Source organism: Thermodesulfitimonas autotrophica (genome assembly GCF_003815015.1).
GTDB classification, from domain to species: Bacteria; Bacillota; Desulfotomaculia; order Desulfotomaculales; family Ammonificaceae; genus Thermodesulfitimonas; species Thermodesulfitimonas autotrophica.
The window spans coordinates 230686-345625 of the sequence record NZ_RKRE01000001.1 but is presented as its reverse complement, the minus strand read 5'-3'; the positions used below and the strand labels follow the sequence as shown (position 1 = coordinate 345625).

Below are 114940 nucleotides of genomic sequence, written 5' to 3'. Positions count from 1 at the left end.
TGATTGGGACCGATCCAGCCTTTACTGGCTCGTCGTGGCAACCCTTCTCCGGTTCACCGATGACGGCAAGCATTACGCTGTCTTCGCCCGGAAAGAAGACTATCTATGTCAGATTGCGCGACGCGAACGGAAACACAACGGATTTAACGCAGAGCGTGTGTTACGACGCAGCACCGCCGAACGTAAATGATTTCTATGCCGATTCTTCGGTAGTGCTCTCGCCGTCCATAACGTTTCATGTAAGCGTAACAGAAGACGTGGAACCCTCGGAATTCATGCTCAGTGAAGACCCTAATTTCACTGGTGCATCCTGGGTTGCATGTTCCTGGACCCAGTGGGTCCCCGGCGGCCCGTTCTCCACGGATCTACCTTTTACCCTTTCGGGCGAAGGCACGAAAACCATTTACCTGAAAGTGAAAGACTGTGCAGGTCGAGAATCAGCGGCGGCCCTATGCACGGTGAACTATCTCAAACCTGCGCTTGCCCCGACGGCGCTGAGCACCCCTTCCGATGAAGACTTCCCGGCCTTCGACGAAAGAGGAACGATGTACTACGTCAAGGACGGCGATGTGTACCGGTTCGACCCGGCGGCGAAAACCGAGCAGAAGATATCGACCGGCGCCAACTTCGGCTACGGCCTCCAGGTGCGGAACGGCTTTGCGGTATGCCGCAACAACCCGAACGTCCTTAACCTCGCTACCGGAGAACTGATCCCGATGGGCGTTTCCCCCGGGAGCGTGGCCACGGACGGCGTCTACGCCGCGACCACGGTCAACGGCGACGTTTACCTCTTCGACATTGCCGCGCGGCAGGGGAGGTTCCTGACGAGCGACGGCTACGCGGTGCCCCACGAGGCGGCGGCCGTTGGCGGCGGGAAGGTCTTCTGCGTGGAGTACGTGAACTACAAGCGGCAGCTCCACGCGATTGATGTCACCACGGGAACGGACACGTTGATTGTGGCCCCGGTGTCGTGGTGGCCGAACATTTACACGCCGCAGGTGATCGGGCAGAATCTCTACTGGGTGGACAATGATGGCGAGACCTGCCGCCTGGCGAGGGTGTCCCTGGCAGGCGGTTCCGCGACGACCGTCCTTTCCTTCCCGGGCGAGTACTGCTACGGCGCGTGGGTGAGCGAGGACGGGAAGTGGGCGCTTGTCAACCTGGACGATGTGCTTTTTCTCTTCGGCTTGTCTGACGGAAAGAAGTACCTGGTCGAGGCTTCGGACTGGTACGGCCCGGCGATTTCCCCGCAGTGGGTCGCGTGGACGAGGTGGGATTCCGTCACGCTAGGCGACGTCTACTACGCGCCGTTGAGCCAGTTGAACGCGGCCCCGTCGGCTCCTGCGGCTTCTCCGGTTTCGTCCGGCGGCGGTGGCGGCCGCTACAACCCGGATCTCACGGTCGACTTGGGCAAGGGCGGCTCCGGAACCGTCTCGGCCCGCGGCGTCTCCGTGTCCGTTGAGGCACCGAGCAACGGCGAAGGCAAGATCGTCTGCCGCCCGGACGGCGGGACGATCGAGGTCGTGGTGACCGGGAAGCCGAACGGCGCCAGGATAACCTTCTCGGGTGGCGCGTTCATCTTCGACGACTCCCTGGATGCCTGGGTTCCGGTGGACCGGGCCATCTACGGCGTGATCGACGCGGTTTACCGCGAAGGCGGCAAAGCGACCCTGATCCTATCCGGAGAATGCAAGTTGGGCTGCTTCACCGATGTGCCGGACGTAACAGTGGTCATAAGCAACGGCAGGTTGCGCGGATTCGCGCACGGCCTTTCCTCCGTCCGCGTGATGGTGGACGGCGCCGAACATGCGGCGCGGCTGCACGAGGGCGGCTTCGAGTGCGACGTGTCTCTCGGCCCCGGCCGGCATGTGATGAAGTGCCTGGTCGAGCGGAACGGTCGGAAGTTCCTGTGTTTCGAGAAGAGGTTCTGGCGGTACGCCGACTTCGAGAGGCACTGGGCGTACAAGGCCGCGGGCGTGTTCCTGGAGGAGCACCCGGAGGTCTTCGGCGAGCAACTCTACCTGCTGCCCGATTTGCCTGCGAAGCGCGGCGAGGTGGCCAAGCTCCTGAAGGCGGCGCTTGACCTCCCGGACCCCGGCGGGGAAGTGCCGTTCAAGGACGTGCCTGCTTCAGACGGAACCCTTGCTTCCGCTGCCCGGGCGGTCTACGACGCGGGCCTGATGGTCGGCTACCCGGACGGGACGCTGGGCGCGGAGAGGGACATCAGCCGCGTCGAGACAGCGGTGCTGATGGCGCGGCTCGCGAAGCGGTTCGGCGCGGTGCCGGCGAAGCCCGTCCCGGCGTTCAAGGACTTCGGCCGGGTGCCCGCGTGGGCGCGCGAGGCCGTGAGGGAGGCGGCGGCGATGGAAATCGTCTCCGGCTACCCGGACAAGACCTTCAGACCGTCGAAGAAGGTGACGCGCGCCGAGAGCGCGGTGCTGACGCTGCGGACGGCACGGCTGAAATCGCCCGGCTTGGAAGAAAGAGCAAAAGGAATCTAAGCGAAACGCCCGGCGACTTTTAAGGTCGCCGGGTTTCGTTTTTTTCGAGACTTAAAATGAGACTTCAAGGAGGTCGTGTGGTGCAGGCAACTGCGGTCCGCGAAGAACCTTTCGACTGGGAGCAGTTGGTCTTAGAGAATCTCCCTTATGTTCGGCAACTCGCCTATGACGTCGCGCCCCGGGATTGGATGGTCCGCGAAGAACTCGAAGGCGCGGGCGTCGTGGCGCTGGTGGAGCTCGCGCAAAGATATGACCCTTCGCGCGGCGTGCCGTTCCTCAAGTATGCCCACAAGAGGCTCAAGGGAGCTATCCTGGACGCCGCCCGCAGGTGGTTTTGGGTGCCGCGGAACCTGTGGAAGCAGCACAAGAAACTGCGCGGGCTATTAAACGAAAACCTTTTCTACTCGATCGAGGAGCTTGAAAACCGGCTGTCCGGGCCGAGCGAAACCGACCTGTTGGTCGACCGAATAGTGGTTAGGGATGCAGTATCAAAACTGCCAGAACAGGAACGGGCGCTGGTAGTGTCGCGGTACTTCCTCGGCAAGAGGCTGAAAGAAATCGGCGCGAAGTTCGACGTCGGCGAGGCGCGTGCGAGCCAGATACACCGCAGCGCGCTGGCGGCGCTCCGAGAACGACTGGAGGGTCAGCCAGAGGTTCGTGGCAACTAAGAAGAGGTCCGGCAAGACGCCGGGCCTTTTCTTTTTCTCGGAGGTGATATTTTGCACAACGTTATGCTTGTTTGCGAAAACGAAAAAGTTTTTGAAGAGGCCGCTTCCGTGGTCTCGAAGCTGGGCGCAAACCCGGTGAGGCCATGGTCTGACCCTGCGGACATCATTGCAATCGTGGACTGCGGCCTTGAGCTCTACGAGAAGGCAAAAACATACGGGGAAGAACGCGACGTGCCCGTGGTCTTCGCCAGGAGCGCCCGCCATTTAAGGTTTCTCGTAGAGCAGTTTTTGCGGCCCGCAACCCCTGTTAACGTTAACCGACCGAACTACATGCCCGCCTTTTAAGCCAAAGAAAGAAGGTGCCCCGGAACGTGCTTCTCGCGCAGATCAGGTTCTCCCGGCTTATAGAGAAGGCCACGATCGCCGTTGCGAAAGATGACAATATCCCTGGCGTCCTGTCCGAACTGAAGCAAGCCGCGGCGGCGCTGCAGGCGGAGAAGACCGGCGGCAGAATTATCGCGGTAAAGCGCAAGGTTACAAGAAAAAAGACAAGGATTCTTTGGGCTTTATGGCCCGAGCCGGAAGGGTTTTACGCCCGGGCCTTCTTAAGCATCTTCGACCTTGTCGCCTTTACTGAGGCGCCGGAGCAGTTCTTTCCGGAAGGCACCAACTTCCTCGACGGAGCGTGTGTCTTCTGCGGCCGAGCCGAGGAGCTTTCGTCGTGGGAGTTTGTGCGGCAGTGCGCCGTGCTGCACGAGGTTCTTGGGCCTTACGTGGTCTTCTGGGCACTCGACCCGGAATCAAGAAGGTACGCGCCGCGACTGCTTGAGGACGTGCTTGCGCCGGCCAGCGCGGTCCAGGACCCGGCGGGGCGGAGGCAGATATTACGCGAGATGGGGCGCGTGGTCGACATCCGCGACCTGCGCGCGATAAGGATGCTGACAGAACTTTAAATAGCAAAACCTGGTGATTCATTACCGTTTTTTGAAAGGAACTTACGAATTATGAAAGGAGCGTGTTGCCGTGCAGATAGCGATCGACGTGGGCTACAGTCACACCAAAGCCGTTTCTCTTAACGGGCGGGCGATCATCCCCTCGGTGGTGGCTCCCTTCAGGGAATTGCCCCTGGCCGACCTTTCCTTAAACGGCACGGGCCACGTTGTCACGGTCAGGAAGGTGGACGGCACCGTCGCCAGGCACTTCGTGGGGGAGATGGCCCTCCGCGAAGGCCGGGGCGCGACGTTCACCCTGGACCGGGAGAAACATTTACACCCGAACCACGACCTGCTGATCCTCACCGCCGCCAGGCTGCTGGGAGCAGAATCAGGGGCAACGTTAGTGGTCGGCCTTCCCGTGGCCTACTACCGCACTCAGAAGGACGTCCTCCGCAGGCACCTGGAATCGCTGCACGCCGAAGTGTCCGTAAACGGGTCTCCGTTCGCGCGCGTCTCCTTCGGGAAGGTGATCGTCTATCCCCAGGGGGCGGGCGCGCTGCTCACGGTTTCTAATTTACCGGAGGGCGGCCTGGTTTGTTTGGTGGACGTGGGCTGCAAGACTACGGACTACGTGACCGTGGAGATGAAAGGTTTCCAGGGGAAGCCCGTCTCTTCTCTCTGCGGCAGCGTGGAGATCGGCGTCTTTGGAATGCTGGAGGCCGTAGCCGCCGAGTTCGAGGCCAGGACGGGCGCGCCCCTGGACCTGACTGCAGCGGAGACAATTACTTCCACGGGGAAGGCGACTTTCCGGGGCAGGGAAATCAATCTTGCGGACGTGGCGGAAGCGGCCCGCAAAAGCGTTGCACGGGCGATAGCCGACCGCGTGCTGGCTTCTCTCGGCACGAGGGGCGACTTCGTGGCGAAGTTCTACCTGGCGGGAGGCGGCGCGTTGGCCCTCCCGGAGCTGAAAGAGATGTTCCCCGCGGCGGAGGTCCTGCCCGACCCCCAGTGGGCAAACGCGGAGGGGTTTTTGAGGTTTGTTACCGGCACGGGAAAAGCCTGATACGGCGCGGCTTGAGCGGCATTTTTAGAGCCATCTTACCGGTAAGGTCGCAAACGATATTACCGGTATAAGAAAAGCCTGATGTAGTGCGGGTTGGACGGCATTTTTGACAACGGTTTACCGGTAAGGCCGGTTCTTTTTAAAACGGAACCGGCCTCTTTTACCGGTAGAGGAGGCCGAAAATGAGGCGCAAAGGCTTGAAACGACTGGAGTTGCGCTTACCGGTAACCCACTGGATCTGGAGACTGTCAGAGGGAAGCCGGGCGGCAACCGCCGTAAGGTATCTGGAGATAGGGGCAAGGCTTGAGGCCATCGAGGAGAGAATGGCGCGCCTGGAGCGGAAAATTGATGCACTCTCGGCGACAGTGCCGGAGAACACAAAGAAACCGGCCTCCGAAAAGAACGCTCCGGTTATAGACGCGGCGGCCTTCTTCGACATCTGAGAAACCCGGACGGGGGTAGGAGGTAAACGAAATGCATAAAGCAACGGACCAGTTTTTCCGGAACATAAAACCCGGCGATTCCGTGATAGTCGCGTGGCCCGACGCGAGGCTCGACCCCTGGGAAGGCTACGGAAGACGCGGCAAGGTGATCCAGGTAACCCCGGACTTCGCGGTGGTCCGCAGCCCGGCAGGTTTCTGTTTCTGCGTAGGCAAACACCACGTCGCCACCGGAGCCAAGATCGGCCTCAATGGGGGTGCGTCGCAATGCAATGGTTCGCAGTCCGGGTCCCTCCCTGCAGCGAAAACAAGGTGAGAAAGTACCTGGAGAAGAGAAAACACGACGGACTGGCAGGCAGGGTCGGGCGCATCCTGGTCCCGGAGCGGGACGGCGAGCTCCTGACGCCGGGCTACATCTTCGTCGAGGCCGACTGGTGGCCGGACGGCTACGTGCGCCCGGGGTTCCCTAAAGCACGGACGCTGGGTTCGGTCACGGAAGAGGAGCTGGACAGACTCATGAGCGCTGCCGTCAAGCCCCGGATCAAGAAGGGCGACCGCGTGGAGGTGGTCGAAGGCCCCCTTTCCGGGCAGGTGGGCGTGGTTACGCGGGCGAACGCGAAGCGGGCACGGGTGACCTTTGTGTTTTTGGGCCAGGAAGCCACGGTGGAGTTCGAGGTGGAGGCTCTCAAAAGAGTTGAAGGGGAGGGCAGTTAAGTGATGTCGATCTTCGATCACTCCAGGGATTTTTTAAAGAAGCATTACGTCGAGGTAGAGAAGCTCCGGTGCGCGGTCTGGGAAGAGCTCGAGAAGGTCGAAAACGAGCTTGAGCAATGGGGTGAACTCAAGCCGGAAGAGCGGACCGTTCTGGCGCAGGCGAGTTACTCCAACGGAGTACTGCGCGTTGTGCTTAAGGACTATCTTCCTAAAAAATCCGAGGTGCTGCACAACAGCCACCTGCGGCTTTTTTACACCTACCCTGTTGCAGAAGCAGTCAGAACGCTTACAGAAAAACTCGGGTGCACGATCTTCTTCGAAAAAGCCGCCTGTTTGATAGTAACCTATCTCCCAAGAAAAGGGCGATGGGATCCCGACAATAGAGCGATCGGTTCGCTCATCAACGGGCTTCGGTTCGCCGGGGTCGTCCAGGGTGATTCCTGGGATCAGCTGATTTTTACTGTGATCGGAAAGGTGGACGAGAAACACCCCCGGACAGAAATTTTTGTCGCCGACCAAGAAAAAGTGTTGCCCTCTCTCCTGAACGCGTTCGACGTTTCAGTTAACTGAGACAGTTCGCAAAAGTTAACAGATTAACGCGGTTTGTGCTGTATCGCCTATAAACATAAGAAGAAACTCAATTTCTATCGGGTCGAAAAGTGACCTCTCAACAACCCCCTCAATTCGACCCGAAAATTGGCTTAAGGAAACCTTACAGCGATCGGGCATTAGAGCCTCTTGCAACTGAGGCAAAAATGGATTAGGTGAAGTCATTAGCCAGAGCGAAGGAGTTGCAAGAGAGGTTCGCAAAAGGAAGGCTGATAACGCGGTATGCGGTATCCAGAAGTAACGGAACGGGATAAAGCGTTGATGTGTTTGCTTGCCAGGGGATGTGTGCTTCGCACCGATCAGGCATTGCGCTTCTTTGACACAGAAACTTACGGCTATAAACGGTTGGAGGTGCTTCAAAGGCGCGGTTGTCTGCGGCGCTTTGCCAGGTATCTTCAGGTCACCGCAAAAGGCCTGCGTTTATTGAATGTTGATGGCCCAGTTCTGCGTCTTCGGCAGGATTGGGAGTGGGAGCACCGCGCCAGGATAGCCGACGTTTACTTTGCCCTGTCCAACTGGCAGTTCCAATTCGCCCTTGAAGTGAAACGCTGCAACCGGGACATCTATAGGAACGCCCGGTTTGACGCGGTCATTAGCAAAGACGGCCGGTCGCTCGCCCTCTACCTTGTCGGTGAGGTGCGCAACTCCACGCTCGCCAGCCTCAAACGCGACTGGAGCGCACTTCGGGCCTGGGGTCTTTCAGGAGCTGTTGTTCTCTGTCGGCACGAAGCGGCCCTTTCGTCTTTCGATGCGCCTGACCTTCTTAAAGACCTGAACCTTTCCAGGCTCTTCGTCCTCCCTTACCCGCAGGGCGTGACCATCCTGAACAACATCGACCGGCTCCACCTGGAGGCCGCGAAGCTCTTTCCCGGCTTTGCCTTTTGTCCGCGCCCCTTTGCGGATTTGGAGAGAGGCAGCACCTTCGTCACCGTCTTAATCACTAACGACCTGATTAAGCGCAGGCTCCTCCAGGGGTATATTGACCACGTACGCGAGAAAGAGGGCCGCAGAAACGTCATCGTCTGCCTTGAGTCCCAGAAAGCCCGTTTTGCGGAGCTTTTCCCGGGCGTCGAGATCGTGACCGTTTCTGATCCCGTAACCCAAAAGAAAGGAGATGTTGCCCGTGCCCCGGCTTGAAGAAAGAGACCTGTTCGCCGTCCTTGAGGAGTGGGGCTACGAAGTTTGCCCCTTCGACCCTTCGGCTCTTTCGCCCGAAGAGCTTGCGGAGATAACTTCCCTCCAGGAAGCCATCCGCGAACTGATGGAAGAATCTTTCGAACCCGAAGATTCCGACCCGGGAGGTGACGGGCCTTGCGGGCCGCCCTCACCCTGACCCTGAAACTTAAAACCCTGTTCTCCTCCCGCCGGGCGAAAATCGCCCTGGTCGCCCTCCTCGTCTATATCCTCGACGCCTGGATACTCGGCTCCTTCTGCGTCTTCCTTAAAGACGCCTCCCTGTCGCAGAGAATGCTGCACAACCCTTTTTACGCGGCGGCCGTCTTTCCTTTCCAGGGCGTCTTCTTCTGGTGGCTCTTTCTCAACCTTGTCGTTGGGGCCGCGGGCTTCGTGGTCGTCCTCAAGCTGAGCGCGACCTTCCCCTCCCTCTTCAGGATCAAGAAGAGGGAGCCGGAGTTCACCGAGGACCCCTCGTGCGGCACTTCCAGGTGGCTGACGAAGGCCGAGGCGAAGAAGATCCTTTCCTTCGGTCACGGCCCGGGGATAATCTTCGGCAAGATGGAGGGCGAACCCGTCCGGCTTGATTCTCCCAGGCTTAACAGGAACGTCATCGTCTGGGGGCCCCCGGGCCGCATGAAGACCAGGGCTCTGGTCGTGCCCAACCTTCTCCAGGCCGCCTTATCAAACGAGTCATGCGTCGTCACCGACCCGAAGAAAGACATTCTTCCTGTCGCCAGGCCTTTTTTCGAGAGCCGGGGCTACACCGTGAAAGTCTTCGACCTGATCGACATGCTCAACTCCGACCGCTGGAACCCGATGAGCGTGATCAGGAACGACATCGACGCCCAGCTCTTTTCCGAGGTCATCATCGCCAACACCACCGTGGCGGGTATCAAGAAAGTGGGAGGCGACCAGTTCTGGACCAGCGCCGAGCAGAACCTTTTGAAGGCCCTTGCCCTCTACGTCGTGAACGAGTACCCGCCCGAGAACCGCAACATGGAGTCCCTTTACGCCCTGCTCTCCTGCGGTTCTCTCGACCAGCTCGACCTCACCTTCGGGTCTTTGTCCGCCGACCACCCGGCCAAAGCCCCTTACAACATCTTCTCCCAGGCCGACAAGAGGGTTCGCGCCGACGTGATCCAGGGTTTGGGCGTCAGGATTCAGGTCTTCCAGAACAAAGAAGTCAAGAGACTCACCGGGGCCTCCGACATCGACCTGGAAGCTCCCGGTCTTGAGAAGTGCGCCTACTTCTGCTGCGTCCGGGACACCGACTCCACCTTTGACTTTTTGGCCAGCCTCTTCTTCTCCTTTCTCTTCATCAAGCTGGTGCGGCTGGCCGACGGGCGCGGGGGACCCTGCCCGGTCCCCGTCAGGTTCGTGCTCGACGAGTTCTGCAACATCGGGATCATTCCCGACTTCAAGAAGAAGATCGCCACGGTGAGGTCCCGGGGGCTGTCCTTGATCCTGATTGCCCAGGACCTTCCCCAGCTGAGGGACCGCTTCCCGGGCAACGAGTGGGAGGAGATCGTCGCCTGCTGCGACTCCCAGCTCTTCTTCGGGGGCAACGACCAGAGCACCTTGAAGTACGTTTCCGACCAGCTGGGCACGGGCACCGTCGAGCGCGTTGCCGTGAGGAACCGGGCGATGACCCTGGAGCACGTCCAGGTCATGCGCTCACCCTCCCCGCGCAACCTGATGACCCCCGACGAGCTCCGGCGCCTTGACCTAAAGAAGGCCGTCCTCATCCTCGGCGGGCTGCCCCCCGCCCTCATCGACAAGCTGGACTACACCGAGCACCCGCTGGGGAGCACCCTGGACCGGGCCAATAAAGACGTGAAAGTGGTCTTCCCGGAAGAGACCGGCCGGCCTGTTAAGGGAAAGGGCCCGGAGCCTTTGGAGAAGCGCCCGGAGCCGGAGGCTGACGGAGGGCCCCCGGACGGAAACGATAGCAGAGCATCCGAACCCTCCGGGCTTGCGGGCGCACCCGAAGGCTTCAAAGAAGCGCTTGAAAAAAGCCACTCTCCACAGGAAACCGCGACCAAATTCTGGTGACCTCCTTCCACCCTTGAGTGGCCTCTCGTAAAAAAGGGCGCATACACCGCGTCCCTGTTTATCTTTTTAAAAAACTTTCCCAAATCCCAAAAAGGAGGTATGCTTTTCATGCTTCAGGAAAAGAAGGAGTTCCACGTCGACGTCTGGCCGGAGGTTTACGCTTCCCGCCAGAACAGGATGGTCCTCACCTGGCCCGCGGTGGGCGTCGAGAAGTTCGCGCTCCGGGTTCGCGGCGAGAACAACGAGCCCCGTCTTGAGAAGGCTTTGTGCCTCACCGTCCAGAAGGGCGACGTGCGGGGCCTGATTCCCCTCCAGGAGTCCGGAATCGAGGTCGGGGAGAGCGAGCGCCGGGCGCGCAACCGGCTTTTGAATTTGGTCGGCCAGGAGGTTTGCTTCGTCGTCACCGGCATCGACCTCGAGAACCAGGTCTTTCTCGCCTCCAGGAAGGCCGTCATCGACGCTCTTTCTAAAGAGGTCTGGCAGGGCTTGAAGCCCGGGGACGTGGTGGAGGCCGTCGCCCGGCGCCCCTATCTCCGCCCCAGAAACGGCGTTCTGGTCCCCAGGGGCTTCGTCGTCGAGGTGAACGGGGTCGAGGCCGTCCTCCCTGTGTGGGAGATCTCCCACGGGTGGGTGGACGAGCTCTCCGACTACATCCAGCCCGGCGACCGCTTCGACGTAAAAGTAAAGTCCGTCGACCCCGAGGAGAAGCGGCTTCTGGTGTCCGTGAAGGACCTCGTTCCCAACCCCTGGCCGGACGCCGCCAGGAGGCACCCGAAGGGCGCCTACCGTTCGGGGGTCGTCACGGGCGTCGTCCGCTACGGGATATTCGTCGAGCTCGAGCCCGGCGTAAGTGCTTTATGCCGCCACATGCGCGACGCTTTTCCCAGGAAGGGCGACACCGTGCTCCTGGTGGTCACGGACGTTGAGCTCGAAGATGGGGCCGGCCGCATCTACGGCCAGGCCATCAGGGTCATTAGAAGGGCGTCTTAGGCGCACGCGCGTGCGCTCCCTTAAGGGCCGGTTTTTCGCTGCACCCTTACGGGTTCGGCTAAGCGCCGGCCCTTTTTGTTTCACGAGAAACCTTTGCGAGAGAGGAGCTGTTCTTTTGCTCACCGAAGTCTGCTGCCCGAACTGCAACTCTTTCGTTCGGAAAGCCTACCTGCCCGCGGTCGTCCGGTGCTTCCGCTGCGGCTGCGTCGCCGTGATCAAGAAAGATGGCGCGACCGACACAAAAACGCCGAAGAAGGCGGTCTGCTGCCGGAAGTGCGGGAAGATTTTGACCGGCGATTCAACACCCGGCGCGGCCTGCCTGTGCCCGGACTGCTATGTGTGGTCGGTGCTGCCCGGCGACCGGAAGGGGGAGAGGGAGGCGGAAACGGCGAACCGGGCGGGAGATGACGGGCCGAAGGTCCTGCGGAGGGGCGACCTGCCCGGGCCGGTTCTGACAGAGGTCAGGAAGTTAGCAGTCTCCGAGTGTGCCAACCACCGGAGCGATTTTTGCGATATTAAACACTATTGCGTTCTGGAGCCCGAACCCGATAAGGTGTGCGCCTTCTTCTCGGCGGCCAATGCTGCACACCGGTGCTCCTGGTTCGAGAGCGCCGTGCTCCTATTGAGACCGGAACTCCAGGATGCCTACAACCGGGAATACGAGGCGGAACCATTCTTTAAACGGCCGTCGTTGTCTCCGGACGGATCGATGGGCCGGGCGCCGGAGAAGGCCAGGGCAAAACTCGCCCGGCAGGTGTTGAGGGAGGCGAAGAAGAAGCGGGAGAAGGAGTGCGCCCGGTGCGGCAATCCGTTCGTGGCGAAGAACTCTTTCGAGAAATACTGCTCGGACCTCTGCCGAAAGACTGCCGAGAGAGACAAGGCCAGGGAGCGCGTGCGAAAGCAAAGGGCAAAGCAGGGTTAAGTGTTACGAAAGGGGAAAATTTCCCAGCCCTGAAACCCGCTTGTGGTGCGGGTTTACAGAACCGGGAAATCGCGATTTCGGGGGAGGCAAGTATGTTAATACCTGCCCACGAAAAGCGTGACGGCAAAGCGCGACGCCCGAAGCCCGGAAGCCCTACGGCGATGCGGTTTTCCGGTGAAGGCGGTTCGTAAAGGGGAAAATTTTCCAGAAACGCTTCTACGGCCTTCTTTTGCGTTACCCTTAAAAAGGGGTGCCAGAAGGTGGCGAAGCGGGAAAAACTCTGCCCCGACTGCAAGAGGCCGTTCGCGCCCGCGAGCAACCGCCAGAAGCGGTGCCCGGCTTGCGCCAGGCAACGGCGCAGGGCGAAGCAGCGCGACCTGATGCGGGCGCGGCGAAGAGAGCATAGAAGGGTGGTGATCTCATGTCCCCTTTCTCCAGGTACTACCTTGTCGAGTCCCGCCCCGTTTTGCTCCGGGAGTGGGTCCCGTCTTCGCCGCGCGAGGCCCTCGTGAAGGAGATAGTCTCCTCCTGCGGGGCCGCCGCGGGCTTCACCCTCCAGGATTTATGGCCCAACCCCGCGAAGGCACGGAAGAAGCTCCTGGCGCTCCACCGGGCGGGCTACCTTTACCTGCACAAACTCAGAGGCGAGAGGGAGATGAACGTCTTCTCTCTTAGCAGCACCTTCCCGCTTGATCCGGGCTTGAGGCAGCTCGCCGTCGCGCAGCTCTACGCGCGGCTTAAGAGGGCGCGGGACTGCCGCCTTGTTCCCCAGGACCCGCCCGGCTACCGCTGGCTGCTCTCCTACGGGGAGAAGAGCCTCCAGGTGTTCACCTTGAGGAAGTCCGACGACCCCCTTTTACTCCTCCCACTCCTCAAGCAGCCCGCAGTCGTAGTTGCCGAGTCCTTCACGGACGCTTTTAAAGGCTTCCCTGTCAGGCTCGTCCTGGACGAGGAACTCGTCTCCGGCCCGCTGAAGTTCTACCTCCCCGACGGAAGGGTGGACGAGGAGGCTGCAGTCTGGTGGGGCGAAAAAATCTGCCAAAATTTCAAGACAACCTCTTGACATTACCAGATAGCGGTGTTATTTTAATGTTAAGCGCCGCTCTTGCGGTGCCCAGCTCAGGGATTTTGTCCCTGAGACAGTAGTGAAACCGGGTTTTTATTAATCAACTGCAGGTGCCCGAGCGCCTGCCTCAAGTCTCCACAAGCGAGTGCTCAAGCGCTCGCGAAGGAATCATCAGCCGCTCTGTGCAAGAGCGGGGTATAAAAGTCCCTGGCGAAGCCTTGTCTTTTTCAGGGTTTTGCCGGAACAAGAGAAACAGTCTAAAAGGCTCTCGACAAAAAGAGGGCCTTTTTCTTTTTTCTCTCAAAAAAAGTGCAAAATTGCCCGGTCCCGAAGCCGCCGGGGCACACAATACGGGGCGGCGCTCGAAAGGGTAGGGGCGAAGGAGGTCTAAAATGTTGAACCAGGAGTATCTCAATGTCTACCGCGCTCTCCGTAAAAGAGGGTTGTCGCTCAAAAACGCGCACCGCACTTTAAAGAGGGGTGCGGACGTGTGCAGCCTGGCGATCGCGCTCCGGGACGCTTTGGGCCAGGACGGCGCGGTTGCGCTGGTCACAGGTCTGCTGGAAGCCCCGTATGGCGCGCAACGTGCGGCGGAAGTGCTGCGGCGCTTCGCGCCCGGAGCCGAGTTCCCCGGCCGGTGCTTTGGTGGCGGCGTCCACGCAGGACGGTTTTACACCTTGCTCCGGCGGGTGCTCAGAGCGCTGCCTTACGTGGGGAACGCCCCCATTACTCAAAACCGGAACCCCGGGGACGTTCTCTGGGAAGCCATGAGGCTTCTCAGAGAGAACAAGATCGACCTGCACGAAGTTTGCTATTTCCGGAACGGTACTGCCCTCGAAGGGCGGGTGGTCGTCCGGTCCCGGACTGCTTACATTGGTCCCGGAAGTCTTACGGTCGATCGCAGGGTCTGGGATGTTCTCGTGGCCGTGCCGGGCGGCAAAGTCCTGCTCGTTGTTAAGCAGGATGAATTTGACCGTCCCGGGGGCTTCTACCGCGGCCACGCCTTCGTCGTGCGCGCGCTCGTGGAGACTGACAGATGCGTCAAGTTCCCCCAGACGGACGCGGTGCTCTGCGCCACCGGGCACTGCACCGTGAAATAGCCCGCTGAAATCGCAAGAAGTATGTAATTCACCGAAGGGAGCGTGGTATAATGACGGCAGGGGTGTTCAACATGGCTAAAGTAACCTTGGAACTGCCGGACGAAGTTCTTCCGCTCGTGGCTGAAGGCCAGGATCCTGTCCCGGGCCTCAAGCGCCGGCTGGCCGTGGCCCTGTATGCGGAAGGCGCCCTTTCGATGGGCAGCGCCGCCCTGCTGGCCGGAATGCCTTATATGGATTTCTGGGAACTGGTGACCGGCCTCGGGTTGGGGCCGAGGTACACCGAGCAGCACTACAAGGAAGACGTGAAGGCCTTAAAGGAGCTGGGGTTGCTGTGATCGTTATATCCGACACCTCGGTCCTTGTGGGTCTGGCCGTGGTCCAGAAACTCGACCTTCTGCGAAAGCTGTGGAAGGTCGTTTTTATTCCCCAGGAAGTCTTTCGGGAGGTCAAGCCGGACAAACCCGGTTACGCTGAAGTTCAGGCCGCGATCGCGGCAGGCTGGATAGAAGTCAAGCCGCACGGCGGCCCGGTTCTTCCCAGAGGGGAGGACGGGTGCCTCTTTCTCGCGCGCGAGCTTGGGGCCGACCTGGTGCTGGTGGATGATGGAAAGGCGAGGAAGAGGATTTCCGCCGCGGGTTTCAGGGTTTCCGGCGCGGTGGGCGTCCTGATAGCCGGGCTGCGCCGCGATTACATGAGCGGTCCGGAAGTCCTTTCCGTCCTCCAGGCGTGGGAGAAGCTCGGCTTCCGTCTGAGCCGCGGGCTGGTGAGTCTTCTTCAGGAGAAAGCCGGCGCGATTCCCCTGCAGAACTCCCGCGACTTCTACGACGACTGGGACGACCCGAAAGTAGACGCCGCTTGGCTCCCGAAGAAGAAGTAACATTTCGCTTCAGGTAGACCGTTGCCTGGCAGGTAACTTCCCAAAACTCTCTAGTCGGGGTCTCCAAAACTCACTCTGTAATGCGGAGTGAGTTTTTGTTTTTCTAAAGGAGGTGAGATGCTCGGATTCGCGGGTTTGGCGCTTAGCCGAACCCGCACGGGTTTGGCGGGTTCTCCCTATCGCAGCCCTTCCTTCTCCGCAATACGGGAGCGCAGCGGGGTCGGAAGGGGGTGGTCGCTACGGAAGTCATCAGGTTTCTTACGGCGGTGCTCGCACTGCTGAAGGCCCTGGTCGAGCTTCTGGCGGTCATCGCAAAAGAAAAGAAAAAGCGTTAGGAAAAACCTAACGCAAACCCAAAACTTCTCAGACCCAAAAACCCGCCCGCTCCCATCAGGGAGCGTTCTGGTTTCAGTTTACCACAAACGCGCAACCCTTTCAAGCCCCGCCGCGCCGGGAGAAATCCAAAAATTTCCCCGGCAGCGCGGTGCCGGGGCGAAAGGAGAGGTTTAAATGTTTATCCCCTTCAAGAGCTACCACCAGATCCTCCAGGATCTCAAAGAAGAAATTGTCCCCCAGGACCACGTTTCACAGGCCGACGCCTGGGCCGTCGAGCGCTGCGCGGAGCTCCGGGCTCAGGGAATCGACGCGCGCCTGTGGCGACCGAAGCCCGGGGAGGCGCTGTGCGTCGTTTACAAGGTCTCCCAGGCCCAGGAGGTGGCGGCATGATGGCTCAAGAGGGTTACTGCCAGGAACTTGTGAAAGAATTTCTTGGCCCCAAGGCCTACGCCCGCCTGTTGGCGGTCGATCCTTACGCCGTAGGGCTTCTCAAGAACCTGGCTTACCGGTATCACTACATGACCTACCTGGTGTACCAACTCTTCAAACTGGCCCTCACCAACCACCGTCCCACGGCCCTCTTCAGGAAGCAAGACTGGCTTCCCCGGGAGTTGGCCGGAGCACAGAAGCACGTTGAAGAACTTATGGCCAGGTTTGACAGGCTGCCGGTGCTTTCTCCGCAGGAGCTTCGGGAGATTGACCGGATCATCGCGGCGGAGCAGCCGGCGACGAAAACTCCCGGTTCCCTCAAGCGCGGAACAGTCAAGGTTCTTAAAGTCAGAATCTCAAAATTTTCAAGGGAGGTTGCTGAAAATGCTTAACGTTGTCATCCTCATCGGCCGCCTCACGGCCGACCCCGAGCTCCAGAAGGTGAGCGCCCAGAACGGGGAAGTCTCCGTCTGCAAGTTCACCGTCGCGGTTGATCGCGGTAACGACCAGACCGACTTCATCGACTGCGTTGCCTGGAGGAATCAAGCGGAGAACCTCTGCAAGTTCAAGAAGAAGGGCGACCTCATTGCCGTCGAAGGCCGCCTCCAGATCGACTCCTACGACGATTCCCAGGGGATCCGCCGTAAGGCCGCCCGGGTGATCGTCCGGCGCATCACCTTCCTTCCCACAGGAAGAAAGCAGGTCGAAGACGCCCCGCTGCCGGAGCCGCCCGTGGAGTTCTTCGGCGAACCGGTGGAGATGGATCCTGACGACCTGCCGTTCTAAAGCGCACGCGCGTGCGCTGAAACGAAATCGCTCAGGGAGCGGCGAAGCATCCGAAGCCGAAGGCTTTCGAGAGGCAACCCGCTCCCTGGGGTTTTTGAAAAGGAGCTGGTTTCAAGTGCAAAAATCGAGACGCGCAAAGCTAACCGAAAGCGCTGTCCGCTGGTTTAAAACCGTGAAAAACTGGAATATTCGGCATGTACAAATCATTGGCGAATCGGAAATCGATGGACAAAAGGCGTATCTTGTGCAATGGAAAAACCACAAATTCCGTTGCGGAGAGGGCGCAATTCTGTAAACACACAAGGGGGTAATCGTATGACCAAAGCGACCGAAAAGACCGACCTGTGGTTCGGTCTCACTCCGGAGCAGGTAGACCTGCTCAAGAAGCTGTACCCCACGGCTCCGGAAGCCCAGCTCCGGCTGTTCGTCTACCAAGCCAAGAGGGCGGGCTTGGATCCGCTCACCAACCAGATCCACCTACTTGAACGGCGCAAATGGAACAAAGAGACCGGCCAGTGGGAAGTCACGTGGTCGGTGCAAACCGGGATCGACGGGTTTCGGGCCGTGGCGGACCGGACCGGATGCTACGCGCCCGGGAGGGCCCCGGAGATTGTGGAGCGGGACGGTAAAATCTTCGCTGCGACGGCCTACGTGATGAAGCGCGTGGGCGACCGCTGGTTCGAGGTATCGGCGACGGCGTATTTTGACGAGTACGTCCAGACCGATTCCAAAGGGCAGCCGCTCCATATGTGGCGGAAGATGCCCCGGAACCAGCTGGCCAAATGCGCCGAAGCGCTGGCCCTGCGCAAAGCCTTCCCGGCGGAGCTGAGCGGCATCTATACGGACGACGAGATGCAGCAGGCGGATTCGGAGTCCGTGCTGCACGCCTACCCTCCGGAGCCCGAGAGCGCTCCTGTTACTTCGCAGGAACCCGCAGGAGCACAACCTGAAGCCGTGCAGGCAACCGAGCAAAAAACCGAAGGGCCGCAGGCAACCGGGAACCAGAAAACTATCAAGCAGGCTGAAGCGGGTAAAGAGAAGGCCAAAAAGTCGCAGGCCAATCTCCAGCCCTTCGAGGGCCAGGTGACCGTCATCGGCACTCCCATCCTGGGGGAAAAGGGATGGGAAGTGAAGGCAGCCCTGGGTGATGAGGCGATCACTCTGGTCGGCGACCTGGTGAAGGATCTAACTGAGGCCGTCTACCGGGTGAAGGGCCAGCGGGCGAAGAACCGGGTCAAGGTCGGGGAGATCAAGCCCGTTGGCGCCCAGGCTCAGGCCGAAACCCAGGACAACCAGGCCATCGCGGCCGTTATCCGGACTGCCCCGAAAAAGACCGTACGGTCTAAAAACGGGGCCGCCGAGGAAGTCGTCTGGTGCAGAGCTGAAGTCGAAGGCCACGCCGAAGCTGACGGTTACAACGTACAAGTGATCCTCACCGGCGACGCGCTGCTGGGCCTGAACGAGGGCCAGACGGTGACGCTGATCGCCAGCCCTACGGGCGAGAAGGCGGCCAACGGAGAGGATATCTACCAGGTCCGGGAGGTCTGCGCGGACACAAGCGCTGCATAAAACTCCTAGATTAGTCCAAAAGGGGCAGGTTGCAAACACAGCCTGCCCCTTTGATTTTCAAAAAGGAGGATGCGCTATGTGGGATGCTGCTGCTGCAGCAGAGATGAAAAAACTCGTTCTCTCGCGTTTTCGTTCCATTCGCGCTGCGGCGCGCATGATGGGCGTGGATCACTCTAATCTTGCGCGGGTACTTCGGGGCGAGACGCCTCCTTCTGCGGCTTTACTCGAAAAACTCGCCGGGGTAGGTATCTTCCCTGCGGGCTTCCCCGAAATTCAATCTCGACTTCTTGCGGAACAGGATAGGAAGTTGGTTGAATTCTCCGATCCAGAGTGTCCTGCCTGGCGGTTTGCCCGCGAGACGGCTTTAGGATGGTATGAAAGCCAGCAACGCTTTCTGAGCCTTCAAGGCCAGGCGGAAGAAGCGTGTCGCTGTCCTCGTTTTGACCCTGCTTTTACAGGAACGCGGGAGCTTGTGAGCCATAATCTTCCGTTCTACCCGTGTACCCCGTTCGAAATCTTCGCAGTTAACGTCACCGGGTTTTTCTGTATGGGAGGTGTGGCTTCGCCTGCCGCTGCCAGAGGACTTTTAAAAGTCCTCTTGGAAGATTTCTATTCCGACCACAGCAAGGGCATTTTTCTTGACTGGGTAGACAACGAGGTGGCTCAAGAAGTCATAACCCGTCGCCTTTTCTTCCATGCTGTTCTTTATACCATAGACCCTGTTTTGTACGTCGTTGAAGGCGGCGTTCTGCAAATCAACCAGGTCGTCCGTTCTGCTTGCACCGAAGCCGTTATTCCAATTCCGAAGTTTGCCATCGCAATGGTTAGAAGGTTTAAATAGGAGTGGTTTTTATGGAAAGATGTTGCATCAACTGCATCAACGTTCGTAAAGCCCAGAAAGGACTACCCTACGTAGCCTGTGCATACTGGTCGCTAAACTCTTTTGAAAAATTTTTGGATCTTGAAAAGAAACCGGAGCAAATATACTCCGGGTGGGCAGACTTAAGATCCTACCCGGAAGGAAACGGTAGTGGGCTTATAACCAACAACTGCGTTATTATACGCCAACACGATGTTTGCTCGCTTTTTAAGAGTCGGTTAATAGGCATCAATTAAACCCGGTCGGCCGGGAAGTCCAAAAGGGGCAGGTTTTTACAGCCTGCTCCTCAGTTTTTCTAAAGGAGGAATCGAAAGTGGATGTTTACCTCGGAGTCAAAAAAATTTCTCGACACCGCTTCCGGGAACTTCAGCCCTACCTGGATGAATTGAAGGAGCAAGGGTTCCAGCAAATTAAATCGCCGCGCTTCAAGGTATTTTTGAAGCACCCCGAGCGCGACGACTGGGCTGTGGTCGTTAAGCACCCGCGCAGTGGTGAGTTCATCCTCGTCCGCGGCGGGCTGGACGTCATGTTCGGCCCGGTAGAGAAGGTGCAGCCAGGCTGCATCGGCTGCACTATGCCTTCGTGCAACGGCTGCCCACTGCTTCAGGCGTATACCCAAAACCCCCATGACATCCGCCCCGAAAAGTAAGGAGGGATCGAAAAATGAAAGTCCAGCGTGGCAACGTTAATAAGTACGAGGAGAACAAACACCTGGTTCTCGGCATCGCCAGACACGGCGACAAAATCGCCGTCGAATACATCTCCCACTCTCGCAGCGGCCAGCGCCACACTTTATTAGCCCACAAAGACAGGATTGTGTGGCACACCTGCCCCGCGTGCGAAAAGCGCCAGCCCTGCTGGCACCTGGGGATGGCTGCCGTGCTCTGGGGCTGGCCGGTTCCGACCGACGTCACCTGCCACCCCGAGCAGAAGATCCCGGAGAGACCCTACGTCACCTGGCAGGACGTCACCATGAACTACCTGGGCCGCCCGGGAGATTTTCAGCTCATCCCGATCAACGGAGCAGTTGTATCCGAAGCGCCGGAAACGCCTCCTACAGTAGAAGAACCGGAGATTGACCTCCCGAACGAGGACGCCTGGCTGAAGGAGTACAAGCTCCCCGCCAGGCTACTGGAGAAGGTGCTGCGGTTCCGTGAAGCCCAGAAGGCCCGCCTCATGCCCGACCAAAAACAGAGGGTCCCAACCCCCCGCTACCTGCCCGCCGACGGGGAGCTTGTCCGCGCCGTCGCCGCGCTCCTCTACGGAGAGAGCGGTGAGGCGTGGGAGGCCCCTTTATTAATCGGCCCCAAAGGTTCCGGCAAGTCCACCCTGGCGGAGACCCTGGCGGCGATCCTGCATCTTCCCGTGGTCAAGATCTTCGGCGGCATCGACGTCAACGCCGAGTGGCTTCTGGGCGGCAAGACGCTCGAGCCCGTCGAAGGCGTGGACCCGGTGGCGGAGGCGAAGCTCAAAGTCGCCGCGCGGCAGGCGGGGATCGACATGAGCGACGTGCTCCCGAAACTAAAGGGGGCCACGTTGAAGGTCGCTTTCGAGCCGGGGCTCTTGCTCAGTGCCGTTCAGGCCGGGGAGATGGTCGTCGTGGATGAGGTAAACATGCTCGTCCCCGAGGTTACCAGCCTTCTCCACGGCCTCCTGGACTGGCAGAAGGTTCTCTCCGTCCCCGGCGTGGGTGCCGTGAAGGCCCACCCCTCGTTCCGGCTGGTCGGCTGCATGAACTACGGCTACGCCGGGACCAAGGAGTTAAACGAGGCCTTCCAGGACCGCTTCAGAAGCGTCCAGGTCCCCCACCTGCCCGAAGAGTTGCTGAAGGATCTCCTGGTCCGGGAAACCGGCTGCGACGCCGATGTCGCCGAAAAACTCGCCGCCCTGTTCCACAAGCTGGCGGGCCGTGTGGAGAACGGCGACCTGCCCGAAAGGGTTCTCTCCATCCGGGCGCTCATGCGGGCAATCCGCGAGGTCCAGGACGGCTGCGGCACCTTAAAGGAAGCGGCCATGTCCGTGCTCACCGAGGGCCTGGGCGACCAGTACGCCCGGGACCAGGTGAAGGACATCGTGGACGCCTACGTGGCATAGGGGGTGAGATTGTGTCTGCCTTACTGAAAGAGCTGTGGCGCGAGCGTCTCCAATCGCTGGCGCGCGCGTTTACCGAAAAGAACGATCTTGTGGTCAGGTTCGGGTCGGTGAGCCGCACCAACCTCAGTGAGATCGAGATCAAGGACTGCCTTGAAAAAGGCGAAATCGTTTCCGGCGTGCCCGCCCCTCCGGGGAAGTGCGCGGCAGCTCTCAGGACTTTGTGCGCCCACGAAAGCGCGCACATTCTCTTCACCGCTCGGGGGGTAATGGAGGTTGCGCGGTCAAGGGGAGGCCTCCTTCTCCAGCATATTGTCAACGTGCTGGAGGACGCTCGCGTTGAACGGGCGATGGCCAACGCCGTTCCCGGGACCTTGCGCTGGTTCCGCGACCTGAACAATTATGTCGTGTGGAACCGCAAGGACTGGGGAGAGGGTGCGACCGCCTTCATCGGCGGCCTTTGCGCCTATGCGATGGCAGGGAAGGTCCCCGACGCTCTTGACCGGGAGATAAAGGGCCTCATTGACAAGTGCAAGCCCATCGTGGACGAGGCCCGCCTGGCCGGGAGCACGTGGGAAGTCCTTGAGCGCGCAGAGAAGATCCACGCGCTGGTCAAGGACGCCTTCCCGCCTCCGAACCTGCCTCCCGTTCCCGAGACAGGGACGGACAGCCCGCGGGAGGCCCCGCAGGGCCCCCTGGACCCCAGGAGGATATCGGTAAAGCGGAAAAAGCAGCAGGAGAACGACAGTTCTCTTAAAGAGCCCCGAGAAGATAAGGCTGGCGACCAAACAGACGGTGAAGGCGAGCGGGAAGATACCAACAACTCGGGCGAGTCCGCGGAGAAGAATCGCTTGCCGAAGGAGGCTTCGGACGGCTCCCGCGACGACTCCAGGGAAGGCTCCGAAAACGAACCCGAAACCTCTGAAGAAGACGGGAATGGTTCCTTTGGAGAAGACCACAGCGAAGAGTCCGGCGAAGCCGAATCCAAGCCCAAAGAACAAAGCAATCCCGGCCCTGGCGGCGAAGAAAACTCTGAAGAAGCCGACGGCGAAGGCGGTGGCTCCGGCGAAACCGGCACTGGTGCCGATGCCAACGAAGAAAGCAGTGAAGACGGCGAGACCGGAGACGGCGATGACGGCGAAACCGGTGACGGCGAATCTTCTGCCTCTGACGGCCGGGCCACTGAAGACGATGCCCCCAACGATCAAGACAGCGATGAAGAAGGCGATGGCCCCGGCCGGGATACCGGCGACCAGAACGACGGCGGACAGGATAATCCTGGCGACTTTAAAGAAGGCGAAGCCAAAGAAGATCCGACGGTTCCCGAAACCTTCGACGAACCCGAACCCTTCGACGAAGAAGAAGACCACGACCTTTCCGCCCTTGCGGAAGAGGTGGAAAGGGAACTTGCCGCCCTGGCCGCTGCCGCCGAGCGCCGGGAGAAGGAAGCCGCCCGAAGCGCCACTCCGAAGCCGGACTGGGACGAGGTGCGGGAGGAGGTCTCGCAGGACCTCCACAGAGACTGCCGCTTCGAGTGGCACGAGTTGCCGCCCGCTCCGCAGGACTACCAAGAGTTGGTCCGAGGACAGCAGGGCACAATCCGGCGCCTGGTGGAGGAGATCAGAAAGGCCCTGGAGTTCAAGGCCACCGTTGCCAGGCGGAACTTGAAGAAGGGCCGCCTGGACGCGGGGAGCCTGTGGAAGCTCCGGGTTCCCGATCCGAGGGTCTTCTCCAGGCGGGAGACACCCGGAGACGTTCCCGCGGTAGCGGTTTATCTATTGGTGGACTGCTCGGACTCGATGAGCGGTTACCAGAAGACGTCTCAAGGAACCTCCGAAAAGGTCAAGATCGTGCTGGCAAAGGAAGCGGCCGCTGTCCTGCACGAGGCCTGCGTCACATTGAACGTACCCCACGCAGTCGTTGGATTCAACTCGTGCCACCCGAACACCCGGCTCTACCGGGCCGTCAGGTGGGACGAGCGCGACGGGTCGAAGATCCCTTCCTTGTGGCCCAATAATGCCAACCGGGACGGCTTCGCAATCCGAGTTGTTTCCAGGGAACTGGAGCTCCGCCCGGAGCCTCGGAAGGTTCTCATCGTCCTTTCCGACGGCCTCCCAAACGACTTTGAACGGCGCTACAACATAAATGCTTCTTCCGTCCCCGTAGCCGACGCCGCAAGGGCCGTGCGGGAGCTGGAAAGAAGAGGCGTCGGCGTCGTTGGGTTGTACTTCGGGCACGAGCACCACATTCAAAAGGCCCGGACCATCTACAACCGATTCGTCTTCGTCCAGGACGTCGGCCACCTGCCGGTGATCCTGGGCCGGGTTTTGAAGCAAGTGATAACCGGGGGAGCCTGAAAGCTCCCCCGAATCATTCAAAAAAAAGGAGTGAGCGCAATGTTTGTTGAGGCGTTTATCGCTTCTGAGCAAGCGCTTGAACGCCTGGAGAACCGGCTCCGCGCGCTGAAGACAGGCGATTCGGAAACGGATTGCCTGGTCGAAACCGTCGTGGACACCCTGCGGCACTATCTCTTTCTCAGTTCCGCAGCCGCAGCCTACCGGCAGTCGCCGGAATTTCCGTCGATAGCGGCGGACCTGTTGCGGGAAGAAGGAGAATGGCCGCACGGGACGCACCCCGACGTCCTCGCGGTGTTCGAGACGCTAAAGAATTTGGAGCTTGTCCGCCAGAAAGTGCGGCGGGGAAATAAGGAGGTTTGATTATATGTTCAAGGTGCTTCTGTTCACCGATGCAAGGGAAGACGCAATCTGCATCGTCGACCACAACCTTTCTGAAGCGGAAGCCAGGGCGTGCTGCCGCGCTCTTCGGGAGCAGGGCCTACCCGCATTTATACAGAAGCAAAAAGGTCGGCACCGGAGCGCGGGCGCGGAGGCGTGCGCCGCCTGCTTCCGGGAGATCGAAAAACTGGCAAAGGAGTGATCTTAATGCAGGTCTTTTCGCCTTCCAGGTTAGAGAAATTTGCCACCTGCCCCGCCGCGGGCTACCGGAAGTACGTTCTTGAGCTTCCGGAACCCGCAACAGAGGCCCAGACCATCGGTAAAGCTGCGCACGCGGTCATCGCCCAGGCGGTCCGGGAAAACCGCAGGGACCTCGAATTCTTTCAGTCTCTTTGCTCCGCCGTAGGCGCAGCCTGCGAGGTCGACCCCGGGGAACTCCTCCGGCTCACCTACCGCCCCGAAGTGCTCGGTTTCTTCCTACCGGGCGCCCACATCGAGGAGCACTTCCAGGCGCCGCTGGATCCGGACGACCCGTTCTCCCCGGAGCTCCAGGGGTTCATAGACCTGTGGGTCCCCAACGGGGGCGAAGTCCTCCTGGTGGACTGGAAATCGGGGTTCAAGGAATACAGCCCTGCGGACAAGTACCAGTTGGGCCTGTACGCCTGGAAGCTCCACCGGGAGACGAGCCTGCCCGTGAAGGGCCACCTGGTTTTCCTCCGGTCGGGCAACGTCTTTGAACACATATACACCCCGGCCAACGGCATCGAGGAAGCCCGCGCCTGGGCGCTCGAAATCGCAACAGACGTGCGGGAGCGGCTCTACAAAGTCCAGAACGGCGGCGACCCCGGAAAGCTCTTCCCCGCCAGGCCCGGCCCGCACTGCAAGCACTGCGGCTGGGTTTCCCACTGCACCAAGGAGGAGATAACCGTCCCGGGCGAGCTGACCGCGTTTAAGGAAGCCGAGACCGTCGCCCGCGAGATCCTGCGGCTGGAAGGGGCTTTAGACATCCTGAAGGAAGCCCTCCGGGCCTATATTGACAAGAACGGCCCGGTGGTCGTCGACGACAAAGAGTTCAAACTCTCCCCCTCCCGCTACTGGAAATGGCCGCAGGAGGCGCTTTCCCAGGCCGTCGCCCAGATGCAGAAAGAAGGCATCGACCCCCTCACGGTGCTTTCCCTCACATCCACCGGGTTGAAAAAGCTCGGCTGGGACGAGGAGAAGTGCCGCAGCCTGGGGGCGGACCTGGCGGAGACGCGGCAGCTCAAGTGCGTCTCCGCGAAGAAGGGACGGTGACTTCCTGTGCTTGTTTGCCCCAAGTGTGGAAGCAGGCTGTCAGAAGCGGAGCAACTTCGCCAACGGTTGGCCGCCTGCGAGGAAGCGATCAGATTCGCGGTCGCTTCTTCGGTGCCTTACGTAACTTCGTACAACGCATTCATGATCTCAGCCGAAGCGTGGACGCGCCTCGCGGTGCTGGTTTGTCCCGAAATCATAGTGCTCGACGAACTACTGCGCCGGTGTGCCGCGGGCGAGAAGCTAACGGAGGACGAGATCAAAAAGGCCCTAGGCCAACCTCCGCGAAGAAAGGACGGCAGTTAATGTGCGGGAAGGAGGTAAACCCCATGCCCTCCTACCAAATCATCTTTTTTCTCGGCGTGCCTCAGCATCTGCGCGACAAAGCGTGCCGCTGCGCCGAGAACCTGTTCTCGCGCAGCGGGTGCCCGGACGGAAATATAGCGCTGATCCTGTTCCCTTGCGACAGGGCAGGCGCTACCGTGGCGCACCGGGACGATCCGGTTATCCCTAAAAGAGTCAAAGACTTCACCGACGCACGCTATATTGTTATCGTTCCGACAGCCACCCTGTGGTGGAAGCCGGAACTTGTCGAAGCAACACTGGCCCACGAGTTGGGCCATGTCGCGCTCGGCCACTGTGACAAAAAAGCGATGTGGTTGACACCCTTACTGCGACGCTTCCAGTTTACCCGGCTGTTCCTTCTTCGCAAGGAGATAGCCGCAGACCGCTGGGCGGCGCAACTGGGGTACGCGGAGAGCCTCCGGGAGGTGCTGCAGTATGTCTTAAAGCAAAAACAGACCTTGCCCGGCGCCCTGCGGCTCTGGCTGCTACGTCGGAGATAGACCAAAGCCTTCGCAGAGAGCCTTCGGGCTCCCTGCGGGTGTCCTGAGATGATCAGGCCAGCCGCGGGGAACCCCATCCCCGAAAGGTGAAACCAGGAGTTTTCATTAACCACCTGCCGGTGCCCGAGCGCCGGCCTCAGTTATCTACTGCGGGTGCTCAAGCGCCCGCGAAGGAATCGCGAACCATTCCAAAAGGAGCAACCCCTCTGTCTTCGCGCAGGGGGTTTTTATTTCTAATCAAAAGGAGGTGAACTTATGTCCCAAAGCCTGAAGCCCCGGGAGCTTCCGGACGAGCTCCGCGCCATCAAGGAGCGGCTCGAAAAGAAGCTCGACGGACCTTTCCGGCTCTGGACCCGGCAGGACGTTTCGGACTACCTGTATCTCCTGCGGGCGGAGCGCGCAGTTTCAAGCAATCTTAATCTCAAGCAATTTTAAAGGGAGGGTTATTATGGCAATCGAAAAAGTTCCGACAAAAGCAGACGTGCTGGCTTTTATTAGAAAGGCCCGCCGCGAGGCTTTGGATTCCATTGACTCGGTGTACGCCGAGAAAGCCTTCACTGCGTTCAAAGCGGCGCTGGCCGAAGGCGGGTTCTCCGAAACCCTGAAGAAGATCCAGGAGTGCCTGAACGACCTGGCCGGGTGCCTCAGAGCGCTGGTTGAAAAACCGGAAAGCCCGTGGCTCGAGTACGCGCACCTGTATCGCTCTATTATTCCCCAGGACGACGCGGTTGCCGACATCGAGAAGCTCTTGTTCGACGCCGCGCTGTACGGCGCAAAGGTGCCCGGTTTGGAGGCGGTTCAGGAGATTCGCGCGGAGTGGAACCGCAAACTGGAGGAGACAAGAAACGCCTATGGCGCCTTGGAAAACCGCCTCCGCTTGATGCGGAACCCGAAAAAGATGATCAAGTTCCTAAACGACCTCGGCTTCGACACCGGTTGTCTGCTCGAGAAAGAGATCAACGCCGAGGCTCTTTTCTTTCGCAAACAATGACTCCGGAGAGAGCGGGCTTTACAGAGGCCCGCTCTCTAATTCTCAAAAAGGAGGCGACAAAATGCTCTATTGCACCGGAGAGAAGGAGCTGTTCCTCATCTCCGCCCGCCGGCGGATCGAGGCGAGGCTCCGGAAGCTCCTTCAGGAGGACCCGCCAGCCGAGGCGGTCAACGCCGCGCTGGCGGAGCTGGAGCGGATGATTGACTTCTGCTTCAGCGACGAGGCGGTTGATCAGGCCGTCCAGCACGGGTTCAGGTACGCGGTCTAAAAGGAGGTGACGCTGGTTGCTGTCCGAGAAGATGTTTATTATCTGCGTCTCTACAGCTTGTTTGGGGTAGGTGTTTGTCCACGTCCTCACCACGGCCGTGGAGCGGTGGTTATGGGTGTTGGACGTGCCGCCCGAATCCAAAGTCGTCCCCTACTTTGATGCCCCTTTGTGGTGGACGAAGGTGGGGGTAATGTGGGCGGTCCTGGCGACGGCGTTTTATAAAGCTGCCGCCGGCACCTACCTCCAAAAGACCGCCCTCATCGCCTCCAGTCTGCTTACCCTCACCGCCGTCATCGACGCGGCGGTGGGATGGAAAACCTGGAGGGATTGGAGCTGATTTTACCAAAGGAGGCGTGAGTATGGGTTACACGCATTACTGGCGGCGACCAAAGCTTATTCCCAAAGAAACGTTTAAGAAGATCGTTGCCGACTTCGGAAAACTCCTCCCCGCGCTCGAGCAGGCTGGTGTGAAGCTCGCCGGCCCGCTGGGAGAGGGAGAGCCGGTGATCGACCGGGATGTTGTCGCTTTCAACGGGGCTATAAACTGCGGGCACCCGGCGGACTACGAACTGGTCATCCCCTGGCCTGCTTCGGGCGCGGGCGGCGTTTTTGCCGGAAACCCTGTGGCGGGAACCTGGTTCGCCGGGCACCTGGTGGCCACGAGGGCCTGCCCGGGCGATTGCTCCTACGAGACGTTCTATTTCCCGCGCGTCTATGGACCGCGGGAGTGGGAGGAGCCCGACAAGCGCGGCCTCTACTTCCAGTTCTGCAAGACTGCGTTCCGGCCCTACGACCTGGCGGTGACCGCGTTCCTCGTCATTGCCAAGCGCTACCTGGGGGATCGGATCGTGGTCGCCACGGACGGCGAGGACGAGCACTGGTTCGACGCCAAGCTTCTGTGCCAGTTGAGGTTGGGCTACGGCCTGGAGTTTTTCGTCCGGGAAAGCGAACTGGTGAAAGCGTTGCCGGCAACCAAGGGGGGATCAAAAGATGCATTGTCCTAAATGCGGTCAGTCGGCAGGCTTCGTCCTGGAGCGCACCCACTGTGTTGTGGTGCAGATCTTGGACGACAAGTTGGACCCGGTGGAGGTTGTCGACGTCGAGTCCACGGAAGACACCATACGGGCCTACTACTGCCGGGCCTGTGGTAGCCGGCTGCTCCCGGAAGATCTAGAAGAGGAGTAAAGAGCGAGAAGGGCCGCCCGACCGGCCTGCAAAACCAATCTCTTGAAAGGAGGGATTGGCGCCGTGGGCCGTCGGGGGCCTGCGCGCGCCGCAAGAATGATTTTAAAGAACGAAACCGGTTTTGACCTCCGGATCCGGGTTACAAACCCGGATCTGCCAGAGGAACTAGAAGACACAACCCTTCGCCCAGGAGAGGAGGTGTCCCTCTTCCTCCTAGAGGATGGGGATAACTCCGGGGAGGGGGCAGACGTTGTGACGATAACCGCGGTGCCTAAAGTAGTCTATATCCGGGTCCGGCCCAAAAATCCCGAGGCCGACGACCTCGGGTGGGCGGTGGTCGTCAACGGGCGGTTCATCGCCACGGACAGCCCGTATGAGGCGGGGCCGTGCTGCGAGGAAATCGCCCAGGACGTGGCGATTGCCTTGGGGTGCGGCTACCGGGAGCGCGTAGTCACCGTCCAGTCGGACGACTGGAACTGGGACGACGACGTGCTCCCGCAGGTCACTCAAGAGAGGAATGCGTCCGTCGGAGGGCTCTTCGTCACCTACACCCTCCGGTTCGGGCTCGACGAGGCGATCGGGCACGCCGCCGTGGAACTTAAGCCCAGAGAAACTCCCGAGGACGCCGTTCACCGGTATTTCCGGGGCTTCTTCTTCGACGGCACTCGCTGCGAAAAGAAAGCCAGGGAGTACTGGGCACCCGACGAATCAGCAGTGTTAACAATCGAGACATGGCACGCCGTGCCCCCGGGTGAGTTTGCGGTTCTTAAAAAGTATCTGGGTTTTTGAGCTTGAAAGGGGAGTGGCAAATATGCTGACAAAAGGTTATAATGGCCTTGGGGTGATTGCAATGGCCTTGGCACGCGAATACGTGAAAGCTCTTATCGACCGGCTGACCGACGAGCAGGTAGATGCTCTGCGGGTTATTGTAGAATCAATGGCCTGGCCAACCGAGCGGGTCACGCCGGAAGAAGCCGCGGAAATTGAGGAAGCGTTAGCCGAAATCGATGCGGGTAAGGGCGTGAAGGCCGAAGATGTCTGGAAAGAGCTCGGAATTTGAGATTGTCTTTTCTCCCAGGGCCATCAGGCAACTGAAGCGTCTCGAGCGAGACGCGCAGTTGCGGATCAAAGAAGCAATCGAAAGCGGCCTGCGCACCTTCCCTCCTCGGGGCGATATCGTCAAGCTGGAGGGTTTTAAGGGGAGATACAGGCTGCGGGTAGGCGACTGGCGGGTAACTTTCCGGTATCAGTTCAAAGCAAGGGAAGTCCACATCGCCGAAATCAAGCACCGCAGGGAAATCTACCGCAGGAGATAAGTTAATCAGGGTCTCAAAACTATCAGAAGCGGTCTTTCTAAGACCAGACCGCTTCTGATTTCCAAGAGCAGGCTCATGCCGCTTGTTACTTCCAAAGAGAGCAAAGAAAACGTTCGGAAGGAGCAGTAAGTACGCGATGGCCGACCGGATCGAACTGCTCGGGTGGCTGAAGCTGTCCGAGCCGGCCTTTTCAGACTGGGACAATCCGGAGGACGCGGCCTATGACCGGATCGAGGAGCGGCTCAAAGAGGGCTACCTTGCGCTGGCGGAGTCCCATAAGACAGACGCCGACCTCTTCCTCCCGGCGCAGGCCGAGGTGGTGCTGCGGGATGGAAGTTAAGCGCGGCGACGTCTTCCTGGCGAGCCTGGGACTGCCCGGCGAGAGGGACGAAGCCCACCATCGGCCGTAAACCCGGCATACAGTAAGACCAAAAACCTTTCAGAAGCGGCCTCTTACAAGCAGGCCGCTTCTCTTTTCCGAAGAGAGCGCGGGTGTTTCAAACATCCGCGCTCACTACTTTTAACTCTAAAAAGGGGGATTAACATGCGTTGTAAGACACTGAGAGAAACTATATTCAAGGAACTCACATTGTGCCGTATTTTCTGGCCGGCTATTCTTCACCCTGCACAATCCATAGCACTAGCAAGAAGGTTTTCCGGTTTGTCATCACCAGAATTTGCGCGTTTACTTGGGGCAAGCAGAAGCTACTTGTCTTTCATTGAAAGTGCAAATAGACCTTTCCCTGAAGAGTGGATAAAAGAACCGGTACTTATTCAAAAATGCCAGACGAGTCTTGCATTGTTTTACGAAACCACTGACCCTTCCGACCTGGTACTTAAACTCGGGAATTTATTAGCTGTCAGCAAAGCGATTGAACAGATAATTGCAGCGCAACCTCACCTGGCAGCAGTTCTCCAGGATCTTTGCTGGGATCAGATCGTCAAAGCGACAGAGTTGGTAGAAGTCGTCGGTAACGAGCAAAAGCGCGTGCTTCTCTCGTCAAGCCTACTGGTAGGGTTGGTCACGGGAGTAGTAAACTTTCAAGATCTCTCCCGTAGAACGGCCGATCGCCCGTTGAAACGGATGATCGCCGCGAAACCTGGAGGGTTCGTCAACAAAAAGCCGGTCATATTGGCCAGAATGGCGTTTTTCTTCCTTCCTTCGCTCTGCTATGTACTTAAGCCAAGTGAAGGTATTAGTTTATTGCAGATCTGAAAACTATCTATTTCCCAAAATTCCAAAGAGAGCGCGGATGTCTCGAAACACCCGCGCTCACTATTTCTAAAGGAGGTTTAAGGATGATTGTCGTTGATATTTGCAACACCATCTGCGACGTCAACGGCTACCTGAAGAATTATGCGGACATCACCCTGGACGTGTACCCCGCGCCCATTCCCGAAAAGTTCTTTCGCTCCGGGGAGGGTCTGCGCTGCTTCCTGGAGGCCAGACCGTTCCCGGGAGCCGCGCACTGTCTCCGCAGCCTGGCCGACAAGCTCGGCGGCCTGGTCTACGTCACCTGCCGCCCGCGGGAGGCCGAGTTCGTCACCAAGAGGTGGCTCGAGCTCCACGGCTTTCCCTTCGCGCCCGTGTTTTTCTGCCAGGGGCCGGAGGACAAGCTCCGGGCGGCAAAGGCCGTCGGCGCGTCCCTGGCGCTGGAGGACGACCCGGAAGCCGCGAAGCTGTACGTCCAGGCGGGCATCCCCGTCCTGCTCGTGGACTGGCCTTACAACCGGCACCTTGAGATCCCGGACGTGGCCCGCGTGAAGGGGGTGGCGGACGTTGGCTACTGCGGCGCCTGACGCGATGACGATCGCCCAAAAACTGGGGCTCAGGTTCGTGAAGAACGGCCCCGGCGACGAGACGATCTTCCGTTGCCCCTTTGGGTGCGACGACGACTCGCGCCCGAACGAGGGCCACTTCTACATCAACGCCAGGACCACCACCTGCTACTGCCACAAGTGCGGATGGAAGGGCAACCTCCTCACCCTCTACGCGGAGTTGAGAAAAGTTGACCCGAGAGCCGCCCGAAGCGAACTGGGTGCGGAGGACGAGCCCTTCCGCCCCCCGCAACGCTCCCCAAACCTTATGGCCCCCGTAGAGCACCGCGACCGGGTTTACAGGACTTTTTTAAGCGTCCTGAACCTGGACGCGGAGCACAAAAGCGACCTGCTCCGGCGGGGTCTGGACGAGAGCACCATATTCAAGCGCGGCTACAGGAGTGTCCCCCAGGATCCTCCCCTTCGCTGGAAGGCCGCGCGCTTTCTTATTCAGCGGTGCGGCTCCCTGGAAGGCGTGCCGGGCTTCTATCTAAGGGAGGGGAAGAAAGGCTCCTACTGGGACTTCTTGAGCCCGAAAGGTTATTTCGTCCCCGTCCGGGACCCCTGGGGGAGGATCCAGGCTCTCAAGGTCCGGTTGGACTCGGGCGGCTACATCTGGTTCTCCTCTGAGGGCCGCCCCAAAGGCTCCTCCTCTGGCTCTCCGCCCCACTACACGGGGGGAAGAGGGCCAGTATATGTGACGGAAGGTCCCCTGAAGGCCGACGTGGCGCACTTCCTGTCCGGAGGCGCCCCCTTCATAGGGACCGGCGGCGTCCACGCCACCAAAGAGGTGCCGGAGCTTTTAAAGCTCCTGGGCGCCTCCGACGTACTGGTGGCGTTCGACGCCGACCAGTTCACGAACCAGAACGTGCGGAGAGCCCTTCAGGACTTTATCCAGGAACTCAAAAAGTGCGGCTTCCGGGCGCGGTCCCTCTCCTGGCCCCAGAACCTGGGCAAGGGCATAGACGACGTGCTCCTGCGCCTCTACAAACGCGAGGTCACGAGCGTCACCTTCCTGATCGACGGGGTGCCGGTCACGGTCAGGAGGACCGTGACGCTGGAAGTCGCAGTAGGAAGGGGGGTGCGTTGATGAAGCTCGAAAACCTTGCGCGGCTCTGGCGCCAGACAGACGCCGGCTGCGGTGTCGGAGACGTCGTTGAGCTTCTGCGTTTGCTCAAGGCCGTCGCCGTCGAGCTTGCCACAGCCTGCCCGGACCACCCGACAGCGCAGGCCGTCCTGAGCGCAGCCGGGAAACAGGCGGCCCAGCGGCGGCTGTTTTAAAATTCCAAGCCAAGGAGGAATCTTAATGGAAAGAAGTGTTGTCCTGATCATCGTGAAAAGCGGTATCGTGCAGGACGTGCAATGCACCGACGCCGAAGCCCTGGTCGTCGTCCGGGATGAAGATGCGGGTGGCGAAATAACCACCTACGAATGGCCCGAGACGCAGTGGGGCGACGAGCTTGATCAGGTTCTAAAAGAACTCGACAAAGACGAAAGCTAAGGCTTGAAGGGAGGGGCGGCTGCCCGCGGGAAAATTTCGCGGGCAGGACGCCCGCTCCCGTGGGCAGCCAGAATCTTTGTATCAACAGGCGGAATTATTTCCGAATGCTCGCAGGCCCTTCGACCTCCGCGAGCTGCCCGCCTCGTATCGCCCTGACACGAAGGCAGAAGCCGACATCACGCGGTTGACCGAGTTAGAGTTAATTGCCCTCCTGCTCGGCCCGTCCAAAACCGAGTCCGCCATAGACGTCGCCGGGCGGGTGCTTTCCCTCGGCGATAAACTGCCCCGTGCGACGGTCCGGGAGTTGGCCACAATAACCGGCTCCCGGCGGAAAGCCCTTCGGCTGGCCGCCGCTGTGGAGTTGGGCAGGCGCCTGGCGTGCAAGCCGGGGGCCGACAGGCCGCAAATCCTGAAGCCCGAGGACGCTGCCCGGCTGGTGATGGAAGACATGCGCCGCCTTGACCGGGAGGAGTTCCGGGTTATCCTGCTGGACACCAGGAACCGGGTGATCCAGGTGGAGACAGTAGCGGTGGGAACACTCAACAGCTCCAGGGTCGAGCCGCGGGAGGTTTTCAAGAGCGCCGTCCGGAGCAGCGCCGCTACAATAATCCTGGTGCACAACCACCCGAGCGGCGACCCCACGCCCAGCCGGGACGACGTGGCGCTGACGAAGCGGCTCATTCAGGCCGGAGAACTCTTAGGCATCGAAGTTCTCGACCACGTTGTCATCGGAGACGGAAAGTTTGTGAGTCTGAAAGCGGAAAGGCTTATCTGAAAGTTCAGGCGGCCCGGCCCGCCCAAATCGCCAAAATTTAAGGAGGTGAGAGGGGCGGGCTGCCGGGGGCCTGCCCTTGTAAACTATGGGGTGGACGTACACGAATAAGCCGAAAAACGTGAGTGTCAGACAGTTTTTCGAAAAACAGTTTAACCGCATCGAAGACGATGGGAAATACGGCAAAATTCTCGATTGTGCCGTGGTGAACCTGCGCACGGCCTACATCGCCTATGAGATAGGCGACGCGCAGGGAAAACGGGAAGTGATAGCCATCGTTTGCGTTCTGGACTATAAACCCAACGATTACTACAACTTCGGCTACAAAGACATGGACGAAACGATGGGGCCTTACAGGTACGACTGCCCGGAGCGCATACTGAAAATGCTCACTCCCACCAAACACGAGTGGGCTAGGGAATGGCGCGAGAAATGCTGGGAGCGCATCCGGGCGAAAAAAACCCGTCCGAAGCTGAAAAAAGGAATGGTGATCAAGTTTGCCGATTCGATTGTGTTCAGCAGCGGGCGGCGGGAAGACACGTTCAGGGTGGAAGATCCTAAGCGCTTGATATTTTCCGACAGATGGGGAAGACGTTACAAGCTCCGCCGGTACGTCTTAGACTGGGAGTTCCAGGTGCTTGATGACTTCCCCCAGAAAAAGAAAATTTTTTAAAAAAAGAAAGGGAGCGGTTCGCAAAGAGCCGCTCCCTGATTTTTTAAAACGAGAGGAGGCAAAACGCCATGTTACCCGAGACGATCATCAAGCGAGATGGCCGCGCCGTTCCGTTCGACGCGACCAAGATTACGGCCGCGGTAGCCAAGGCCCTCGCGGCCACGGGGGAGGCTGACATCAAGTTGGCCTCCGACGTGACCAACAGGGTTCTCCAGAAGCTCCGGGTTTTTGAGTTCCCCACTGTAGAAGAAATACAAGACCTGGTTGAGGAGGCCCTGATCGAAATGGGCCTTTCCAAAACCGCGAAGGCCTATATCCTCTACCGCGACCGGCGGACCCGCATCCGCGAGGCGAAGAGCGACCTGATGGACGCCGTGGGAGAGATCCTTAAAGAGACCCACCGGGAGAACGCCAACGTGGGCAACTCCCCGGCGAGCAAGATGTTCCAGATCGCCGAGGCGGCCAGCAAGAAGTACTATTTGACCCGGCTCATCCCCGAGGATTTCGCGCAGGCGCACGTGCGGGGCGATATCCACATCCACGACCTGGGATATTACGGAAAGACGATCAACTGCCTCCAGATCCCGCTGGGCAGGCTGCTCCAGGAAGGCTTCAGCAACGGACACGGCTACATCCGGCCCCCGAAGCGGCCCGCTTCCGCGGCGGCGCTGGCCTGCATCATCCTTCAGAGCTCGCAGAACGATATGTTCGGCGGCCAGTCCTTCGCCTTCTTCGACCGGGACATGGCGCCGTACGTGGAAAACGCTACGGACGATGAGGTTTACCAGGCGATGGAGGCGCTGGTCTACAACCTGAACTCAATGCAGAGCAGGGCGGGCAACCAGGTGCCCTTCTCCAGCATCAACCTCGGGACGGAAACCGGCGAAGCCGCCCGGAGGGTGACGCGCAACCTGCTTTTAGCTTATGAAGCCGGTTTGGGTCGCGGCGAAGCTCCCATCTTCCCGAACATCATCTTCCGGGTTAAGAAGGGCGTGAACTTCGAGCCGGGCGACCCCAACTACGATCTTTTCCGGTTGGCGATCCGGGTGGCGGCGAAGCGGCTCAACCCCACCTTCAGTTTTATGGATTCCAGCTTCAACGCGCCTTACGGGGATCAGGTGGCATACATGGGGTGCGTCGACGGCGACGAACTGGTGATTTATCGCAAAGGCAAGACGGTGTACATGGAGAGCATCCGCCGGCTCCACGAGCGCGCGGTCGCCGAGTTCGGCCTGAAACGCGAGGGAGAAACCGAGTACGCGGACGTGAGCGGCTACGAGCTGTACGACACCAACCGGGGCTTCGTGCCTCTACTCCGCACCCTGAAGAACCCGGATCACAACGACTGGTACCTGGTGCGGCTGAGCAACGGGCGAAGCATAGAGGTAACGTCCGACCACCGGTGGGCGGTTCTGGAGCGGGGCGTGGTGCTCACAAAGGACCTCCACATCGGCGATCTGGTGCAGGTGGCATGGAAGACGCCGAGTCTTAACGGATGCGCCAGGCGAGCCACCCCCGGAGAGCGGGGTCTGAAGAAGGCGTACCTGATGGGCCTTCTTTTGTGCGACGGCACCTGGAACGGCAAATATGTCGTCTGCTCCCTGCACAAAGACGATACGGGGTTGACCGAGGCCTACCGGGATTACATGCGGGAAGTGTTCAGAAAAGAAGTCACGCCAAGCCTGCTTCACGACGAGCGCCGAGGCTATGTTCACCAGTCGCTTTACTGCGGCAGTAATAGCGGGGAGCAAGGCATTCCGAATCTTGCCGGCTACCTGACTAAAGTTTTTGAGGGCCGGCTGAAGCCCGAGCGGCACATGCCGCGCAACATCCTCAACTGGTCCCGCGAGGCGCGCCTGTGGTTCCTGGCGGGCATGGTCGACGGCGACGGATACATAAAGACGGATCCTGATAATCGTGGTTCCAGGGTTCAATTCCACATAACCAACAAGGAGGTTGCCCTTCAAACCGTCGGTTTGGCCCAATCTCTGGGATACCCGGCACGGTTTGAGGCGCGCGCCGACGGGACCTTCCTGGTGGAGTTCGGTGCTGCGGAGGAGTTAGTCACCCTGCTGCAGTCCCGGCGGAAGGAAAACTTCCGGAAGCCCGCGCGGATGAAGGAACCCGAAATAGTAAGCGTAGTGGAAATCCGGCCCCTCACAACGAACGGGACCAAACCGAGCTACTGCGTAACGACCGCTTCCGGGTTTATGATGTGCTCCTTCATCCATATAGGCCAGTGCCGGAGCCGGGTTATGGCCAACCGACGCGGCCCGGAGGTGACCGAGGGGCGCGGCAATCTCTCCTTCACCACCATCAACCTGCCGCGGGTGGCGCTCAAGGCAGCGGGGAATATCCAGAAGTTTTACGCCTTACTTGACGAAGTAGCGGAGCTTGGTATCCGGCAGCTCTACCACCGCTACACGGTCCAGGCGCGCCTGAAAGTGAAGGACCTGCCTTTCGTAATGGGGCAAGGCCTTTACCTGGGTGCCGCAGGCTTGAAACCAGAGGATCCGATCGCCGAGGCGGTGAAGCACGGGACCCTGGCGCTCGGCTTCATCGGGCTGGCCGAGGCGCTCGTGGCGCTCACGGGGAAGCACCACGGCCAGGATGAGGAGGCGCAGCAGCTGGGTCTGGAGATTGTCCGCTTTCTCCGCGAAAAGATCGATGCCGCCTGTGAGGATTACAACCTCAACTACACGTTGCTGGCGACGCCTGCCGAGGGTCTTGCCGGCCGGTTCGTGAAGCTCGACCGCAAGGAGTTCGGGATCGTGCCCGGGGTTAACGACCGGGAGTACTACACCAACTCTTTCCACGTTCCGGTTCACTTCCCCATCGAGGCCTTCAAAAAGATCGAACTTGAGGGCCCCTACCACAAGTTCTGCAACGCCGGGCACATCAGCTACGTGGAGCTTCCCTCGCCGCCGGTGCACAACCCCGAGGCGGTGGAGGCGATCATCCGGCATATGGCCAAGTGCGACATGGGCTACGTAGGGGTGAATTTCCCCGTGGACTTCTGTCAGGAGTGCAGCTTCAGCGGCGTTTTAGGGGACAACTGCCCCAAGTGCGGCTCGACTTCGATCAGAAGGGTGCGCCGCATCACCGGCTACCTCTCGACGGTGGACCGCTTCAACGACGCGAAAGTGGCGGAACTGAAGAGCAGGGTGGTGCACTTAGGCCGGCCGGAAGTGGTGCATTAGTAGCGGTAGCTTTCCAGATTGGGGGGGCGGGTTTCGGCCTGCTCCCCAAAACCAATCAAAAGGGGGGTTCTGCAGGTATGTTCAGAAGCGCGCCCGAAACTTTGCGCATCGCCGGTGTAGTCCGCGAGAGCGTGGTGGACGGGCCGGGTCTGCGCTACGTTATCTTCGCTCAGGGGTGCCCGCATCATTGCAAGGGGTGCCACAACCCGGAAACCTGGGACCCGGCGGGCGGCTACGAGATCACGGCGGCGGAGTTGTTAGCCGATATCAGCCGCAACCCGCTCCTGAAGGGCGTCACCTTCTCCGGCGGGGACCCCTTTCTGCAGGCAGGTGCTTTCGCGGTTTTAGGGCGGGCGCTGCGCGAAGAGGGCTATAATATCGTCACTTACACGGGCTACACTTACGAGGAGCTCCAGACGATGGCGGAAAAAGGAGTCCGGGAGCTGCTGGCGGTGACCGACATCCTCATCGACGGCCCCTTCGTCCTGGCTGAACGCGACCTCACCCTTCCTTTCCGCGGCTCTAAAAACCAGCGGATAATCGACGTCCGCGCCTCCAGAGCAGCTGGGACTCTGGTGCAGGTTGCTGTGTAAGAGAAAAAATTCTAAGGGACGTTAGCCGGATCGAAAAAGAATGGCACCACCAAAGGGGCGCACGCGCGTGCGCCCCTTTTTTTTCTTTATTCAAAGACGACTGCGAAAAGAGGAAACTTCCGGTATTTATCGAACCCTTCCTGCAAAGGAGAGGTCGGCGTGCATCCGGAAATCCTGATCGGCACCTCCGGCTACAGCTACGACGACTGGCGCGGTGCCTTCTATCCCCTCCGTCTGGCTAAAGGGAAGATGCTGGAGTACTACACGCGGGAGTTTTCCTTCACCGAGGTCAACTCCACCTTCTACCACATCCCGCCGGCGCGCGTGATGGAGGCCCTGGTCAAGAAGACCCCGGAGGGCTTCGTTTTCGCGGTGAAGGCGCACGGGTCCCTCACCCACGAGAGGGAGGCGGAGTTTACCGGCCACGCCGGGAAGTTCCGGGCGGTGCTGCAGCCCCTGGAGGAGGCGGGAAAGCTAGGCGCGGTGCTCTTCCAGTTTCCCTTCTCCTTCCCCAACAGCCCCGGGAACAGGGATTACCTTGCGCGTCTCCGGGAGCTCTTCCCGGATGTTCCCGCCGCCGTGGAGTTCCGGCACGCAAGCTGGGTGGAGCAGTCGACCTTCGACCTCCTGCGCTCTCTTAACTTCGCCTATGTCTGCGTGGACGAGCCGCGGCTCAAGGGACTGGTCGGCCCGGTGGCCGTGCGGACCGCGGACTTCGCCTACGTCCGCTTCCACGGGCGCAACGCCGCGAAGTGGTGGCGGCACGGGGAAGCGTGGGAACGCTACGATTACCTCTATTCGCAGGAAGAACTCGAAGAGTGGGTGCCGCGGGTCAGGTCCGTGGCCGAGGGATCTAAGAGAACTTTCGTCGCCTTCAACAACCACCCGCGCGGCCAGGCGGTCCAGAACGCCCGGATGCTGCGGGAGACGATCAGGAGGCTGTATCTTTGAGAAGGGATGCGGGCATGTCCAAAGTCGGCAGGAATGGCGAGCGCGGGAGCGGGAAGAAGAGTTGGCCGGGTGCTGGATTGCGATTGCGGCGTGGCGGATGTGGAGGGAAAGGATCCAAGACTCTGCAGGAAAATCCCGCCGGGTGTCCAACCAACAGTTGCCTCCTTTCCTAATCAATGCTATACTTAAATTATGAAACCTGATTTAGAAGAACACTACCCGTTGCGCAAAGCCGCTGAAATACTGGGCGTCCACCCCATCACCCTGCGCCGCTGGGAAAAGGAAGGTAAGATCCGGTGCGTCCGCATGCCTTCAGGCCAAAGGCGTTTTCCCAGGAGCGAGGTTCTGCGCCTTCTGGGCGGAGAAGCCACTTCAGGCATTCGTGCCGTTATTTATGCCCGCGTGTCCAGTGCAAAACAGGCTGGAGCCGGCAACCTGGAGCGGCAGAAAAAACGTCTGGAAAAATACTGCCGGGACAAGGGCTATCAAGTAGTGGCCGCCATAGCGGAGCAGGGGTCCGGGCTGAACGAGAAACGCAAAGGTCTGGCCCGGCTTTTCCGCATGGCCCGCGAAGGCAAGATGGATCTGGTGGCAATCGAGTTCAAAGACCGGCTGGCCCGGTTCGGGTTCACCTATATCGAGCGTTATTTTAACGCCTTCGGCGTGAGAGTAGAGGTAGTGAACGGGGAAGAGCCGAAATCCCTGCACGAAGAGCTGGTACAGGACATGCTTTCCATTCTGACCGTTTTTTCCGCCAAGCTCTACGGTTCGCGGAGCAGAGAGTTTCGCAAAAAAGTGAAGGAGGCCATGCTCGATGCGTCCAAGGGCGAGCAAGCCGATTGACATGATGACCGTGCCAGGAAGAATATACCCCGACGCCGCCGCCCGGGAGGAGCTGGTCTCCTTTATGGGCCGTTTTCAAGCGGCCAAGCGTTCCGCCTACCAGGCCTTGAGGCGCGGGAAGGAAACCGGGGAAATTGTCAAAACTCTCTACGAAAAGTTTTTTCCCAACGCCCGCTGGTGCCAGTGGGCGGTAGAAGACGCGAAGGCCGCCATAGAGAGCCAGAAAGAACTGGTGAAGATGTATGTCTCCGACCTGGAAGCCAAAATAGAGAAATCTGAAGAAAAACTTGATCGCACCAAGGACAGGCTTCACTGCCAGGGTATCCTGGCCAGGCTGAACAAGCTCCGGACCAAACTTGCCTACTGGCAGGGCTTTCTGGAAAGGAACGAGGTGCCGCCCGCCGTTTTCGGGGGCAAGAAAAACCTGCTCCTCCTCCAGGAAGGGAAACTTTCTAAAGAAGAATGGCGGGAGATGCGGTCCAACGCATTTTATTCCGTGGGCCAGGCCAACATGAAAGGGCTGGAAGGGCAGCACGGCAACGCCAACACAGAAATCGTTTATCACGATTTAACCGACACCTTCTATCTCAACGTCTACATACCGCCGGAGCCGGAAAATAAAACCGGGCGTAGGAGAAAGGAAGAAGAATGGGTCACTGTGCCGCTGGAAATCCCCGCCCGCTACCGGAACCTTCTCATCTTGCGTCTCCTCAAGGGAGAAGCCTACACGGTGCGGGTAGTGCGGAAAGACGGCAGGTTCGAATGCCTCATTTCCTTTCCCCTGGGCGATACCGTGCCCGTGGACAAGGATTCTATCATGGCGGGAATAGACCTGAACCCAGAGGTAGCAGCCGTGACGGTGGTTTCCCCCAACGGCAACTTCAAGGCCTCCCGCTGCTTCTGGTGCCCAGAACTGGTCCACGTTTCCCACGAAAAACGGGAATGGCTTGCTGGCAACTTGGCCAAAGAAATAGCCAACTGGCTGGAAGGCCTGGGCGTAAAGCAGGTCGCCCTGGAAGAGCTCGCTTTCGCCCGGGACCACGACACGAACCGGTATTTTAACCGCATAACCCACAACTTTTGCAAAAAGCTCCTTTTCAACCGCATTGTCGTGGCCCTGCGGAAGCGCGGCGTCGCGGTGTTCACCGTTTCCGCCAGGTTTACTTCCCTCATCGGCTATTTCAAGTACGCCGAAACTTACGGTTTGAGCGCCCACCAGGCGGCGGCCCTGGTGATAGCCCGCCGGGCGCTGGGATACGCCGAGAAGATGCCCCGGGAGCTTATGGAGGTGCTGTCGCCGAAGGAAGGATGGCGGCACTTCAGGCTCTGGGGTAAGTTTTTCGGCCTCTTCAAAGCGGCCCGGAAGCGGGCGGTCAGGGAAGGATATTTAACCCAGCGCTGGCGGCCGGAAGACTGGCTAGTTTTCATGTTCGGGAAGACAGGTTAAATATCCGGCAATTAAAGCCCATCGCTCTCTCCCGCCGGGGCCGCCCGGGGCCCCGGCAACCGTTGGTACAGGGGGCAAGGGGGCGGCGGGTAGGTGGGGTAACTCCCCCACCCGGCATGCGCTCAAGGGAAGAATGCCTGTGCCTCCGTTTAAGGAGACCGTGGTCCTGCCGTGCAGGGGTTGTTCCCGCGAGACGGAAAACGCTGGGATGCGGACGGCGGCCGCACGCCCTTCCAGGTTAAGGGCGTCCCCTTTCGAGGGGTGCCGTCCGGCCAGACGGCGATGGAGGTAGCCGTCGGGGAGGCTAAAAGCCGATGAACCTGCACAGCGAGTACCTGAATACGAAGTTAGGGTTTGTTAAGCTTTGTATAGGGAAAGTTGACCTCGAAAACTTTTCCGGGTTTGAAAAAGGACGGTGCTTTCCTTGCGGCCGAAACGTTTTATCCCATTCCTGCTGGCGCTCTTCGTCCTGCTCCTCCTCTCCGGCTGCGCCTCCAAGTCTGAGGCCGCCGGGAAGCCGAAGCTCTTGCAGGCGGTCGTAACTCACGTCTCCGACGGCGACACCGTTCACGTCAGGCTGAACGGCCGGGACGAGCGCGTGCGGCTCATCGGCGTCAACACGCCCGAGATCAGCCACCCCGACCTGGGCATCAGGGAGCAGCCTTACGGCAAGCAGGCCGCGGCCTACACCAGGAAGCGGCTGCTGAAGAGAAAGGTCTGGCTGGAGTTCGACGTTCAGCAAAGGGACAAGTACGGCAGGCTCCTGGCCTATGTGTGGCTCTCCCCGCCGGCGGCGTTCACGGAAAAAGAAGTCCGCGCCAGGATATACAACGCGGAGCTCCTCCTGAACGGGTACGCCCAGGTGATGACGGTTCCTCCCAACGTGAAGTACGCCGACATCTTCGTGAAGTTCCAGCGGGAGGCGCGGGAGAAGGGCAAGGGCCTGTGGGGCGCCCCGGCGGTCGCGAAGCCCGCGGGCAAGGCGCTCTACGTCGGCAACAGGCGGACGAAGATATTCCACCGGGCGGGCTGCAGGTGGGCGCAGAAGATAAGCCCGGCGAACCGGGTGGAGTTCGGGAGCCGGGAAGAGGCTATTAAGGCGGGGTACAGGCCGTGCAGGGTGTGCAGGTCATAGAAAACAGGCTATTCGAAAAGCAAGAAGGGAAAGTAGGTAACGGTGGAAGGTTTAGATATACTACTTATTATGAGTTCGCCTGGAGAGAAGTTTCCGGAAGAAATGCGGGACGAGCCTTTTTTGGTATTTGAACGAGCGGATGGTGAACGCTTTCATCGTCTTTGGTATATTACCACCAGAGCGCGTAAAGCTGGGGAATATTCAGTGTTTACGGTAATCGCAAAAAATTTTTCTACGATAATGGAAAGCTGTGAACCGGCTGGTTATAATTTTAAAATTGCTTCTTACTTAGATAATCTGAGCGGAGCATTTATACTTGAAAATCCAGCCATTGAACACGAAAAGGGCCACGTGTGGAAAAAGCCTCTTTGGAAGGAACTCCACCCGTTGGAGATTTGTTTATTTTTATCCCGCCTAGTGTATCCTACTGCCACTAATTTAAAATATGCTAGCCGGTGTATTATACAAGGGAATCAATTGGTTAGAGTAATGCCTGCTCGGTATTATGGGTGGCTTACAGAAGCCTATCTTCCTGTGTCGCAAGCAAAAATTTTAGGAAGGCGAACTTGGTATACTGCGGAAGAAATCTCTACTTTAGGGAAGATATTGGGGAATTTTTTAGAGCGCGAGTTACCTGAACGGTTGCAACGGAGCTTGTGGTCCTATGTGTATGGCTTTTCCTCGGACGATTTAACGGTTCGTTGGCACTTTATAGCGCAGGCTTTCCAATCAATGGCTTGTATTAACGACTATTGTGTCCGCCAGCAGTTTTTGCATCGGATTCCCAAAATAGCAAAAGACATTGGAATTGAGTTAGAGAGTAAAGAAGTTGAAAAGATATGGGGTTACAGAAACACGGTAGACCACGGCAGGTTAATTGTAAAGGCTACCGAAAAAGAACTTGGGCTTTTGGAAAAAGCTGAAGAAGTAATTGCTAAAGTGATAAAACAGGCATTTTTGGATGAAAAGTTTGCTTTGCGCTGGGAAAATGAAGAAAGTCTCCAAAAATGTTTTCCTGTTATCATCTAAAACTTACTTGTTTATTCTGGTGGTTGATTAAGTAAAAGGAGGATGTGAACTGTGAACGAACATCCTTTAAAGAAACTTCAATCCCTTTTTCGAGAACTTTTTCAACTCGATTTGGCTGACTTAGACTTTGGCCTCTACCGTTTGTTCCACCTGAAGCGGGCCGAGATAGAAGCCTTTATAAGCGAGCAACTGCCGAGGGAGGTAGACGCTGCTTTTCGGATTGTCGGTGATGAAGAACGAGAGAAGTTGCGGGCTGAACTGGATGCTCTGGCGCGAGAGGTCCAGGAGCAGATTGCTGAAGATGCTATTCTTCCTACTGGCGAGATCAAATCGGAGTACCTAAACAGTAGTGCTAAGGTTGTCCGTGAGCTAGCAGAACGCTACGAATCTGTCCGCCAGAAAGTGGCCGCTGTCCAGGTTGCCGAAGAGGTTACTGAAAAGGACAAGGCCGACGTTTTCAACTACCTGTACGACTTTTTTAGACGCTACTACGAAGACGGGGATTTCATCCCCAAACGGCGTTATGGAGCCCGGGAAACGTACGCCGTGCCCTACAACGGCGAAGAGGTCTTCTTCTACTGGGCCAACCGCGACCAGCACTACGTTAAGACCGCCGAACGGTTTCGGGATTACGCCTTTAAACTGGACGATCTGACCGGTGAGTACCGTGTGCGTTTTGTTATGACCGAGGCCAGCATTCCCAAAGACAACACCAAAGGAAATGCGCGTTACTTCTTCCCCCGGCCTGATCTGGCGAGTTACGACGTCGAAGCGCGAGAGTTTACCTTGCCTTTTGAGTACCGCTTGCCTACACCTGAAGAGGCAGAGCGGTACGGCAACAATAGCAAGGCCCAAGAGGCCATCCTGGAGGAAGCTCTGCCTCGCGTTCTGGAGGTCGTACCGGATAGCGACCTGCGTGTCTTACTCGGCCGACCTATTAACGAAGGCGAGGACGCGCCCACCCTTTTGCAGAAGCGCCTGCGCCATTTCTGTCGGCGCAACACCAGTGACTATTTCATCCACAAAAATCTGGCTGGGTTTCTTACTCGCGAACTGGAGTTTTACATCAAGGATCAGATTATCCATCTAATGGATATAGAAGCTGACCTCGACGCCAAGCGCCGGGTGGTGAAAACTTTCCGCAAACTTGCCGAGGAAGTAATCAAATTCTTAGCTACCATTGAGGACGCCCAAAAGACGCTTTTCGAGAAAAAGAAATTTGTGCTGGAAACCGATTACCTCATTCCCGTCCGGCACGTGCCGCGCGAGTTCTGGCCGGAGATCCTGTGTAACAATGGGCAGTTGCTGGAGTGGCAGCGCTGGCTGGCCGTAGAGGGTGAAGTAAACGAGGCTTTTTTGGAAGCTCATCCTACCCTGCCGGTGTACACCAGGCACTTCGACCGCGGCTTTGTACGTCGCCTGTTGGAAGCGTTGCCCTTTGAGGATCTGGATGAGGCCACAGATGGCCTGCTGGTGCATGGTGAGAACTACCAGGCGTTACGCCTGCTTATGGAGCGCTACCGGGAGCAGGTAAAGTGCATCTACATCGATCCGCCGTACAACACTGGAAGCGATGAGTTTATCTACAAAGACCGGTATCAGCACTCTTCCTGGCTGGCAATGATGGAGGAGCGGCTAAGGATAGCATGGAAGTTAATGCTTGAGGATGGCGTGATTTTCGTGAGTATTGACGACGGAGAGCAGGCAGAGCTTCGGAAAGTTTTAGAAGCCATATTCGGTAAAGAAAATTTTATAAACAATATTATTTGGCAAAAAAAATATACCAGAGCAAATGATGCGAGATGGTTTTCGGACAATCACGATTTCATAATTACTTTTGCAAAAGACAAACATAAGTTTTCTCCTGTGCTGTTACCACGGACAGAGAAGCAACGAAAGGGGTACTCCAATCCTGACAACGATCCGAGGGGGCCATGGAAAGCTACACCGCTCCACGCAAAAAGCGGAACTGTTCAATCGTTTACTTACACATTTGCCAATGGTGTTGTCTGGTCTCCCCCACCGGGAACTTATCCTCGTTATAGTGTCGAGACACTAAAAAAGCTCGAATTGGAGAACAGAATCTGGTTCGGACCTGAAGGAAAAGGAGTCCCAGCCAAAAAAACCTTCCTCTCGGAGGTGCGAGAGGGTATGATTCCTGTGACTATTTGGCCATACAATGAGGTTGGGCACAATCACGAAGCAGTTAATGAAATCAAAATGCTTTTCCCTAAAAATCCCTATTCTTCTCCGAAACCAACTCGATTGATAGCACGCATCGCTCAAATAAGCGGGGGAGATGTTATACTCGACTTTTTCGCTGGCTCCGGCACCACCGGTCACGTGGTCATCAACCTGAACCACGCGGACGGTAGACGGCGCAAGTTCATCCTGGTGGAAATGGGCGAGTGCTTCGACACGGTGCTCCTGCCCCGCATTGCCAAGGTGATGTATACCCCCGAGTGGAAGGACGGCAAACCTAAGCGGGGAGCCACTCCCGAGGAGGCTGAACGCACGCCGCGGCTAGTCAAGATCCTGCGTCTCGAGTCTTACGAGGACACCCTGCACAACCTGGCCGTTACTGCGGAGCGTCTGAGCGCTTCTAAGGAAGCCCGCAAGCGCGAGCAGGCTTATAAAGCCCTAGCCGGCGAGGACACCTACCGCCTGCGTTACTGGATCGAACTACCCCTCAAGGAGGCCGAGACCTGCCTGCGGGCGCTGGACCTGGCCCATCCCTTCAACTACACCCTAGAGGTTCTCACTGACAACGGGCCTATTAAGAAACCCGTGAACTTGGTGGAGACCTTCAACTACCTCTACGGCCTGCGCGTGAAGTGCTACGAGACTTGGTACAGCCCCGACGATGGAAACCGCGAGTACCGTGTGGTCAAAGCTACCGATCGGGAGAGCAAACGCCACATTCTGGTGCTCTGGCGGGATATGAAAGGTCTGAACCCAGAAGTCGAGCGTGCCTTTCTAGAAGACAAAATTACCGAAATGAAGCTAGAGGGCGAAGTGTGGGACGAAATCCTCATTAACGGCGCCAGCCCCACCCCGGGCGTGGTCTCCCTGGACCCGCTGTTCAAACAGTTGGTGATGGGGGACGAAAATGAATAACGCATTGCTATCGAAACCTCGATTGGCACAGTGTAATGATAGAACGAAAAGGGCCAAGTTTCATCCAGAATTAGGGGAACCGGATCAATGGTTCAGCGCATCTTTTCTAAATTCTCGGGGTTACGTGGGAATATCTTTTGACTTTTTTGTCAACTGGAAAGATCGGAGTATCAGCAACGAGATATGGATCAAAAGAATAGCTTTATGTGATGTCAATGAATTAAACGGCCAGATACTGCTCCAACAAGCGTCACTGCTGGGAGACAATATTTTAGAAATTGTAAGTTTTTCACAACGGTACAATCTCGACGCTTTTTATGTCATCTTCGAGGATGGAGTGGATTGGGAAACTGCCGCCAAGCCTATTCTAAAAGCTAAGCTTGAATCGAAGAATATGGCATTGGAGTATAAAAGCTTACCAGCAATCATGGAAGAAATACGAATGTTGTCCGGGGGACCTCTCAAGATCGGTAGAAAGGGTCTGTTTTACGGTACCTCTACACTTGAATGTTATCTCTCAAAGACTAATGCTCCATGGCCAGGGGATGTAGATCTTTTACTCGTGAACAAAGACTCATATCAAGTTGTTGCTCTTTTAGAATTCAAAAAACACAATCTCCAAGACCCTATTCGCAACCAAAAGTTCGAAAACTACTACCCCAACCCGGACAGACGAAAGTATGAAAGGTTGGCCTTACTGCGTGATTATATTGGAGACACCTCTGTGCCGATCATTAATTTGTATTACCCTACCTCCACTTCCCAAGAAGAAATAGTTTTGGAAGTTGTTAGGGGATCTGCTGATGAATTGCGTTCAGAAGCAAAACAGCTCTTGGAAATACGAGGAAAAAATATTAAGCAGGTTCAACAGGAGATCTTAAATGTTGTAGAGCAACTGATTAGATATAAAACATAGGAGGAGTACCAATGCCCTGCCTGGAAGATTATCTCGTCCTCAACCGCTATATGCACCACCTGCTGGGGGCCGAGGACTTCGAGACCCTCAAGAACCTGCTGCGCCCTCTTCCCGAAGGATCGGACGCCAACGGGCAGAGCCACTTCTTTGGGCGATTGCTCGTTCAACCGAACCTGCGCGTCCCCCCCGATCAATTGGAGGAGTACGACAGCCGCGTGACGGCCTATGAAGCCCGCCTGCGCAAAGCCCGGCGCAACTTCCAGGGCTTCCGCTACTTCCAGTATCTGGCGCTTCTGTACACCGAGATCTTTCTTGACAGGCTCACCGAGGATCCCCAGGGTTTCGTTGCCGACCTCAACCGATTTCTCCAGGATCTGCGTCAAAGGGAAGCCGAGTTAAGCACCTTCCCCGATTTTGAACCGGACGGCCTCCGTCGGCTGGCCTTCTTCATGGCCACTGGAAGTGGCAAGACGCTTCTCATGCACGTCAACATCTGGCAGGTGCTCTATTACCTCCAACACAGCCGCCACCCGGAAGCCATTCTGCCTGGCAAAGCGCAAGGCCGCTGGTTTGACAATATTTTACTCATCACTCCTAACGAGGGTCTTTCCGCTCAGCACCTGGTGGAGCTGCGGAAAAGCGGCCTGGATGCGGCGTTGTTTATTGAAGACCTGCACGGGCGCGGCGGCCTCTTTGGCCCGAAAGTGAAGGTTATCGAAATCCACAAACTGGCCGAGGAACCTTCCCGGAATGGCGTGAGCGTGGTGCTGGACGAGATCGGCGGCAACAACCTGGTCATCGTGGACGAGGGGCACAAAGGCACCGGCAGCGAAGCCCAAACCTGGAAGAGCCGCCAGAAGCGCCTGAGCGAGGGAGGCTTCCTGCTGGAGTACAGTGCCACGTTCGCGCAGGCCATCGCCGCCGCAGGGAAAAAGACCCAGAAGCAACTCTTGCGTGAGTACGGGCAGGCTATATTATTCGACTACTCTTACGCTCATTTCTATGGCGACGGCTACGGCAAGGACTTCCGTGTTCTCAACTTGAGTTCGAAAGATTCCCGGCCCGAGCACGCCCACGAGTTGCTGGTGGGAGGGCTTCTGGCTTTTTACCAGCAGGTTTACCTGTACCGCCAGAATACTACTGCCTACCGCCCTTACAATATCGAAAAGCCTCTATGGGTACTGTTGGGTAGTAGTGTTAACGCTCTCTACACCCAGGACAATAAACGCCGAAGTGATGTGGCCGAGGTAGTAGCCTTTCTGCGCAAGTTTGTAGAAGATCGGGTTTGGGCCGTTTCAGTAATGGAGCGTATTTTGCAAGAAAACAGCGGCTTTCAGGATTCTGAAAGCGGACAGGATCTGTTTGCACCTCATCTCAGATACTTATGTGCCGAGTACCACCGAGGATTAAAAGCTGATGAAATCTATAACCGCATTTTAGCCGAGGTGTTTCACGGTAGCGGCGGGTTGGAGGTATGGGAAATCAAGCAGGCCGAAGGTGAGATCGGACTGCGCCTTTCTACGGCGAGCGAAGTCCATCCTTACTTCGGCGTGATCAACATCGGAGATGTTTCTGCCTTCAAGAAGTACCTAGCCGAGCATCTAAGCATCGAAGTGCGGGAGGATAACTTCCGCGGTTCTCAATTTGGCTTGGTGGACGTACCCGATTCGCCCATTTACCTGCTCATCGGTGCCAAGAAATTCATTGAGGGCTGGTCCTCATACCGGGTGTCGTCCATAGGCCTGCTCAATGTGGGCAAGGGAGCCGGTCCGCAGATTATTCAACTCTTCGGTCGCGGTGTGCGCCTCAAGGGCAAGGATATGTGCCTAAAGCGTAGCGCGGCTCTGCGTAATGAAACTCCGCCGCCGGGTATTAGCGTCCTGGAGACGCTAACTATCTTTGGCTGGAACGCTAACTACATTCAGAGCTTCCGTGCCATTCTGGAAAACGAAGACCTGGGCAAGGAATTTACCTTGCGCGTTCAGAAGATGGCTCCCTGGCCGACAGACAAACTCCCCGTACCCCAGAGAAATGCTAGCTTCAACCCATCGGCACTTACCTGGGTGCTGGACTCGAGCGGTCCAGAAGTCAGCCTGGACCTTACGCCCTGCCTGGCAGCACTAGCTACAGGCGGACAGCGAAACTCCGTCCAGCAGGTGGTAGGGCGGATGCATGGCGCGGTACAGGTGGATTTCTCTCAGCCGCCATACACCCAGGTGGTGGATATGGAAGCTCTCTACCTGGAAGCGCTGGACTACAAACAGATGCGTGGGTACGCCAACCTACACATTACTCCCCAAGGTGTGGAACAGGCTTTGAAGGGTCGCTGCCGTGTCACGCTGCTGGAGAGCGACCTTCGTCCAGAACTTTTACAGCAAGCTGCCGCCAGAGTTATTAAGACTTACCTGGATCGCTTTGTCCGCATGAAGGAACGGGAAGCTGAAAGTCGAAATGCAGAGCCGCACTACCTGACCGCTGATGACCCACGTGTCTTAAACGAGTACCGCATTCGGGTGAAGAGTAGGCAATTGCTGACTCAGATTGAGGACTTGTTGAAGAATGGCCCCCCTGCTTGTGACGACGGCGAACCTCTGCCTCGTCTCTATTTTGACCGTAGCCTTTTCAATCCCCTTTTAAGGGAAGGTAGTCGGCAGTGGCGGCAGCAGGTTTCCGTGCATCCTCCAGTACTCAACCGAGGTGAGCAACAGTTTCTCAAGGATCTGCGTAGCTTTTGGAAGGAATACCACGACACACCGGTGTTTCGGCACTGCGATCTGTACGTTTTGCGTAACCTAGCCCGTGTGGGTATCGGCCTGTTTCACCGCAGCGGCTTCTTCCCAGACTTCATCTTTTGGCTCCATGACAATCAAACCGGCGTGACCTGGGTCTGCTTCATCGACCCTCACGGTCTGCACCACGACGGTTTGAGTGGTAGCGAAGATAAGTTTGCCGCTCTGAAATCCTTGAGTGCCTTGAGCCAACGCCAGGAATTTCAGGAGAAGCAGATCCATCTGAGTGGGTTTATTCTTACTGACACTCCGATTGACCAGATCAGGGATGCTGGAAGCAGGTCGAAGGAGGATCTAGAGAAAGAGTATCCCTTGATCTTCCAGGAAGGAGAGTACGTGAAAAAGATTTTACAGCGTCTGCGGTCGTGCTGATTTCTTAGGTGGCTCAGAGAAAAGAGGTGGGACTGAGCTTGAGTAAGAACATTTGCTATTTTGCCTATGGCTCCAACATGGACGCCGAGCGAATGAAGAAGCGGGTGGGACGCCTACCCGATCGCATACCGGGGGCACTCAGAAACTGGCGTCTGGAGTTCAACAAAGCATCGAAAAACATTCCCGCCGTGGGTTTTGCCAACATCGTGCCTTGTCTGGGCAAAATTGTGGAGGGTGTCTTGTACCTCCTTTCGGAGGAGGAATTGCAGGAGCTTGATCGGTACGAAGGCGTTTCTCACCACTACAAGCGCCATCAGGTCAGCGTGGAACGGCGGGACACGGGCGAGGTCGTGGCCGCCGTGACTTACGTGGCGAATCCTAATAAAGTACGAGACGGATTGAAGCCCACCCGCGAGTATATCGGCTACCTACTTTCCGGAGCGGATTACCTGAGCGAAGAGTATGTGCGACGCCTGCGAGCTGTGGAGACGCTGGATTAGCAAAAATCGAAGGGAGCGTCCAGGATGACACTTCAGTTTGAGGAAATTTTCCGCACAAAGAATCCCGCACGGGACAAGTTTCTCTCGCGCCTCTTCGGCCTCTTTAGTGAAGAAGTGGTGCGCTACTGGTGCAGGTGTCCCGCGGCTCCCTACGAGGATCTTGGGCGACCCACCTTGCGGGTGCCGGGCGAGGCGCGCGGGCATACCCTGGACTTCACCCTTCGGCACAAAGAAACGGGGAAGGTTTACGTGGCGGAGATGAAGTGCGAGCTGGAATTCGAGAATTACCGCTATTTGCGGCTTACCGGGGCCTGGCAGTTGCAACACCACCGAGGCGTAGCATTTCAGAAATTCCTGCAACTGGCAAGAGAACCTGTGTCGATTGAAGTCCGTATGGGTGGTCGGGAGCTCAAGGTTGATGGCGCCGTCCTGATCTGGGGTGCCGTGGCTCCTGAAGGGCGGAGTGCGGTGATAACAGAGTATGGCTTTGCTGACGTGCTGTCGGTGAAGGAGATGGTGAACGACCTCCGTCGTTGGCAACCGATCGGGTGGCGTGAAGAGGTTGAGCAATTAAGGCATTGGAGCCGGGAACTCTTTGATTCGCTGATGTGAGAGGAAACTGGGTGGTATTGTGGGGATTTCCCTCACCTTTTACGACGGCGCTGACTGTATCGGCGGCAACAAGATTAAACTTCCAGCTTTAAACTTTTGCGACACCGTGGGCTACGGGGGAGGAAAATCTGGCTTTCACGCCAGCGGTCACATCCATGGATCAGAAAAAGACGAAGAGGTGAAGCCTGTAAAGCGAGAAATGCTGATCTCGATGCACTCGGAAAGCAGGGACTTGTTCTGGCGGTTCGAACGAATATGAATATGCAAAGTGGTGTGTGTAGAGACAGGAGAGACGTTGGCGGTGGAGTGACGGGAAGTAATGGGGTTCGTTTCATACTTAGAAGACTTGATAGAACAACTTAATACCTTTGCTGTGGAGTGGAAAAAGCGCTTTAAGGAAGACGATTTGCTTGAGCAAGGGGACTTGTTAGTTCGACGGGCGGCTAATTTGGCAGAGAAATTGCAGACTTGGATAGAGTTGGCTAGTGACCCGAACGTCGATATAGTAAGGCAGTTAGTATGTCTAAAAGATGAACATGCGGACTTAAAATCCCAGTATAAACGTTTGGAAGAGGAATATGTGTTATTGCAGAAAAAGTACCAAAATTTAGAATGTAGATTAGTCGGTTCACTTGAACTGGCTAGAAAACTTAAAGAGAAAAACAAGAGGTTAATGACTCAACTAAGATCCCGGGAGAGTTTCAAAAAGGCTTGCATAGAAATGGAACGTCGGTGCAAACAGTTAGAAGAGATCAACAAGAATCTCAGGAAAGAGAAGGAGGTTCTCAAAAGAGAAAACAGGGAGTTGAGAGAAAAGCTTAAAGTTCCGTTTTAGGTAGTCTACCATTTTTATAAAACCGGCAGAGTCCTACGCAGGAAACAGAACCCTACACAGAAGGAAGATTACCTAGTTTCTGGGAAGGACTTGGATCGCCGGACAAATACAGATTTGAGTGATCGGGGGTAGCATCGGTTCCTGGAAATTCAGTTGGGACGACGTGGACCTTCGGCGGATAGTCCGGGAAGCTTACACCAAAGGGAAGATTGTGGCGGCGATCTGCGTCTCTCTGGTGGTGCTGGTCCGCGCTGGCTGCTTCAAGGGCAGGAAGGCCACCGTGTTTCCTCATCCGTTGGCGGTGCAGGAACTTCAGGCTGCGGGTGCGAAATACGTAGACCGGAGCGTGGTTGTCGCGGCGAACGTGGTGACGGCCAGAGATCCGCAGAGCGCGGAAGAATTTGCTCAGACCGTGGCCAGGTTGCTTGAGTGGCAGACGAAGTGAAGACGAAGGTAGCGCTTCGTCGCAACTCCTCCTCACCGGGTTCAAAAGGAGGGTAAAGTGGTGGAGCAGGGCGGACCCAGAATCGAAGAAGTCCTGGCCGAGTTTCTGGAAGAACAGCGGCGGCGCCTGCGGCCCTCCACCTTCCGGAGGTACGAAGAGGTCGTCGAGCTTTTTGAGCACTGCCTGGATAACTACGGGTATCAGTTTCTGGAGGAGGACGAATCCGCCCTTTACGAAAAGCTTTCGCGGGAGAAGGGCGTGGAGTTCTGCGCGGTCTTCGGGCCGGAGAAGATACCGGACTGCGTGAACGAGTTCTTGAGTTATTTCATGGTCCGCAAGGTCCTCTGCGGGAAGGATCTCCTGCGGACCTCCGGGACCGTGATGAAGAGGCTTGCCGCCTGGTTGGCGGAGAAAGGTTATATCTCCCAGGAGGACGCTGCGCTTATGGCGGAGACGGCCAGGGAAGCGGTCAGGGAGCTGCCGCGCGGGCGCGATGTGCAGGAATTGCTTGCGGAGTACGTAGAGGCGCACCCCGCGCCTGCGGGAGAAGACTTCATAGAAGATCTTTTTAAAGTGGAAAAGGTTGAACCGGGCAAGCTTTACCTCTCGGGCGGCGGGGTAAGCGGCCGGGAAGAGACGTTCGTGGTTCCCGTGCCGCCGGAGGTGAGCGCCCGCTGCCGTGCGGGCTGGCAGGTCACGCTCGGCCTGGTGAAGACGCGGCGCGGCTGGCGGATAAGCTGGGTGGGGACCGTTTATCCGCTGTAAGACCGGAATTTTTGCAGTTGTCAAGGACGGAGGTATTGCCGTGAGCCGAACAGAGCGGATCGTCCGGATCATTTTCGGGATAGCTTTACTCTGCACCCTGTACCTCGCCTTCCGGGGGCCGCGTACCCCCTGGGCATACCTGGGCCTGCTGGGGTTGCTGCCGCTTCTCTCCGGGATTACCGGCTACTGCGTGGTGTGTCATCTGGCCGGGCGGTGCCGGGTGGACACCCGGAAACGGAGGCGATGAGGGGTGGCGGACTACAAACCGGGAGCGCACTGCCGGCTGGACTACATTCGGGAGGACGACTGGGAGCGATTAGCGCCGGAACTGCGGGACCGGGTTCGGCAGGTCCTGGACAAAGATGTCGTCGGGTGCCGTCTGGTGGACGTGGTAAAGGAGTTGCGGGCACGCGGGGAGGCAGATCTGGCGCGGGATTTGGTGCAGTGCGTCGGATAGGATGAAAAGCTGATGCTGCTTTTACATAATTTTACTTTTAAAAAGGAAATCAAATATTTATGGCGAAGTAACAACACAAGAGGACAAATAATGCCAATGTCTTTCTTACGGGTGGCCCTGCAACGGCAGTTGTTACGCAAGGTAGACGAAGATGCGTTCCGCCACATTACGGCGTGAAAAACGGAGAGAGGGGCTGTCGCCGAAATTCTGCGGGGATAGGGACAAACTCATAAGTTTGCTCTTATTGCGTTATAGGAGGGGGTATTTTGCCCTACCGGAACAATGCTTTCCGCATTCTGGGTGTCCCCGCCAATTCTAACCGGCGTGAGGTTCGAAGTGCTTATGAGAGACTAAGCCGGCGCGCTGAGGTGGGTAACATCATTGAACGTGTTGATCTCCCCTTTCTTCTGCGAGTGCAATGCGATATTTCGACATTGCGCGCTGCTTTCGATCGCCTTCAAGACCCAGAAACCCGAATTTTAGACCGACTATTCTGGTTCCACGTTTCTCCCTCACCCGACGATCAAGAGGCATACCAAAACATTTTGAGCGGAAATGCGTACCTGAGTAGGCGGTTTTGGGCTTCAAAAGCTCCCGCATGCGAAAAAGCCAGGCATAATCTTGCTATTTTGGCACACGCCGAAATCTTGAACGCTGATCCTCAGGCAAACCACCTTTCCGAGTGGCTAAGCATACTAAAGGAATGGCAGGTTACTTTGCGTAGTGATGGGTATTGGAGGTATTTAGCTTCGTTAGAAGAACTCCTGGGATGGGAGCCTTGCGCTGGGGAAGCGGATTTCAAAGCCTTACGCGACAACTGCTGGTATTATCTTTTAGAACCACATATAGACCTTGCTGATCAATACCGCGGGAAGAAAAATTTTATAGTGGTTAAGCAGCACCTGAAAGTGGTCGAGTCCTCCGGATTTCCCTCCCGTGTAATAGATGAGGTTAAAACCGAAATTCTTGACCCGATTGAAGCGCAGGTTGAAAGGCTTTGCTCGGAGCTTTCTCAAAGAATGGAAGCCGAGTCGGAATTTGCGGTGAGCAGGGAGGCCTACAAATCCCTGTATGACGAGATATACAGCGAGTTCGAAACCAACATCCTGCCGCTCGTGGAAGGTATAGCTTATCTCCGTGGGAACAGCGATAAAGCAGCAGATATTGCCAGAAGAAAGGCGGCTTCCACACTGCGGGAACTGGCTATTCTATACAATAATAAGGCAGGCGAGTATACAGTCGCCAAGGAAATATTAGGAAAAGCCTTTTCACTTGCAGAAGGCACTCCGCTTGGTATTGAGATCAAAAGGGATCTGACCGTCATTTCGTCCAACGCGCTGTACCAACAGGCTACCGCAATCAGCGTCGCTTGCACCGAGATTGTAGAAAATCTTGAGGTTGCATTGGAGTCTGCTGGTAGTTTGCAAGAGAAAAAGCTTGCCTGCGGTGTCGCGCACAAGCAGTTCCGAACGGCGGTTCTGGAACGCCTCAGTGAGCTCTTCAAAGAAACAGACGAAGAAAACGAGTTCCCTGTTGGTCTTGCGGGAGAAGACGATGAACCCGCGATAGAGCGAGATCTGGAGAAGATCAAAATCAAAAACAAAATATTGGAAATGGCCGCTTCCTGCTTGAGGCATATTGCGATTGCTTACAATAATGAAGCGCACGAGTATTCGACTGCGAAAAGTCTCTTGGAAGAAGCCAAATCGCTGCTGCCCGAGGGCCACCCTATGAGAGAGGAAATCCAAGAATCGCTGGCTACGGTATCTGCGAACGCCTTGGTGGAGCATTCGGAGCAGTACCGTAATCAAGTTACAGGGACGGCAAATACCGGCATTTGGAGCAGGTTCCGGTGGCTCGCCTGGGTGGGAAGCGCAGTCGTAATATACCTTCTATTTGTTATATTTCACGGGAACAATGGCGGGACATTACCAGAGAACGTGCCACCGGAGCCAACTAACGCGCAACCCGCCGCTGGATCTGCAAATGCAGACCTCGATGCTCTTCGGACAGAGATCGAAGAAGCGAAGAAGCACCTTGCTGAATATGAGAGGCAGATGAACTTGCTATCCAGCGAAATAGAGTCTTACAAGGAAGAAATCAATTCGTATGCACAACAAATTAGAGCAATGGAAGCTGATTTAAACGCCGGATACGAGATAGACAGAGCGGAGTATGAATCCCTTATACAGAGCCACAATCACGTGGTGGACCTCCATAATGAGGCGGTAAATGAGCTGAGGCGGATATATGTCGAATACGGGAAGCTTCTTAACGAAACGAACCAGAAGATTAGACTCTACAACGAGCAAATAAAGTCTGCTAACTAAGGAGAGATACTGGATGGCAGAAATCAACGTCTCAAAGGAGGTAATGGTAGAAATGGCGGTCGAGATGTGGCGTCTCAACCGCCGGATTCTAAAAACGAGGAGTCCGGGCTCCGGGGCATCGCCCGCTTTGCGGTACAGTTGTGAGAAAATCGCAAACGCTCTCGAGGAACTCGGTTTTACGTTTATCGAGTTTGACGGGCAGCCTTACGATTCCGGAATGGCTGTAGAGGTTGTTGACGCAACGGAGGATGATTCGCTCCCTGCAGGAGCGCTACGGGTGCAGGAAACAGTCAAACCCGTGGTGATGTGGAGGGGCGAGCTTCAGGCTCTTGGTCAGGTAGTGTTAGTGAAAGGCGTAGGACGTGAAAGTGAAAGTTGTAAAGGGTCGGGGGGCGCTACAGATGAGTGATTTTATTAATTACGGTATCGATTTGGGGACCACCAACTCAACGATTGCCATGTGCGATACCCCTGGTGGCGAAGTGAGGATTTTTAAGAATCGCGACCAAATGGAAGTAACCCCTTCTGTCGTCCGGATTGAGAAAAGCGGTCGTATAATAGTCGGTTGGCGTGCTTACCAGACGCTATTTTTAGATCCCGAAAACGTAGCAGCCGAATTCAAACGCTGGATGGGGAAGCCCGAAAAGAAGCTTTTTCGCGCTTCCGGACGGTCGATGGGGGCCGAAGAACTTTCGGCAGAGGTTTTGAAGTCCTTACTGTCCGACGCCAGGAGCCAGACCAAAGACCCTATAAAGGCAGCCGTTATCACCGTGCCGGCGGCTTTCAGACACTCACAATGCGAGGCTACTGCCCGGGCGGCGGCGCTTGCTGGGCTCGAAGAATCCCCGCTCCTGCAGGAGCCGATCGCGGCTTCTATCGCCTACGGCATGAAGCCGGAGATGCGGGGTGGACGCTGGCTCGTCTACGATTTGGGCGGCGGCACTTTCGACGTGGCGGTGGTTTCTTCAAGAGACGCGAGACTGCAAGTTTTGGCTCACCGCGGCGATAACGAGCTGGGAGGAAAAAACTTCGACATATTAATAATCGAAAGGCTGCTTCTTCCGGCCCTTGAAGAGGAATATTACTTACCTTCTAAATCAGGCAATCCGGAAGCATTCAACAAGTTGTGGCAGGTTTTGAAAAGCGCGTCTGAGGAATTAAAAAAGGACTTGAGCTTTGCCGAAAAAGGGGTGGCGCGGATATATGATGCCGGAGAGGATCTGGAAGGGAACCCTATTGAGTTCGAGATGGAAGTGAGCCGTAAGGATTTCGAAGACCTGATTGAGCCGTACGTGGTCAAAACGATTAACTTATGCAGGAAAGTTATCGAAGAAGCACGATTGACCCCAGATGATATAGCGCGGGTAATCCTGGTTGGCGGTAGCACGTATGTACCTCTTGTCAGGGAGGCACTGGCTGCAGAGTTCGGTGGGGAGTTGGATTACTCTATTGATCCCGTCACGGTGGTGGCTCGGGGCGCTGCAATTTATGCTTCCATGCTGCCAAGACAAAAACGTGAGCGGCCTGTTGACACTGATTTAACTGACCGCACTCTGCGAATTAAACTTTCCCATCCCGCGGTCTCAACCGAGCTTTCCTGTGTGGTTGCGGGAAAATGCGAAGAACTCGCAGGCAAGCAGGGATGGGAAGTCCTTGTAGAAGGAGAGGGTAATTACTGGAACAGCGGTTGGGTTCCGCTCGTTGACGGGTTTTTCGAAACCAACGTTCTGCTGATAGAAGGTAAAAGCGTGCGGTTTTATATTCGGCTCAGGGATAAAAAAGGAAACTTGTTTGCGGCAACTCCTAATTCGTTTGTGATTACGCATAATCCCTTTGAGATAGCCGACCCGCCGTTGCCCTATTCCCTCGGAGTGGAGGTTGTGGAGCCGGATGGTCGCACAAAGGTCGATGTAATAGCGAAGCGCTCTACTCCTATACCACCTGGTGGTCTGGTCTATCGGTTAAAATACTACGCTGACCGGAGCCTGCTCCCAAGTAAACCCGACGGCTATATCGCAATTAAAATATGGGAGGGAGAAAATTTTGAAGACCCAGAAACCAGCGAATTTGCTGGCGCCCTCGTTATCTGGGCGAAAGACCTTTCCCGGCCGCTTCCGGAAGGTGAGGAAATCGAACTATGGGTAAAGATAGACCAATCCAGGCTGATTTACGCTTCGGCTCATGTTCCCCGCCTCGATATCCATCTTGAGAAAATATATAGATGTGACCCTCAACCAGGAGAGTTAGACCAAAAAGTTCAAAAAGCGGCGAGTGAAATGGATGAATTGTATACTGAACTGGAAGAGCTTGAAACCCTTGGGGAGGAAAGCAACCATCGAGAGCTAAAAGCATCTGTAAGGAGTATCCGCGAAAAACTTGACGAGGCTTGGGCACGGAGTCAGGAATTAGAGCAAGGCCAAATCTCTTCTCTGGACCCCCAGGAGAGCGCTCAAAGGTTCCTGAAAGAAATAAGGGAAATTAAACAGGAGATTGCGGACCTAAGACGAAGAACATTGATTCCTGATAAGGAGGCGTGGTCAGGTTCGGATCGTCTACAGGAGATTTATGAGCGGGTCGGGAAACTTGTCGCCGATTATGGAACAGATTCAGATAGGCAAGAGTACGAGTTATTTTCTCGCGACTTGGCGCGTGTGCGCAAAGAAAAAGATCAAAGACTTTATGAAATTCTAGTGGAGGATTTGGAGAGATTCGAATGGCGGATCCTCTTCAGACAGGATTGGTTCTGGCTGGGGCTTTTGGAAGAATTCAACCAACCTGGGCACCAGTTTCTCGATCAACAGAAAGCTGCTCAATTACTTCGAAAAGGTAACCGGGCCGCAGATATCAACGATATAGACCAGGTTCGGGAAGTAGTCCGCGCCTTATACAAATTGCTACCCCAGCCAGATGCAGAGAAGGACTGGGAAAAAGTACTTAAAGCCGGGATACGGAAAACTAAACACAAGTAACTCGGGAGAACATGTTTGCGACCCAAAGGTGGAGTTGTCTCTATCGTTGATGGTGTAAAATTGGTGGTTGGAGCGGGAGGGGATTGTTTGTTTGGTAGACTCTGGCAGCCACTAATAGGAATATGGCGCCTCATACTGACTAATCGCTCAGGTCTTCGATAGGAAAGAAATGTGGCTACCACCCAGCAGGAGCGAAATGTCTGCTCTTTATGTTGATTCACAATTAAAATTGGGTTCCCGGTAATCCTGACAAGGTTACCCTCACACAAGTTGCATGAGGCTGCTGCGAGGGAAAGCTTCAGAAACGGAGAGTACGGCCCCTACGTTCAAGCGGTAGTTAGGATGGTACGATAAGTTCGCAAGACCTCCGCACGTGGTTGAGATCGGCACGAAGTGAGGGCAAACCCTGTCCGTGCGATGGACTTATAAAAACGAGTGGAAGGTGTTGGTAATCAATGGGTCTGATAATTCAGTTGACTGGTGTAATATGTGGTATCACAGGTTGGTTATTACATTTACCGATATTATTCGTATTGGGAGGCTTACTTTGTCTCACGCTGGATATGATCGGAATTTTTACCGGTGCTTTAAACCCAGGAGGGCAATTAATAGTCTTTATAACTTTATCTATTGGCTTACTGGTCGGAATATGTCTTTCATCTTGGTGGAAAGGACTTCTTGGTGCGGCCCTTATTAGTAATGCGATAGAAGTGGTAACTCTTGTCCCCTATCTATGGGCGGAAAGGAAACTGGACTCTTTAACCCAAAAGCACAAAACCAAGTGGGGCAGAGATAAATAGTGCTTTGAGGTGGTGTGCAGCCTGTTAGAGTTATAAGGAGTCCCTTTTAGGCTGGCGGGCTTTATTCAATCTGCCGTGGCATTACCGGAACAAATATTCGTGGGGGACGTTAATATGAAATGCCTTGGGCTTCCCCCGATGATCGGCCCGAGTTCAAAAGTGCTGATCCTCGGGACTGTACCCGGCAAAAAATCGCTTGAGCTAAAGCAGTACTACGCCGACTAGAGAAATCGCTTTTGGACTGTTATCTTTTCTGTACTGGGAAAACCGATACCACCGGAGTACTCGGAAAGAATTGCCTGTCTCTTGGAAAGTGGCATTGCCTTGTGGGATGTCCTGGCAAGCTGCGACCGCCGGGGTAGCGGCGACAGAACCCTTAGAAATCCGGTGGCGAACGACTTTTCCAGCCTGTTTGCCCAGTATAGATTCATAAGGCTGGTAGCGTTTAACGGCAGAACGGCTGAAAAGTTGTGGAAGAAGCTCGTAAAGATACCCTTGCAGTCGTCAGTTGACTTCAAAGCGTTGCCCAGCACGAGTTCAGCTTTCGCAATGCCGCTGGAAGAAAAACTGTCATCGTGGTCGGTAATAAAGGACTTTTTGTGAAACTAGATTGACGTAATTTGGTGGGACACTAACAAAACCCGGCTTTACCAGAGGTTTCGCGGACTGCTATTGGATTGTTATTTTTGATAAAACAAAAGGGACCTGCCCGAAGGGCCAGTGAAGGTTTGTGTTTTTCGAAACTGCTGAGAACTGGATCATCGAAGAGGGCGACCTTATGCCATTGCAATTTGGCGATTACGTGTTTGAAGGCCCTTTTGAAGCGATCGAAAAGATAGACGAGAGACCTGGCGTCTGTGTGATCCTGTGTGGCTCGAAGGATGGAGAATTTTCTGTATTGGACACCAGGGAATCCGGGTGGGGCTACCCTGATGGGTTCGGGCTTTTGCAGAGAGATCAACAATCGAGGGCCGCAGGCGTGAGAACAAGACTCAAAAAGCACAATCGGAAAAAGTGCTGGGAGGAGTGCTGCGCAGGCAGTTCTCTTCTTTTTGCTGTGCGCTACAAGAACGATGACCAGGAGCGCCTTGGTGCTTGAGAAGATAGCCGCCGCATCCTTCCCGTTTTTAATGGGGAGTCACCAGTCTGTTGTGGGTCTCGAACCCCGGTTGAATATTCCGACCTCCGGCAGTAGCTGGTAGACGCTTGGTCATCCTGGTAAGTCACCCTTAGCCCTTTACTCCAGTAATAACAAACCCACCCGGGCCGAGGCTGCCAGGAATATTCGGGCTTCCACCAAGGAGAGCTGTAATTCACTTCCCGGTGGACCATGATCCAATTTCCGTATGCTGCTGGATAGCTGACGCGGCAGTAGACGGGAGCAATCACATCCTTCCGCAAAAAGTCCCGGTTGTGCCACAAGAACAACGCGTACCCGAATTGATTACCGCCGATCGCGGCAGTAAGAGTCCCGCCAAGTCCATCTGGTACCGTGGCAGCTCCGGGATAAAAAGTATAGCCGCTTGCCTCAACCACAGCTTTCACTTCTAACCAAGCCGGTTGTGTGGGTTTAAGTTGCTCTGGCTGCCCGTTTCCGCTGGCGGCAACTCGATTGGCCTTTGGCCGCTGCGATGCGGCCTTCTTGGCCGGTGCCGCTTCCTGCTTCTTAAGAGGCGGTCTGGTTTCTTTTACCGCTGGCACCTTCTGTGCACATGGCTGAGCCTGCTCACGCTGAAGCTGTGATGTTTTCTGCGCAGGCGACGGCGTCTTCTCGAACGCAACTGTAGGTAGTTTGTCATGCGCCAGCTCTACCATTCTCACGGCGGCGGCTCCGAAAAGGAAAGCTGCAACAACCAGCAGTGCCAGGGACAGCCCCTGCCACAAATTTGTTTTCGGTTTCAGTCCCCCTCCGGCAGCCGAAACTGGCGATGCGGCCGGCACCGTACCGGAAAGCTCCTCGCCGGGTGCCGTCCGGCTTGTCCCGAAAGTCCTGATTGCCCCGGGCAGGTACGCTGCCGTTTCCTCAACTTGGCCGGTAGTTCCGGCGGCTCCAGAGGGATGCCTGCCGGTCTCCCTGCGTCTTTTCACCCTCCCGGAAACCCAGGCGAGAAGCGAACCGCTTAGCAGGACCGCAGCGCAGAAGCGGAGCACTTCCGGCGCTTTCAGCTGGCCGCACCATTGGCCAAGATGCTCCTTTGCCGCGTGCAGGGAAGACAGGACGAAAGTGGTGACCGCCTTCCCGACCCAGAAGGCGCAGCCGCAGAGCGCCAGGAAGGCAGCGATCTTGAGCGCTTGCAAAAAGATGTCGCGGTTATTGAGTGCTGGCCGGGCCCGGAAATCAAGGCCGGCGTCCGCGGTCCACGATTCGTGCGGGGGGACCGGGAGTCGCTGCTTCTTCATCCGCAGGTAGGCCCAGACCGCACCGCCAGTTAAAGAAAGCGCGCTCAAAGCAAACACAAACGCTAAAAGTTTCGGGTTCCACCACTGCAGTCAGTTGGTCAGGAGGACCCATCCCGTGCTCAGGAAGAAAATCACCCCGGCACCGAGGGCGAAGCCGGAGAGCGCGAGGAAACCGATGCCCAGAATCAGGACAAAGCGCCGCCAGAAGTTCGGGTTCTTAAGGAACCGCCAGGTCTGCATATCTTCACCACCTCAGGGGCGGTAAATGCTCTTTCGCCGGCAGGCTGGTGAACGGCCACCTACCACTTGCGGCAGCGTCTCCCCTGCTCTTCCCTCTTTGTTTTCCACAGGGAAAGACCGAGGAAGAGTCCGAAAAACATCGCGGTGCTCAAGGCAACGCCCGGGTCACGAAAATAGCCCCAGCTGATCAGAAAGATGACCGCCGGTATCAAAAAGAAGCACAAGAAGAGAAAAGGAAGCACACCCATTCCTCCCAGCCGCAGTGGCCACCGGACGCAAGGATAAAACCGTTGAGAGATTACCCCGGTTTCCCGGAATTGACGGGCCGGAATCCGTCCCGCCAGAAATAAGCGGTTGTCCCGGGTTGGCTTCTTTTCCGGGAGCCGGAGTCTGCGAAACCCGTGCCGTCCGGCCAGGCGGCATTACATCAGTGCTATCTTGTCCCCGGAAGCTTGCAGCCGCGGGAAACGGTTTCCCCGGTAAGTGTCGGTCCTCGGGAATTTGTTGTTGCGCCAGAGGAAAACGAGTTGGGCCGCCCTTGCTTTGCTGCTCTTCTGCGAGTTGTTGCCGGAACGAAGGATAAACCCCCACTGGTGTTTCCGTTCTCTCTCTCCAAGATTCGTCCTTTCTATATAAGGATAGCATAAAAACCAGAAACCGGCAAAAATTTCGGTCACGGCGGGCCTGGCCTGAAGGACCCCGAAGCAGAAGAGGTTCAGGCGGAAAGAGGTCCTCCTTCCTCCTGGTGGTCCTTCTGAACGGCATTTCGTCTGATTTGCCCGGTGAAAAACAAAAAATTGGCTGCGCGTGTGCGTTCCGCGTTTTCTTCCTTCCCTGCCCTGGTCGGCAACAAGCGGGCTGGTTCTTCTCGTGCCCTCCGGGGTCCGCAGAAAACCCAGCAGGATTCTCTCAACCCGTGTCGAAAGAAGAGCAGGGAAGGGGGAGGAGGATTGCCCTCTAGCGCCTGGCGGGTGGTGGAGGGGGATCCGCCTTCCCCGCAAATCTCCTGGAGGAGGCAGGGTGGTTCCGTGATCACCAAGGAGATGAAGGTCCTGGAGGTAATGGAGCGCTACCCCGCGACGCGGCCGGTCTTTGAAACCTGGGGGCTGCGCTACAGGGTCTGCATCCCGTGCAACTCCCTCTTCGACACCCTGGAAGAGCTGGCGAGGAACAGGGGGATGTCGCTTGATAAACTCCTGGCCGACCTGAACAGGGCAGTCGCCTCCGGCTCCAATACCTGCCCGCGGTGCAGGGGGTAGGGGGTGGAGAGATGGCGGAGCGGCGTGCCGCCATCCTGGTCGGCATGGTGCGGTCTGAAGATCTGGCGGCGGCTTACACAGCGGTGCATAATCACGGCCTGGCGGTCTTCGGCACGACGGAGGGGATGACCCTGCGGAAGCTGGCGGAGGCCCTCTCCGGCGGCGGGGAAGCCCTCTTCTACTTCTGCGCACCCGACATCGCCCCGCAGCGGGTGGCGGTGGCCCTGGGCCGGGTGGCGGGCCTCTGGACGGACATACCGGAAGAAGCGCGGTCGGAGGAGATCAAAGAAGGCTTCGCGAAGGCATTCGGGAAGTGCTGGGACGACGTGGTGGTCGGTAAAGAGCGGGAGGTCCTCTTCCAATTCTGGGAGGCCTACGTCGGGGTAAAGGCCCTCAAGCCTCACCCGGAGGTGACTGTGGCCAGGATCCGGGAGGAGAATCCGGGGATTCCGGTGCTGGAGGTGCTATTGGGATAAGTTGGCCTGGAAACGGTTCAAAAAAGCGCCGCGGAAATACGTTGGCACCCGTCCGGGCAACAAGCCCGTCTGCCGGGTGATGAGCTGCGCCCACCACGCCAGGGGCCGCTGTGTCCTCGGGAGACGGAACGCGCGGAGGCGCAAGGGCAGCCTTACGTATTCGATCCCCTGCGAAGCCTTCACTTTGAAGCCCGGCTCCCGCCCGCCGAGGACGATAAAAACGCAAAGTCTCCCCGAAACCCCTTGACGAGCTACGAATTCGTAGCTATACTGAAAATAGAAACTACGAATTCGTAGGAGGAGAGTGCAATGAAGGTTTTCAAGGTAGCGGACCACGGGTTGGTTTACGTTAATCCTCCCGAATCCCGCTGGGCCGATTTGGGAGACGACGGCGAATTCGAAATTTACGAACTCGCCGTCGATGAAGAGATGTGGCCGGCGGGGTTTGTTGTCGCCACCGGGCGCTGGTTCCGCCCGGATGGCACGATAGTTCCGGGCCGCTTAGAGTTCAGCCTGGCCGACCCGGAAGTAGAAGCTAAAAGAGTAGAGGACCTGACCGCCCTGGATCTTCTTACCGCCGGCTGGGAAACATGGACCGTCGAGGTGGACATTAACCCTTTTGCGAAGTGCTCACTTTAAAGGAAGCTGCCGAAGAATGGGGCGTCGCGGACGCCACGATCCGCCAGTACATCCTGAAGAGGAAGTTCCGCGCTAATGAAGTGCGGAAATCGGGCGGGACGTGGCTGGTAAAGCGGTCGGCGATGAGGCGGGTCTTTGGGTCGCCCAGGAAGCAATAATAATTCAGTTCCTCCCGGAAAACGCCAGTCAACCCTTAAAGAACGCGAAGGAGATCGTGCTACAGATGCCTCGGCCTAAGTTTCATGCCCAGTTTCTGTTTGAGCGGGCCTGCCCGCACTGCCGCAAGATAGTGCGGGTTCTGGTCCATGACTACGGGGAGTTGACCCCGGAGAATCTCGATGAAAAAACCGGTATGCACAATTTCCCCGTCCTGCCGGTGAAGTGCCCCCTGTGCGCGGGGGAAGACTGGCCGACGCACGCGGTGCTTTTCGATGCCACGGAGGACCGGGTGGTGCGGCGCGTGCCTCTGGGCACGGCGGACCTCCCGGTTGTGGGTGGGGGCGCCCCCTACGCGGTCACCTACAGCCCAGAGGAGCAGGCGGAGCTCGAGCGCGGCCTGGCGAAGCTCCCGGAGTTCTTCCGGCAGAAAGGAGAGGAGTTCTGGGAGAGGTACTGCGCCTGGGCGCTCTCCCGCTGGCGGGACGCGCTAAAGGAGATCTCTCCAGAGGAGTGGGCGGAGGGCTATGCCTCCCTGGGTGTTTCCCTTCCGGGCCACCCGAGCCCCGCAGCGTGCAGGAAGGACGCCGAGGCGCGGTTCGCGTCGGACAAAGAGAAAACTGCGGCCTGGCGGGCGCTCAACCGCTGGCTGGTGGAAAAAGAGTTTCTATGGATCCCCGTCGACCAGTGGCCGGTCGAGGAGTGGGCCGCGCGCTACGGCAGGGAGCGGGTCACGTGGCTTTTGCTCAACCTGCCGCTGCTGGAAGAACTCGAGCGGTGGCGCACGGAGAAGCTGGCCCCGGCCGTGCCGAAAAAAACCTGTGGTCCGCAAGCGGTGCTGTGGGAACGGATAAAACAGCTGGGTCAAGCACTGGACAGACAGCGGCGGCGGTCGGAAGAGCTCTCCCGTCTGCTCCAGGAGGAGCGGGCAGCGCGGCACAACCTGGAGGAAAAGCTGGCCGCGGCGCGGGCCGAGGTCTCGCGCCTGCGGGAGGAGCTGTCCGGGAGGCCTGTCGAGGCGGGCCGCAACCCGGAAGACGCGAGGAGAATCGCGCGGCTCAAGTCCCTGGTGCGCGAGCTGAGAGAAGAGGTCCTGCATCTGCGGGAAATGCTACCGCGCGAGGAGCCTGCGCCGGACAAAGAAGAGCCGACGCCGGTCACGGCCCCGGCGGAAGAAGTCCCGCGGCTGGAAGATGTGCTCGTGGGCAGGATCGTGGTCGCTTTCGGCCGCGTCGGAGAACCTTTAAATGGTCCCGTCCGGATCCTCTGGCACCACGGCGACAGGTGGGACTTGGACGCCGAGCGGCTGGCGAAGGAAGCGGACGTGCTGGTGGTGCTCACGCGCTTCTGCTCTCATGAAGCGATGTGGGCGGCGAAGGAGTTTGCGGCGGACACCGGGAAGCCGATAGGCTTCGCCCGCGGGAGTGGTGTGGAGAGCGTGCTCCGGGCCGCGGCAGATGTTTGGGCGCGGCAGAAGAAGGAGCAAGAGTTTTTGTAGGAAAACCTTTTTGGCTGGTGGTGGTTTTTTTGGTGACGCAGGAAAAATTTCCGCGACCCCTCACGGATCAGGAGAAAGCCTGGCTGCGCCAGGCGCTTTCCCTCCTGCCAACAGGGGAATACTTCGGCGGGGGCCGGTGGGTCGACATAGAAACCGGCGAGGCAAAGCCGCTCGACCCGCCCGTAGACCCGGAGCCGTACCTGGCGCAGATCGAAGACCTGGTGGTGGTCGACCGGTGCCGGTGCGGCAACCCGAGGTGTCACACGGTAGATTTCCAGCACTACCGGCCGGGCCACAGCATGGCGCTGGTGCATACAAACACCGACGACGGGCGGGAGTTGATCGTGTTCGAGGACGAAGAGACGGGCTGGCTGACGCAGCTGGAAGTGATTGGGTGATGGAAAACACTTAAAACAGCGCTTCCGCCCTGTCAAACAGGCCCAGCTCGTCCAGCCTGATCATCATGGCCTCCCAGGAAACCCCGAACTCTTCCGCCAGGCGGTCGATGTCCTTAAACTGCACCGCGCCCCCGGCGGCCCTCCTCACCCACGCCTTGGGCATTAAAAATTCTCTCACGAAAATGTCCACCTCGCGGTCGAGGATTTTCCTCTCCTTTTCGGTCAGTCTGTCCTCGGCCAGCGTGTCGGGAATGTAGGTGGTGTAGTGCCCCAGCACGATGTGGCCCAGCTCGTGCGTGAGGGACCACCTCATCCTGCCGGGGTTGGAGACGTTCACGCTCACGAAGTACTGCCCCCGGTAGCGGAAGACCACGGCGTAGTCGATTTCCGGGATGTCGTGGTAGCGGAGCACCGCCACCATCTTCCTGGCAACGGCCTCCACGTCGACGGGCGGCCCGGTCAGTCCCAGTTCTTTGATCAGGAGCCTGGCTTTAGCCCTGGCGTAGCGCTCTCTGACTGCTGTAGGGCGCAGGCGCGGTTGCTGCTCCATTCGCTGGTTCTCCATCCGCCGGTTCTCCCTCGTTTCCCTACTCTTGTTTTGTATCGGGCGATTGCTCTTGTCCTTTAGCTTCCGCGGGCTCTTCCTGTTTTTGCTCGGGCTCCTTGATCATGGACCGGCAGAGCCGGAGCAGGAGGTTCTTCTCGTCGGGGGAGGCCGCCTTGCATGCCCGGCGGAAGATTTCGACTTCCTCCGCGAACTCCGGCGGTTCCGGAGCGATCTGGTTCATGTCGTCCGACCTCCCCAGGAGGAAATCCACGGAAACCCCGAGCGTCTCCGCGAGCTTGATCACCACGTCCAGGGAGGGCCTCATGTACCCCCTGAAGTAACAGTTGAGGGACTTGTAGTTTATCCCCGCTTTTTCGGCCAGGTCGATCTGCCTCATGCGCCGCGCCCAGAGCGCGTCCTCCAGGCGCTTTCTGAACGTTTCCAGGTCGAAAACATCCACCTCTCTCTTCTTTTTGACCACACAGAACCCCCCTCACAAAAACATTGTCCTTCGCAAAAACAAAATATTGACTGCTCGAAGCTACCAGAGTATAATCTTAATTGAAACAGATTATAACCAGGGGCCAAAACCATTATACCTGAAAACATCGGGAAACAATCCACAGACTGTCCCTGGAAAGCAAAAAAAATGTGCGAAAATATCCGGCCTCTATAAGATTGTGATACTCGGCCGGCGGCTTTGTTAGCAAGACGCACCGAATAGCGTTAAAGTATCCCTGAAAAACAAAAATAATGTGCAAAATATCTGGGCCCCCCTCGCGGGGCCTGGTCTGCTTTCGCGAAACCCAAAAAAAGTGCAAAATTCTCCCGGCTCAAAGCGGCCGGGTTTTGTTTTTTTTCGGGGGTGATTTTTTGGGTGTAATCCAGTTTCCGAAGAAAAAGCGTGTCAAGAGCCAGAGCGCGATCGACGCGGCCAGGAAGCCCTACTGCGAGTACTCCGGCCAGCCCGGGTACTGCCACGTCCACCACATCAGGCGCCGTTCGCAGGGCGGCGACGACATCCCGGAGAACCTGATCTCGCTCGCCCCGGAAGTCCACGACGCCGTTCACAGGGGCAAGATCGACCGCTACGTTCTGATCCTCATCGTGGCGCGGCGGGAAAACTTAACTCCCGAAGAGATCTGCAAGAGGATCGGGGAGCCAATCCCTTCCGAGTGGCCCGACTATACCCCGCCGGACCCGCCGCCCTGGGAGGAAGTCCTCCAGATTCTTCTTTCGCTGGAGGAGGCGCAGGACGACTGCAAGTGGCGCCAGGGGGAGATACTCGCCGCCCTGGTTGATTACGGCGTGCCCCGGAAGACCATCGCCTCGGAAATTGGGAAGTCCGCCTCATATATCCGCGAGAGAGTCAACACCTGGCGGGCCTTCCCCGACGAGGGTACGCGCGTGCGCGAGCTCTCGTGGCAGCACCACAGAATAGCCGCGAAGACGGATGATCCCCGGAAGTGGATAGAGGCGGCCGCCGACAACGGCTGGAGCACCAGGGACCTGGAGCGCGCTATAAAAGAAGCGAAAAACCCCGGGTTGGCTCTCTCTCAGGAGGAGAAGGAGCTCAAGCAGGCCGAGGCCCTCTTCGCGAAGCTCGAAGAAACGATAGCGAAGGGCGGCCCGGCGGGGAAGTGGCTCCTGGAGAAGACGGCGGAATTGCTCGAAGACCTTGGGGTTACGAAGAAAGGGGTGCGGGCCAGTGCCTAACTACAGATTTATCGAGCTTCACTGCAACCCGGACGGTTCTTATACTGCGATCGCTAAAACTCCGGACAAAAAAGTTGTCAGGCTCGAAGCCCCTCCGCCGCCCTGCCGGGATCCGGAGAGACTGCCGGAGCTTTGCGACGGGCGGGTTCCCACCTGCGAACGCTATGTCGCCCCTTCGGGAAAACAGGCGGAAGAAGGCATCGTCGCCTGCGGTTGCAAGAATTACGAAGAGTGCGCTAACGCCTGGGTCGAGGTACTGAGGAAACCCGCCGAGATAAAGAAAGGAGAAAAACGCCTTGGTGCTTGAGAAAGACAGGCGCCGCATCCTGCAAGGAGATCACGGCAAAACTCACCGAGGCCGGGTTCCAGGTTCGAGCCGGAGAGATAACCGCTCTAACCTGACCCGGATCCCGCCTAAAAGGACAGTTAGCCGGGAGATAGACCCCGGCTAAAAATTTTTCAGGGAGGTGATCATCTTGTCCCGGGCCGCGCAGGCCGAAGCGACCCTCACCGGGATCGTCAGGCGCTTTATCTACCGCTCGGGCGACTTCGGTATCTTCAAGCTGGACGACACCATTGCTTTAGGCGAGGTCCCCGGCGTGAGCGAGGGAGACAAGCTTACCGTCAGGGGGAAGTGGGAAACCCACCCGAAGTTCGGGAGGCAGTTCAGGGTGAAGTCCTGGGAGAAGCCCGTCCCCTCGACGAAAGAGGCGGCGGTCGAGTTCCTCTCCTCCGGTTTGATCAAAGGGGTGGGGCCGGCCACGGCACAGACCATCGTGGACACCCTGGGACCCGACGCCGTGAAGAAGATCCTCGACGGGGGCCCCGGGCTTTTAAAGACCGTCAAAGGGATAGGGGAGAAGAAGGCCCCGGAGATCGCCCGCCAGGTGAGGGAGACCTACCAGGTGTCTCTCGCGGTGTCGGAGCTCGTCGGGATGGGTCTCTCCTGCAGGGTGGCCCTGAAGGCTTACAAGGAGTTCGGGCGCCGGGCCGCCGAGTTCGTCAGGCAGAACCCTTACTGCCTGACGAAACTTGATTTGATCGGCTTCCACCGGGCGGACGCGATAGCGCGGAACCTGGGGATCGCGCCCTCTTCACCCTTCAGGACGGAGGCCGCCCTGCGCCATACCCTGAACGAAGCCCTGTGGACGGAGGGCCACACCTGCCTCCCCGAGGGCGAGCTGATCTCCAGGGCGCTCGAACTCCTGAACAAGGAGGGAGACTACGTGTCTCCGGAGCAGGCCGCGGCCGTCCTCTCCAGGATGGAGGGGATAGCCCGAAACGGGAAGGTGGCCTTCTCCTGGGCGCGCCGCTTCGAGGAGGAGATAGCCCGGGACGTGAAGAGGCTGGCCGCGGCGAAGCATCCGAAGCCGGAGGCTTTGGAGCGGAGATACCCGGTCCCGGAAAAAGAAAACCTCGAAAACCTCATCCCCGGCGTAACCCTCACCCCCGACCAGGTACACGCGGTCAGGGTGGCCCTCTCCGGCGGGATTTCCATCCTCACCGGGGGCCCCGGCGTGGGCAAAACCCAGACCGTGAGGGCCGTGATCGAGGCCTTCAGGCGCGAGAACCCGTTCGGGAGCGTGGTCCTGTGCGCCCCCACGGGGAGGGCCGCCAGGAGATTAGCCGAACTCACCGGTCACCCGGCGCACACGATACACAAACTCATCGGGATGCGTGAGGACGGGGCGGCCCGCAACAAAAACAGCCCCCTGGACTGCGACCTGCTGGTGGTGGACGAGGCCAGCATGGCAGGGATCATAATGGCGAAGCGCCTCCTGGAAGCCGTCCCGGACGGCTGCCGGGTGCTCCTCGTGGGCGACGTCAACCAACTCCCCTCGGTCGAGCCCGGAAACGTCCTGCGGGACCTCCTGGATAAAGTTCCGACCGTGCGCCTCACGAAGGTCTTCCGCCAGGCCGCGGAGAGCCGGATAATTTTAAACGCGCACCGGATTAACAGGGGAGAGATGGTCTTAATTGATCGCTACCGGGACGACTTCGTGCTCCTGGAGAGAGAGGACCCGGAGGACGTCAAGAGCTGCGTAAAGACCTTCGTCGAGAGGCTGCCTTACGGGCCGATGGACCTCCAGGTGCTCTCCCCCATGCGGAAGGGGCCATTGGGCACCATAGAGCTGAACAAGCTCCTCCAGAGAAACCGCCCCGGCCCCAGAGTCGCGCACGGGCAGTTCGCCTACCAGGTGGGCGACAAGGTGATCCACACGAAGAACAACTACCTCAAGGGCGTGATGAACGGCGAGATTGGGGTGGTCGAAGAGATTAGAGAGGTGGACGGCGCACCCGTTTTGTATGTCCGCTACAACGGCGACGTGGTGGAGTACACCAGGGACGACCTGGACGAACTGGAACCGGCCTGGGTTATTACGATACACAAATGCGTCGCGAAAGACACATGGATCTGGACTTCGGAAGGCATGCGCCGGATCGGAGACATCGAGCCCGGCCTTGAGCCCGGGGAGGTTGCCCCGTTCACTCAGGAAGTCGGGACGCCTGAAGGGCTGGTTCCGGCCAGCCGGGTGATATGCATAGGCCGGCGTCCAACCGTAAAGATAACCACAAGAACGGGCCTGGTGCTGGAGATGAGCCTCGACCACAGGGTGCTGGTAGCCGACGACCTGACCGGTGAGGAAAGGTGGGTTCGTGCTTGCGACCTGCAAAAGGGCATGCGGCTGCCGGTTCCCCGCGGCATGGAACTGGGGCCACAGCAAGAGTTATCCACGGCACCTTTCCATCCCGGCCACCATCCCAAAGGTCACCGAAACAAGGGGGTTCGTTGGCCGGACAAAGTTGACGAGAACTTGGCCGAAGTGTTGGGAGCTCTTGTGGCCGATGCGAACTACACAGACCGGGAGGACGGTCGCGTTGAATTGTGCAAGAACGGTCCCTGGCGAACTTACATCCGGCAAAAGATCGAAAAACTCTTCAACGTCCGCTGTACGGAGAGAAAAACGCCCGGCAAGGCTGCCCGGTTTTACTTCCATAGCAAGACCGTGCGAGAATTTCTTCAATGGTGCGGCTTAGATTACGTTACAGCTTCTCAAAAGACGGTTCCCCGAGTTATTCTGTCAAGCCCGCCCTCGGTCCAGGCCGCTTTCCTGCGGGGCCTTTTTTCGGGAGACGGAGCATTCACCTCAGTCGTAGTTCTTTCGACATCCTCAGCGGTGCTCGCGGAGCAGGTCCAACTACTCTTGTTGAACCTGGGAATTGTGTCAAAGCGCTACCTCCTTAGGGAGAGCAATGACCGGTGGAGTCAAGCCTGGAGACTTGAGATCTCGGGCTGGGACGCAGACCGGTTTGCCGAAGTAATAGGCTTCAGCAACAAACCCAAGATGGAAGCCCTGCTCCGAAGCCGGGCGAGGAAGACGGCGGGGAAAAGCCTTCCGAAAACGAACTGGGACACGATTCCCGGAGGCCGCTCCGTTGCCCTGGGGTTGCGGGAAGCCCTGCGCCGGAGAGACGGGAAAAACTATCGCGCAACGCGCCGAGTTAAGAAACTACTGTTCCAGGTGTGCGCGGGCAAAGCTCGTCTCACGTACCATCACGTTGACCTGCTCCTCAAAGAAGTGTTTGACTTGCGTTCTCTGGGGCAACCGGCAGCCCAGCTGATGCGGTGGGCCGAGAAACGCTGGTTCTACGACGAAGTAGTAGCCATTGAGCCCGGCGAGGCCGAGCTTTACGACCTGACCGTCCCCGGACCCCACTGTTACATATCCAACGGTATAATTTCGCACAATTGCCAGGGATCCGAGTTCCGGTGCGTGATCGTCCCCGTCCACACTTCCCACTACGTCATGCTCTACCGGAGCCTTCTCTACACTGCGGTCACGCGGGCCAGGGAGAAGCTGATCCTGGTGGGCACGAAGAAAGCCCTCGCGATGGCGATCAGAAACAACAGGCCCGTGCAGCGGTACACGGCGCTGGCAAGCCTGCTCTGACTTGACAATCGGGCGCGGATGATCCGCGCTTTTCTTTTTTTAGGAGTTAATCCGCGCTGCAGCGCGCAACCTATCGCCAGAGGAGGTTCGTAGCAGGATGGCGAAACAGAAACCTAAAAGGATTTCACTTAACGGCATCGAATACAAAGTAACGGAAGAAGAAGGAGACGTCCGGCTGGAGAGAAAAGACCCTGCGGGCTTTACGGTGGTCAACGTTTTCAAGAGCCGTCCCGACTCCAGAGAACGGCTGGAGGAGTTCAAGAAGCAGGCCGCGGCGCTCGTCCTGCAGGCCGTTGATGCTGCTAAAGGAGAAAGAACGTAGATGCCGTCCGTTGCGGTCCTTTACCGGGTCTCTACCAAGAAGCAGGCCAGAAAGCAAAGACGGCTGCTGGAAAACGACGAGTCTCTTCCCGTCCAGGCGGCGGTTATCAAAGAATTCGTTGCCCGGCATCCCGACTGGACGGTCGTCAAGGAATACGTCGAAGAGATTTCAGCTTTCAAGTTCTCGAAGGACGACCGGGACATCATCCAGCAGGTCATCCGGGACGCCATGAACGGCGTCTTCGATATACTTCTCGTGTTTAAGTCGGACCGGCTTTCCCGCAGAGCTTTCGAGTATCCGATGATCCTGTGGACGCTCCAGCAGTCCGGAGTGACGGTCATTTCCGTCGCCGACGGCGGCAAGGTTTTAAACATGAAAGACCAGCCCGAAAAACTGATGCGCTTCGTGGAAGGCTGGCAGAGCGAGACGGAGAGCATCAACACCAGCATCCGGGTCAAAGAGGCCATGCAGAAGCTTGCCGAAAAGGGAGTGTGGTCCGGCGGGAGGCCTCCTTACGGTTTCAGGCTTTCTGAAAGAAGAACAGGGCCTGCGCTGGAGATACACGAACCGGAAGCTGCCGTAATCAAAGAAATGGTCCGGCTGTATCTGGAAGAAGGTTTTGGGAGCAAACGGATAGCTGCGGTTTTGAACGAGAAGGGCGTCCGCACCCGGGAGGGGCGTCTGTGGACGGATACGCGCGTGCGGCAGATACTGCAGAATCCGATAATCGCCGGTCTGCCCGCCTACGGGCGGACGCGCCCCGGGAATACGCCCAAAAGCAGGGTCCGGAAAGCCAAAGGGTGCTGGACCGACCTTTCGAGTTATACAATCCCGCGCGATGAAAACGGCAACCCGAGGCCGGTCCCGGAATATCAGATAATTCCACTTGAGACCTGGCTGCGGCTTGTCGAGAAGATGAAGCAGATGAACTCCGGCGGCGCCGCCGTCCGCGCAGGCGCTGCGCCTTCAACTGCCTTGCTTACCGGGTTCCTCGTCTGCGGGCACTGCGGCAGGACTTTCAAGTCGAGCTCCGGGCTCTGCCGTCCCGACCGGAACGGGGTTCGGAAGAGGCGGCGGGTTTACAAGTGCGTTACCCACGACCAGATCGGCGGCGGCAACAAGATCTGTTCCGGCCAGGGGAGCTACGTTCAGCACAAAATAGACAACGTCTTCCTTAAAGAGCTGGAGACGTTCTTAAAGCGGGTCGATCCGGAAGACCTCCTGCGGTACGTCGAGATAAAAGAGTCCCGCGCGGCGGTCGAGGCCTCAATGCTCCGGAAAACGCTGGAGGCCGAGGCGAGAAAAACCCGGAAGGTACTCGACGCCTGGACGAAACGTCTTGAGGACTACTTTGCCGCCCCCGAAAACAGCCTCTATTCGGAAGATTACCTGGCCGCCAGGGTTAAGGAAGCCAGGGACAAACTGAACCGCCTGGAGGCGGAACTCCTCAGCTTGAACCAGCAGGTTGCGGCGCACGCGCGGAGGCGGACCGACCTTGCCGCTTTCGCCAGGCGGGCCGCGGAATGGTGGGACGTGTTTCTTGAGGCGCCCGTCGAAGTCAAGAAGCGGATGCTCTCGCAGATCATCGAGAAGGTCGTGGTCTACCGGGACCGGATAGAAATTCACTACTGCATCGACCTCCGCGAGTTTATTGCCAGAACAGAAGAAAAGCCCATCCGCTTCAAGGTGCAAGCTGCTTTATAAACCAAAATGCCGGAAATCTGGATAGAGTAGCGACAAGGACACGTTAGGCGTGCCTTATTTCTGGCCGCTTATTCCCTTCAACCTCAAGGCTTGGGGCAGCGTAATTGTCCGCCCACCGGTGGCTGTGCAACGCAGCCGCCCTTCGGTCTTAAAGCCTATTGATCCGGACCGGCAGCCGACAAACGAGCCCCGGCCCGCCGCAGCGCGCAAGCCGCTATTTAGCCGCAAGCAACGTTCATAGGGCTGAGTAATTTGGCCACTAAAATGAGGGGCGACAACCGGCTGCCCTGAGGACTCGCTCTTTTGGGCTTTTCGAAAGGCCCAACTTGAGCTCCCCCGTCCCCGGAGAATCTACCTTCCGGTATCGGCTTGTGTTACGATATTGGTAGTAGTCTTATCCGGAAAGGCAGACCTTCGGGGAGGTCCTTCGAACGTGCAGCCCAAAACCGAGCCGGTGCGGATACTGATCATCGATGACGAGCCCCGGATTAGGGATTTGCTCCGGAAATATCTCGCGGCGGAAGGATTCGTGGTCGGCGAAGTCGCGGACGGTGAAGCGGCGGTAACGGAAGTCTGTTCAGGCCAGTGGGACCTCGTTATCCTAGACATAATGCTTCCTAAAAAAGACGGCTGGGAGGTTTGCCGGGAAATCCGGAAAACTTCGGAGGTGCCGGTGCTGATGCTTACGGCCCGGGGCGATGAGATTGACCGGGTGCTGGGTTTAGAGCTCGGCGCTGACGATTATATTGTCAAACCCTTCAGCCCGCGGGAAGTTGTGGCGCGGGTGAAGGCGGTGCTGCGGCGGGTGAAAAAAGGTGCCGCGCCCGGGAAACTGTTTTCCTTCGCCGGTGTGGTGATTGAACCAGAGGCGCGGACAGTCACGGTGAACGGAACATTGCTGGCTCTAACCCCGAAAGAGTTCGACCTCTTGCTGGCGCTCGCCCAGGCCCCCGGCCGGGTCTTCCGGCGCGAGGAGCTTTTAAGGTTAGTCTGGGGCTACGATTTTTACGGAGATTCGCGGACGGTGGATACCCACATCACCCGCCTCCGCGAAAAACTGAACCAGGCGGGGGCGCCGCCGCTTATTACCACTGTCTGGGGCGTGGGTTACAAATTAGAGGTGCGGGATGCGGAGCATAGCGGCTAAGCTTTACCTCACCATGGTCCTCCTGGTCACCATGGTGCTGGGTATCTTAGGGCTGACGCAGACGAGAGCGATAGAGTGGAGCTACTACCGGTTTGAGGCCCGCCGGATGGTGGCCGAAGCGGAAGAGCTCGCAGGGCTCCTATCCTCGGGGGCGGCGCCGGAAGCGGTAGGTGAGCGGGTCGCCTTCTTGAGCCAGGTCTTCCACGCTACCGTCTTGGTTGTTGACGCTACCGGCCGGGTGCAGCAATGGCGGGGGATGGGGCCGTGGCGGCGCTTCTACGCGGGAATGGTGCTCGGCGGGGAGGACGTGGCGGCGGTGCTGGCCGGTAAAACGGTGCACCGTGAGGGCGCGCACCCGCTCTTTGAAGGGGTGCGCCTCCTGTGGGTCGGGGTCCCCATTCGTTCTGGGGGTGCAGTCACCGGTGGCGTTTTCGTTTACGCGCCCGTCGCCCCTTTGGAAGCTAGGGTGAGAGGCCTTGAGGTAACATTAGTCGTGGCCCTTCTGGGCGGGGTGGCGCTCGCCGGCGTCTTGAGCTTCTTCGTCGCCCGCCATTTCAGCCGGCGCCTGGTGGCGATGGAGAAAGTGGCCGAGGCAATGGCTGCTGGCGACTACGCGGCCCGGGTCGCGGTCGCCGGAGAGGACGAGGTGGCCCGCCTTGGCGCATCGCTCAATAAGTTAGCCGCGGAACTACAAAAGCGGCTTGAAGAGCTTCAGCGCATGGACACCGCACGGCGGGACTTTGTGGCCGCCGTTTCCCACGAACTGCGGACGCCGCTCAGCATCATTCAAGGCTACACGGAAGCGATCCTTGACGGAATGGTGACACCTGAGGAACGACACCAGTACCTCACCGCGATCCGGGAGGAGGCGGAGCGGCTCCGGCGCTTGACCAACGAACTGCTCGATTTGCGGCGCCTCGAAACAGGAGCGCTTAAAGTACGGCGCGAAGAAGTGAATCTCGGAGAGGTTGCCGAGCGGGCCGCGGCTCGCTTCAAGACCCAGGCGGCTACCGCCGGGCTCCACTTCCACGTTGAGGTATCTCCCGTACCCCCTGTTGCCGGTGACCCCGACCGGTTAGCGCAGGTCGTCGTCAACCTGCTCGATAATGCCTTCCGGTTTACGCCCGCGGGTGGTAGCGTTATCCTCCGCGTGGAACCTGCGCCGGAAGGAGTCGCTCTCACCGTACAGGATACCGGCCCCGGCATTGCACCGGAGGAACTCCCCTACATCTGGGAGAAATTTTACCGGGGCGATAAAGCCCGCGTCCGCACTACGGGCGGCAGCGGCCTTGGCCTGGCGATAGTGAAACAGATCGTCGAGCTGCACGGCGGCCGGGTTGCGGTCGAGAGCCAGCCCGGCGCAGGAAGTACTTTTAGAGTAGTGCTTCCGGTAGCCCCGGGCGATGCTTACTAAAAATTGTGGCCGATGATCCCGGAAGAAAAAACAAACCGGGGGAGTTTTTGCTCCCCCGGTTGTGGCGCTACTACCGGCTGATTACCAGCTGCCGCGCGGTCCGAAGTCACCACCAAAACACGGGCCGCCGCAGCCTCCCATGCCGGGGCCAAGGCCGCCAAAGCCCTTCATACCGCCGCGCCCGTGCCGCCCGCCGCAACCGCGCAGGGACTGGAGCTTCTCCTTCTGCTCTGGCGTTAGGACAGAATCCATCTTCTGGCGGCATTCCTGAGCGGTCTCGCGGAGCTGGTCGCGCAGATTATTGATCTCCTTGATCTTGGCGTCAATAGCTGCCTGGTCCGGGTTTTCCTGCCAGCGCAGCTGCCGCAACGCAAACGTGGCGTCCATCAGCTTGATGCGCAGGTCCCGGGTCTTATTGTACATCTGCTGCTGGATATCCCGGATCTGTGCTGCCTGTTCGGAAGTCAAGCCTAGTTCCTGCACCGGGTTTGGCCCGCCCGTAGTGGTAGCCTGCGGCCCGTTGTTGCTTGTGGCCGCTTGGGCAAAGACTGGAACCGCAACTGCCAGAGCCAGCACCAGTGCCAGCGCGACCAGGAACCTTTTTTGCCGTAGCATCACAGCTTCACCTCCCTTCCGGTCAATTTTTCGCCTTCCACTTTTAGTTTAAGGAGAAACTGTGGCCGAACTTTGAAGAAAAGGTTACAGTTTTGTTAAATTCGATTCTCTAAATGCCGTAGCTTGACTATTAAAGGCTGTCCCCCTAATTATGCGTGTCCAGTGTTTAATAGTGAAAAAAAGAATTTGAGGGAGATATCTTGCATTTTTTCGAGGTACAAGCGTATAATTAGTTTGTTGAATAGGAGCCTTTTTGGGCCGGTCTCCGGAAGCGCCACACGATACTTCTGGAAATCTCGGAAGAGGAGGCGGTTTACGATGGCCAAGGGAATGAAGCACCAGCTCAAGGACGATATGAGGCTGGTCTGGCTGGCAGGCGCCTTGCTTGCAGCCTACTTCGCGTTAAACTATCTTGCCCGTTACCTTCATTAAAACCTACTCTCAGTTGACTTAAGGCGGGAACCACCCGTCTTTTTTTCTACGCGTGACCGAAGACTAACTAAAGCGGTAAAATGACTCCAGGTTATCTTTTCCGGAGGTAAGGGTTTCGTGTTAAGCAAGAAATTTTGTGTTACTTTAAGCCCGCCGCACCTCGGTGACAACCGGGCCGACGCGCCCCGGCTTCTCGCCGCGCTACCGGTGGATGGGAGTGTTGCGATTCCGCTAGCGGTGCTGCGCCGGATTTCAGAGCCGCTGCGGACCGGCGGCTGGCAGGTTACAGCGGCTCTCTGCCGAACCAAGTGCGGGTGGCGGCTCCAGGATGTGGAGCCGGGAGATACCACTGCTCGCCATTTCGGTCTTGCCGTGGACGTCGGAACTACAACTGTAGCGGTCGCCATAGTGGATCTAAGCGCCAAGAGAAAGGTTGCGGTGGCAACGGAAGAAAACCGGCAAGTTTCAGTGGCACAAGACATCTTGACCCGCCTGTGGACGGCGGCGGAACCGGACGGGCGGGCGATGCTCCAGAGCCTTATTGCCGAAACCATCAACGAGGCCACAGCAGCGGCGGCAGCAGAAGCAGGCATCCATCCCCAGGAGATCACCGCGGTTGCCGTGAGCGCCAACACCGGTATGGTTCATCTCCTCCTCGGGCTTGACCCCTCCCGGATCTACTGTGAGCCTTACATCCCGGTGGTCACTGCTCCCGACCTTCTGCGGGCTCAAGACATCGGCCTGGCCGTCCATCCGGAGGCTGTCGTCTATTTCCTGCCGGGTGTTGGTAGCTACGTCGGCGGCGACGCCATCGGCGGCGTGTTGGTAAGCGGGCTGCACCGGCAGGAAGAGATAACCCTCTTTGTAGATATTGGCACTAACGTGGAAATAATTCTCGGCAACCGGGAATGGCTCGTTGCCGCGGCCGGAGCGGCAGGCCCCGCACTCGAAGGGGGCGTTGTAGCGCAGGGGATGCGGGCACTGCCTGGCGCCATCAAGCGGGTCCATATCGACCCGGATACCCAGCGGGTGACCTACGAAGTCATCGGGGGCGGGAAACCGCGGGGGATATGCGGCTCAGGCGTTGTCGACGCGCTGGCCGGCATGCTTCTCTCCGGCATCATCGACCGGGCCGGGCATTTCCGGGACGGCCGGAACGCTTTCCTGGTGGCTCCGGGTAGCGAAACCGCGACCGGACAGGATATCGTCATCACCCAGCAGGACATCAAGAACTTTTTGAGGACAAAAGGAGCGGTGAACGCCGCTGTGGAGACACTCCTGGCGGCTGTGGGCCTGAACCCCCGCGAGATAGCTCGCTTTTACGCTGCTGGCGCCTTTGGCACGCACCTCGATGTTGAAGCTGCCGTCACCCTCGGCCTTTATCCCGACCTGCCGCGCGACCGGATCGTAAGCTTGGGCAACTCTGCGCTCGAAGCGGCCAGGCTTGCGCTCCTCTCGGAAGAGGTTAGGGAAGAACTGCGGACGATCATCGCGCAAATTACTTACATCGAGCTCAACGCCAACGCCGACTTTATGGCCCGCTTTGCAGGGAGCCAATTTTTTCCTCATACCGACATCTCACTTTATCCCACCGTAGCCGAAAAGCTCCGCGCAGCCGGGTTGCTCAAAAAGTAAGATAAAATGAGGTAAGGTTTGGGTGGGTAATCGCGGCCTCTTTACAGCGACAGGATGTGTTTGGTATTATAAAAGGTGAACGTGATAGCATTCGCAAACTGCCTTGAAGGAGTAAGCGTTTTCCAGGTGCGATGAATTCATAAAATATGGCGGCTTGCTATGGTTTTAAAGAGGCTTGCGATGAACGCATTCTTATAACGCATATCAGACTGAATTTCGTAAGAGTTGTTTAGAGGTCAGTTTTTATGCGGCGTCAGGAAAGCTTTTTGGGCTAAATAAAGGTGATATATTTCACAATATCCCTGCTCAGTTTAGCCCTCTTGGGAACGATTAATATGAGAGAAGAAGGTTTTCGAAGGAGTCGTTCACGACTAAGTTGCCACCGGGAACGAAAATGCGTGTAGGGGGAGGAAGGTAAAGTTTGGTCCGCGCGGTGAACGTGTGAGCGGGAGCGAAACAGGCCGAGACAGCCGCCGGTGTTGGCAATAATTGGTCATTTTCGGAGGAGGTGGTCTGAAGAGGCAAGGGGGAACAGGTATGGCAGGAAAGGTGACGGGAAAACAAAAAACTTTTAGGAGGAGAGAAGCGATGCTGAAAAAAGTACTTCTTCCTACGGATGGCTCCGTTAACGCCCTGAAAGCGGCGGAGTTTACGGTGGGTTTGATGAAGTTGTTGCCCGGTACCGAAGTAACCGTGATAAACGTCTATCAGGTGGTGCCGGAGTTCGGGATCTACGACTCGGGGTTCGAGACCTACGATAGCCTGTTGGATCCGGGAACTATAGAAACGGTGAAGCAGATGTCGCAGCGGGTCCTCGAGAAAACCGTAGCGATATTCGAGCAGGCGGGCTTGAAGGTGAATGCGGTTTCCGTAGAGGGCGAACCGGGGAGGAAAATCGCTGATTTTGCCAAAGAAGGTGGTTACGACCACATTGTGATCGGTTCACGGGGTATGGGTGCTTTGAGTGGTTTGGCTTCGGGCAGTGTGACCCAGAAGGTCTTGTATTTTGCCACTTGTCCCGTGACTGTAATTAAAGGCTAAAACTCTCTACCGGCGAAGCTGAAATAAGTCGGCTAAAAACCGTGTAAGTGAAGATAGAAGCCCGCCAGGGAACCCCTACTCCGGAACCTCTCCACGGGATGGTATGGCTTCTGATTGCGGCACCGCGGCAGGATTTTCTCCTTGCCTGTGGAATGATAGAACGAGGTTCCAGAAAAGGGTAGTGGTCAACCTTGGGCGAGCGCAATTTGAAGGCTGTTCTCATCGGGACCGTGACCTGTGAGAACCTATCTGCAGCCTATGCAGCAGTGCGCGCCCACGGCCTAGCCGTCTTCGGGACGGCCACGGCCAAGCCCCTGCAGGAACTGGCGAAGGTTCTTTCCGGGGGCGGGGAGGCGCGCTTCTACTTCTGTGCACCTACCTGAGCGCTGCCGCACGTGGCGGTCGCCGCGGGTTGGGTAGCCGGGCTCTGGACGAAGGTGCCGGAGGATGTGCAGATAGAAGAAATCAAGGCCGCCTTCGCGAAGATCTTCGGAAAGCTCTGGGACGAGGTGGTGGTCGGAAAGGACCGGGAGGCCCTCTTCCGTTTCTGGGAGGGTTACGTGGGCGTGGAGAGGCTTCATCCTCATCCTGAAATCACCGTGGCCCGGATCAGGGAGGAGAACCCGGGGATTCCGGTGCTGGAGGTACTACTGGGATAAGTAAAACCCACTATCACTAAAGTCGTATTATTGCCTAATGAAGGCTTTCCAAGGTTTTGGAGGTTTTCCCGCGTGAAAAACTGTCGCCTGTACCGCGCAGAAGAGGCTCAGGAGCTTTTACTCAAAACCGTGGTCTACCTGGAGGATAAACCGGGCCAGCTTCACGCCTTCGCCTCTTTGCTGGCCGAAAAAGGGGCTAACATAACCTATTTTTATTATAACCGTTCCGAAAACCCTAACCGGGTTCTATTGGAGGCCACGGGACCTGATAAAGAAGGGTTTAAAGAAATCTGTCAGGTATTAGAAAAAGAGGGTTTGCTGGACCCTCCTTCTTCCGAATCTGCACTGGAACTTAGTGTTCTCAGTCCTGAGAATGTCTTAAAGATACAGGCGCATCTCCCTCACCGTCCCGGGGAACTGGCCCGTCTGGCGGGGCTTTGCCGCGATTACCGGGCCAATGTGATTTACATGACCTACGACGAAAATCTCTCGCCCACTACCGTAACTGTGGCTTTAGCAACATCTGCTCCCCAGGAAGTGGACGATCTTTTAAAGGCTTTAAACCGCGTTGGTTATTGTTACAGCTGTGTTTACGAGGGTGCCAGCCAAAGTGAAGTTGACGAGATTATAGGCCTAAACCTTGCGGAACGCTTTTTCCTTCGTTTAAAAAAGCTTTTGGGCACGGAAGACCTGGAGCAGCTTCGCAAGGTAGTGCTTTCTTCCCAGCGACTTTGCACCTCCCTTACTCGCTTCAGCCAGCAGGCGGGAAGGAACCTCGCTGCAGGCCAGGTCTTTACCAATATCCTGGCCTTTGCCGCCTCGGCACGAGCCTACACAGGCGACAGGTTCAGCTACCGGCGTCTCCCTCCCTTACCTCTGGGGCGGGTGCTTTTTCACCTCTTCCGGCTACCGGTCGGCGGAAATATCTGTTTATTGGAGGCGCCGGAGGAGATAGTCATGATCGATGGTAGCTACGGAATTTACTACGAAGACGTTAAAAGGATGCTGCGGGAAAACGACCTCGAGCCGGAACGGATAACCAGGATTTACCTTTCCCACGCCGATGCCGACCACGCCGGCCTAAGTGGCTACTTCGCCCGGGAGTTCAGCACCCGGGTCTACCTTCACCCAGAAGCGCGCGGAGTTTTGGAGCACGAAAACCGGGCGTGGGGTACTAATTCCCCTCTACTCGAACTTAACCACTACTACACGGTACTGGTTAACAGTTTCACGGGCTTTGCGGTCCCTCAAAACTGGGAGCCTCTCAGAGCCGCGCGGCGGGGGGAGCTGGGCGGTTTTCTCGTTATCGACGACTTCACCGTCGGCGACCTTACCTTCCTGGTATTAGAAAGCAAAGGGGGACACGTGCGCGATCAAGTCTTTTTTGCAAGTCCAGAAGCAGGGATAATCTTTACCGCTGACTACCTCCTGTGGGTAGACAGCCTCCGGCTGGAAGAAAAGGAATTCCTTAACTTGCCTCGGTTTATGATGACGAGCACCAACGCCGTAAGCTCTCTTTTTCGCCAGGAGATGGAGGAGCTGAAAGACCTCGTCCTTGCTCTCGATGAAAAGCTGGCGGCCAAAAAGCGGGGGATGATCGTGGTACCCGGCCATGGCGACTATTATCCATCGAGGCTCCTTCATCCGGCGCGGAAGTAACCACGCCGCAGGCTTACAGTTCAGATATGTGACTTTTAGGAAGCCGGGCGGGGTTCGGAATGTATCCCCGTGAATTTGAACGCCTTTCACCCCCGGAAAAAGAAGATGTAACGCGTAGAGGTATAACGGGAAGCGCGGAAAGGGGGTGAACCGGGATGAGAAAGCCTAGCAGAATGATTGCCGTGCTGCTGGCACTATGCTTCCTTCTTGCCTTCGTTTTCCCCGCCGCAGCGGAGACCCTGCCGCCAGTCCAAACGCAGGTTCAGATACAGGAGCAGAACCAGGTCCAAACCCAGGTCCAAGCCCAGGTATACAGCCAAGTGTACGGCGTGGATCTTCCTGCCGACCTGGTGGCGGCGGTCAATGCCTTGAACCCGGAGCAGCTTCGGGCGCTGGCGAAGCTGATTCACGAGCGGCTCAAGGAGCTGGCCCCGGTGGAGTTCGCGGGCGTGGTAACGAAGGTCTACGGTGATACCTTCACGGTGGTTCGCGGCGGCAAGGGCTACCAGGTGGAAAAGACCTTCACCCTTACGACCGAGACCCGCATCGTGGGCGAAGGCAATCTAAAGGGAACTACTGAGATCAAACCCGGCCTGATGGTCAGGGTGACGGCTGCGGCCGATGGGAAGGCGCTGCTGGTCCGGCTGATCCCGGCAAAGAAGGCCGAGGCGCTGACAAAGGGTAAGGCACCGGGGAAGAAAGGCGCAGAAAAGAAAGCCAAACGCGCGAAAGTTGGTCGCGGAGCGAAAACCTACCATCCGCAGGGCAGGCAGTAGGCGTTCACTTATTGAAGAGTCGACCGGGGCCCCAAGCTTAGGGCTCCGGTCTTTCGTTTTCGTGGTGGCTACGCTGGCTCCAAACCTCTGGTGCCGGGCGAGAGTGCGCGCGTGTGCGCTTTTCTCTCTGCAGGAAAATCCCTCCCCGCGTCGAAAATCTTTCCGAACACCGCGAAAGGACGTCGCTTTTCGATGCATCCGAAGCGGCTCCTGCTTGCGCTAATTTTCCCGCTTCTGGTCTGCTTCCTTTCCGGCTGCGGCGGCACCGGGAAGCAGCAGGGACTCGTCTTCGCCTTGGAATTCGTTTTCAGCGAGGTGAACCGGCACCAACCCAAAAAGGTGCTGGAAGCGGCTTTCTTAGGCTGACTTGCCTACTAAATCTTGACGCAGTCGTTCCGCCTACTAATTCTTGACGCAGACTCAGGTACGCTAGTACATTCATGTTTAGTATATTACGCTTTGATAAGCCAGGTTGCCGTAAGTTTGCCGAAATGGTGCACATAGAAACTTAAATACAGACTGCTTTTCGGGTTGGGTAAACCAGGCGAAAGCCTGGGGCGCTAAAGCCATGGGTCTAAGGTCTGCGCAAGCAGGCTATGATCGCCAGGCTGAACGGTTTTCGACTACTGGGGGGGGTAGTCATTGGACTACCCCTTTTAATTTTGCAGTAAAAGGAGTGGAAGAGATTTGTTTAGCCAAACCCACGTCTTTTTAGCCACCGGCATTTTTTTGCTTACTTACGCCCTGATCATTTCCGAAAAAATTCACCGCACCGTTGCTGCGCTTTTGGGCGCGGTCGTGGTCATGCTGACCGGCATCATCACTCCAGAATTGGCCGTCCGCTATATAGATTGGAACACCATCGGTCTTTTAACGGGAATGATGATCGTTGTGGGTATCACGCGGGAGACGGGAGTTTTTAAATACCTGGCCATTAAGGCAGCTAAAATGGCGCGGGGCGAACCACTGCGCATTTTATCCTCTCTTTTCCTGGTCACTGCCGTTCTTTCCGCTCTATTGGATAACGTGACCACCGTATTGCTTGTCGTGCCCGTCACTTTCGCCATCGCCCGTAAGTTGGGCGTAAGCCCCTTACCTTTCTTAATTGCCGAAATTTTTGCCTCCAATATCGGGGGCACGGCCACACTGATTGGCGATCCCCCCAATATTATGATTGGCAGCGCCGTTGGACTGGGATTTATGGACTTCGTGATTAACCTTACACCGGTGGTAGTTGTGATTTATGTTTTAACCATCTTTATTTTGCGCCTGATTTACCGCCGGGATCTTGTTACGCAACCTGAGCGACAAAAAAGCATTATGGAACTCAATGAGTGGGATGAGATTAAGGATGCCGCTTTATTAAAACCGTGCCTCTGGGTTTTAGGATTAACCATTACCGGCTTTGCCCTGCACCAGTATGTACACTTGGAGAGTTCTGTAGTAGCTCTTGGCGGAGCAACCCTGCTGCTCCTGGTTACCCGCTTTGAACCGGAGCGTGCCTTCCACGCTGTGGAATGGCCGGTGATTTTCTTCTTCATTGGCCTTTTTGCCCTGGTAGGCGCATTAGAGGAAGTAGGTGTAATCGAGGCCGTTGCCCACTATGCCTTAAACATTACAGGAGGCCAGCTCTTGCCTGCTGGGATGCTTATCCTCTGGCTTGCGGCCCTGGCCTCGGCTTTTGTGGACAACATCCCCTTTGTGGCAACTATGATTCCCCTCATTCAGGACATGGGGCGCCTGGGGGGCATAGAAAACCTCAACTTTCTCTGGTGGTCCCTATCCCTGGGAGCTTGCCTAGGGGGTAACGGCACCATCGTTGGTGCCTCGGCCAACGTGGTGGTGGTGGGTATGGCGGAAAAAAGAGGCTTCCCTATTAGTTTTCTCGGCTTCTTCAAAGTAGCTTTTCCGCTCATGGTTCTTTCCATTGTTCTTTCTACAGGCTACCTGCTTGCTTGGCTACAATTTAATACCACCCGCGTGCTCTTATCAACCATGGGAACGGGACTGTTTTTGGCTCTCCTGCTGCACCTGGTACAAAAGCAGTTGGAACGAAAGGACCGGGCAGAGCCACTTCCCGAACCTTAAGTTTCTTTTCTTCGCCGCCCCTTTGGTCACCGGCTAATTTCGCGCACTACTCTCCGGAAACCTCACCCGATAGAAGCAACGTCACCAGGCATTCTGGGAACCGCGCAGCATCTGCACCGCAGTGCCCACCCAAAAGTCCCGCTCCAAAGGCTGGGCCGCGATACCAGAAGCGTCTGCGATTTTCACCAGCAGGCGGTGGAAGCCTTCGGCCAGGCCTTTTTTCAGTGTCAGCTGCACCTCCAAGCAATAGCCGTCAACCCGCTTAAGGTGCAACTCGTAAAGCTCCGGCTCAGAGCGCACGTCGTAGCCGTCGAGGTAAAAGCGCAGCGTAGCAGGATCGAGCGCTTTTACCTGACGGCTTGCCGGGTCGCTCCTCGCGACCGCGGGGATGATTCGGACGGCGATTTCGCCCGCGTTGAGCATCAGCGTCAGCCTTTCGGCCTCAGATGTTGCCGGGTCGCCACCCAGCCGCACTACCGGCTGGAGCAACCGGCGAAAATGAGCCCGCGCGGTAGCAAGATCGGGGTGGGGCGTGACTAAAAGCGCCACGATAAAGGCCAAGAGGGCATTTTCTTCCTCCGTTCTGGTAAGTGCTGTCAGCTTTCCGGCGGCGAGGGTGGCAGCGAGCTGGGCTGCCATCCGGCCCCGCAACTCAAAAAGTTTCAGAAAGCGGAAGCTGAAGTCTTCGGGGTTCTGGAAAATGTGGGCCACTTCACCCGGCAAAAGCTTGCCGAGGCGGTGGGCAATCCGGTAAAGCAGGGTACCCGGCTTGGTAACAGCGCGGACCACCACGGGCCACGGATAGACCTCCCATGGCGCGGTAGGTGGTAGCTTCGCGAGTCCGGCAATCTCCTCGTAGCGCTTGCAGAAGAGACCACGCACCACTCCTTCGACCGCCATCCCGATATAGTCCGGCCCGCCAGTAACGGTTGGGCTTACGCCACGGTAGATAGCTTCGGGCAGCGCCGGGTTGAGGAAAGTGGCCAGGTGAACGAGGAGCCGGAGCCCCTCGATGGTCATGCGGAGATTTTCCCGCAGCAACTCTATCTCCTCGGGCAGAATGCGTGCCGCTACACCCCGAAACCGCTCTGAAGTGACTGTGAGCAGGTTAGAGAGCTGGGCCCGCCGCCGGTAATTGCGGAAAAACTCTACCCTGCTGCTGTCAAACCGGCCGTCGCCACCGTAGCAGGCAAACAACAGATCGTGGAAAAATTCGCTAAGCGCATGGTCTACCAGCCGGTATTGCGCCAGAATCTCGGGGTGGAAATCCGCGCCGAGCACCCGGTGGGAGTTAGCGTAACCCGGGAAAATAGACTCTTCGTCGGGCGGGGTATAAGGATCAGGGAGAAGCTGGCCGTGCACGTCCACCGGGGCGTAATGCGCGTACCAGTCGGCAAGCTGGTGGGCGAGCCACCCGCAGGCTACAGCCAGTTCCTCGTCCGGATAAAGGTGTTTTCCTCGCTGCTGCGCCTTCAGCCACTCCTCAACCAGCGCGTAGCCGAAAATGGGGTTACCGGCCGCATTGTCGGGGATAAAATTATGGGCATAGTCGTAGACGCTGCTGCCCGTCAAGATATGAAGGGTGGCGATGGCGTCCGCACTGTTACCAGCGAAGATAAAGACATCCCGGTGGCGTCGCAGGTAGCCCAAAAGCTCCCGGTTGACGGCTGGATTCCCGAGTGCCGCTTCGCGTTCGGCTTGTCTCAGCGCCCGGTAGTTGATGTAGGGGTGGGTCAGCGGCCCCCACCAGAAAAGCGGGAAAAAGGGAAGTAGAAGAAGCCGAACCAAAAGATTTTGAGCCCGCCGCCAAAATCTTTGTAGCCTTTCCCGCCACCGGCCGGTAAGAAGCTGCACAGTCTGCTTGCCCCCAGCACTTTTCTCGCTCCGGCATGCTGCGCGCCCTGATGCTTCGCGCGGCACTAAAGCGGTAGACTCCCTTACCTGGTGCTTTTGTAACCAGGATATTCAGGAGCGGGGAGAGTGTTTTTACCCTATCGCTCCTATGCCGGTAGAAGCGAAAAGGGTCAACCGTCCTTTTCGTCCTTCCAGAGGCATATATTTCACTGGAGGGAAAGCCGGACATAACTGCCGCGAAAAAGGCCTTTGCCTGGGACATCTTCCTGTCACTTTCTCAACTTGCACCCGACCGCGGGTGATAGCGGCCTTTTCGCCGGGAAATGCGCTTCCGCTTACTGGGGGGATGGAGGTGGAGTTCATCAAACGTCTTAAAGAACACCAGGATGCCGAGAGGCGGCTTGCCTGGGAGGGTACTTTTAAAGATTATATCGAGCTTGTGCGCAAGAACCCGCAGATCTGCCAGCTTGCGCACAGCCGCATCTACAACATGATCGTTGCTGCAGGGGTAGAAGCGGTTGACGGGCAGAAGCGGTACAAATTCTTTAGCCGGGAGCTTTTCGGCCTCGACCGGACGTTAGAGAAGTTAGTCGAGGAATACTTTCACCCGGCAGCGCGGCGGCTGGACGTCCGCAAGCGTATCCTCCTGCTCATGGGGCCTGTTAGCGGGGGAAAATCAACCCTCGTAAATCTCCTTAAAAGGGGTCTGGAGCAGTACACCCGTACTGATGCGGGGGCGGTATACGCCATCAAGGGTTGCCCGATGCATGAGGAACCGCTTCACCTTATCCCCCGGGGACTCCGGGGCGAGTTTCAGCGGGAGTACGGCGTCTACATCGAAGGGGAGCTCTGCCCGGTCTGCCGCCTGCGCGTGGAAACGGAGTACAGCGGGCGCATCGAAGACGTACCGGTGGAGCGGGTCCTCTTTTCTGAGGAGAAGCGGATCGGCATCGGCACCTTCACTCCTTCCGACCCGAAGTCCCAGGATATCGCGGAACTCACCGGGAGCATCGACTTTTCTACCATCGCGGAATACGGCTCCGAATCCGACCCCCGCGCCTACCGTTTCGACGGCGAACTCAACATTGCCAACAGGGGGATCATGGAGTTCCAGGAGATGCTCAAGTGCGACGAGCGTTTCCTCTGGAACCTCCTTTCTCTCTCTCAAGAAGGCAATTTCAAAGCTGGCCGCTTTGCCCTGATTTACGCCGATGAGCTAATCATTGCCCATTCGAACGAGGCGGAATACAAAGCTTTTATCAGTAACAAGAAAAACGAAGCGCTCCTATCGCGAATGATCGTGATGAAAATCCCTTACAACCTGCGGGTCTCGGACGAAATCAAAATCTACCAAAAGCTCATCAAACAGAGCGATCTGAAAGACATCCACATCGCCCCGCACGCCCTGCGCGTAGCCGCCATTTTTTCTGTCCTCTCACGCCTGAAAGAATCAAAAAAGCAGGGGATAGACATCGTCAAAAAACTAAAGCTTTACGACGGTGAAGACCTGGAAGGCTTCAAGCAGGCAGACGTAGCCGAGCTTATGGCCGAGCACCCGGACGAAGGGATGAGCGGGGTGGACCCGCGCTACGTGATTAACCGGCTCTGCTCCGCCCTCATCCGCAGCGAAACCCGCTGCATCGGGCCCCTTGACGTACTCCGGGCCCTGAAGGACGGCCTCGACCAGCACCCCTCGGTCACGCCTGAAGAACGCGAGCGGCTGTTAAACTTTATTTCGCTCGCCCGGCGGGAGTACGACGAGATCGCCAAGCGGGAGGTCCAGAAGGCGTTTGTTTATTCCTTTGAGGAATCGGCCCGGAACCTCTTCGATAACTACCTCGACAACGTGGAAGCCTATTGCAGCGGGGCTAAAGTACGTGACCCTATTACGGACGAGGAACTCGAACCCGACGAGCGGCTGATGCGCTCAATTGAAGAACAGATCGGCGTCAGCGAAACGGCGAAAAAGAGTTTCCGGGAGGAGATCCTCATCCGGCTATCGAGTTACGCCCGCAAAGGTAGGCGCTTCGACTATACCGCGCACGAGCGGCTGCGCGAGGCGATTGAACGCAAGCTTTTCGCTGACCTTAAGGACGTGATCAAAATCACCACTACGACAAAAACACCTGACGCCGAGCAACTTAAACGATTAAGCGTGGTGAGCGAAAGGCTTATTCGTGAGTACGGTTACTGCCCGGTTTGCGCGAGCGAATTGCTGCGCTATGTCGGCAGCCTCCTGAGTCGCTAAGAATAGAGGAGGGGAGGGAATGGATTTTACAATTACCCGGGAGGATTGGTCACTCCACCGGAAGGGAGAGATCGACGCCCGGCGCCACCAGGAAAAGGTTCGGGAGGCCATCTGCCGGCGGCTTGCCGAAATAGTGACCGAGGAAAGTATCATCCTGAGCAACGGACAGCGGATTGTCCGTGTGCCCATCCGCTCGCTTGAGGAATACCGCTTCCGCTTCAACTACAACAAGATGCGGCGGGTAGGGCAGGGGAATGGGAAGACGCAGGTAGGCGACCTGATTATAACCGGGCGACCCCGGGGACAGGGTAAGGGGGCAGGCGAGGAGCCGGGCATCGATTACTACGAGGCGGAAGTTACCATCGACGAAATCGCCAACGTCCTTTTCGAGGAACTTTGCTTACCAGACCTGAAGTCGGACCGGAAAATGCAGGCGGCCGTTGACGCGCTCGAGTTTTCCGATATCCGTAAGAAAGGCCTCTCCACTAACATCGACCGCAAGCGCACTCTACTCGCGGTCCTGAAGCGTAACGCACTTAACGGCAGGCCGGGCTTCCACGATATCCGGCCCGAAGACCTCCGTTACCGCACCTGGAACCCGCGCATCTCTTCGGAAGCTGGCGCCGTGGTCATCGCCATGATGGATACCTCAGGCTCGATGGGTCCTTTTGAGAAGTATATCGCCCGTTGTTTCTTTTTCTGGGTGGTCCGTTTCTTACGCACGAAATACCAGAACGTGGAAATAATATATCTTACCCACCATACCGAAGCCCGCGAGGTTAAAGAGGAAGAGTTCTTTCAGAAAGGAGAGAGCGGGGGAACGCGCTGCTCTTCGGTCTACCGGTTGGCCCTCGAGATTATCAACCAGCGTTACCCGCCCGATGATTATAACGTTTACGCCTTCCATTTCTCGGATGGTGATAACCTTAACACTGATAACGACCTCTGCATCAGCCTGGTACAGGAGTTGCTGAAGGTTACCAATTTGGTAGGCTACGGCGAGATCGAAGGCCCTTACTACTACACGAGTACGCTCAAAACGGCTTACCGCGCGATCAACCATCCCCGTTTCGTTACTGTTACGCTCCGGGACAAGGGAGACGTCTATAAAGCCCTTAAGACCTTCTTCGGACGCCAGCAGAGCCGGAATGAGGGGGCGTCTTAGCTGGCCTTAGCCGTCAGGTCGCGCGAATGCCGGAGGCTGATAGAAATTCTCGGTTCCCACAAAACGCGCCACCTCCCGGGATTTAGGGCTGCGGAAAACCTCTTGGGGCGTCCCCACCTGGGCCAAAGCGCCGTCAAGGATTACCGCCACCCGGTCGGCCAGCGCAAAAACCTCTTCGAAGTTATGGGTGACCATCACGGTGGTCAGCCCCAGGGCCAGGTGAAGCTTTTTCAACTCTCGCTCTGTTTCTCTCCTGGTAGCAGGGTCAAGCGCACTCAGCGGTTCGTCCAAAAGGAGCATTTGCGGCTGGGCCGCCAGGGCGCGAGCTAGCGCGACGCGCTGTTTCTCGCCGCCACTGAGACTACCCGGGTAACGCGCCAACAGGTGGCCTATTCCTAAGAGATCGACCACCTCACGCCAATCCTGGCCCTTCCGCTCAGACTGACGGCGAAAGCGCAGGGCATAGGTAATATTTTCGCTGACCTTGAGGTGGGGAAAGAGAGCATAATCCTGGTAAACGATAGCGATTTCCCGGCGTTCGGGTGGCAAAAGGGTGACGTCCCGGCCCGATAGAAAAACACGCCCCCGGGTAGGGAAGTGAAGGCCGGCAATAGTTTCCAGCAGCACCGTTTTGCCTGCGCCGGTAGGGCCGAGAAGCACAAAGAATTCGCCGCGCGCCACCTGAAAAGTGATCTCTTTTAGGGTGAAAGCACCGCACCTAACTGTAAGGTTTTCAACTTTTAGCATGCCCTTCCCCTTTCACCGCTACAAGCTGGAGGAGAAGAAAGAGCAATAAGGCAAGTAGAATGAGCACCACCGCCACCGGCTGCGCGTAGGTGAGCCCGAAAGACTCCAACCGCTCGTAGATCAGGGTAGGCGCAACCAGCGGGTGGTAAGCCAGGATAATAACCGCGCCAAACTCGCTCAACGCCCGGGCCCAGGTGAGGATCATTCCGGTCAGGATGCCGCGCCAGGCAAGCGGCAGGGTAACCGAAAAGAAAACCGCCGTGGGAGTGGCCCCCAGAGTGCGCGCCACATTCTCTAACCGCGGCGGGACAGCAAGGAAGGCGTCGCGCGCGGCGTTGATTAAGAGCGGCAGACTGACGAAAAGCATCGCGATGATAATCCCGGCATACGTACCCACAAATTCGATCCCCAGGGCAGAAAACATTCGTCCGAGCCAGCAATTCTTGCTCAGCACCGCCAGCAGGACGATGCCCGCCACCGTGTGCGGAATCACCACCGGGATGTTGACGGCCGCCTCCACCAGCCGTTTCCCGCGGAATTCCTGGCGCGCGAGGAAGTACCCGAACGGCACACCCCACACCGTAGCGATGAAAGTGGTCGTCGTAGCGGTAAAAAAGCTTGTAAAAATAGCGGTGATGACCTCCCGGTCCCGGAGCGTTCGCCCCAAAAGCGCCGGGCTGGTAGAGAGGGAGGTGTGCAGGATAGGGAAAAGGATGAAAAAAAGCACTGCCAGCCCGCTGCCAAGCGAAACCCAGTAGATGCGCTCCAAACGCCGCACGTGCGAATCCTCCTTCAACATAAACATTTGCCGGTAGACCGGGCACGAGCGGCGCCTGCGCTAATCCTGTGCCGCTCGCACTCCCGGCCTTCCTTTAAGCCGCCGGCTTCAAAGCCGCCTCTTTCAGCTCCGGCGGCAATGTACCTTTGTACAGCGGCGGGTCAAACACCGGCTGGCCGCACTCTTTGAGGATCCGGAGGCCCTGGTTCCGGTCTATCATAAACTTTAAGAAGGCCGTGGCCGCCTCGCGGTTGGGAGCATTTTTCAAAAGGGCGACTCCGTAAACGATCGGTTTGCCGCTATAGGTGACCATCTCCCCCGGCTTCTTCCCTTTGACCCGCACCGCGGCCTCCTTGTAAAAGCTGGCGTAACGGATGTCGCTGAGGTTCAATTCCGGCGGCAGGGTAACGTAGGGCAGCTTGTGCTGCTCGGCCACCGACCGGTAAATAAAAACATAGTCCAAGGTTTTGGTCTCTAAGAGTGAAATCAGGTCCACCTCTTTCGGCCGGATGTTCCGCGGCGGGCAGCCCCGATTCAACTTTTCGTAAAGACCGGGATCCCGGTAATACTTCGCCGCCAACTGCCAGCACATCAGCGTTCGGTAGCCGCAGGGATCGGCGTTTTCGTCGCTACGGCCGTAGTTCACACCCGGTCGGAGCAGGATTTTGTACCAATTCTTGCTGTTAATCTCTCCCGCGTATTTGCTTTGAGGTGTGTACATTATCACGAGTTCATTCCGGGCGAAGAGGACGTTATGGTCGGTGTACGTGGGATACAGCAAGTCATCAATCACGGTGTAGTCCGCGGCAGCCACTATGTCGCACGGGCGGTGTAAGTCGGTGACCTTTCTGGCTGCAGTCCGGGAACCGCTTGCCTCCCGTTCAATTTTCACCCCGGGGTGCAGCCGCTCAAACTCCTTCGCCATTTTATCCAATGGTACCGTAAGGCTGCCCGCGTGAAAGATGACAACCTTTCCCTTCAACGTCTCTTTTGGGGCGGGCTTCGTTGCTGGCTGGTGCATGCTTCCCGTGTTCTTACCCCCGCAACCAGCGGTTAGCGCTAAAAGTAGGGCAGCAGCTAAAATGGTCAGGAAACGCCGCCAAAACCGCATCTTCTTTCCTCCTTTTCCCGAAAAGTTGCGTAAGATCGCAAGACGCTCCTAAAAACTAAATTCCGGCAGGGCAACACCCGGCCGGAACGGTGAAGAAAACCGCTTCGCCACCTCCTTTCCGCCGGGAGGCGCACCCGTTTCCAGGTACACCCTGTCGGCCCTGGCCCCTTAGCTTTTCGCCGCCTTAAGTGACCGGGCTCGGAGGTTTACCGCTAAATTTTCGCCGTCCGTTACTTTTTTCCTGCTGAGGCGCAAAATTTCGTCCGACAAGAAGTCTTATTTTAGCCCACCTCAATATTTCTCAGTCTTCCGGTTATACTGACTTCCGGTTATACTGAAGCCTCTTGCTTTTTTCGGCTACGAATACTTGTCGCGGACTAGCCCGGTGTGCTAAAATAGCTTTGCAAACAGGCCGAAGTGGCGGAACTGGCAGACGCGCACGACTCAAAATCGTGTGGGCACCGCCCGTGTGGGTTCGACTCCCACCTTCGGCACCAGGAGAGAAGAAAACCCGCTCACCGCATAGGTTTGCGGGTTTTTGGCTATCATTGATAAAATCTACGCCGCTTTCTCTTAAAATGGCGAATCGTGTGGGGCTGAAATCACCACTACTAGCCTAAACGATTCCGTTCCGAAAGAACTTTCCCGGATAGCTCAGATCGATAGAAGCGACCAGAACAGTCGAATAACCCTGTCGGATACCTTAGCCGTACGTGGCTGCCGGTAAGCCGGCCGGAGGAGGTGAGCTATTCGGCGGGCTTTCTCCCGGCGTCAGAGGGGGTACGGGCTGCTGACCCGGAGGAGCAGCAGGTGGCGTTCCCTCGCCCGGCGGGGCAGGGGAGAGGCCTGGAGAGCTTTCGGCGCCTGGGGCTGTCTCTTGACCGTAAGTCTCTGACGGCACAGAACCATAAACCCCAGGCGGAACGGCGGGTTCTTGCGGCTTGGGAGTGGTTTGTTGCTCTACCGGGGGCACGGTAAGCAGATAGCCCTTTAGCCCTAATGCGTCGACCATTATTTTGCGCCAAAGCCGCGCGCAGTATTTTCCCCCGTAAGCATAAGGCATCGGGTGAGGCTCATCCCAGCCCATCCAGACTACACCCACCAACTTAGGCACCCAGCCGCAGAACCATAAGTCTTTTCCTTCGTCAGTGGTGCCCGTCTTTCCAGCGGCTATAGTACCAATACGGGCGTTTCTCCCCGTCCCGTACCGTACCGCGGCGCGGAGCATAGCAGCTATTGTCGATGCCGTCTCTGACTCCATAGCCCGGTAGCGGTGGGGTGTAGCTTCCTCCAAAACGTTACCTGCAGCGTCGGTGATTCGTGTTACCACGTACGGCTCCACATATTCCCCTCCGTTAGCGAAGGCGGCGTAAGCCGCTGCCATCTCCAAAGGGGTAACCCCACGGTGCAGTCCGCCCAGGGCAGCGCTCAGCCCATCCTTGGCCGGATCGACGTGAATGCCGAGCTGCGCCGCGAAGCGGGCTGCCCTCTCGAGTCCGACTTCATTCAAAACCTTAACCGCTACCACATTGATGGAGTAGGCGACCGCATCTTGCAGGGTGATATCGCCCCGGTATCTCCCATCGTAGTTTTTAGGGGCATAGGAGCCAAAGCGCACCGGTTCATCCCGGACTACTGTTTGTGGTCCCATTCCCAAGAACTCGACAGCCGGAGCGTATACCAGGATGGGTTTCAGCGCTGAGCCCGGCTGCCGGCGGGCTTGTACTGCCCGGTTGAACTGGCGCTGAGCAACCCGTTCCCGGCTCCCCACCAAAGCGCGGACCGCTCCCGTGGCGGGATCAACCAGGACTACCGCCACCTGAGGTTGGAGAAAGCCTTGGACATCCCGGATGGAAGGGGGGAAGTTTGCTGCGTTAGCTACTTCCTTTTCTACCACTTGCTGGGCGCGGCGATCAAGCGTGGTATAAATCCGGAAGCCACCGAGAAGGTACCGCTGCCCGTATTGTTTCTCTACGCTCATGAGAACGTAATCGGTAAAGTCGGGGTAAGGATACTCCTGTGTTGGGCTGTTCCCCCGGTGGAGGCGCAGGGGTTCTTGCCGGGCCCGTTGGTGTTCTTCGGGGGTGATAAAGCGGCAGGAGAGCATCTGATAGAGAACGTAGTCCCGCCGCTCTAAAGCGTCTGAAGGGTTGCGAAAGGGATCATAGTAGCTCGGCGCCTGAACCATCCCGGCTAAAAGGGCGGCTTCGCCCAACGTTAGGGTAGAAACCTTCTTATGAAAGTAGGTTTCGGCAGCAGCACCAATGCCCCACGCCCCCTCACCAAAATAGATCCGGTTCAAATAAAAGGTTAAGATTTCGTCTTTAGTGTAGTAGCGCTCTAACTTAATCGCGAGGAAGATCTCCTGGATCTTGCGCTTTAGGGTGCGGGAGGGAACAAGGAAAGCGTTTTTCGCCAACTGCTGGGTGATGGTGCTTCCGCCCTGCATAATGCGGTGGTGGAAAAGATTACTAAGGGCAGCACGGGCCAAGCCAACCGGGTCAATACCGCAGTGACGGTAAAAGCGTTTATCCTCTGCCGCTACAAAGGCATGCTTAACATAAGTAGGAATATCGTTCTGCCGGACGGGAATATAGTTCCGGAAACCCAAAGTAGCGAAGGGAGTCCCGTCAGCAGCGTAAAGCGTGCTGGGCGCGTCAAGGTGCAGCGTCTCTATCCGCCACGTAGGAAGATCGCGCAACGCGGTGTAAGTAAGCCAGCCGCCAACTACGATTCCCAAGAAGGAAGTTCCTCCAACTACCAGAAGAACCAACCGCCGAAGGTTCAGTTTTCTTCGTGGCATAAGTTTTTTCGGCATGAAGCTGCGCGCCTCCAAGATTTTTGTTGTTTTAGTTCCCGGAAGTCATGATTCCCCCAGCCGGCTCCGGGTACGGGTGTGCGTTAATCCCTTTTCCCTCTACCATGTTATAATACTACTGGCAACGGGGTTTCCGCTACCAGGCAGATTGAGTCTTGAGGCGTCCGAGTACAAACTGGAATAGGCTTGCCTCTAATTTCTGGTTCTGTTATGCTTTATAAAGCGGTGCTTGGGCGATGGGAGAGAGAGCGTGATTCGGGTCTACCAAACCGTGGGCGAAGAGCTGGTGCAATTACAGGATCTGGAGGGTAAAAACCTCTGGATCTGCTTGATTGCCCCTACGGAGGAAGAGATTGCTGAGGTAAGCAGGAAAACAGGAATCGAAGGCGAGTACCTCCAACATCCTCTTGACGACGAGGAACGCCCGCGGATTGAATTTAATGCGGACCAGATCCTGTTTATCATTAAAATCCCGGTCGAGAAGAAGCGCCGTAACTGTATTTTCCACGATACCATTCCGCTCGGGATTATCATTACGAGAGAACATATTGTTACCGTCTGTCTTGAAGATACGCCCCTTTTTTCGGAGTTGATCAATAGCCCGGACCCAATATACACCTTTAAAAGAACGCGCTTTTTACTCCAGGTGCTGGTGAAAACGGCGGCGCTTTACCTCCGCTACTTACGTCAAATAGATAAGCGGAGCTCGGAGCTCCAGCAAAACCTTTCGCACGCGATGAAAAACGAGGAACTCCTACATTTGCTTGAAGTGCAAAAGAGTTTGGTGTATTTTACCACGTCACTGAAAGCGAACGGAATAGTGATGGAAAAACTCCTCCGGACCCACCTGGCGAAAACAACGGCGGACTCAGCGGATAGGCTTATCAAGATGCGGCCAGACGACGAAGATCTCCTGGAGGATGTGATTACCGAAAACAAGCAGGCCATCGAGATGAGTACTACCTACAGCGTGATTTTAACGGAAACGATGGATGCCTTCGCGTCGCTGATTTCGAACAATCTAAATATGGTGATGAAATTCCTGACATCGGTTACCATCGTACTTTCTCTGCCTACGATTATTACCGGCTTCTTTGGGATGAACGTCCACCTGCCTCTTCAGGGCTGGCCGCACGCTTATTTAGGGATTTTAGGAACTACCGCCGGACTTTGCGGGCTGGTAACTTACATTCTCGCCCGCAAGCATATGTTTTGATGATGCAACCACCGGCGGCGAACGATTGACATTAAAACCAAATCCAGTATAAAATAAAAGTGCAAGAGACGGTGGTTGCCTGCCGGGAGCGTCGCCAGGCGCTCTCGGGGGCACATAAAGGCCCGGGAATACCGGGCCTTAGCATTTGGAGGGTTAGCGGCTAAGCTCGAGAACTACTACTGCGGTGGGAGCAGGAAGATCGTCCGGTGAAAGCTCAAGAACGGTGCGCCGCTCGGCTGCCGGAAAGTGCCGGAGAAAGTTATCGACCGGCGTGATCGGAAACTTGAGGTATTCGGTTTTGTAGTGCATCGGCACAGCCACCCGCGGTTTCATTGCTTTTACCAGCGCTGCCGCCTCATCCGCATCGATTGTGTAGGTCCCGCCGCAAGGAACGAGAAGAATATCCACCGGCCCGATTTCCTGGAGTTTTCCAGCGTCGAGCGGGTGACCGAGATCGCCAAGGTGGCAGACTGTTATCCCGTCGGCCTCAATCACAAAAACGGTATTGGGGCCGCGCTCCGCACCCAGTTTCTTGTCGTGGAAGGTGGCGATACCGCGGATATTCACTCCCTTAATCTGCCGGGCGCCGGTGCCTTCTACCACCGTAGGATTCCCCTTAAGGACGCCAACAGCGTTATGGTCGAAATGCTGGTGGCTCACGGTAACGATATCCGGCACCACCTGAGGCAGGGGATAACCAACCGTGGCGTCAAAAGGGTCGGTTACGATTTTTGTGCCTTCACGGGTCGTAAGGAGAAAGCAGGCGTGGCCTAACCATTTAAGCTGCATTTGTACCACCTCGCGTCCACAAGATTTACCCGTATGATGGCCGGCTTTTTATTCGCTAATACCACACCGGCTGCCGGCCAATACTAAGAAAAAGGGTAGGGGAGAAATGAATACAAGTATCTGGCGCAAAAAACCCATCGACAAGCTCCTCGCGGAAAAAGAGGCGAGCAAACTGCGCCGGTCGCTCGGCTCGGTCGATCTAGTGGCCCTTGGTATTGGCGCCATCATCGGCACCGGCATCTTCGTCCTCACCGGCGTCGCCGCCGCTCAGTATGCGGGGCCGGCGCTTATTCTTTCTTTCGTCGTCTCCGGAATTGCCGCCGCGCTTGCCGCCCTTACTTACGCAGAGCTTGCGGCGATGATCCCGGTAGCCGGCAGCGCTTATACCTACGCCTACGCATCCCTTGGCGAATTCGCCGCGTGGATTGTCGGCTGGAATATTATCCTCGAATACCTGGTTGCTGCTGCCGCGGTGGCAATCGGCTGGAGCGCCTATTTCGGTGAACTTCTTCACTCGATAGGCATCCTGTTGCCGGCGGCGCTTACCCGGTCGCCCCTTGCCGGCGGGATGATCAATCTCCCGGCGGTTCTGATCGCCCTCCTCATTGCCGGTTTGGTCACCGCCGGAACCCGGGAAAGCACCACCGTTAACAAAGTGGTTGTAGTTGTGAAGCTCAGCGTGGTGCTGCTTTTTATCATTCTAGGCGTCCGTTACGTTAATCCTGCCAATTGGCACCCCTTTTTCCCTTACGGTTACGCCGGAATCATGCACGGGGCCGCAATCATTTTCTTCGCCTACATCGGCTTTGACGCCGTGGCCACCGCCGCCGAGGAGACGCGCCGGCCGCAGCGGGACCTGCCCGTGGGGATCATCGGTTCCCTGGCCATCTGCACCGTTCTTTACATCGCGGTTACGGTAGTGCTTACCGGCCTCGTCCCTTACACCCAGCTTAACGTGGCTTCGCCCGTCGCGACCGCCCTCCTTAAGGCCGGAATCACGTGGGCTGGCGGTCTGGTTGCCGTGGGTGCGCTTGCGGGCATCACCTCCGTTCTGTTAGTGGTGATTTACGCCCAGACCCGCGTTTTTTACGCGATGTCCCGGGATGGTCTTCTGCCACCGGTTTTGAGCCGGGTTCACCCGCGTCTTAAGACACCGTACGTCAACACGCTCCTGGTGGGACTCACCGTCGCTTTACTCGCCGGGTTCATCCCCATCGACATTATCGCCCAACTCGCCAACATCGGCACCCTAACGGCTTTCATCGTCGTCGCCATCGGGGTCTTAGTATTGCGGAAAACTAACCCGGAAGCGCCCCGCCCTTTCCGCGTCCCGCTCTCACCCTACCTGCCTCTCCTTTCGATCGCCTTCTCCGGCTACCTCATTTTGAGCCTCCCGCACCTTACCTGGATCCGTTTCGCCGTCTGGATGGCTCTCGGCACCGTGACCTATTTCCTTTACAGCTACTGGCGGAGCGACCTCGCCCCGCAGGGCCAGCGGCTAAAGTGGCGGTTCTTCGCACCGCCAGCCGCCAAACCCCGCCGGATAAAATAAACCTTTACTGCGGGGCGGGGAAGTGGGGAAGGAAGCCGTAGCGGGCGTAAATTCCCTGGGCTTCCGGCGACCGGATAAAGGATAGAAACTTACGGGCGTTTTCCGGATGGGGCGCGTTGGTGAGCGCAGCAACGTAGTAGTTCACCTCGTCCCGCTGGTCAAGCTCAGCTCCGGGATCAACCGTTTCCACCGGGATTCCTTCTCGCTGCGCGTGGATTACCTCCGTGGCCCAGACAGGCCCAACATCGACGGTTCCTTTCCGGATCCGCAACGGGGTCTCCCGGTGGTGGACCAGAGTAAAGATGGTCGTCCCTTCGGCCCGTTTCTCCTCCATGACGCGATGGACGAGCTTCTCACCACCTGCCTTGCGGTACATCGCTACGATATGGCGCGTTATATCCTCGAGCGGCCCGGGCTGCGAAATTTTCACCTCGTCGCGGGCAAGGTCTGTAACCCTTCTGATTCCCGCTGGGTTGCCCTGCGGCACCATCAGCACAATCCGGTTGTGCAAATAGACAAAGTATTCGTTAACAAGCCCCTTCTGCGCGAGTTCCTGCATCGCTGTCTCACTCACGGCGGTATAGACGTCAGGCGTGACCCGGATCTCCATACCCCCGAAGCGGGCGCCGCCAGCCAAAATTTGCTGCAGCTCAAGGCCAGGGGGAAGGGTCTCGTAAAAAATGCGCTTCACTTCAGGATAGGCCCGCTGGAAGGCAGCGAGTAACTCCTCCATCACCATAAACTGGTTCCCAGCCATAAAGAGGATGAGGTCTGCGCTATCGACATACTCAAGGTTGTGGAGGTCATCCCGGCGGGTTACGGGAATTTCCGGTAATTTCAAGCTCATTTTAGTATGCCACCGCCTCGAGCCGCAGTGTTATCCATCCATATAATACCACACGGTTTAAGGGGCAACAATCATAGAGTTAAGAGGGGAGAGCAAGAATTGCTGCCAAACTATTTTGGGGGCAGCAACGGACACCAAATTCCGGCAGGGAAAGTATAATGCGCTGCCGAAAAGGATGGAGGGCGAAACTACTCCGGTGTGGCTGCTGCTCTGGAATAATAAATAGGATTTTGGGGGTGGGAAACTTTTGTACCGTTTTCTCTTTGCGCTTTTAATCTTCTGCGCCGTCTTTTTTTTGGCCACCCACTACACCGAAGGCGAGAAACTGCTCCTTACCTTAAAGCACGGCCGGCCGCTCTGGGTGCTGGTGGCTCTGGGGTTGCAGGTCCTATTTTTCTTTAACCTGGCCGGTTTTTACCACGCCATTTACCGGGCCGTAGGGGTGAAAGAATCCTGGTGGCGTTTGCTCGGCTTAGTGACGGCGAGCGCCTTCGTGGGGTTGGTAACGCCCGGCGGGGCGCTTTCCGGAACAGCGCTCATCGTTGCTGACGCGGTGAGCCGTGGCGCTACCCTGGCCCGCGCCGTACTAATCAACCTGGTCTTTTACCTTTTCGACTACGGGGCCTTCTGTATCGTCCTTTTAGGAGCGTTCGGGTACCTCTGGTCAAGTGGCCGGCTAACCACCTACGAAGAAGTAGCGGCGGTGCTCTTACTGGCTTTTGTCGCTGGACAGGTAGCCGTGTTGGCAGCGGCTGTGCGCCGGCCGGAGAAGCTTATCGGTCTGGTGCAGCGGGGGGTGCGCTTTGCCGGAACGGTTGTGCCGCCTTTGCGGCGAGAAGCGGTGGGCGAGCGAACCGCTGCTTTCATCACCCACCTTGCAGAAGCCGCGCAGTGGCTGGCAGCGCGGCCGCACGGTCTGGGGCGGGTGGTGGGACACGCCTTTATGGTAGAAGCACTGGGCCTCGGTACCCTGGGAGCAGTCTTCTTAGCGTTTACCGGCGGCGTTTCACCGGGAACCCTCCTCGCGGGTTACGCCGTAGGCGTCCTTTTTATGATTGTTTCCGTCACCCCCTCAGGCATAGGATTTGTCGAGGGAGCGATGACTGCGGCCCTGGCTTCGCTTGGCGTGCCGCCAGAAAGCGCCGTGCTCATCACTTTCGTCTACCGGGGTATCACTGTTTGGCTGCCTTTCGTAGCGGGAATATTTTCCCTGCGGCTGGTAAAAAGGTACAATGTCGTCGGCTGAAACTCAGGGGAGATTTTCTTTTAGGTGGTGCAGGCCATTGACAGCGGTGGAAAAGTTCCTCACATATTTGGTTGCCGTGGGGGTTGCCGGAGCAGGCCTTTTCAACATCCTCTACTCCTGGTTGAGCCACCACCCAGGACGCTATCTGGTGGTGCAAGAATACCTGCCTCTCGGCGTTATCCGTTCCACGTGGCTCCTATCCATTTTCACAGGTTTGACGCTGCTCTTTCTTGGCTGGGGCTTAGCCAAACGAAAACGCCGGGCCTGGTTTTTCGCCCTTGTAGCGCTGGCCTTAGCCGCCGGTGCCCACCTAACCAAAGGCCTGGATTACGACGCCGCCTTTGTTAATCTTGCGCTCCTGGTGGTACTGCTTCTATTGCGTCATTCCTACACTGTCGCGAGCGATCCGGCTTCGCTCGGCCGGAGCCTGCTGGTTAGCGGCACGCTTTTTCTCACTCTTTATGTTTACGGGCTTTTCGGTTTCTACCTCCTCGACCGGCACTTCGGTGCCCGCTTCGATCTAACTGCTTCCGCCCGCGAAGCAGGCCGGGTGCTTTTTACGGGAAGTTATCCTTCCCGGTTCCCCCGGACCCACCGCGGCAGATGGTTTCTTGATTCCCTCTGGTTCGGGGAAATACTGGCGCTTGGATACGGAACAGGGCTTGTCTTCCAACCGGTGCTTTACCGGCGCCGGGTAAGACCAGAAGAAGTGCGGCGGGCAAGGGAAATCCTCAACCGCTGGGGGCGCTCTACGCTCGCTTTTTTGCTCCTTTTACCGGATAAATCCTATTTTTTCAGCAGCTCAGGGCATAGTGTCATCGGCTATACAGTCGTGGGAAACATTGCGGTCGCGCTCGGCGACCCGGTAGGCCCTCCCGCAGAAGCCCAAGAGGTAATTGAGGAGTTCCGGGACTTTTGCCACCGCCACGACTGGTATCCCGCATTCTTTCAGGTAACGGAAGAATTTCTTCCTTACTACGCCCAGGTAGGCTTTGAAAAATTAAAAATTGGGGAAGAGGCGATAATTGATCTCGCAACTTTTAGCCTTGAGGGCGGGGCCATGAAAGCCGTGCGCCAGGCGGTGCGCCGCGCTGAGCGCCAGGGCTGCCGCGTGGAATTTCACCAGCCGCCCCTGGACGAAGCGCTCCTGAAACGCCTTAAAGTCATTTCTGACGCCTGGCTGAAAAGTCAACACGGGACAGAGAAAAGGTTTGCGCTGGGCTGGTTTGATTACCATTATCTCCGCAACTGCCCGGTAGCAACAGTAGTAGGAGCGGCGGGGAAAGAAATCGCCTTCGCCAACATCGTCCCGGTTTATCAAGGCAGGGTAGGGACGATCGATCTAATGCGCCGGTTACCGGAAGCACCAAACGGCACCATGGAACTCTTATTTGTTGCCCTGGCAGAATACTTCCGGGAGCGGGGAATGCAGGGCTTCAGCCTTGGCTTGGCACCTCTGGCGGGGCTTGGCGGTCCTGGGGCACCGCTTTCCGAGAAGACGGCCCACCTTCTCTACGAACACTTCAATGTTTTCTACAGCTTCAAGGGGCTGCGCCAGTTCAAGGAGAAATTCCACCCTTACTGGGAGCCGCGCTATCTTATTTATCCCGCACCCTGGCTTTTGCCAAAGGCCGCCTTGGCCGTGGTGCGGGCCAATTCTGGCGGTAGCCTGCGTGGCTACTGGCAAGCCTTAAAATTGGCCCGCCGTCAGGAGAAAAAGGCCTCAAAAGCGTAACCGGTAATTAAACATCGCGCAAAGGATGGCCTGGGATAACCTAAACGGATTTCCCGGAACGTACGGGATAGGGCAAGATTGCGGCTTACTCCCGTCACAACATCACTTGCCACTCGCCACAGTAGAATAACAAGCGGTGCGAATCTTTTTGTAGTGCAGTTACTCCCAAGCAGTACACTTACGCCCGAAACTACTTCCGCTAATAAGTCTTATGTAAACTAACCAAGAGTTGAGCAAAGCTTTCCCCTACATCCCAGGTAAAATCGAAGAATTCGGCGATTGTTGCCGCTACGTCGGCAAAGGTGACCCGCACCCCGAGGGCAACGCCCTCGCGTAGCCGCGGTCCCCACACCAAAAGCGGCACGTACTCCCGCGAGTGGTCGGTACTGGGCGTAGTCGGGTCGCAACCGTGGTCGGCGGTGATAAAAAGGACACCGTCAGGAGCCACCGCGGCCATCAACTCCGGCAGGGCCGCATCAAACTCTTCGAGAGCCCGCGCGAAGCCCACGGGGTCGTTGCGGTGACCGTAGAGGGTATCGAAATCGACCAGGTTGGTGAAAACGATCCCCGGAACCATCTCCCGCACCGCCTCGATGGTGCGCCGGATGTTCTCCGTGTTGTTCTTCACGGGGATGCTCTGCGTTATCCCCCTGCCGGCGAAGATGTCGGAAACTTTTCCGATGCCTGCAACGGTGTAACCGCGCGCGGTGAGGGCCTCAAGGAGGGTCGGCCGCGGCGGCGGGAGGGAGAAATCATGGCGGCGTTCGGTGCGCCGGAAGTTGCCTGGTTGTCCCACAAAGGGCCGGGCAATCACCCGGGCCACAGCATGCTCGCCGGTAAGGATGGAGCGGGCAATTTCGCACATCCGGTAAAGCTCCGCCACGGGGATAACTTCTTCGTGCGCTGCAATCTGGAAGACGCTATCGGCCGAGGTGTAAACTATTGGGTAGCCGGTGCGCATATGTTCGGCGCCCAATTCCTCGATGATGGCTGTGCCTGAAGCGGGCTTGTTCCCCAAGACCCGGCGGCCGATACGCTCTTCGAAGGCCGTGATGATTTCCGGCGGAAAACCGTTGGGGTAAACGGGAAACGGGCGGTCCAGGATCACGCCGGCAATTTCCCAGTGACCGGTGGTAGTATCCTTGCCCGGCGACCGCTCGGCCATCTTGCCCCAGGCCGCCACGGGCTTTGCTGCCGGCGGCACGCCCTTTATCGGGCCGATGTTGCCGAGACCAAGCTGCTGGAGGTGCGGCACTTTGAGCCCGCCAACCGCTTCTGATAGATTACCAAGGGTGTTACTCCCTTCGTCTCCATAGCGTCCCGCGTCGGGCAGGGCGCCGATGCCGGTGCCGTCAAGAACTACGATTGTTACTTTGCGGATTAAACTCATCTGCCTTTCTCCTGTGGACGATGTTTCCGGTAAAGAATTGGTTAAGCATCCCGTTGCATGTCCCGGTGCCGCACCGTGGCCTGGTAATCCTTCGCTGAAAGGAGCTCCGCCAGGCGGTTTGCGATAGCCACCGACCGGTGCCGTCCTCCGGTACAACCTACTGCTATGGTTAGCATGCTCTTCCCTTCGTTCATGTAGAGCGGGATAAGAAACTCAATGAGGCTGGTGAACTTAGCCAGAAACTCCGCGGTTACAGGGGAAGATAGAACGTAATCCTTAACTTCTTGGTCTTCACCGGTCAGCGGCCGCAACCGGGCGATATAATGCGGGTTCGGGAGAAAGCGGACATCGATGACCAGATCGGCGTCAAGGGGGATGCCGTACTTGTACCCGAAGGAAAGTAAAGTAATCCGGAAGCGCCGGAGCGACTCACCATCACCGAAGAGGATGATTAGCTGCTCCTTTAGCTGGTGCGGTGTTAGGTTTGTGGTGTCAATTACCTTGTGGGCCCGCCCCCGCAACTCTTCGAGGCAAGCCCGTTCCTTCCGGATTGCTTCCAACAGTTCGCCGCCCAGCGGGTGCGGCCGCCGCGACTCTTTAAAACGCCGCACCAGCGCCTCGTCGGACGCTTCGAGAAAAACAATCTCGTAAGGGATCGCTTCCCGGTCGAGCTCCGCCAGCACCTCGAAAACGTCCTTAAAGAGCTCCCCGCCCCGTATATCCACCACCAGTGCCAGGCGCTGGATCGGCGCTGTTGCGCGAGCGCAGAGGTCGGCGAACTTGGGTATGAGCGACGGCGGGAGGTTGTCCACGCAGAAAAAACCGAGGTGGTCTTCCAGGCACCGGAGCGCCTGGGTTTTCCCGGCGCCTGAAAGACCAGTGAGGATTACCAACCTGGGAAGCGCCATAGAAGACCTTCTTTCCTATAAGTTCAACGTTCAGCGGTAAAGTTTAGCGCCGCCGACGCGCTTAAATTACCGTTTGGCCAATTCTCCTTTTAAGTAGTCTATAACCTTTACTGGGCCGGGGTCAATGCCGTAAAGCATCGCCAGGTAGACACTCGCCCAGTCACCGAGGTAGATGAGGGAGTAAAGGCGGGCGAGCATCCCTTCGCCAGTAGAGGTAACTTCCGTCACCCCCGCGACCTTCCCCTCGATCACCCGCCGGGTAATCTCCATCCGGTAGCCCACCCGAACGTGATCACCTTTGTCCCGGAGGATTACTACCCACAGTTGCCGGATTAGCTCCGCCGGCTCCTCGAAGCCGACAATCTCGTTGTGGTTGAGCTCTGGAAACGCGTTCCAGTAAGCAGGGGCCTTGGCGTTTTCGTTAATCTGCCCCTTCCACCGCTGGGCTACAACCTCGGTGGTGCCGCTTGCCCCCCAGATTATGGGGAGGCGTCCCTTGAAGTTGAGGGCCAGCTGTTTAGCGGGATTCTGTGCTACCGGCGACCCGAGCCCGTAAGTTGTGGCGTAGTGCGCCAGTTCCCGCGCCAACTCCTCAACCTCGGCCTCTATGCCGTCAAGCATCCCCAGGCCCTCCAGCACAGCCAGCATCGGGATAAAGAGGTAGCCCGTCGCCGCGCGGGGCGCTAAGCCTGCGGGCACCCGGATCACCGGCACGCCGTCCGCTGCCGCCAGCGCCGCAAGCTTCCCGCCCGAGGTGAGCGCCACAATCGTTGCTCCTTTTTCCCGGGCCTGCTGGTAGGCGCTCAGCGTTTCTTCAGTGTTACCGGAGTAGCTCACCGCGAAAACGAGCGTTTTCTTCCCGACAAAAGCCGGCAGCGTGTAGTCCCGGTTCACCGTCACAGGCACGCGCAAGCGCTCTTGGCAGTAAACCCGCAGCAGGTCGCCGCCGATGGCGGAACCGCCGAGCCCCGTGACCACTACCGTGGATAGGTCAGCCACTGCCGGCACGCGCGTTTCCCGGCCAAGCATGTAGGCGTTACGGCACTGCGTCCCAAGTTCCGCCAAGGCCGCAAAATAACCCGTGCTGTCCATCGCGCTTAGCGCTTCCGGATTGTTTAGGTCTACCAAACTATCCCCTCCCTGCCCTTTTTTCTAACACTTCCTCCACGTAGGCCCGCAGGACCTCCGCTACACTCCAGGCTTGCGCAAAGCAACCGCGGGGTCGGTGGGGCCAATCGCCGTCGAAGATTTCGGAGACGCTTCCGATGCCGTGGTCCGCCAGGTGGTCTTGAAAAGGAGACAGATACACCCGCGCCCGTTCCTGGCTATCCGGCGAATAGCAGTGAACTTTGCGGTAGGCGGTGACAAAGGGACCGATAAGCCAGCTCCAGACCGTTCCCTGGTGGTAGGCGGCGTCCCGCTGCCGCTGGTCACCAGCATAATGGCCCTTATAATCCGGGTCGCGCGCAGATAACGAGCGTAGCCCGTAAGGCGTGTAAAGCTCCGCTTCCACCCGCCGTACTACCGCTTCGGCCTCATCCTGGCTCAGCGGTGAGAAAGGGAGGCTGACGGCAAAAATCTGGTTCGGCCGGATCTTCGCCTCTTTTTCCTCCTCCCGGAGAACATCATAAAGGTACCCCGCCGGGTGCCAGAAGGCGCGGAACCCTTTCTGGATCTTGGCCGCCAGTCCGGGAAGCGGGTCGGGCAGTTTGAAGCGGGCATGGAACTCTTCCAAGATGCAGGCGGCGTTGTACCAGAGCGCGTTTATCTCCACCGCTTTCCCGTGCCGGGGCGTCACCACCCAGTCCCCCACTTTTGCGTCCATCCAGGTAAGCTGAATATCCGGGTTACCTGCCTTGAGCAACCCGTCGTCAGCCATGACAATCCCGTAACGGGTCCCCCCAGCGTAACGCGTAACAATCTCCCGCATCGCGGGCAGCGCTGTTTTAACCACAAAATCTTCGTCCCGGGTGTATTGAAAATACTTGTAAACTGCCTGGCAGTACCAGAGCGCCGCATCGACGGTATTATAAAGCGGCTCGCCCCCGTCGTCGGGAAAGTAGTTAGGCAAAAGCCCCTCCCGTACGTAGGCGCCGAAAAGCTCCAGGATCTCCCGGGCCGCCTGAAACCGCCCGGTGAGGAGGGTTATACCTGGCAGCGCGATCATTGTGTCCCGGCCCCAATCGGTAAACCAGGGGTAACCGGCGATGATGGTGGCTGCTCCGGAAGCCCTTTGCACCAAAAAGGCATCCGCGGCCCGCACCAGAGCGCGGGCAAAGGAGTCGGCAAAACCCGCCGCCTGCTCCACTGCCGCCAGCCGCTCCCGCTCCGCCGCGAGCAGCGCTTCTGCCTCCTCCGGTTTGGGCCCCGGCCCCGCTGCGGCAACCACGGCGAAAACCTTTTCGCTCGCCGCAGGAAGCTCAACTGTAAAGCGTCCGGGCTGATAGTGGTCCTCCCAAGGGTTGAGGCCGCGCGCCTCCTCTTCTGGGTAGCGCATTCCGTAGAACCAGTCAGGCGCGGCCGAAAATTCACCATTGCTTATGCGGAGCAAAAGCGGCGGCAAGCCTTCCGGACCGCTAATCCTCACCCCGTCCGCGATGGGTTCCTGGTGAAAGCTTATCTGGCCCCTGTAGCTGTTGCCGTGGTAATCACGATAGTTTATCAAGGGGGTCAAGATGAGGCGTGCTGGAGGTCCAGCGTTAGTCACCCGGTAGAGGATCACCGTGGCATTCTGGCCGTGAGGCATAAAGATAAGCTTCCGCAACTGGATGTGGCCGCAGCAGTAAAAGAATTCGGGAAACGGGCAAAACTGCGCCCGCACCAGGTGGACGAAGCCGCTTTCCGTCGCCCCGCCGGCAGTATAGTTAGTCGCCAGGTTGTAGAAAACGCCCCCCGCTTCAATCCGTTCGTCGAGTTTGGCCAGCAGTAAAAAGCGGCGGACCGGGGGGTTGAGCGCGGCGATCAGCAGCCCGTGGTAGCGCCGCGTATTGGCCCCGATGATCGTCCCCGCGGCGAAGCCACCAAGCCCGTTGGTTACGAACCACTCCCGCTCGCAGCCTCGTTCGAATGTCCGCCATGCTTCCAACCCGAAGTGCACCATTCCCTCACCCTACTCCGGCCGCAAAGCGTAAGCTACGGCGCCGAGCACCCCGGAACGGCCGCCAAGTTCGGCCACCTTGAGCCGCAAAACCTCGCGGGTCCCGGGAAGAGTCCGCGCCGTCACCTCTTCCTCAAGTTTTCCCCAGAAAAGCGCCGCGCTCTTCATCATCCCGCCGCCCAAAACCACAACTGCCGGGTTTAACAGATTAACCACTGCTGCTATCCCGATTCCGAGCCACCGCGCCGCTTCATCGAAGAGCGCTTTAGCCTCACCATCGCCCTGGCGTGCCGCCTCGGCTACCATTTTCGCCGTCACCGCATCTATCACGCCACCCGCAAGCGTCAGGATGCCTCGCCCCCCTCCCCTACCGATCAGTTCCCGGGCCTGCCGCGCCACCGCCGTTCCAGAAGCGAGCGCTTCGAGACACCCGCGGTTACCGCAGGAGCAAAGCGGGCCGTCGGGTAAAAGGGTGATGTGCCCAATCTCCCCCGCGCCGTAGCCTGCGCCCCGGTAGAGGCGCCCGCCGAGGATTAGCCCGCCGCCGATACCGGTGCTTACGGTGATGTAAACCATATCTTGAACGCCCTTCCCCGCCCCGTAAGCGAACTCGCCGACCGCCGCCAAATTAGCGTCATTTTCGAGTAAAACCGGCGCGCCAACAAGCGCTTCGAGATCAGCGGCCACGCGAACGTGACGCCAACCAAGGTTAGGGGCTACGTGGACAATTCCTTTCGCGGGATCGAGTGGCCCCGGCGCGCCCAAACCCACCCGCAACGGCTTACCCGGAAAACCCGCCTGCCGCCTCACTTCCTCTATTGTGCCCGCGATCCGCTCTATCACCCGGGTATACCCCGCCACGGCGCCGGTGGGAACCTCGACTTCCGCCCGCACTTCCCCGTCAAGCGTGGCGAGTGCCGTCCGGATCTTGGTCCCGCCGAGATCTACCCCGACGATATATTCGGTCATCCTCGCCCCTCCTTAAGCTCTGCGTGCTCCTCCCCCAAAACCCAACGCTCAATGGCAAGCGCCACGCCGTCTGCGTCGTTGGTCGCAGTCACGTAGGTCGCACAGGCCTTGATTTCTGGCCGGGCGTTTCCTACTACTACCCCCACCCCCGCATATTCGAGCATCGAAAGGTCGTTGTAACTGTCGCCAATAGCCATTACCGCCGCGCGGGCGACACCGAGCTCCTGTGCCACACGCGCCAGCGCCTTACCCTTCGTCGCCTCCGGGTGGGAAAACTCGAGGAAGTAAGGTTTAGACTTCTCGATGTGCAGTGCCCCGCCGTAACGGGCGCGTAGTTCTGGCAGCAGCCGGTCAATTTCCGGTTCCGGTGCCACCATCAGCACTTTGGTCGGCGGCTCCCGAAGAAAGGCGAGGAGATTACCCACCACCCGCGGCTCGACGCGCGAGAGGCGGGCGTAGCGTTCGCCATCGGACGTGAGTTCGGCCATGCAGAGGGTGTCGTTGACGTAAACCTGGAGGTGAAAACCGGTGGGCAAAAGGTAACGCACCACGTCGCGCGCCAACTCGAGCGGCACGGGCCGGTGGAAAAACTCCCGCCCCGTGTGGTGCTCCTTTACGAGCGCCCCCTGGTAGGTGATGAGCGGGGTCTTAAGCCCGAGCTCCACAGCGTAAGGAACGGCAGCGCGGAACATCCGTCCGGTCGCAATTACCACCGCCGTGCCCCGCGCCGTAGCCTGCTCGACAGCCCGTTTTACCCGGGGTGAGACTGTGAGCCGCGAGTCAAGTAAGGTATCGTCCAGATCCACAGCAACCAGTTTAATCCCGCTCAATTCTCTCCCCCGCAGTATCGCTGAAGGTACTCGTAAACGGCGCGGGCCGCCTTCCGATTCATTCCCGGTACCTGGCTGAGTTCCTCCAAACCGGCAGCCTTGAGCGCCTCAAGCGACGGGAAATTCTTCAAAAGCGCCCGCCGCCGGGCCGGCCCGATCCCTTTGATCTCCTCCAGCACCGACCGCAAACCGGTAGCCCGGCGCTTCCGGTGAAACGCAACGGCAAACCGGTGGGCTTCATCCCGCACCCGTTGCAGAAGCCGCAGCGCGGCGCTTTCGCGCGGTAAAATTACCGGCGTGGTCTCGCCCGGCCGGTAAAGCCACTCATTCTCCTTAGCCAACCCGAAGACGGGAATATGGTCGTAGCCGAATTCTGCCAAAACTGTCCGGGCCACCGCTGCCTGCGCCGGACCGCCGTCAACCAGAACAAGGTCGGGAAGCGGCCAGAACTTCGCCACCCGGGGCACCAACTGGCCGGAGGCGATCGCCTTTTCCTCCTCCCGCGCCCTGGCAAGGCGCCGCCGCAGAGCCTCGCGCAGCGCCCCGTAATCGTCCGGTTTCCCGACCGGCGCCACCGCAAACCGGCGGTAGCCGCTCTTGAAGGGTCGGCCTTCTTTGAAAACCACCATCACCACCACCGGTGCCGCACCCTGAAGCGAAGAGGCATCGTAACCCTCAATCCGCTGCGGCAGCTTCTCGAGCGCCAGTGCCGCCGCCAACTCCCGGAGCGTTTCTTCGCCCGCAGCCACCTCTACTTCTGCTTCGGCGAGCGCCACCGCCGCGTTTTTCCTCGCCAGGGCCAACAGTTCCTTCTTCCTTCCCCGCTGCGGCACGGTGAGCCGCACTCTCTTCCCTACCCGTTCCGTGAGGTAAGCGCAAATCGCCGGCGCTTCCTCCCCCAAATCGACGGGCAGAATCACCTCGCGCGGGAAAGAAGCCGAAATCCCGCTGTAATACTGCTTCAAAAACCCGGATAGCACTGCGGCGTCGCTCTGCCCGGCAACCCCACTGAGCCCGAATTGCTCTTGGGCAATGAGGCGCCCCTCCCGGACCTGAAGCACCGCCGCTACCGCTTGCTCATTTTCCCGCGCCAGGGCCACCACGTCAAGATCCTCGCCCTTCGCGGAAACCACCCGCTGCCGGGCAAGGATAACCTCGAGCGCCCGGAGCCGGTCCCGGAGCACCGCCGCCCGTTCAAATTCGAGCCGTTCCGCCGCCGTCCGCATCTCCGCCTCGAGGTGGCGCTTCACCGCACTGTAACGCCCTTCGAGGAAAAGGCAGAGCGCCTCGATCCCCCGCCGGTACTTCTCCGGGTCGGCAGAACCCGCGCAAGGGCCCGGGCAGCGCCGGATGTGGTAGTTGAGGCAGGGCCGGCTCCGGGTGGGCACCGTCCCCTTGCACGAACGGAAGGGGAAAAGGGTGCGGAGGAAGCGCAAAGTCTCGTAAACCGCCCCCGACCGGGTGTACGGCCCGAAGTAGCGCGCCCCGTCCTTGCCCCGCCGCCGGGCGAAGAGAACCCGGGGAAACTCCTCCGCCACTGTAACCTTGATGTAAGGATAAGTCTTATCGTCTTTCAGCACCACATTGTAGCGGGGCCGGTGCGCCTTAATGAGGTTTGCCTCGAGAACGAGCGCCTCCACCTCGTTAGCGGTAACAATGTACGCGAGGTCGCGCGCCTTTTCCAACAGCGCCAAAACTTTGGGTGACTGGCTCCCCTGAAAATAAGAACGCACCCGGTGCCGTAGCGAGACCGCCTTTCCTACGTAGAGGACCTGCCCTGCGTCATCTTTAAAAAGGTAGACGCCCGGCTCTTCCGGAAGCTTGTTAACCTTCTCTATCAACTCCTCCATCCCGCGCACTCGCTCCTTCACCCCACATTTCCCGCAGCCAAATCAACCGCCTTCCCGCCCAAGATGCGGGCCAAATACCGCCCGGTATAAGACTCCGGTACCGCCGCCACTTCCTCCGGCGTTCCGGCAGCCACCACCCGGCCGCCGCGGGCCCCGCCTTCTGGTCCCAAATCAACGATGTAGTCTGCGGTTTTAATTACGTCCAGATTATGTTCGATCACGATCACCGTATTCCCTGCATCTACCAGGCGGTGGAGCACGTCCAGCAGCTTCGCAATATCGGCGAAGTGGAGTCCCGTCGTCGGCTCATCGA

Annotated in this window: 119 protein-coding genes, 1 tRNA gene, 1 pseudogene and 2 riboswitches (2 of these 123 running past the window's edge); of the genes and pseudogenes, 100 read left to right on the top strand and 21 right to left on the bottom strand. The window is 57.7% G+C overall.

Annotation, left to right across the window (positions count from 1 at the left end; all coding sequences use genetic code 11):
- From EDD75_RS01700 to EDD75_RS01340, 71 genes and pseudogenes are all read left to right on the top strand, one after another.
- Positions 1-2501, top strand: partial view of an S-layer homology domain-containing protein gene (locus EDD75_RS01700; protein WP_170157657.1) — the 3' portion only. Its footprint begins 1996 nt before the window's first position; the window shows 2501 of its 4497 coding nt (coding positions 1997-4497); its start codon lies off the left edge, out of view; the stop codon is at positions 2499-2501.
- An 80-nt stretch (positions 2502-2581) separates the two neighbouring features.
- Positions 2582-3169 (top strand): sigma-70 family RNA polymerase sigma factor, encoded by a 588-nt coding sequence (locus EDD75_RS01695; RefSeq protein ID WP_170157656.1) that lies wholly within the window; start codon positions 2582-2584, stop codon positions 3167-3169.
- Between the two features lie 51 nt (positions 3170-3220).
- The gene (locus EDD75_RS01690) at positions 3221-3514 is read left to right on the top strand and encodes a hypothetical protein (RefSeq protein WP_123927103.1); all 294 of its coding nucleotides are present in this window, start codon (positions 3221-3223) and stop codon (positions 3512-3514) included.
- A 26-nt stretch (positions 3515-3540) separates the two neighbouring features.
- Positions 3541-4122: a hypothetical protein gene (locus EDD75_RS01685; protein WP_123927100.1), complete on the top strand. Its 582-nt coding sequence runs from the start codon at positions 3541-3543 to the stop codon at positions 4120-4122.
- A gap of 70 nt (positions 4123-4192) precedes the next feature.
- Positions 4193-5167 (top strand): ParM/StbA family protein, encoded by a 975-nt coding sequence (locus EDD75_RS01680; protein WP_123927097.1) that lies wholly within the window; start codon positions 4193-4195, stop codon positions 5165-5167.
- A 182-nt stretch (positions 5168-5349) separates the two neighbouring features.
- Positions 5350-5610 carry a hypothetical protein gene (locus EDD75_RS01675; RefSeq protein ID WP_123927094.1) on the top strand — a complete coding sequence of 87 codons (261 nt, stop codon included), beginning with the start codon at positions 5350-5352 and terminating at the stop codon, positions 5608-5610.
- Positions 5611-5641: 31 nt separating this feature from the next.
- Positions 5642-5923, top strand: a complete 282-nt coding sequence (locus EDD75_RS01670; protein WP_123927091.1) for a hypothetical protein — start codon at positions 5642-5644, stop codon at positions 5921-5923.
- Positions 5875-6321 (top strand): transcription termination/antitermination protein NusG, encoded by a 447-nt coding sequence (nusG, locus tag EDD75_RS01665; RefSeq protein ID WP_123927088.1) that lies wholly within the window; start codon positions 5875-5877, stop codon positions 6319-6321. The genes EDD75_RS01670 and nusG overlap by 49 nt, the downstream gene beginning before the upstream one ends.
- Positions 6322-6891 carry a hypothetical protein gene (locus EDD75_RS01660; RefSeq protein ID WP_123927085.1) on the top strand — a complete coding sequence of 190 codons (570 nt, stop codon included), beginning with the start codon at positions 6322-6324 and terminating at the stop codon, positions 6889-6891.
- A gap of 261 nt (positions 6892-7152) precedes the next feature.
- Positions 7153-8067 (top strand): hypothetical protein, encoded by a 915-nt coding sequence (locus tag EDD75_RS01655; RefSeq protein ID WP_123927082.1) that lies wholly within the window; start codon positions 7153-7155, stop codon positions 8065-8067.
- On the top strand, positions 8054-8263 hold the full coding sequence (locus tag EDD75_RS01650; RefSeq protein WP_123927079.1) for a hypothetical protein: 210 nt from the start codon (positions 8054-8056) through the stop codon (positions 8261-8263). The genes EDD75_RS01655 and EDD75_RS01650 overlap by 14 nt, the downstream gene beginning before the upstream one ends.
- The gene (locus tag EDD75_RS01645; RefSeq protein ID WP_211328039.1) at positions 8242-10158 is read left to right on the top strand and encodes a VirD4-like conjugal transfer protein, CD1115 family; all 1917 of its coding nucleotides are present in this window, start codon (positions 8242-8244) and stop codon (positions 10156-10158) included. The genes EDD75_RS01650 and EDD75_RS01645 overlap by 22 nt, the downstream gene beginning before the upstream one ends.
- A gap of 108 nt (positions 10159-10266) precedes the next feature.
- Entirely contained in the window at positions 10267-11148 is an 882-nt protein-coding gene (locus EDD75_RS01640) for a S1 RNA-binding domain-containing protein (RefSeq protein WP_170157655.1), read from the top strand.
- 115 nt (positions 11149-11263) lie between these two features.
- Positions 11264-12070 carry a hypothetical protein gene (locus EDD75_RS01635; protein ID WP_123927073.1) on the top strand — a complete coding sequence of 269 codons (807 nt, stop codon included), beginning with the start codon at positions 11264-11266 and terminating at the stop codon, positions 12068-12070.
- Positions 12071-12491: 421 nt separating this feature from the next.
- Positions 12492-13133: a hypothetical protein gene (locus EDD75_RS01630; protein WP_123927071.1), complete on the top strand. Its 642-nt coding sequence runs from the start codon at positions 12492-12494 to the stop codon at positions 13131-13133.
- Between the two features lie 395 nt (positions 13134-13528).
- Positions 13529-14236, top strand: a complete 708-nt coding sequence (locus EDD75_RS01625) for a hypothetical protein (RefSeq protein ID WP_123927069.1) — start codon at positions 13529-13531, stop codon at positions 14234-14236.
- 50 nt (positions 14237-14286) lie between these two features.
- On the top strand, positions 14287-14571 hold the full coding sequence (locus EDD75_RS01620) for a UPF0175 family protein (RefSeq protein ID WP_123927066.1): 285 nt from the start codon (positions 14287-14289) through the stop codon (positions 14569-14571).
- A complete protein-coding gene (locus EDD75_RS01615) occupies positions 14568-15113 on the top strand; it encodes a PIN domain-containing protein (RefSeq protein WP_123927063.1) in 546 nt (181 codons plus the stop codon). The genes EDD75_RS01620 and EDD75_RS01615 overlap by 4 nt, the downstream gene beginning before the upstream one ends.
- A 510-nt stretch (positions 15114-15623) precedes the next feature.
- Positions 15624-15839 carry a hypothetical protein gene (locus tag EDD75_RS01610; RefSeq protein ID WP_123927060.1) on the top strand — a complete coding sequence of 72 codons (216 nt, stop codon included), beginning with the start codon at positions 15624-15626 and terminating at the stop codon, positions 15837-15839.
- Entirely contained in the window at positions 15836-16270 is a 435-nt protein-coding gene (locus tag EDD75_RS01605; protein ID WP_123927057.1) for a hypothetical protein, read from the top strand. The genes EDD75_RS01610 and EDD75_RS01605 overlap by 4 nt, the downstream gene beginning before the upstream one ends.
- A complete protein-coding gene (locus tag EDD75_RS01600) occupies positions 16263-16664 on the top strand; it encodes a single-stranded DNA-binding protein (protein ID WP_123927055.1) in 402 nt (133 codons plus the stop codon). The genes EDD75_RS01605 and EDD75_RS01600 overlap by 8 nt, the downstream gene beginning before the upstream one ends.
- 315 nt (positions 16665-16979) lie before the next feature.
- Complete coding sequence (gene bet, locus EDD75_RS01595; protein WP_170157654.1) at positions 16980-18233, top strand: phage recombination protein Bet; 1254 nt, start codon at positions 16980-16982, stop codon at positions 18231-18233.
- Between the two features lie 76 nt (positions 18234-18309).
- Positions 18310-19074 carry a helix-turn-helix domain-containing protein gene (locus EDD75_RS01590; protein WP_123927050.1) on the top strand — a complete coding sequence of 255 codons (765 nt, stop codon included), beginning with the start codon at positions 18310-18312 and terminating at the stop codon, positions 19072-19074.
- A gap of 352 nt (positions 19075-19426) precedes the next feature.
- A complete protein-coding gene (locus EDD75_RS01585) occupies positions 19427-19762 on the top strand; it encodes a hypothetical protein (RefSeq protein ID WP_123927047.1) in 336 nt (111 codons plus the stop codon).
- 14 nt (positions 19763-19776) lie between these two features.
- Complete coding sequence (locus EDD75_RS01580; RefSeq protein WP_123927044.1) at positions 19777-21207, top strand: AAA family ATPase; 1431 nt, start codon at positions 19777-19779, stop codon at positions 21205-21207.
- Between the two features lie 11 nt (positions 21208-21218).
- On the top strand, positions 21219-23561 hold the full coding sequence (locus EDD75_RS01575) for a hypothetical protein (protein ID WP_123927041.1): 2343 nt from the start codon (positions 21219-21221) through the stop codon (positions 23559-23561).
- 39 nt (positions 23562-23600) lie between these two features.
- Positions 23601-23921 (top strand): hypothetical protein, encoded by a 321-nt coding sequence (locus tag EDD75_RS01570; protein WP_123927037.1) that lies wholly within the window; start codon positions 23601-23603, stop codon positions 23919-23921.
- A 4-nt stretch (positions 23922-23925) separates the two neighbouring features.
- Positions 23926-24141: a hypothetical protein gene (locus tag EDD75_RS01565; RefSeq protein ID WP_123927034.1), complete on the top strand. Its 216-nt coding sequence runs from the start codon at positions 23926-23928 to the stop codon at positions 24139-24141.
- 5 nt (positions 24142-24146) lie between these two features.
- Positions 24147-25232 (top strand): RecB family exonuclease, encoded by a 1086-nt coding sequence (locus EDD75_RS01560; protein WP_123927032.1) that lies wholly within the window; start codon positions 24147-24149, stop codon positions 25230-25232.
- A 6-nt stretch (positions 25233-25238) separates the two neighbouring features.
- The gene (locus EDD75_RS01555) at positions 25239-25535 is read left to right on the top strand and encodes a hypothetical protein (protein WP_123927030.1); all 297 of its coding nucleotides are present in this window, start codon (positions 25239-25241) and stop codon (positions 25533-25535) included.
- A gap of 23 nt (positions 25536-25558) precedes the next feature.
- Positions 25559-26074, top strand: coding sequence for a M48 family metalloprotease (locus EDD75_RS01550; RefSeq protein WP_123927026.1), 516 nt, complete (start codon positions 25559-25561; stop codon positions 26072-26074).
- Positions 26075-26329: 255 nt separating this feature from the next.
- Entirely contained in the window at positions 26330-26509 is a 180-nt protein-coding gene (locus tag EDD75_RS01545) for a hypothetical protein (protein ID WP_123927023.1), read from the top strand.
- Between the two features lie 13 nt (positions 26510-26522).
- On the top strand, positions 26523-27065 hold the full coding sequence (locus tag EDD75_RS01540; protein ID WP_123927020.1) for a hypothetical protein: 543 nt from the start codon (positions 26523-26525) through the stop codon (positions 27063-27065).
- 61 nt (positions 27066-27126) lie between these two features.
- On the top strand, positions 27127-27333 hold the full coding sequence (locus EDD75_RS01535; RefSeq protein WP_123927017.1) for a hypothetical protein: 207 nt from the start codon (positions 27127-27129) through the stop codon (positions 27331-27333).
- A 70-nt stretch (positions 27334-27403) separates the two neighbouring features.
- The gene (locus EDD75_RS01530) at positions 27404-27670 is read left to right on the top strand and encodes a hypothetical protein (protein ID WP_123927014.1); all 267 of its coding nucleotides are present in this window, start codon (positions 27404-27406) and stop codon (positions 27668-27670) included.
- 22 nt (positions 27671-27692) lie between these two features.
- Positions 27693-28337, top strand: coding sequence for a hypothetical protein (locus tag EDD75_RS01525; RefSeq protein ID WP_123927011.1), 645 nt, complete (start codon positions 27693-27695; stop codon positions 28335-28337).
- Positions 28324-28518: a hypothetical protein gene (locus EDD75_RS01520; protein WP_123927007.1), complete on the top strand. Its 195-nt coding sequence runs from the start codon at positions 28324-28326 to the stop codon at positions 28516-28518. Before EDD75_RS01525 ends, EDD75_RS01520 begins: the two co-directional genes overlap by 14 nt.
- Before the next feature lie 63 nt (positions 28519-28581).
- Complete coding sequence (locus tag EDD75_RS01515) at positions 28582-29307, top strand: hypothetical protein (RefSeq protein ID WP_123927005.1); 726 nt, start codon at positions 28582-28584, stop codon at positions 29305-29307.
- Between the two features lie 22 nt (positions 29308-29329).
- On the top strand, positions 29330-29578 hold the full coding sequence (locus EDD75_RS01510) for a hypothetical protein (RefSeq protein ID WP_123927003.1): 249 nt from the start codon (positions 29330-29332) through the stop codon (positions 29576-29578).
- Complete coding sequence (locus tag EDD75_RS01505) at positions 29553-29834, top strand: type II toxin-antitoxin system RelE family toxin (RefSeq protein WP_123927001.1); 282 nt, start codon at positions 29553-29555, stop codon at positions 29832-29834. Before EDD75_RS01510 ends, EDD75_RS01505 begins: the two co-directional genes overlap by 26 nt.
- A 136-nt stretch (positions 29835-29970) precedes the next feature.
- Positions 29971-30174 carry a hypothetical protein gene (locus tag EDD75_RS01500; RefSeq protein ID WP_123926999.1) on the top strand — a complete coding sequence of 68 codons (204 nt, stop codon included), beginning with the start codon at positions 29971-29973 and terminating at the stop codon, positions 30172-30174.
- A gap of 204 nt (positions 30175-30378) precedes the next feature.
- On the top strand, positions 30379-31050 hold the full coding sequence (locus EDD75_RS01495; protein WP_123926997.1) for a helix-turn-helix domain-containing protein: 672 nt from the start codon (positions 30379-30381) through the stop codon (positions 31048-31050).
- 83 nt (positions 31051-31133) lie between these two features.
- Positions 31134-31634: a 5' nucleotidase, NT5C type gene (locus EDD75_RS01490; RefSeq protein ID WP_123926995.1), complete on the top strand. Its 501-nt coding sequence runs from the start codon at positions 31134-31136 to the stop codon at positions 31632-31634.
- Positions 31615-32742, top strand: coding sequence for a DUF3854 domain-containing protein (locus EDD75_RS01485; RefSeq protein ID WP_123926993.1), 1128 nt, complete (start codon positions 31615-31617; stop codon positions 32740-32742). Before EDD75_RS01490 ends, EDD75_RS01485 begins: the two co-directional genes overlap by 20 nt.
- Entirely contained in the window at positions 32742-32933 is a 192-nt protein-coding gene (locus tag EDD75_RS01480; RefSeq protein WP_123926991.1) for a hypothetical protein, read from the top strand. Before EDD75_RS01485 ends, EDD75_RS01480 begins: the two co-directional genes overlap by 1 nt.
- Positions 32934-32958: 25 nt before the next feature.
- Entirely contained in the window at positions 32959-33153 is a 195-nt protein-coding gene (locus EDD75_RS01475; protein WP_123926989.1) for a hypothetical protein, read from the top strand.
- A gap of 76 nt (positions 33154-33229) precedes the next feature.
- Entirely contained in the window at positions 33230-33928 is a 699-nt protein-coding gene (gene radC, locus EDD75_RS01470) for a RadC family protein (RefSeq protein ID WP_170157653.1), read from the top strand.
- A gap of 118 nt (positions 33929-34046) precedes the next feature.
- Positions 34047-34598 (top strand): DUF6927 domain-containing protein, encoded by a 552-nt coding sequence (locus EDD75_RS01465; protein ID WP_211328038.1) that lies wholly within the window; start codon positions 34047-34049, stop codon positions 34596-34598.
- 68 nt (positions 34599-34666) lie between these two features.
- On the top strand, positions 34667-37798 hold the full coding sequence (nrdD, locus tag EDD75_RS11325; RefSeq protein ID WP_245963023.1) for an anaerobic ribonucleoside-triphosphate reductase: 3132 nt from the start codon (positions 34667-34669) through the stop codon (positions 37796-37798).
- Positions 37799-37875: 77 nt separating this feature from the next.
- A complete protein-coding gene (gene nrdG, locus EDD75_RS01445; protein ID WP_123926983.1) occupies positions 37876-38391 on the top strand; it encodes an anaerobic ribonucleoside-triphosphate reductase activating protein in 516 nt (171 codons plus the stop codon).
- A 159-nt stretch (positions 38392-38550) separates the two neighbouring features.
- A complete protein-coding gene (locus tag EDD75_RS01440; RefSeq protein ID WP_211328037.1) occupies positions 38551-39342 on the top strand; it encodes a DUF72 domain-containing protein in 792 nt (263 codons plus the stop codon).
- Between the two features lie 222 nt (positions 39343-39564).
- On the top strand, positions 39565-40185 hold the full coding sequence (locus tag EDD75_RS01435; protein ID WP_245963022.1) for an IS607 family transposase: 621 nt from the start codon (positions 39565-39567) through the stop codon (positions 40183-40185).
- Positions 40157-41632, top strand: coding sequence for a transposase (locus tag EDD75_RS01430; protein WP_123926979.1), 1476 nt, complete (start codon positions 40157-40159; stop codon positions 41630-41632). Before EDD75_RS01435 ends, EDD75_RS01430 begins: the two co-directional genes overlap by 29 nt.
- A 415-nt stretch (positions 41633-42047) precedes the next feature.
- Positions 42048-42767, top strand: coding sequence for a thermonuclease family protein (locus tag EDD75_RS01425; RefSeq protein WP_123926977.1), 720 nt, complete (start codon positions 42048-42050; stop codon positions 42765-42767).
- Between the two features lie 42 nt (positions 42768-42809).
- Entirely contained in the window at positions 42810-43796 is a 987-nt protein-coding gene (locus EDD75_RS01420; RefSeq protein WP_123926975.1) for a hypothetical protein, read from the top strand.
- Between the two features lie 51 nt (positions 43797-43847).
- Complete coding sequence (locus EDD75_RS01415) at positions 43848-46913, top strand: site-specific DNA-methyltransferase (RefSeq protein ID WP_123926973.1); 3066 nt, start codon at positions 43848-43850, stop codon at positions 46911-46913.
- The gene (locus tag EDD75_RS01410) at positions 46906-47829 is read left to right on the top strand and encodes a hypothetical protein (protein ID WP_123926971.1); all 924 of its coding nucleotides are present in this window, start codon (positions 46906-46908) and stop codon (positions 47827-47829) included. Before EDD75_RS01415 ends, EDD75_RS01410 begins: the two co-directional genes overlap by 8 nt.
- Before the next feature lie 11 nt (positions 47830-47840).
- On the top strand, positions 47841-50990 hold the full coding sequence (locus EDD75_RS01405; RefSeq protein WP_123926969.1) for a DEAD/DEAH box helicase family protein: 3150 nt from the start codon (positions 47841-47843) through the stop codon (positions 50988-50990).
- A 38-nt stretch (positions 50991-51028) separates the two neighbouring features.
- The gene (locus EDD75_RS01400) at positions 51029-51490 is read left to right on the top strand and encodes a gamma-glutamylcyclotransferase family protein (protein WP_211328036.1); all 462 of its coding nucleotides are present in this window, start codon (positions 51029-51031) and stop codon (positions 51488-51490) included.
- Positions 51491-51514: 24 nt separating this feature from the next.
- On the top strand, positions 51515-52102 hold the full coding sequence (locus EDD75_RS01395) for a hypothetical protein (protein ID WP_123926967.1): 588 nt from the start codon (positions 51515-51517) through the stop codon (positions 52100-52102).
- A 319-nt stretch (positions 52103-52421) separates the two neighbouring features.
- Positions 52422-52937, top strand: coding sequence for a hypothetical protein (locus EDD75_RS01390; protein WP_123926965.1), 516 nt, complete (start codon positions 52422-52424; stop codon positions 52935-52937).
- Positions 52938-53055: 118 nt separating this feature from the next.
- On the top strand, positions 53056-53382 hold the full coding sequence (locus EDD75_RS01385) for a DJ-1/PfpI family protein (protein WP_123926963.1): 327 nt from the start codon (positions 53056-53058) through the stop codon (positions 53380-53382).
- Positions 53383-53442: 60 nt separating this feature from the next.
- Positions 53443-54147: a hypothetical protein gene (locus EDD75_RS01380; RefSeq protein WP_123926961.1), complete on the top strand. Its 705-nt coding sequence runs from the start codon at positions 53443-53445 to the stop codon at positions 54145-54147.
- Positions 54148-54187: 40 nt separating this feature from the next.
- Positions 54188-54394, top strand: coding sequence for a YgaP-like transmembrane domain (locus EDD75_RS01375; protein ID WP_211328035.1), 207 nt, complete (start codon positions 54188-54190; stop codon positions 54392-54394).
- A gap of 3 nt (positions 54395-54397) precedes the next feature.
- Positions 54398-54604, top strand: a complete 207-nt coding sequence (locus EDD75_RS01370) for a hypothetical protein (protein ID WP_123926954.1) — start codon at positions 54398-54400, stop codon at positions 54602-54604.
- Positions 54605-55149: 545 nt separating this feature from the next.
- Positions 55150-56934, top strand: coding sequence for a hypothetical protein (locus EDD75_RS01365; protein ID WP_123926951.1), 1785 nt, complete (start codon positions 55150-55152; stop codon positions 56932-56934).
- A 13-nt stretch (positions 56935-56947) separates the two neighbouring features.
- Positions 56948-57343, top strand: a complete 396-nt coding sequence (locus tag EDD75_RS01360; RefSeq protein ID WP_123926948.1) for a hypothetical protein — start codon at positions 56948-56950, stop codon at positions 57341-57343.
- The gene (locus EDD75_RS01355) at positions 57336-59903 is read left to right on the top strand and encodes an Hsp70 family protein (RefSeq protein WP_123926946.1); all 2568 of its coding nucleotides are present in this window, start codon (positions 57336-57338) and stop codon (positions 59901-59903) included. The genes EDD75_RS01360 and EDD75_RS01355 overlap by 8 nt, the downstream gene beginning before the upstream one ends.
- Before the next feature lie 455 nt (positions 59904-60358).
- Positions 60359-60703 carry a hypothetical protein gene (locus EDD75_RS01350; RefSeq protein WP_123926943.1) on the top strand — a complete coding sequence of 115 codons (345 nt, stop codon included), beginning with the start codon at positions 60359-60361 and terminating at the stop codon, positions 60701-60703.
- A 237-nt stretch (positions 60704-60940) separates the two neighbouring features.
- Positions 60941-61306 (top strand): annotated as a pseudogene (locus EDD75_RS01345) (DNA-deoxyinosine glycosylase); the annotation flags it as partial.
- A gap of 127 nt (positions 61307-61433) precedes the next feature.
- Positions 61434-61802 (top strand): hypothetical protein, encoded by a 369-nt coding sequence (locus tag EDD75_RS01340; protein ID WP_123926937.1) that lies wholly within the window; start codon positions 61434-61436, stop codon positions 61800-61802.
- On the opposite strand, the gene EDD75_RS01335 is transcribed toward EDD75_RS01340, so the two are convergent.
- From EDD75_RS01335 to EDD75_RS01330, 3 genes are read right to left on the bottom strand one after another with little or no spacing between them, the layout of a single operon-like run.
- A complete protein-coding gene (locus EDD75_RS01335) occupies positions 61766-63160 on the bottom strand; it encodes a hypothetical protein (protein WP_123926934.1) in 1395 nt (464 codons plus the stop codon). The genes EDD75_RS01340 and EDD75_RS01335 overlap by 37 nt on opposite strands.
- A gap of 33 nt (positions 63161-63193) precedes the next feature.
- Positions 63194-63343: a hypothetical protein gene (locus tag EDD75_RS11100; protein WP_170157652.1), complete on the bottom strand. Its 150-nt coding sequence runs from the start codon at positions 63341-63343 to the stop codon at positions 63194-63196.
- Between the two features lie 59 nt (positions 63344-63402).
- Positions 63403-63585 (bottom strand): hypothetical protein, encoded by a 183-nt coding sequence (locus tag EDD75_RS01330; RefSeq protein ID WP_123926930.1) that lies wholly within the window; start codon positions 63583-63585, stop codon positions 63403-63405.
- A 786-nt stretch (positions 63586-64371) separates the two neighbouring features.
- On the opposite strand from EDD75_RS01330, the gene EDD75_RS01325 reads away from it, so the two are divergent.
- The 6 genes from EDD75_RS01325 (at position 64372) to EDD75_RS01300 (ending at position 67769) form a co-directional block, all read left to right on the top strand.
- The gene (locus EDD75_RS01325; protein ID WP_211328034.1) at positions 64372-64602 is read left to right on the top strand and encodes a disulfide oxidoreductase; all 231 of its coding nucleotides are present in this window, start codon (positions 64372-64374) and stop codon (positions 64600-64602) included.
- Positions 64603-64613: 11 nt separating this feature from the next.
- Positions 64614-65078, top strand: a complete 465-nt coding sequence (locus EDD75_RS01320; protein ID WP_123926927.1) for a hypothetical protein — start codon at positions 64614-64616, stop codon at positions 65076-65078.
- Between the two features lie 309 nt (positions 65079-65387).
- Positions 65388-65717 (top strand): hypothetical protein, encoded by a 330-nt coding sequence (locus tag EDD75_RS01315; RefSeq protein WP_123926924.1) that lies wholly within the window; start codon positions 65388-65390, stop codon positions 65715-65717.
- A complete protein-coding gene (locus tag EDD75_RS11480) occupies positions 65705-65875 on the top strand; it encodes a helix-turn-helix domain-containing protein (protein ID WP_123926921.1) in 171 nt (56 codons plus the stop codon). Before EDD75_RS01315 ends, EDD75_RS11480 begins: the two co-directional genes overlap by 13 nt.
- Complete coding sequence (locus tag EDD75_RS01305; protein ID WP_245963021.1) at positions 65818-67371, top strand: DUF2325 domain-containing protein; 1554 nt, start codon at positions 65818-65820, stop codon at positions 67369-67371. The genes EDD75_RS11480 and EDD75_RS01305 overlap by 58 nt, the downstream gene beginning before the upstream one ends.
- A 32-nt stretch (positions 67372-67403) precedes the next feature.
- A complete protein-coding gene (locus EDD75_RS01300; RefSeq protein ID WP_123926915.1) occupies positions 67404-67769 on the top strand; it encodes a hypothetical protein in 366 nt (121 codons plus the stop codon).
- Positions 67770-67779: 10 nt separating this feature from the next.
- Here EDD75_RS01300 and EDD75_RS01295 read toward each other — a convergent pair whose 3' ends face one another.
- Positions 67780-68334 (bottom strand): ImmA/IrrE family metallo-endopeptidase, encoded by a 555-nt coding sequence (locus tag EDD75_RS01295; RefSeq protein ID WP_123926912.1) that lies wholly within the window; start codon positions 68332-68334, stop codon positions 67780-67782.
- A 22-nt stretch (positions 68335-68356) separates the two neighbouring features.
- A complete protein-coding gene (locus EDD75_RS01290; RefSeq protein WP_123926910.1) occupies positions 68357-68797 on the bottom strand; it encodes a helix-turn-helix domain-containing protein in 441 nt (146 codons plus the stop codon).
- 392 nt (positions 68798-69189) lie between these two features.
- Between EDD75_RS01290 and EDD75_RS01285 the strand changes: the two genes are divergently transcribed.
- From EDD75_RS01285 to EDD75_RS01250, 8 genes are all read left to right on the top strand, one after another.
- On the top strand, positions 69190-70032 hold the full coding sequence (locus tag EDD75_RS01285; RefSeq protein WP_170157651.1) for an HNH endonuclease: 843 nt from the start codon (positions 69190-69192) through the stop codon (positions 70030-70032).
- The gene (locus tag EDD75_RS01280; protein ID WP_123926904.1) at positions 70025-70339 is read left to right on the top strand and encodes a hypothetical protein; all 315 of its coding nucleotides are present in this window, start codon (positions 70025-70027) and stop codon (positions 70337-70339) included. Before EDD75_RS01285 ends, EDD75_RS01280 begins: the two co-directional genes overlap by 8 nt.
- Positions 70340-70508: 169 nt before the next feature.
- Positions 70509-73985, top strand: coding sequence for an SF1B family DNA helicase RecD2 (gene recD2, locus EDD75_RS11255; protein ID WP_123926901.1), 3477 nt, complete (start codon positions 70509-70511; stop codon positions 73983-73985).
- A 97-nt stretch (positions 73986-74082) separates the two neighbouring features.
- Positions 74083-74307: a hypothetical protein gene (locus EDD75_RS01270; protein WP_123926899.1), complete on the top strand. Its 225-nt coding sequence runs from the start codon at positions 74083-74085 to the stop codon at positions 74305-74307.
- Entirely contained in the window at positions 74308-76011 is a 1704-nt protein-coding gene (locus EDD75_RS01265; protein WP_123926897.1) for a recombinase family protein, read from the top strand. It abuts the gene before it with no gap.
- Positions 76012-76060: 49 nt separating this feature from the next.
- A complete protein-coding gene (locus tag EDD75_RS11600) occupies positions 76061-76252 on the top strand; it encodes a hypothetical protein (protein ID WP_123926895.1) in 192 nt (63 codons plus the stop codon).
- Positions 76253-76444: 192 nt separating this feature from the next.
- The gene (locus tag EDD75_RS01255; RefSeq protein WP_123926892.1) at positions 76445-77158 is read left to right on the top strand and encodes a response regulator transcription factor; all 714 of its coding nucleotides are present in this window, start codon (positions 76445-76447) and stop codon (positions 77156-77158) included.
- Positions 77139-78572, top strand: coding sequence for a sensor histidine kinase (locus EDD75_RS01250; protein ID WP_123926890.1), 1434 nt, complete (start codon positions 77139-77141; stop codon positions 78570-78572). Before EDD75_RS01255 ends, EDD75_RS01250 begins: the two co-directional genes overlap by 20 nt.
- A gap of 81 nt (positions 78573-78653) precedes the next feature.
- Here EDD75_RS01250 and EDD75_RS01245 read toward each other — a convergent pair whose 3' ends face one another.
- A complete protein-coding gene (locus EDD75_RS01245; RefSeq protein ID WP_245963046.1) occupies positions 78654-79187 on the bottom strand; it encodes a Spy/CpxP family protein refolding chaperone in 534 nt (177 codons plus the stop codon).
- 549 nt (positions 79188-79736) lie between these two features.
- Between EDD75_RS01245 and EDD75_RS01240 the strand changes: the two genes are divergently transcribed.
- The 8 genes from EDD75_RS01240 to EDD75_RS01215 all read left to right on the top strand — a co-directional run bounded on the left by EDD75_RS01240 (position 79737) and on the right by EDD75_RS01215 (position 87477).
- The gene (locus tag EDD75_RS01240; RefSeq protein WP_123926883.1) at positions 79737-81254 is read left to right on the top strand and encodes an ASKHA domain-containing protein; all 1518 of its coding nucleotides are present in this window, start codon (positions 79737-79739) and stop codon (positions 81252-81254) included.
- Between the two features lie 588 nt (positions 81255-81842).
- A complete protein-coding gene (locus EDD75_RS01235) occupies positions 81843-82295 on the top strand; it encodes a universal stress protein (protein WP_170157650.1) in 453 nt (150 codons plus the stop codon).
- Between the two features lie 206 nt (positions 82296-82501).
- A complete protein-coding gene (locus tag EDD75_RS11085; protein WP_170157649.1) occupies positions 82502-82678 on the top strand; it encodes a hypothetical protein in 177 nt (58 codons plus the stop codon).
- 12 nt (positions 82679-82690) lie between these two features.
- Entirely contained in the window at positions 82691-82954 is a 264-nt protein-coding gene (locus EDD75_RS01230) for a hypothetical protein (protein WP_123926877.1), read from the top strand.
- Positions 82955-83026: 72 nt separating this feature from the next.
- Positions 83027-84613 carry an MBL fold metallo-hydrolase gene (locus tag EDD75_RS01225; protein WP_123926874.1) on the top strand — a complete coding sequence of 529 codons (1587 nt, stop codon included), beginning with the start codon at positions 83027-83029 and terminating at the stop codon, positions 84611-84613.
- A gap of 155 nt (positions 84614-84768) precedes the next feature.
- Positions 84769-85389 (top strand): hypothetical protein, encoded by a 621-nt coding sequence (locus EDD75_RS01220; protein ID WP_123926871.1) that lies wholly within the window; start codon positions 84769-84771, stop codon positions 85387-85389.
- A gap of 192 nt (positions 85390-85581) precedes the next feature.
- Entirely contained in the window at positions 85582-85755 is a 174-nt protein-coding gene (locus EDD75_RS11080; RefSeq protein WP_170157648.1) for a hypothetical protein, read from the top strand.
- Positions 85756-85913: 158 nt separating this feature from the next.
- A riboswitch (cyclic di-GMP riboswitch) is annotated at positions 85914-86005 on the top strand.
- Positions 86006-86076: 71 nt separating this feature from the next.
- Positions 86077-87477, top strand: coding sequence for an ArsB/NhaD family transporter (locus tag EDD75_RS01215; RefSeq protein WP_123926868.1), 1401 nt, complete (start codon positions 86077-86079; stop codon positions 87475-87477).
- Positions 87478-87558: 81 nt separating this feature from the next.
- Here the strand turns inward: EDD75_RS01215 and EDD75_RS01210 are convergent, their stop codons facing one another.
- A complete protein-coding gene (locus tag EDD75_RS01210) occupies positions 87559-89265 on the bottom strand; it encodes a hypothetical protein (RefSeq protein ID WP_123926865.1) in 1707 nt (568 codons plus the stop codon).
- 418 nt (positions 89266-89683) lie between these two features.
- Between EDD75_RS01210 and EDD75_RS01205 the strand changes: the two genes are divergently transcribed.
- Positions 89684-91579, top strand: coding sequence for a PrkA family serine protein kinase (locus EDD75_RS01205; protein WP_123926862.1), 1896 nt, complete (start codon positions 89684-89686; stop codon positions 91577-91579).
- A gap of 19 nt (positions 91580-91598) precedes the next feature.
- A complete protein-coding gene (gene yhbH, locus EDD75_RS01200; protein ID WP_123926859.1) occupies positions 91599-92744 on the top strand; it encodes a sporulation protein YhbH in 1146 nt (381 codons plus the stop codon).
- A 6-nt stretch (positions 92745-92750) separates the two neighbouring features.
- Here the strand turns inward: yhbH and EDD75_RS01195 are convergent, their stop codons facing one another.
- From EDD75_RS01195 to wtpA, 3 genes are all read right to left on the bottom strand, one after another.
- Complete coding sequence (locus EDD75_RS01195) at positions 92751-93491, bottom strand: ATP-binding cassette domain-containing protein (RefSeq protein WP_123926856.1); 741 nt, start codon at positions 93489-93491, stop codon at positions 92751-92753.
- Positions 93478-94269 carry an ABC transporter permease gene (locus EDD75_RS01190; RefSeq protein ID WP_123926854.1) on the bottom strand — a complete coding sequence of 264 codons (792 nt, stop codon included), beginning with the start codon at positions 94267-94269 and terminating at the stop codon, positions 93478-93480. The genes EDD75_RS01195 and EDD75_RS01190 overlap by 14 nt, the downstream gene beginning before the upstream one ends.
- A gap of 94 nt (positions 94270-94363) precedes the next feature.
- Positions 94364-95380 (bottom strand): tungstate ABC transporter substrate-binding protein WtpA, encoded by a 1017-nt coding sequence (gene wtpA / locus EDD75_RS01185; RefSeq protein WP_123926850.1) that lies wholly within the window; start codon positions 95378-95380, stop codon positions 94364-94366.
- A gap of 95 nt (positions 95381-95475) precedes the next feature.
- Positions 95476-95595, bottom strand: a riboswitch (molybdenum cofactor riboswitch).
- Positions 95596-95791: 196 nt separating this feature from the next.
- Between wtpA and EDD75_RS01180 the strand changes: the two genes are divergently transcribed.
- Positions 95792-95877 (top strand) — tRNA-Leu (locus tag EDD75_RS01180).
- 206 nt (positions 95878-96083) lie between these two features.
- On the opposite strand, the gene EDD75_RS01175 is transcribed toward EDD75_RS01180, so the two are convergent.
- Positions 96084-98120: a transglycosylase domain-containing protein gene (locus EDD75_RS01175; protein WP_170157647.1), complete on the bottom strand. Its 2037-nt coding sequence runs from the start codon at positions 98118-98120 to the stop codon at positions 96084-96086.
- A gap of 328 nt (positions 98121-98448) precedes the next feature.
- Here EDD75_RS01175 and EDD75_RS01170 point away from each other — a divergent pair, with 328 nt between their 5' ends.
- A complete protein-coding gene (locus EDD75_RS01170) occupies positions 98449-99414 on the top strand; it encodes a magnesium transporter CorA family protein (RefSeq protein ID WP_123926844.1) in 966 nt (321 codons plus the stop codon).
- Between the two features lie 153 nt (positions 99415-99567).
- Here EDD75_RS01170 and EDD75_RS01165 read toward each other — a convergent pair whose 3' ends face one another.
- On the bottom strand, positions 99568-100203 hold the full coding sequence (locus EDD75_RS01165; protein WP_123926842.1) for an MBL fold metallo-hydrolase: 636 nt from the start codon (positions 100201-100203) through the stop codon (positions 99568-99570).
- Positions 100204-100309: 106 nt separating this feature from the next.
- Here EDD75_RS01165 and EDD75_RS01160 point away from each other — a divergent pair, with 106 nt between their 5' ends.
- Positions 100310-101755, top strand: coding sequence for an amino acid permease (locus tag EDD75_RS01160; protein WP_123926839.1), 1446 nt, complete (start codon positions 100310-100312; stop codon positions 101753-101755).
- A 4-nt stretch (positions 101756-101759) separates the two neighbouring features.
- Here the strand turns inward: EDD75_RS01160 and EDD75_RS01155 are convergent, their stop codons facing one another.
- Entirely contained in the window at positions 101760-102602 is an 843-nt protein-coding gene (locus EDD75_RS01155) for a molybdate ABC transporter substrate-binding protein (protein ID WP_123926836.1), read from the bottom strand.
- Between the two features lie 247 nt (positions 102603-102849).
- On the opposite strand from EDD75_RS01155, the gene EDD75_RS01150 reads away from it, so the two are divergent.
- Both EDD75_RS01150 and EDD75_RS01145 read left to right on the top strand, forming a co-directional pair.
- The gene (locus EDD75_RS01150; protein ID WP_123926834.1) at positions 102850-103848 is read left to right on the top strand and encodes a lysylphosphatidylglycerol synthase transmembrane domain-containing protein; all 999 of its coding nucleotides are present in this window, start codon (positions 102850-102852) and stop codon (positions 103846-103848) included.
- A 46-nt stretch (positions 103849-103894) separates the two neighbouring features.
- Positions 103895-105583: a bifunctional lysylphosphatidylglycerol flippase/synthetase MprF gene (locus EDD75_RS01145; protein WP_245963045.1), complete on the top strand. Its 1689-nt coding sequence runs from the start codon at positions 103895-103897 to the stop codon at positions 105581-105583.
- 199 nt (positions 105584-105782) lie between these two features.
- Here EDD75_RS01145 and EDD75_RS01140 read toward each other — a convergent pair whose 3' ends face one another.
- The 8 genes from EDD75_RS01140 to uvrA form a co-directional block, all read right to left on the bottom strand.
- Positions 105783-106973, bottom strand: coding sequence for a phosphopentomutase (locus tag EDD75_RS01140; RefSeq protein WP_123926828.1), 1191 nt, complete (start codon positions 106971-106973; stop codon positions 105783-105785).
- Between the two features lie 41 nt (positions 106974-107014).
- Positions 107015-107881, bottom strand: a complete 867-nt coding sequence (gene rapZ / locus EDD75_RS01135; RefSeq protein WP_123926825.1) for an RNase adapter RapZ — start codon at positions 107879-107881, stop codon at positions 107015-107017.
- 66 nt (positions 107882-107947) lie between these two features.
- The gene (locus EDD75_RS01130) at positions 107948-109009 is read right to left on the bottom strand and encodes a bifunctional phosphoglucose/phosphomannose isomerase (RefSeq protein ID WP_123926822.1); all 1062 of its coding nucleotides are present in this window, start codon (positions 109007-109009) and stop codon (positions 107948-107950) included.
- A gap of 1 nt (position 109010) precedes the next feature.
- Positions 109011-110978 (bottom strand): amylo-alpha-1,6-glucosidase, encoded by a 1968-nt coding sequence (locus EDD75_RS01125; RefSeq protein ID WP_245963020.1) that lies wholly within the window; start codon positions 110976-110978, stop codon positions 109011-109013.
- A 12-nt stretch (positions 110979-110990) separates the two neighbouring features.
- The gene (locus tag EDD75_RS01120) at positions 110991-111947 is read right to left on the bottom strand and encodes an ROK family protein (RefSeq protein WP_123926816.1); all 957 of its coding nucleotides are present in this window, start codon (positions 111945-111947) and stop codon (positions 110991-110993) included.
- A complete protein-coding gene (locus EDD75_RS01115; RefSeq protein WP_123926813.1) occupies positions 111944-112777 on the bottom strand; it encodes a Cof-type HAD-IIB family hydrolase in 834 nt (277 codons plus the stop codon). The genes EDD75_RS01120 and EDD75_RS01115 overlap by 4 nt, the downstream gene beginning before the upstream one ends.
- Positions 112774-114648, bottom strand: a complete 1875-nt coding sequence (uvrC, locus tag EDD75_RS01110) for an excinuclease ABC subunit UvrC (protein ID WP_245963019.1) — start codon at positions 114646-114648, stop codon at positions 112774-112776. Before uvrC ends, EDD75_RS01115 begins: the two co-directional genes overlap by 4 nt.
- Positions 114645-114940: the end of an excinuclease ABC subunit UvrA gene (uvrA, locus tag EDD75_RS01105; protein ID WP_123926810.1), read on the bottom strand. 2548 nt of this gene lie beyond the right edge of the window; the window shows 296 of its 2844 coding nt (coding positions 2549-2844); its start codon lies off the right edge, out of view; the stop codon is at positions 114645-114647. Before uvrA ends, uvrC begins: the two co-directional genes overlap by 4 nt.

Excerpts from the sequence above, each read along its gene's own strand:
- EDD75_RS01675 (WP_123927094.1), top strand. The coding sequence starts at position 5,350 with ATGAGGCGCAAAGGCTTGAAACGACTGGAGTTGCGCTTACCGGTAACC.
- EDD75_RS01670 (WP_123927091.1), top strand. The coding sequence starts at position 5,642 with ATGCATAAAGCAACGGACCAGTTTTTCCGGAACATAAAACCCGGCGAT.
- nusG (WP_123927088.1), top strand. The coding sequence starts at position 5,875 with ATGCAATGGTTCGCAGTCCGGGTCCCTCCCTGCAGCGAAAACAAGGTG.
- EDD75_RS01655 (WP_123927082.1), top strand. The coding sequence starts at position 7,153 with ATGCGGTATCCAGAAGTAACGGAACGGGATAAAGCGTTGATGTGTTTG.
- EDD75_RS01640 (WP_170157655.1), top strand. The coding sequence starts at position 10,267 with ATGCTTCAGGAAAAGAAGGAGTTCCACGTCGACGTCTGGCCGGAGGTT.
- EDD75_RS01630 (WP_123927071.1), top strand. The coding sequence starts at position 12,492 with ATGTCCCCTTTCTCCAGGTACTACCTTGTCGAGTCCCGCCCCGTTTTG.
- EDD75_RS01625 (WP_123927069.1), top strand. The coding sequence starts at position 13,529 with ATGTTGAACCAGGAGTATCTCAATGTCTACCGCGCTCTCCGTAAAAGA.
- EDD75_RS01620 (WP_123927066.1), top strand. The coding sequence starts at position 14,287 with ATGACGGCAGGGGTGTTCAACATGGCTAAAGTAACCTTGGAACTGCCG.
- EDD75_RS01610 (WP_123927060.1), top strand. The coding sequence starts at position 15,624 with ATGTTTATCCCCTTCAAGAGCTACCACCAGATCCTCCAGGATCTCAAA.
- EDD75_RS01605 (WP_123927057.1), top strand. The coding sequence starts at position 15,836 with ATGATGGCTCAAGAGGGTTACTGCCAGGAACTTGTGAAAGAATTTCTT.
- EDD75_RS01600 (WP_123927055.1), top strand. The coding sequence starts at position 16,263 with ATGCTTAACGTTGTCATCCTCATCGGCCGCCTCACGGCCGACCCCGAG.
- bet (WP_170157654.1), top strand. The coding sequence starts at position 16,980 with ATGACCAAAGCGACCGAAAAGACCGACCTGTGGTTCGGTCTCACTCCG.
- EDD75_RS01590 (WP_123927050.1), top strand. The coding sequence starts at position 18,310 with ATGTGGGATGCTGCTGCTGCAGCAGAGATGAAAAAACTCGTTCTCTCG.
- EDD75_RS01580 (WP_123927044.1), top strand. The coding sequence starts at position 19,777 with ATGAAAGTCCAGCGTGGCAACGTTAATAAGTACGAGGAGAACAAACAC.
- EDD75_RS01570 (WP_123927037.1), top strand. The coding sequence starts at position 23,601 with ATGTTTGTTGAGGCGTTTATCGCTTCTGAGCAAGCGCTTGAACGCCTG.
- EDD75_RS01565 (WP_123927034.1), top strand. The coding sequence starts at position 23,926 with ATGTTCAAGGTGCTTCTGTTCACCGATGCAAGGGAAGACGCAATCTGC.
- EDD75_RS01560 (WP_123927032.1), top strand. The coding sequence starts at position 24,147 with ATGCAGGTCTTTTCGCCTTCCAGGTTAGAGAAATTTGCCACCTGCCCC.
- EDD75_RS01550 (WP_123927026.1), top strand. The coding sequence starts at position 25,559 with ATGCCCTCCTACCAAATCATCTTTTTTCTCGGCGTGCCTCAGCATCTG.
- EDD75_RS01545 (WP_123927023.1), top strand. The coding sequence starts at position 26,330 with ATGTCCCAAAGCCTGAAGCCCCGGGAGCTTCCGGACGAGCTCCGCGCC.
- EDD75_RS01540 (WP_123927020.1), top strand. The coding sequence starts at position 26,523 with ATGGCAATCGAAAAAGTTCCGACAAAAGCAGACGTGCTGGCTTTTATT.
- EDD75_RS01535 (WP_123927017.1), top strand. The coding sequence starts at position 27,127 with ATGCTCTATTGCACCGGAGAGAAGGAGCTGTTCCTCATCTCCGCCCGC.
- EDD75_RS01525 (WP_123927011.1), top strand. The coding sequence starts at position 27,693 with ATGGGTTACACGCATTACTGGCGGCGACCAAAGCTTATTCCCAAAGAA.
- EDD75_RS01520 (WP_123927007.1), top strand. The coding sequence starts at position 28,324 with ATGCATTGTCCTAAATGCGGTCAGTCGGCAGGCTTCGTCCTGGAGCGC.
- EDD75_RS01510 (WP_123927003.1), top strand. The coding sequence starts at position 29,330 with ATGCTGACAAAAGGTTATAATGGCCTTGGGGTGATTGCAATGGCCTTG.
- EDD75_RS01505 (WP_123927001.1), top strand. The coding sequence starts at position 29,553 with ATGTCTGGAAAGAGCTCGGAATTTGAGATTGTCTTTTCTCCCAGGGCC.
- EDD75_RS01500 (WP_123926999.1), top strand. The coding sequence starts at position 29,971 with ATGGCCGACCGGATCGAACTGCTCGGGTGGCTGAAGCTGTCCGAGCCG.
- EDD75_RS01495 (WP_123926997.1), top strand. The coding sequence starts at position 30,379 with ATGCGTTGTAAGACACTGAGAGAAACTATATTCAAGGAACTCACATTG.
- EDD75_RS01490 (WP_123926995.1), top strand. The coding sequence starts at position 31,134 with ATGATTGTCGTTGATATTTGCAACACCATCTGCGACGTCAACGGCTAC.
- EDD75_RS01480 (WP_123926991.1), top strand. The coding sequence starts at position 32,742 with ATGAAGCTCGAAAACCTTGCGCGGCTCTGGCGCCAGACAGACGCCGGC.
- EDD75_RS01475 (WP_123926989.1), top strand. The coding sequence starts at position 32,959 with ATGGAAAGAAGTGTTGTCCTGATCATCGTGAAAAGCGGTATCGTGCAG.
- nrdD (WP_245963023.1), top strand. The coding sequence starts at position 34,667 with ATGTTACCCGAGACGATCATCAAGCGAGATGGCCGCGCCGTTCCGTTC.
- nrdG (WP_123926983.1), top strand. The coding sequence starts at position 37,876 with ATGTTCAGAAGCGCGCCCGAAACTTTGCGCATCGCCGGTGTAGTCCGC.
- EDD75_RS01430 (WP_123926979.1), top strand. The coding sequence starts at position 40,157 with ATGCGTCCAAGGGCGAGCAAGCCGATTGACATGATGACCGTGCCAGGA.
- EDD75_RS01410 (WP_123926971.1), top strand. The coding sequence starts at position 46,906 with ATGAATAACGCATTGCTATCGAAACCTCGATTGGCACAGTGTAATGAT.
- EDD75_RS01405 (WP_123926969.1), top strand. The coding sequence starts at position 47,841 with ATGCCCTGCCTGGAAGATTATCTCGTCCTCAACCGCTATATGCACCAC.
- EDD75_RS01395 (WP_123926967.1), top strand. The coding sequence starts at position 51,515 with ATGACACTTCAGTTTGAGGAAATTTTCCGCACAAAGAATCCCGCACGG.
- EDD75_RS01390 (WP_123926965.1), top strand. The coding sequence starts at position 52,422 with ATGGGGTTCGTTTCATACTTAGAAGACTTGATAGAACAACTTAATACC.
- EDD75_RS01360 (WP_123926948.1), top strand. The coding sequence starts at position 56,948 with ATGGCAGAAATCAACGTCTCAAAGGAGGTAATGGTAGAAATGGCGGTC.
- EDD75_RS01355 (WP_123926946.1), top strand. The coding sequence starts at position 57,336 with ATGAGTGATTTTATTAATTACGGTATCGATTTGGGGACCACCAACTCA.
- EDD75_RS01350 (WP_123926943.1), top strand. The coding sequence starts at position 60,359 with ATGGGTCTGATAATTCAGTTGACTGGTGTAATATGTGGTATCACAGGT.
- EDD75_RS11100 (WP_170157652.1), bottom strand. The coding sequence starts at position 63,343 with ATGCAGACCTGGCGGTTCCTTAAGAACCCGAACTTCTGGCGGCGCTTT.
- EDD75_RS01320 (WP_123926927.1), top strand. The coding sequence starts at position 64,614 with ATGGCGGAGCGGCGTGCCGCCATCCTGGTCGGCATGGTGCGGTCTGAA.
- EDD75_RS01315 (WP_123926924.1), top strand. The coding sequence starts at position 65,388 with ATGAAGGTTTTCAAGGTAGCGGACCACGGGTTGGTTTACGTTAATCCT.
- EDD75_RS01295 (WP_123926912.1), bottom strand. The coding sequence starts at position 68,334 with ATGGAGAACCAGCGAATGGAGCAGCAACCGCGCCTGCGCCCTACAGCA.
- EDD75_RS01270 (WP_123926899.1), top strand. The coding sequence starts at position 74,083 with ATGGCGAAACAGAAACCTAAAAGGATTTCACTTAACGGCATCGAATAC.
- EDD75_RS01265 (WP_123926897.1), top strand. The coding sequence starts at position 74,308 with ATGCCGTCCGTTGCGGTCCTTTACCGGGTCTCTACCAAGAAGCAGGCC.
- EDD75_RS01250 (WP_123926890.1), top strand. The coding sequence starts at position 77,139 with ATGCGGAGCATAGCGGCTAAGCTTTACCTCACCATGGTCCTCCTGGTC.
- EDD75_RS01245 (WP_245963046.1), bottom strand. The coding sequence starts at position 79,187 with ATGCTACGGCAAAAAAGGTTCCTGGTCGCGCTGGCACTGGTGCTGGCT.
- EDD75_RS01235 (WP_170157650.1), top strand. The coding sequence starts at position 81,843 with ATGCTGAAAAAAGTACTTCTTCCTACGGATGGCTCCGTTAACGCCCTG.
- EDD75_RS01220 (WP_123926871.1), top strand. The coding sequence starts at position 84,769 with ATGAGAAAGCCTAGCAGAATGATTGCCGTGCTGCTGGCACTATGCTTC.
- EDD75_RS11080 (WP_170157648.1), top strand. The coding sequence starts at position 85,582 with ATGCATCCGAAGCGGCTCCTGCTTGCGCTAATTTTCCCGCTTCTGGTC.
- yhbH (WP_123926859.1), top strand. The coding sequence starts at position 91,599 with ATGGATTTTACAATTACCCGGGAGGATTGGTCACTCCACCGGAAGGGA.
- EDD75_RS01195 (WP_123926856.1), bottom strand. The coding sequence starts at position 93,491 with ATGCTAAAAGTTGAAAACCTTACAGTTAGGTGCGGTGCTTTCACCCTA.
- wtpA (WP_123926850.1), bottom strand. The coding sequence starts at position 95,380 with ATGCGGTTTTGGCGGCGTTTCCTGACCATTTTAGCTGCTGCCCTACTT.
- EDD75_RS01165 (WP_123926842.1), bottom strand. The coding sequence starts at position 100,203 with ATGCAGCTTAAATGGTTAGGCCACGCCTGCTTTCTCCTTACGACCCGT.
- EDD75_RS01160 (WP_123926839.1), top strand. The coding sequence starts at position 100,310 with ATGAATACAAGTATCTGGCGCAAAAAACCCATCGACAAGCTCCTCGCG.
- EDD75_RS01155 (WP_123926836.1), bottom strand. The coding sequence starts at position 102,602 with ATGAGCTTGAAATTACCGGAAATTCCCGTAACCCGCCGGGATGACCTC.
- EDD75_RS01140 (WP_123926828.1), bottom strand. The coding sequence starts at position 106,973 with ATGAGTTTAATCCGCAAAGTAACAATCGTAGTTCTTGACGGCACCGGC.
- rapZ (WP_123926825.1), bottom strand. The coding sequence starts at position 107,881 with ATGGCGCTTCCCAGGTTGGTAATCCTCACTGGTCTTTCAGGCGCCGGG.
- EDD75_RS01120 (WP_123926816.1), bottom strand. The coding sequence starts at position 111,947 with ATGACCGAATATATCGTCGGGGTAGATCTCGGCGGGACCAAGATCCGG.